The 110,785-nt window shown below is 68.5% G+C and carries 115 protein-coding genes and 1 tRNA gene (2 of these 116 cut by a window edge); 63 read left to right on the forward strand and 53 right to left on the reverse strand.

Annotated features, from left to right (window positions below):
• From DDQ50_RS12760 to DDQ50_RS12785, 6 genes are all read right to left on the reverse strand, one after another.
• On the reverse strand, positions 1–738 hold the beginning of the coding sequence (locus DDQ50_RS12760) for a sugar ABC transporter ATP-binding protein (RefSeq protein ID WP_116757079.1). It extends 759 nt beyond the left edge of the window; only the first 738 of its 1,497 coding nucleotides appear in the window; the start codon lies at positions 736–738; its stop codon lies off the left edge, out of view.
• Between the two features lie 39 nt (positions 739–777).
• Positions 778–1,977 carry a substrate-binding domain-containing protein gene (locus tag DDQ50_RS12765; protein ID WP_116757080.1) on the reverse strand — a complete coding sequence of 400 codons (1,200 nt, stop codon included), beginning with the start codon at positions 1,975–1,977 and terminating at the stop codon, positions 778–780.
• Complete coding sequence (locus DDQ50_RS12770; RefSeq protein ID WP_165829812.1) at positions 1,974–3,005, reverse strand: ABC transporter permease; 1,032 nt, start codon at positions 3,003–3,005, stop codon at positions 1,974–1,976. Before DDQ50_RS12770 ends, DDQ50_RS12765 begins: the two co-directional genes overlap by 4 nt.
• On the reverse strand, positions 3,002–4,210 hold the full coding sequence (locus DDQ50_RS12775; protein WP_165829813.1) for a M20 family metallopeptidase: 1,209 nt from the start codon (positions 4,208–4,210) through the stop codon (positions 3,002–3,004). Before DDQ50_RS12775 ends, DDQ50_RS12770 begins: the two co-directional genes overlap by 4 nt.
• A gap of 66 nt (positions 4,211–4,276) precedes the next feature.
• Positions 4,277–4,765 (reverse strand): pyridoxamine 5'-phosphate oxidase family protein, encoded by a 489-nt coding sequence (locus tag DDQ50_RS12780; protein ID WP_116757083.1) that lies wholly within the window; start codon positions 4,763–4,765, stop codon positions 4,277–4,279.
• Complete coding sequence (locus DDQ50_RS12785) at positions 4,762–5,616, reverse strand: IclR family transcriptional regulator (protein WP_165829814.1); 855 nt, start codon at positions 5,614–5,616, stop codon at positions 4,762–4,764. Before DDQ50_RS12785 ends, DDQ50_RS12780 begins: the two co-directional genes overlap by 4 nt.
• Before the next feature lie 212 nt (positions 5,617–5,828).
• On the opposite strand from DDQ50_RS12785, the gene DDQ50_RS12790 reads away from it, so the two are divergent.
• The 3 genes from DDQ50_RS12790 (at position 5,829) to DDQ50_RS12800 (ending at position 10,456) form a co-directional block, all read left to right on the forward strand.
• Positions 5,829–8,645: an alpha/beta fold hydrolase gene (locus DDQ50_RS12790; RefSeq protein WP_205663631.1), complete on the forward strand. Its 2,817-nt coding sequence runs from the start codon at positions 5,829–5,831 to the stop codon at positions 8,643–8,645.
• Positions 8,642–9,532, forward strand: a complete 891-nt coding sequence (locus tag DDQ50_RS12795; protein ID WP_116757085.1) for an ABC transporter permease — start codon at positions 8,642–8,644, stop codon at positions 9,530–9,532. Before DDQ50_RS12790 ends, DDQ50_RS12795 begins: the two co-directional genes overlap by 4 nt.
• Positions 9,533–9,619: 87 nt before the next feature.
• Positions 9,620–10,456, forward strand: coding sequence for a VOC family protein (locus tag DDQ50_RS12800; RefSeq protein ID WP_116757086.1), 837 nt, complete (start codon positions 9,620–9,622; stop codon positions 10,454–10,456).
• A 150-nt stretch (positions 10,457–10,606) separates the two neighbouring features.
• Here DDQ50_RS12800 and DDQ50_RS12805 read toward each other — a convergent pair whose 3' ends face one another.
• Positions 10,607–11,101, reverse strand: coding sequence for a beta-class carbonic anhydrase (locus tag DDQ50_RS12805; protein ID WP_116757087.1), 495 nt, complete (start codon positions 11,099–11,101; stop codon positions 10,607–10,609).
• A 108-nt stretch (positions 11,102–11,209) separates the two neighbouring features.
• Positions 11,210–12,139 (reverse strand): ATP-grasp fold amidoligase family protein, encoded by a 930-nt coding sequence (locus DDQ50_RS12810; protein ID WP_240614378.1) that lies wholly within the window; start codon positions 12,137–12,139, stop codon positions 11,210–11,212.
• Between the two features lie 164 nt (positions 12,140–12,303).
• On the opposite strand from DDQ50_RS12810, the gene DDQ50_RS12815 reads away from it, so the two are divergent.
• Genes DDQ50_RS12815 through DDQ50_RS12830 form a run of 4 tightly spaced genes read left to right on the forward strand, consistent with a single transcriptional unit; the run spans position 12,304 to position 17,495 of the window.
• Positions 12,304–13,341, forward strand: coding sequence for a 3-oxoacyl-ACP synthase III (locus DDQ50_RS12815; protein ID WP_116757088.1), 1,038 nt, complete (start codon positions 12,304–12,306; stop codon positions 13,339–13,341).
• Complete coding sequence (locus tag DDQ50_RS12820; protein WP_165829816.1) at positions 13,338–16,055, forward strand: alpha/beta fold hydrolase; 2,718 nt, start codon at positions 13,338–13,340, stop codon at positions 16,053–16,055. Before DDQ50_RS12815 ends, DDQ50_RS12820 begins: the two co-directional genes overlap by 4 nt.
• Complete coding sequence (locus DDQ50_RS12825; RefSeq protein ID WP_116757090.1) at positions 16,052–17,017, forward strand: NAD-dependent epimerase/dehydratase family protein; 966 nt, start codon at positions 16,052–16,054, stop codon at positions 17,015–17,017. Before DDQ50_RS12820 ends, DDQ50_RS12825 begins: the two co-directional genes overlap by 4 nt.
• 55 nt (positions 17,018–17,072) lie before the next feature.
• Positions 17,073–17,495: a DUF1761 domain-containing protein gene (locus tag DDQ50_RS12830; protein WP_116757091.1), complete on the forward strand. Its 423-nt coding sequence runs from the start codon at positions 17,073–17,075 to the stop codon at positions 17,493–17,495.
• 25 nt (positions 17,496–17,520) lie between these two features.
• Here the strand turns inward: DDQ50_RS12830 and DDQ50_RS12835 are convergent, their stop codons facing one another.
• Positions 17,521–17,913: a PPOX class F420-dependent oxidoreductase gene (locus DDQ50_RS12835; protein ID WP_116757444.1), complete on the reverse strand. Its 393-nt coding sequence runs from the start codon at positions 17,911–17,913 to the stop codon at positions 17,521–17,523.
• Between the two features lie 169 nt (positions 17,914–18,082).
• Between DDQ50_RS12835 and DDQ50_RS12840 the strand changes: the two genes are divergently transcribed.
• Positions 18,083–18,613 (forward strand): hypothetical protein, encoded by a 531-nt coding sequence (locus DDQ50_RS12840; protein ID WP_116757092.1) that lies wholly within the window; start codon positions 18,083–18,085, stop codon positions 18,611–18,613.
• On the opposite strand, the gene DDQ50_RS12845 is transcribed toward DDQ50_RS12840, so the two are convergent.
• Entirely contained in the window at positions 18,610–19,524 is a 915-nt protein-coding gene (locus DDQ50_RS12845; protein WP_116757093.1) for an alpha/beta fold hydrolase, read from the reverse strand. The genes DDQ50_RS12840 and DDQ50_RS12845 overlap by 4 nt on opposite strands.
• A gap of 33 nt (positions 19,525–19,557) precedes the next feature.
• On the opposite strand from DDQ50_RS12845, the gene DDQ50_RS12850 reads away from it, so the two are divergent.
• A complete protein-coding gene (locus tag DDQ50_RS12850) occupies positions 19,558–20,394 on the forward strand; it encodes an SDR family oxidoreductase (RefSeq protein ID WP_116757094.1) in 837 nt (278 codons plus the stop codon).
• A 4-nt stretch (positions 20,395–20,398) separates the two neighbouring features.
• Here DDQ50_RS12850 and DDQ50_RS12855 read toward each other — a convergent pair whose 3' ends face one another.
• From DDQ50_RS12855 to DDQ50_RS12880, 6 genes are all read right to left on the reverse strand, one after another.
• Entirely contained in the window at positions 20,399–22,072 is a 1,674-nt protein-coding gene (locus tag DDQ50_RS12855) for an amidohydrolase (RefSeq protein ID WP_116757095.1), read from the reverse strand.
• A gap of 95 nt (positions 22,073–22,167) precedes the next feature.
• Positions 22,168–22,740 (reverse strand): hypothetical protein, encoded by a 573-nt coding sequence (locus tag DDQ50_RS12860; protein WP_116757096.1) that lies wholly within the window; start codon positions 22,738–22,740, stop codon positions 22,168–22,170.
• A gap of 44 nt (positions 22,741–22,784) precedes the next feature.
• Positions 22,785–24,842 (reverse strand): primary-amine oxidase, encoded by a 2,058-nt coding sequence (locus tag DDQ50_RS12865; protein WP_116757097.1) that lies wholly within the window; start codon positions 24,840–24,842, stop codon positions 22,785–22,787.
• Positions 24,839–25,864, reverse strand: coding sequence for an ABC transporter permease (locus DDQ50_RS12870; RefSeq protein ID WP_116757098.1), 1,026 nt, complete (start codon positions 25,862–25,864; stop codon positions 24,839–24,841). The genes DDQ50_RS12865 and DDQ50_RS12870 overlap by 4 nt, the downstream gene beginning before the upstream one ends.
• Positions 25,861–27,411, reverse strand: coding sequence for a sugar ABC transporter ATP-binding protein (locus tag DDQ50_RS12875; RefSeq protein WP_116757099.1), 1,551 nt, complete (start codon positions 27,409–27,411; stop codon positions 25,861–25,863). The genes DDQ50_RS12870 and DDQ50_RS12875 overlap by 4 nt, the downstream gene beginning before the upstream one ends.
• Before the next feature lie 59 nt (positions 27,412–27,470).
• On the reverse strand, positions 27,471–28,460 hold the full coding sequence (locus tag DDQ50_RS12880) for a sugar ABC transporter substrate-binding protein (protein ID WP_116757100.1): 990 nt from the start codon (positions 28,458–28,460) through the stop codon (positions 27,471–27,473).
• Between the two features lie 312 nt (positions 28,461–28,772).
• On the opposite strand from DDQ50_RS12880, the gene DDQ50_RS12885 reads away from it, so the two are divergent.
• The 12 genes from DDQ50_RS12885 (at position 28,773) to DDQ50_RS12940 (ending at position 38,112) form a co-directional block, all read left to right on the forward strand.
• Complete coding sequence (locus tag DDQ50_RS12885) at positions 28,773–29,363, forward strand: TetR/AcrR family transcriptional regulator (RefSeq protein ID WP_116757101.1); 591 nt, start codon at positions 28,773–28,775, stop codon at positions 29,361–29,363.
• 13 nt (positions 29,364–29,376) lie between these two features.
• The gene (locus tag DDQ50_RS17525; protein ID WP_240614380.1) at positions 29,377–30,396 is read left to right on the forward strand and encodes an NAD(P)H-hydrate epimerase; all 1,020 of its coding nucleotides are present in this window, start codon (positions 29,377–29,379) and stop codon (positions 30,394–30,396) included.
• Positions 30,397–30,487: 91 nt separating this feature from the next.
• On the forward strand, positions 30,488–31,492 hold the full coding sequence (locus DDQ50_RS12895) for an adenosine deaminase (protein WP_116757102.1): 1,005 nt from the start codon (positions 30,488–30,490) through the stop codon (positions 31,490–31,492).
• Positions 31,493–31,609: 117 nt separating this feature from the next.
• Entirely contained in the window at positions 31,610–31,879 is a 270-nt protein-coding gene (locus DDQ50_RS12900; protein WP_116757103.1) for a GlsB/YeaQ/YmgE family stress response membrane protein, read from the forward strand.
• A 91-nt stretch (positions 31,880–31,970) separates the two neighbouring features.
• Positions 31,971–32,219 carry a glutaredoxin domain-containing protein gene (locus tag DDQ50_RS12905; RefSeq protein ID WP_116757104.1) on the forward strand — a complete coding sequence of 83 codons (249 nt, stop codon included), beginning with the start codon at positions 31,971–31,973 and terminating at the stop codon, positions 32,217–32,219.
• A 424-nt stretch (positions 32,220–32,643) separates the two neighbouring features.
• Entirely contained in the window at positions 32,644–34,008 is a 1,365-nt protein-coding gene (locus DDQ50_RS12910; protein WP_116757105.1) for an ABC transporter substrate-binding protein, read from the forward strand.
• A gap of 51 nt (positions 34,009–34,059) precedes the next feature.
• The gene (locus DDQ50_RS12915; protein ID WP_205663632.1) at positions 34,060–35,010 is read left to right on the forward strand and encodes a carbohydrate ABC transporter permease; all 951 of its coding nucleotides are present in this window, start codon (positions 34,060–34,062) and stop codon (positions 35,008–35,010) included.
• A complete protein-coding gene (locus DDQ50_RS12920; RefSeq protein ID WP_116757106.1) occupies positions 35,010–35,798 on the forward strand; it encodes a carbohydrate ABC transporter permease in 789 nt (262 codons plus the stop codon). Before DDQ50_RS12915 ends, DDQ50_RS12920 begins: the two co-directional genes overlap by 1 nt.
• 35 nt (positions 35,799–35,833) lie before the next feature.
• Positions 35,834–36,793 carry a cyclase family protein gene (locus tag DDQ50_RS12925; protein WP_165829817.1) on the forward strand — a complete coding sequence of 320 codons (960 nt, stop codon included), beginning with the start codon at positions 35,834–35,836 and terminating at the stop codon, positions 36,791–36,793.
• A gap of 111 nt (positions 36,794–36,904) precedes the next feature.
• Positions 36,905–37,453: a MarR family winged helix-turn-helix transcriptional regulator gene (locus DDQ50_RS12930; RefSeq protein WP_116757108.1), complete on the forward strand. Its 549-nt coding sequence runs from the start codon at positions 36,905–36,907 to the stop codon at positions 37,451–37,453.
• 106 nt (positions 37,454–37,559) lie between these two features.
• Complete coding sequence (locus DDQ50_RS12935; RefSeq protein ID WP_116757109.1) at positions 37,560–37,886, forward strand: DUF7882 family protein; 327 nt, start codon at positions 37,560–37,562, stop codon at positions 37,884–37,886.
• A 13-nt stretch (positions 37,887–37,899) separates the two neighbouring features.
• Positions 37,900–38,112 (forward strand): hypothetical protein, encoded by a 213-nt coding sequence (locus DDQ50_RS12940; protein ID WP_116757110.1) that lies wholly within the window; start codon positions 37,900–37,902, stop codon positions 38,110–38,112.
• A 37-nt stretch (positions 38,113–38,149) separates the two neighbouring features.
• Here DDQ50_RS12940 and DDQ50_RS12945 read toward each other — a convergent pair whose 3' ends face one another.
• On the reverse strand, positions 38,150–38,497 hold the full coding sequence (locus tag DDQ50_RS12945) for a hypothetical protein (RefSeq protein ID WP_133245970.1): 348 nt from the start codon (positions 38,495–38,497) through the stop codon (positions 38,150–38,152).
• A gap of 96 nt (positions 38,498–38,593) precedes the next feature.
• Positions 38,594–38,848: a hypothetical protein gene (locus DDQ50_RS12950; RefSeq protein ID WP_133245971.1), complete on the reverse strand. Its 255-nt coding sequence runs from the start codon at positions 38,846–38,848 to the stop codon at positions 38,594–38,596.
• Between the two features lie 251 nt (positions 38,849–39,099).
• On the opposite strand from DDQ50_RS12950, the gene DDQ50_RS12955 reads away from it, so the two are divergent.
• Positions 39,100–39,555, forward strand: coding sequence for an SRPBCC family protein (locus DDQ50_RS12955; RefSeq protein WP_116757113.1), 456 nt, complete (start codon positions 39,100–39,102; stop codon positions 39,553–39,555).
• Between the two features lie 52 nt (positions 39,556–39,607).
• On the opposite strand, the gene DDQ50_RS12960 is transcribed toward DDQ50_RS12955, so the two are convergent.
• Positions 39,608–39,802: a hypothetical protein gene (locus tag DDQ50_RS12960; RefSeq protein ID WP_116757114.1), complete on the reverse strand. Its 195-nt coding sequence runs from the start codon at positions 39,800–39,802 to the stop codon at positions 39,608–39,610.
• Between the two features lie 158 nt (positions 39,803–39,960).
• Positions 39,961–40,045 (reverse strand) — tRNA-Leu (locus tag DDQ50_RS12965).
• 95 nt (positions 40,046–40,140) lie between these two features.
• Between DDQ50_RS12965 and DDQ50_RS12970 the strand changes: the two genes are divergently transcribed.
• The 5 genes from DDQ50_RS12970 to DDQ50_RS12990 all read left to right on the forward strand — a co-directional run bounded on the left by DDQ50_RS12970 (position 40,141) and on the right by DDQ50_RS12990 (position 45,287).
• Positions 40,141–41,445 (forward strand): M20/M25/M40 family metallo-hydrolase, encoded by a 1,305-nt coding sequence (locus DDQ50_RS12970; RefSeq protein WP_116757115.1) that lies wholly within the window; start codon positions 40,141–40,143, stop codon positions 41,443–41,445.
• Between the two features lie 171 nt (positions 41,446–41,616).
• On the forward strand, positions 41,617–42,864 hold the full coding sequence (locus DDQ50_RS12975; protein WP_116757116.1) for a GAF domain-containing protein: 1,248 nt from the start codon (positions 41,617–41,619) through the stop codon (positions 42,862–42,864).
• 95 nt (positions 42,865–42,959) lie between these two features.
• A complete protein-coding gene (locus tag DDQ50_RS12980; protein ID WP_116757117.1) occupies positions 42,960–43,853 on the forward strand; it encodes an undecaprenyl-diphosphate phosphatase in 894 nt (297 codons plus the stop codon).
• Between the two features lie 58 nt (positions 43,854–43,911).
• Positions 43,912–44,946: a pirin family protein gene (locus tag DDQ50_RS12985; protein ID WP_116757118.1), complete on the forward strand. Its 1,035-nt coding sequence runs from the start codon at positions 43,912–43,914 to the stop codon at positions 44,944–44,946.
• A 44-nt stretch (positions 44,947–44,990) separates the two neighbouring features.
• On the forward strand, positions 44,991–45,287 hold the full coding sequence (locus DDQ50_RS12990) for a GNAT family N-acetyltransferase (RefSeq protein WP_116757119.1): 297 nt from the start codon (positions 44,991–44,993) through the stop codon (positions 45,285–45,287).
• A 31-nt stretch (positions 45,288–45,318) separates the two neighbouring features.
• On the opposite strand, the gene DDQ50_RS12995 is transcribed toward DDQ50_RS12990, so the two are convergent.
• Positions 45,319–46,287: a PAC2 family protein gene (locus tag DDQ50_RS12995; protein ID WP_116757120.1), complete on the reverse strand. Its 969-nt coding sequence runs from the start codon at positions 46,285–46,287 to the stop codon at positions 45,319–45,321.
• 75 nt (positions 46,288–46,362) lie between these two features.
• Here DDQ50_RS12995 and DDQ50_RS13000 point away from each other — a divergent pair, with 75 nt between their 5' ends.
• The 10 genes from DDQ50_RS13000 to lnt all read left to right on the forward strand — a co-directional run bounded on the left by DDQ50_RS13000 (position 46,363) and on the right by lnt (position 56,692).
• Complete coding sequence (locus DDQ50_RS13000; protein WP_116757121.1) at positions 46,363–47,070, forward strand: HAD family hydrolase; 708 nt, start codon at positions 46,363–46,365, stop codon at positions 47,068–47,070.
• Entirely contained in the window at positions 47,067–48,158 is a 1,092-nt protein-coding gene (locus tag DDQ50_RS13005) for a tRNA (adenine-N1)-methyltransferase (RefSeq protein ID WP_116757122.1), read from the forward strand. Before DDQ50_RS13000 ends, DDQ50_RS13005 begins: the two co-directional genes overlap by 4 nt.
• Positions 48,159–48,208: 50 nt before the next feature.
• Positions 48,209–49,159, forward strand: a complete 951-nt coding sequence (locus DDQ50_RS13010; RefSeq protein WP_133245972.1) for an FKBP-type peptidyl-prolyl cis-trans isomerase — start codon at positions 48,209–48,211, stop codon at positions 49,157–49,159.
• A 10-nt stretch (positions 49,160–49,169) separates the two neighbouring features.
• On the forward strand, positions 49,170–50,183 hold the full coding sequence (locus DDQ50_RS13015) for a helix-turn-helix transcriptional regulator (RefSeq protein ID WP_240614383.1): 1,014 nt from the start codon (positions 49,170–49,172) through the stop codon (positions 50,181–50,183).
• Positions 50,183–51,157, forward strand: a complete 975-nt coding sequence (locus tag DDQ50_RS13020) for a helix-turn-helix transcriptional regulator (protein ID WP_116757125.1) — start codon at positions 50,183–50,185, stop codon at positions 51,155–51,157. Before DDQ50_RS13015 ends, DDQ50_RS13020 begins: the two co-directional genes overlap by 1 nt.
• A gap of 32 nt (positions 51,158–51,189) precedes the next feature.
• Positions 51,190–51,537, forward strand: a complete 348-nt coding sequence (locus tag DDQ50_RS17315) for a hypothetical protein (RefSeq protein WP_165829818.1) — start codon at positions 51,190–51,192, stop codon at positions 51,535–51,537.
• Positions 51,538–51,632: 95 nt separating this feature from the next.
• Complete coding sequence (tatA, locus tag DDQ50_RS13030; protein ID WP_116757126.1) at positions 51,633–51,884, forward strand: twin-arginine translocase TatA/TatE family subunit; 252 nt, start codon at positions 51,633–51,635, stop codon at positions 51,882–51,884.
• 44 nt (positions 51,885–51,928) lie between these two features.
• Positions 51,929–52,675, forward strand: a complete 747-nt coding sequence (gene tatC, locus DDQ50_RS13035; RefSeq protein ID WP_116757127.1) for a twin-arginine translocase subunit TatC — start codon at positions 51,929–51,931, stop codon at positions 52,673–52,675.
• Complete coding sequence (locus DDQ50_RS13040; protein ID WP_116757128.1) at positions 52,672–55,134, forward strand: DEAD/DEAH box helicase; 2,463 nt, start codon at positions 52,672–52,674, stop codon at positions 55,132–55,134. The genes tatC and DDQ50_RS13040 overlap by 4 nt, the downstream gene beginning before the upstream one ends.
• On the forward strand, positions 55,124–56,692 hold the full coding sequence (gene lnt, locus DDQ50_RS13045) for an apolipoprotein N-acyltransferase (RefSeq protein WP_116757129.1): 1,569 nt from the start codon (positions 55,124–55,126) through the stop codon (positions 56,690–56,692). The genes DDQ50_RS13040 and lnt overlap by 11 nt, the downstream gene beginning before the upstream one ends.
• A gap of 147 nt (positions 56,693–56,839) precedes the next feature.
• Here lnt and DDQ50_RS13050 read toward each other — a convergent pair whose 3' ends face one another.
• From DDQ50_RS13050 to DDQ50_RS13065, 4 genes are all read right to left on the reverse strand, one after another.
• Entirely contained in the window at positions 56,840–57,208 is a 369-nt protein-coding gene (locus DDQ50_RS13050; RefSeq protein ID WP_116757130.1) for an RNA polymerase-binding protein RbpA, read from the reverse strand.
• Between the two features lie 128 nt (positions 57,209–57,336).
• The gene (locus DDQ50_RS13055) at positions 57,337–58,116 is read right to left on the reverse strand and encodes a glycerophosphodiester phosphodiesterase family protein (RefSeq protein ID WP_116757131.1); all 780 of its coding nucleotides are present in this window, start codon (positions 58,114–58,116) and stop codon (positions 57,337–57,339) included.
• Complete coding sequence (locus tag DDQ50_RS13060) at positions 58,113–59,159, reverse strand: SPFH domain-containing protein (RefSeq protein WP_116757132.1); 1,047 nt, start codon at positions 59,157–59,159, stop codon at positions 58,113–58,115. Before DDQ50_RS13060 ends, DDQ50_RS13055 begins: the two co-directional genes overlap by 4 nt.
• Complete coding sequence (locus tag DDQ50_RS13065; protein ID WP_240614385.1) at positions 59,156–59,665, reverse strand: NfeD family protein; 510 nt, start codon at positions 59,663–59,665, stop codon at positions 59,156–59,158. The genes DDQ50_RS13060 and DDQ50_RS13065 overlap by 4 nt, the downstream gene beginning before the upstream one ends.
• A gap of 128 nt (positions 59,666–59,793) precedes the next feature.
• Between DDQ50_RS13065 and DDQ50_RS13070 the strand changes: the two genes are divergently transcribed.
• Entirely contained in the window at positions 59,794–60,567 is a 774-nt protein-coding gene (locus DDQ50_RS13070) for an SDR family oxidoreductase (protein WP_116757134.1), read from the forward strand.
• Between the two features lie 4 nt (positions 60,568–60,571).
• On the forward strand, positions 60,572–61,024 hold the full coding sequence (locus tag DDQ50_RS13075; RefSeq protein ID WP_116757135.1) for an NUDIX hydrolase: 453 nt from the start codon (positions 60,572–60,574) through the stop codon (positions 61,022–61,024).
• 33 nt (positions 61,025–61,057) lie between these two features.
• Here the strand turns inward: DDQ50_RS13075 and DDQ50_RS13080 are convergent, their stop codons facing one another.
• Complete coding sequence (locus DDQ50_RS13080; RefSeq protein WP_240614386.1) at positions 61,058–61,555, reverse strand: MarR family winged helix-turn-helix transcriptional regulator; 498 nt, start codon at positions 61,553–61,555, stop codon at positions 61,058–61,060.
• Between the two features lie 71 nt (positions 61,556–61,626).
• Between DDQ50_RS13080 and DDQ50_RS13085 the strand changes: the two genes are divergently transcribed.
• From DDQ50_RS13085 to DDQ50_RS13095, 3 genes are all read left to right on the forward strand, one after another.
• A complete protein-coding gene (locus tag DDQ50_RS13085; RefSeq protein WP_116757136.1) occupies positions 61,627–63,678 on the forward strand; it encodes an MMPL family transporter in 2,052 nt (683 codons plus the stop codon).
• A 65-nt stretch (positions 63,679–63,743) separates the two neighbouring features.
• Complete coding sequence (locus tag DDQ50_RS13090) at positions 63,744–64,232, forward strand: heme-degrading domain-containing protein (RefSeq protein ID WP_116757137.1); 489 nt, start codon at positions 63,744–63,746, stop codon at positions 64,230–64,232.
• Positions 64,233–64,278: 46 nt separating this feature from the next.
• The gene (locus tag DDQ50_RS13095; protein ID WP_116757138.1) at positions 64,279–64,989 is read left to right on the forward strand and encodes a phosphatase PAP2 family protein; all 711 of its coding nucleotides are present in this window, start codon (positions 64,279–64,281) and stop codon (positions 64,987–64,989) included.
• Positions 64,990–64,999: 10 nt separating this feature from the next.
• On the opposite strand, the gene DDQ50_RS13100 is transcribed toward DDQ50_RS13095, so the two are convergent.
• A complete protein-coding gene (locus DDQ50_RS13100) occupies positions 65,000–66,679 on the reverse strand; it encodes a cation:proton antiporter (protein WP_116757139.1) in 1,680 nt (559 codons plus the stop codon).
• Positions 66,680–67,046: 367 nt separating this feature from the next.
• Here DDQ50_RS13100 and DDQ50_RS13110 point away from each other — a divergent pair, with 367 nt between their 5' ends.
• On the forward strand, positions 67,047–67,493 hold the full coding sequence (locus tag DDQ50_RS13110) for a MarR family winged helix-turn-helix transcriptional regulator (RefSeq protein WP_240614387.1): 447 nt from the start codon (positions 67,047–67,049) through the stop codon (positions 67,491–67,493).
• 13 nt (positions 67,494–67,506) lie between these two features.
• Here DDQ50_RS13110 and DDQ50_RS13115 read toward each other — a convergent pair whose 3' ends face one another.
• Positions 67,507–68,298 (reverse strand): alpha/beta fold hydrolase, encoded by a 792-nt coding sequence (locus tag DDQ50_RS13115; protein ID WP_116757141.1) that lies wholly within the window; start codon positions 68,296–68,298, stop codon positions 67,507–67,509.
• 118 nt (positions 68,299–68,416) lie between these two features.
• Between DDQ50_RS13115 and DDQ50_RS13120 the strand changes: the two genes are divergently transcribed.
• The 3 genes from DDQ50_RS13120 to DDQ50_RS13130 are packed head-to-tail and all read left to right on the forward strand — an operon-like array spanning position 68,417 to position 69,546.
• The gene (locus tag DDQ50_RS13120) at positions 68,417–68,683 is read left to right on the forward strand and encodes a hypothetical protein (protein ID WP_133245973.1); all 267 of its coding nucleotides are present in this window, start codon (positions 68,417–68,419) and stop codon (positions 68,681–68,683) included.
• Positions 68,684–68,693: 10 nt separating this feature from the next.
• Positions 68,694–69,176: a hypothetical protein gene (locus DDQ50_RS13125; RefSeq protein WP_133245974.1), complete on the forward strand. Its 483-nt coding sequence runs from the start codon at positions 68,694–68,696 to the stop codon at positions 69,174–69,176.
• Position 69,177: 1 nt separating this feature from the next.
• Positions 69,178–69,546 (forward strand): DUF2510 domain-containing protein, encoded by a 369-nt coding sequence (locus DDQ50_RS13130; protein ID WP_165829819.1) that lies wholly within the window; start codon positions 69,178–69,180, stop codon positions 69,544–69,546.
• Between the two features lie 157 nt (positions 69,547–69,703).
• On the opposite strand, the gene DDQ50_RS13135 is transcribed toward DDQ50_RS13130, so the two are convergent.
• On the reverse strand, positions 69,704–70,345 hold the full coding sequence (locus tag DDQ50_RS13135; RefSeq protein ID WP_116757145.1) for a dihydrofolate reductase family protein: 642 nt from the start codon (positions 70,343–70,345) through the stop codon (positions 69,704–69,706).
• Between the two features lie 129 nt (positions 70,346–70,474).
• Between DDQ50_RS13135 and DDQ50_RS13140 the strand changes: the two genes are divergently transcribed.
• Positions 70,475–71,026, forward strand: a complete 552-nt coding sequence (locus DDQ50_RS13140) for a dihydrofolate reductase family protein (RefSeq protein WP_116757146.1) — start codon at positions 70,475–70,477, stop codon at positions 71,024–71,026.
• Between the two features lie 227 nt (positions 71,027–71,253).
• Positions 71,254–71,697 (forward strand): iron chaperone, encoded by a 444-nt coding sequence (locus tag DDQ50_RS13145; protein ID WP_116757147.1) that lies wholly within the window; start codon positions 71,254–71,256, stop codon positions 71,695–71,697.
• Positions 71,698–71,837: 140 nt separating this feature from the next.
• Here DDQ50_RS13145 and araA read toward each other — a convergent pair whose 3' ends face one another.
• The 4 genes from araA to DDQ50_RS13165 form a co-directional block, all read right to left on the reverse strand.
• Entirely contained in the window at positions 71,838–73,361 is a 1,524-nt protein-coding gene (gene araA, locus DDQ50_RS13150; protein WP_116757148.1) for an L-arabinose isomerase, read from the reverse strand.
• Between the two features lie 68 nt (positions 73,362–73,429).
• A complete protein-coding gene (locus DDQ50_RS13155; protein WP_116757149.1) occupies positions 73,430–75,034 on the reverse strand; it encodes a xylulokinase in 1,605 nt (534 codons plus the stop codon).
• Positions 75,031–75,729, reverse strand: coding sequence for an L-ribulose-5-phosphate 4-epimerase (locus DDQ50_RS13160; RefSeq protein WP_116757449.1), 699 nt, complete (start codon positions 75,727–75,729; stop codon positions 75,031–75,033). Before DDQ50_RS13160 ends, DDQ50_RS13155 begins: the two co-directional genes overlap by 4 nt.
• Positions 75,730–75,900: 171 nt before the next feature.
• Entirely contained in the window at positions 75,901–76,944 is a 1,044-nt protein-coding gene (locus DDQ50_RS13165; protein WP_116757150.1) for a LacI family DNA-binding transcriptional regulator, read from the reverse strand.
• A gap of 302 nt (positions 76,945–77,246) precedes the next feature.
• On the opposite strand from DDQ50_RS13165, the gene DDQ50_RS13170 reads away from it, so the two are divergent.
• Positions 77,247–77,738 (forward strand): FBP domain-containing protein, encoded by a 492-nt coding sequence (locus tag DDQ50_RS13170; protein WP_116757151.1) that lies wholly within the window; start codon positions 77,247–77,249, stop codon positions 77,736–77,738.
• A gap of 116 nt (positions 77,739–77,854) precedes the next feature.
• On the opposite strand, the gene DDQ50_RS13175 is transcribed toward DDQ50_RS13170, so the two are convergent.
• The 3 genes from DDQ50_RS13175 to DDQ50_RS13185 form a co-directional block, all read right to left on the reverse strand.
• Positions 77,855–79,210 (reverse strand): MFS transporter, encoded by a 1,356-nt coding sequence (locus DDQ50_RS13175; protein ID WP_116757152.1) that lies wholly within the window; start codon positions 79,208–79,210, stop codon positions 77,855–77,857.
• A 2-nt stretch (positions 79,211–79,212) separates the two neighbouring features.
• Positions 79,213–82,131 (reverse strand): alpha-mannosidase, encoded by a 2,919-nt coding sequence (locus DDQ50_RS13180; RefSeq protein ID WP_116757153.1) that lies wholly within the window; start codon positions 82,129–82,131, stop codon positions 79,213–79,215.
• 131 nt (positions 82,132–82,262) lie between these two features.
• Positions 82,263–82,817, reverse strand: coding sequence for a CGNR zinc finger domain-containing protein (locus DDQ50_RS13185; protein ID WP_116757154.1), 555 nt, complete (start codon positions 82,815–82,817; stop codon positions 82,263–82,265).
• A gap of 81 nt (positions 82,818–82,898) precedes the next feature.
• Here DDQ50_RS13185 and DDQ50_RS13190 point away from each other — a divergent pair, with 81 nt between their 5' ends.
• A complete protein-coding gene (locus DDQ50_RS13190; protein WP_116757155.1) occupies positions 82,899–83,882 on the forward strand; it encodes an EamA family transporter in 984 nt (327 codons plus the stop codon).
• 12 nt (positions 83,883–83,894) lie between these two features.
• Here DDQ50_RS13190 and DDQ50_RS13195 read toward each other — a convergent pair whose 3' ends face one another.
• The 3 genes from DDQ50_RS13195 to DDQ50_RS13205 are packed head-to-tail and all read right to left on the reverse strand — an operon-like array spanning position 83,895 to position 86,105.
• Complete coding sequence (locus DDQ50_RS13195) at positions 83,895–84,197, reverse strand: Dabb family protein (RefSeq protein ID WP_116757156.1); 303 nt, start codon at positions 84,195–84,197, stop codon at positions 83,895–83,897.
• Entirely contained in the window at positions 84,197–85,636 is a 1,440-nt protein-coding gene (argG, locus tag DDQ50_RS13200) for an argininosuccinate synthase (RefSeq protein WP_116757157.1), read from the reverse strand. The genes DDQ50_RS13195 and argG overlap by 1 nt, the downstream gene beginning before the upstream one ends.
• A gap of 43 nt (positions 85,637–85,679) precedes the next feature.
• Positions 85,680–86,105 (reverse strand): VOC family protein, encoded by a 426-nt coding sequence (locus DDQ50_RS13205; RefSeq protein WP_116757158.1) that lies wholly within the window; start codon positions 86,103–86,105, stop codon positions 85,680–85,682.
• A gap of 185 nt (positions 86,106–86,290) precedes the next feature.
• On the opposite strand from DDQ50_RS13205, the gene DDQ50_RS13210 reads away from it, so the two are divergent.
• Both DDQ50_RS13210 and DDQ50_RS13215 read left to right on the forward strand, forming a co-directional pair.
• Complete coding sequence (locus tag DDQ50_RS13210; protein ID WP_116757159.1) at positions 86,291–86,692, forward strand: DUF5684 domain-containing protein; 402 nt, start codon at positions 86,291–86,293, stop codon at positions 86,690–86,692.
• A gap of 273 nt (positions 86,693–86,965) precedes the next feature.
• Positions 86,966–87,619, forward strand: a complete 654-nt coding sequence (locus tag DDQ50_RS13215) for a fasciclin domain-containing protein (protein ID WP_116757160.1) — start codon at positions 86,966–86,968, stop codon at positions 87,617–87,619.
• A gap of 109 nt (positions 87,620–87,728) precedes the next feature.
• Here the strand turns inward: DDQ50_RS13215 and dhaM are convergent, their stop codons facing one another.
• The 3 genes from dhaM to dhaK are packed head-to-tail and all read right to left on the reverse strand — an operon-like array spanning position 87,729 to position 90,082.
• Positions 87,729–88,430, reverse strand: a complete 702-nt coding sequence (gene dhaM, locus DDQ50_RS13220; protein WP_116757161.1) for a dihydroxyacetone kinase phosphoryl donor subunit DhaM — start codon at positions 88,428–88,430, stop codon at positions 87,729–87,731.
• Positions 88,427–89,077: a dihydroxyacetone kinase subunit DhaL gene (dhaL, locus tag DDQ50_RS13225; RefSeq protein ID WP_116757162.1), complete on the reverse strand. Its 651-nt coding sequence runs from the start codon at positions 89,075–89,077 to the stop codon at positions 88,427–88,429. The genes dhaM and dhaL overlap by 4 nt, the downstream gene beginning before the upstream one ends.
• Before the next feature lie 3 nt (positions 89,078–89,080).
• Entirely contained in the window at positions 89,081–90,082 is a 1,002-nt protein-coding gene (gene dhaK / locus DDQ50_RS13230) for a dihydroxyacetone kinase subunit DhaK (RefSeq protein WP_116757163.1), read from the reverse strand.
• Between the two features lie 190 nt (positions 90,083–90,272).
• On the opposite strand from dhaK, the gene DDQ50_RS13235 reads away from it, so the two are divergent.
• The 3 genes from DDQ50_RS13235 (at position 90,273) to DDQ50_RS13245 (ending at position 93,712) form a co-directional block, all read left to right on the forward strand.
• A complete protein-coding gene (locus tag DDQ50_RS13235) occupies positions 90,273–91,034 on the forward strand; it encodes an MIP/aquaporin family protein (protein WP_116757164.1) in 762 nt (253 codons plus the stop codon).
• 142 nt (positions 91,035–91,176) lie between these two features.
• Entirely contained in the window at positions 91,177–92,691 is a 1,515-nt protein-coding gene (glpK, locus tag DDQ50_RS13240; RefSeq protein ID WP_116757165.1) for a glycerol kinase GlpK, read from the forward strand.
• A 127-nt stretch (positions 92,692–92,818) separates the two neighbouring features.
• Positions 92,819–93,712 carry an endonuclease domain-containing protein gene (locus tag DDQ50_RS13245; RefSeq protein ID WP_116757166.1) on the forward strand — a complete coding sequence of 298 codons (894 nt, stop codon included), beginning with the start codon at positions 92,819–92,821 and terminating at the stop codon, positions 93,710–93,712.
• A gap of 30 nt (positions 93,713–93,742) precedes the next feature.
• On the opposite strand, the gene trpD is transcribed toward DDQ50_RS13245, so the two are convergent.
• Complete coding sequence (gene trpD / locus DDQ50_RS13250) at positions 93,743–94,819, reverse strand: anthranilate phosphoribosyltransferase (RefSeq protein WP_116757167.1); 1,077 nt, start codon at positions 94,817–94,819, stop codon at positions 93,743–93,745.
• 125 nt (positions 94,820–94,944) lie between these two features.
• Between trpD and ctaE the strand changes: the two genes are divergently transcribed.
• The 6 genes from ctaE to DDQ50_RS13280 are packed head-to-tail and all read left to right on the forward strand — an operon-like array spanning position 94,945 to position 100,498.
• A complete protein-coding gene (gene ctaE, locus DDQ50_RS13255; RefSeq protein WP_240614388.1) occupies positions 94,945–95,574 on the forward strand; it encodes an aa3-type cytochrome oxidase subunit III in 630 nt (209 codons plus the stop codon).
• 52 nt (positions 95,575–95,626) lie between these two features.
• Positions 95,627–96,439 (forward strand): cytochrome bc1 complex diheme cytochrome c subunit, encoded by an 813-nt coding sequence (gene qcrC / locus DDQ50_RS13260; RefSeq protein ID WP_240614425.1) that lies wholly within the window; start codon positions 95,627–95,629, stop codon positions 96,437–96,439.
• Positions 96,440–96,477: 38 nt separating this feature from the next.
• Complete coding sequence (gene qcrA, locus DDQ50_RS13265; protein WP_116757169.1) at positions 96,478–97,557, forward strand: cytochrome bc1 complex Rieske iron-sulfur subunit; 1,080 nt, start codon at positions 96,478–96,480, stop codon at positions 97,555–97,557.
• Positions 97,547–99,160 (forward strand): cytochrome bc1 complex cytochrome b subunit, encoded by a 1,614-nt coding sequence (qcrB, locus tag DDQ50_RS13270; RefSeq protein WP_116757170.1) that lies wholly within the window; start codon positions 97,547–97,549, stop codon positions 99,158–99,160. Before qcrA ends, qcrB begins: the two co-directional genes overlap by 11 nt.
• 34 nt (positions 99,161–99,194) lie before the next feature.
• Positions 99,195–99,683 carry an NUDIX hydrolase gene (locus DDQ50_RS13275; RefSeq protein ID WP_116757451.1) on the forward strand — a complete coding sequence of 163 codons (489 nt, stop codon included), beginning with the start codon at positions 99,195–99,197 and terminating at the stop codon, positions 99,681–99,683.
• On the forward strand, positions 99,680–100,498 hold the full coding sequence (locus DDQ50_RS13280; RefSeq protein ID WP_116757171.1) for a GNAT family N-acetyltransferase: 819 nt from the start codon (positions 99,680–99,682) through the stop codon (positions 100,496–100,498). Before DDQ50_RS13275 ends, DDQ50_RS13280 begins: the two co-directional genes overlap by 4 nt.
• A 71-nt stretch (positions 100,499–100,569) precedes the next feature.
• Here the strand turns inward: DDQ50_RS13280 and DDQ50_RS13285 are convergent, their stop codons facing one another.
• From DDQ50_RS13285 to DDQ50_RS13305, 5 genes are all read right to left on the reverse strand, one after another.
• Positions 100,570–100,992: a cytochrome c oxidase subunit 4 gene (locus DDQ50_RS13285; protein ID WP_116757172.1), complete on the reverse strand. Its 423-nt coding sequence runs from the start codon at positions 100,990–100,992 to the stop codon at positions 100,570–100,572.
• The gene (ctaD, locus tag DDQ50_RS13290; RefSeq protein ID WP_116757173.1) at positions 100,989–102,734 is read right to left on the reverse strand and encodes an aa3-type cytochrome oxidase subunit I; all 1,746 of its coding nucleotides are present in this window, start codon (positions 102,732–102,734) and stop codon (positions 100,989–100,991) included. The genes DDQ50_RS13285 and ctaD overlap by 4 nt, the downstream gene beginning before the upstream one ends.
• Before the next feature lie 5 nt (positions 102,735–102,739).
• Positions 102,740–103,645, reverse strand: a complete 906-nt coding sequence (gene ctaC, locus DDQ50_RS13295; RefSeq protein ID WP_116757174.1) for an aa3-type cytochrome oxidase subunit II — start codon at positions 103,643–103,645, stop codon at positions 102,740–102,742.
• Between the two features lie 367 nt (positions 103,646–104,012).
• The gene (locus tag DDQ50_RS13300; RefSeq protein WP_116757175.1) at positions 104,013–104,378 is read right to left on the reverse strand and encodes a HesB/IscA family protein; all 366 of its coding nucleotides are present in this window, start codon (positions 104,376–104,378) and stop codon (positions 104,013–104,015) included.
• Positions 104,379–104,471: 93 nt separating this feature from the next.
• Positions 104,472–105,911, reverse strand: coding sequence for a dipeptidase (locus tag DDQ50_RS13305; RefSeq protein ID WP_116757176.1), 1,440 nt, complete (start codon positions 105,909–105,911; stop codon positions 104,472–104,474).
• Between the two features lie 39 nt (positions 105,912–105,950).
• Here DDQ50_RS13305 and DDQ50_RS13310 point away from each other — a divergent pair, with 39 nt between their 5' ends.
• Positions 105,951–106,553, forward strand: a complete 603-nt coding sequence (locus DDQ50_RS13310) for a DUF3043 domain-containing protein (RefSeq protein WP_116757177.1) — start codon at positions 105,951–105,953, stop codon at positions 106,551–106,553.
• Positions 106,554–106,618: 65 nt separating this feature from the next.
• On the opposite strand, the gene DDQ50_RS13315 is transcribed toward DDQ50_RS13310, so the two are convergent.
• Genes DDQ50_RS13315 through hisD form a run of 3 tightly spaced genes read right to left on the reverse strand, consistent with a single transcriptional unit; the run spans position 106,619 to position 109,552 of the window.
• Positions 106,619–107,686, reverse strand: coding sequence for a quinone-dependent dihydroorotate dehydrogenase (locus DDQ50_RS13315; RefSeq protein WP_276308413.1), 1,068 nt, complete (start codon positions 107,684–107,686; stop codon positions 106,619–106,621).
• Entirely contained in the window at positions 107,683–108,198 is a 516-nt protein-coding gene (gene nrdR, locus DDQ50_RS13320; protein ID WP_116757179.1) for a transcriptional regulator NrdR, read from the reverse strand. Before nrdR ends, DDQ50_RS13315 begins: the two co-directional genes overlap by 4 nt.
• Positions 108,199–108,247: 49 nt before the next feature.
• Positions 108,248–109,552 (reverse strand): histidinol dehydrogenase, encoded by a 1,305-nt coding sequence (gene hisD / locus DDQ50_RS13325; protein ID WP_116757180.1) that lies wholly within the window; start codon positions 109,550–109,552, stop codon positions 108,248–108,250.
• Between the two features lie 108 nt (positions 109,553–109,660).
• Between hisD and DDQ50_RS13330 the strand changes: the two genes are divergently transcribed.
• Positions 109,661–110,161, forward strand: coding sequence for a flavin reductase family protein (locus DDQ50_RS13330; protein ID WP_116757181.1), 501 nt, complete (start codon positions 109,661–109,663; stop codon positions 110,159–110,161).
• A 72-nt stretch (positions 110,162–110,233) separates the two neighbouring features.
• Here the strand turns inward: DDQ50_RS13330 and DDQ50_RS13335 are convergent, their stop codons facing one another.
• Positions 110,234–110,578, reverse strand: coding sequence for a hypothetical protein (locus DDQ50_RS13335; protein WP_116757182.1), 345 nt, complete (start codon positions 110,576–110,578; stop codon positions 110,234–110,236).
• 100 nt (positions 110,579–110,678) lie between these two features.
• Positions 110,679–110,785, reverse strand: the 3' portion of a protein-coding gene (gene dnaE, locus DDQ50_RS13340) for a DNA polymerase III subunit alpha (protein WP_276308403.1). 3,406 nt of this gene lie beyond the right edge of the window; only the last 107 of its 3,513 coding nucleotides appear in the window; its start codon lies beyond the right edge, outside the window — the gene reads right to left on this strand; the stop codon is at positions 110,679–110,681.

Below are 110,785 nucleotides of genomic sequence, written 5' to 3' on the forward strand. Positions count from 1 at the left end.
GGAGTCGACCTGGCGGCCGACCATCTCGCGCACGATCCGCTCCATCGGGTACTCGCTCGCGGGACCGGTGGAGACGAAGCGGCCGTCGCGCAGGATCGTGACGTCGTCGGCGAGGTCGCGGACCTCGTCGAGGAGGTGGGTGATGTAGACGACGGCGGTGCCCTCGGCGACGATCGAGCGCACCACGGTGTGGAGCGCCTCGAGCTTGTCGCCCGACAGCACGGCCGACGGCTCGTCGAGGATGAGCACATTGCTCTTCGAGACCAGCGCTCGGGCGATCTCGACGAGCTGCTGGTTCGCGAGCGACAGGTCGCCCGCGATGGTGTTCAGGTCGAGCCCGCCGAGCGTCACACGCTCGAGGGCCCGCCGGGCGTGCTCCCGCTGCTCCCGCAACCGGAGCACGCCACGGCGTGCGGACTCGTGTCCCAGCATCACATTGTCGAGCACGCTCATCTCGGGGAGCACGGTGAGCTCCTGGTAGACGGGCGTGACACCGACCGCGAGCGCGTCGCGGGGGCTGCCGAAGCTCATCTCCTCGTCGCCGACGATGACGGCACCGCTGTCGGGTGCCTGGTCGCCGGTGAGGATCTTGATAAGGGTCGACTTGCCCGCGCCGTTCTCTCCGAGGAGCGCGTGGACGCGTCCCGGAGCGCACGCGAAGGTGACGTTCTCGAGGGCCCGGACACCCGGGAAGGACTTCGTCACTTCCCGGGCGCCGAGGGCGATGGTGGGGGCCATGAGCCTTTTCCTTCTACTGCTCGATCAGGGTCGAGGTGATCAGGCGTTGCAGATGCCGAGCGACACGAGGAGATCCTCGGGTGCACTCGAGGGCACGAGCAGACCGCCGTCGCAGTCCTCACGGGCGTACTGCGCTCCGTCTTCGTTGGTGAACGAAGGCGAGTCGATGTACACCTTGTTGAGCACCGGCTCACCCTTGAGGAGGTCCACTGCCGTGTCGAGGCAGGTGGAGCTCATCTCGGGCGGGAAGGTCGACAGCGCGTACTTGACGTCGGTTCCCTCTGCGGCCTGGATGAAGTCGTTGATGGCGTCACCGGTGATCGGCGGCACCTCCTTGCCGGCTTCCTGGTAGGCCTGGATCACACCGACGCTGCCGTAGCCCGAGTCGGACCAGATGGCGTCGAGGTCGGGGTAGCTGGCGATCAGGTTCTGCGCGACGGTCTTCGCGACGGTGGGCGACCACTCGGTGTACTGGGTGGTGACGACCTCGATGCCGGGGTACTTGGCGAAGGTCTTCTCAGCGGCGGCCTTCTGGTACTCGGCCGTCGGAACGCCGGCGAGGCCGGACAGGATCGCGACCTTGCCCTCTCCGCCGATCTGCGAGGCGATCCACTCGGCGTACGCCGAGCCGAGGAGGTCGTACTGGCGGGTCACCGTCGAGGTGGCGCCGGCGCTGTCGGGCAGGACGCCCGAGCAGAGGACGACGGGGATGCCGGCGTCGGTGGCGGCCTTGACCTGGCCCGAGATGCCCTCGCCCATGGGGACGACGACCATGGCGTCGGGGTCCTGGCTGGTGAGCTGCTCGATGTTGTCGACCTGGGTGGTCGCATCGCCGTTGGCCGATGCGTAGAGCACGTCGACGCCGAGCTCGTCGGCGTGGTACTCGAGCGCCTCTTCGCTCAGGACGCCCCACGAGTTGTTGGGTCCCTGTGCGGCGAAGGCGATGCGGTAGGTGTCGTCCTGCTTGGGCTCGGCCTCCCAGACGGTGGCGTCGACCTCGCAGACCTCTTCCTCGACCGGCTCGAAGTCGGTGAGCCCGAATGCGTCGGCCACCGAGCTCCAGGACTCGGCGTACGAGGCCTGGGCCTCGTCGGCGTTGATGCAGTCTTCGGCCGCGGCGGTGGTGCCTTCGCCTTCACGCTCGGCGCTACAGCCGGCGACCGCGATGAGGGTCGCGAAGCCGACGGAGGCGGCGAGGATGCGGACGGCGCCGCGTCGACGGAACGCTGTGTTCGTCATTGCTTTCCTTTCATTGATGTTGCTCTGGTGGTGGGGGAGGGGAAGAAGAACCGGCGACCCTGCAGGAAGACGGCGAGGAGGATGACGGCGCCCGAGACGACGAGCTGCGCACCTCCGCCGGCGCCGAGCTGGATGAGCCAGGTGAGGAGGACGGCGAGGAGGACGACGCCGAGAACGGTCTGGGCGATGCGCCCCTTGCCGCCGGTGAGCGCGATGCCTCCGATGACGGCGGCGGCGACCGAGTCGAGGTCGAGGTTGCGGACGAGGGCCGCGTCGACGAAGCCGATGAAGCTCGCGTTGACGAGGCCGGCGAGCACGCCGGTCAGTGAGGAGATCAGGTAGCAGGCGGCGATCACGATCCCGGTGCGGATGCCCGACATGCGGGCCGCGTCGCCGTTGAGTCCGGTCGCGTAGACCCGTCGCCCCGCGGTGGTCCTGCCCAGGACCAGACCCGTGGCGAGGGCGAGGATGGCAAACACGATGAGCGGCACGGGGATGAAGTCGAAGAGGCGGCCGCCACCGAGCCAGGACAGGGCGGGCGGGATGTCACCGGACGGAGCACCGCGGGTCCAGGCGATGATGACGCCCTGGATGAGCACGAATGACGCGAAGGTCGCAACGAACGGCGGGACGTTGCGCAGGACCACGAGGCCCGCGTTGACGAGTCCGACGGCGAGACCGGCGAGCACGGAGAGCACGATGCCGACGACGAGCTTGTCGTCGCTGCCTGCGCTGTAGGTGGCGAGCACGACGGAGGTGAGAGCCATCACGCCGCTGATCGAGAGGTCGATGCCGCCGACGAGGAGAACGAGGGTCTGGCCGATCGCGGCGATGCCGATGAGACCGACCTGGAAGAGGACGAGCCTGCTGACCTCGAAGGAGAAGAACTGCGGGGTGGTGATGGCGGCGAGGATCAGCACGACGACGAGCCCGGCGAGCGGGGCGATGAAGCTCGAGGCGCGGGCGAGTCGGCCCGGCCCGGCCTCGGTCGGCGGTGCGGGTGGGGTCGTGACGGGTGCTGTCGTCATGCGCGGTCCTCTCGCGGCGAGGGGCAGAAGTCCTCGATGAGGTTTCGGTAGAGGTCGACGCTGCGGCGGACGGCATCGACCGACACCCATTCGTCGGCGCCGTGGGCCCGGACGAGGAGTCCGGGGCCGAGAGCGGGGAGGCAGGGGAGCCCGTCGCGGGCGAACCAGCTGGTGTCGGTCGTTCCGGGGAAGACCGAGAGGGGAAGGGCCGCCCCGAAGGCGGTCTCGGTGGCGCGGGCGAGCGACACGACCAGCGGGTCGGACGCGGCGACCTGCGTGCCCTCGATCCAGTGGTTGGGCGCGTTGTCGAAGTCGATCTCGACGTGTGCACCCGACTCGGCGAGCCACGGCGCGATCGCCGCGCGCAGGTCGGCGAGCAGTTCGACGTCGGTCATCCCGGGGAGGGTGCGGACCTCGATCGTCGAGCTGACCGACTGCGGCAGCACGCCGTAGCCCCAACCGCCGGAGAAGGTCATGGCCGGGTTCACGGTCGCCGCCCAATCGCGGAGACCGTCGGCGTCGGCCGGGATGGCGGGGCTCGCAGTGCGGCGGAGCGCCGACAGGGCGTCCGCGAGGTCGGCACCCGCGTTCGGCCGCCCGAGCATGGCGGAGAGACTGGAGTGACCCTGGATGCCGTGGGCGGTGATCCGGAATCGACCCAGCCCGCGGCTGACCAGGTGCAGGCTGTCGTAGTCGGAGTGGATTCCTCCCGGCTCGCCGATCACGAGGGCGTCGGCTCCGAGGTCGAGGACTTCGGAGAGATGCTTGGCGCCGAACACGGCACCGTTCTCCTCATCCGCCGTGAACAGCAGGGTGAGCCTGCCGGCGGTGACGGTGCCCGCGGCGACGACCTGTCCCGCGGCGACGACCATGGCCGCGACGGCGCCCTTCATGTCGGCGGAGCCGAGCCCGTAGAGGCGGTCGCCGTCGACATCCGCTGCGAACGGGTCGACGGTCCAGTGCGCCTCGCCGACGGGTTTGGTGTCGATGTGCCCCGACAGGACGAGGTGGGACCCGCCGGGACCGAAGTCGATGGTGACGAGCAGGTTCGGCCGACTCGGATCGAGCGCGATGACCTCGGCCCGGGGAAGTCCGGCTTCCGCGAGGGCGCCCTGGAGCACCGCAGCGACGGCGAGCTCGTCGCCGTCCAGCACAGGGCTGGGCGTCTGCACGAGCTGTCGTGTCAGTGCGATGACGTCGGTCACGGGGGAGTCTCCGGGGGAAGGAAGCAGGAAGCGCGGGGAGCGGCGGGAGGTAGAGCGGAGGAGCGGCTACTCCTTGTACTTGTCCGCCCACTCGACGCCCTGCCAGGTCTGCAGGCTGATCGGGTCGAGGCGGATGAGCCAGCGCTGCTTGTCGAGCGTCGGGGCCAGATACTTCGGGCCGTTCTCACCGAGATAGCGGGTCGACATGCGCTCGGCGATAGGAACCCAGGCCCCGCCGACGTTCGGGGTCTCGACGACGACCGCCTTGCACTGGGCGGAGACCTTTCGCTGCCCGCCGTCCTCGTCGATCGTGACCGCGCAGCGCTCGTTGTCCGCGAGGAACTGGGCCCACGCCGACCTCTTGCGGGCGACGACCCAGAAGGAGGAGCCGTCCCACTCGTGCCAGCACGGAACGACGTACGGCCAGCCGTTGCCGTCGAGGCAGGCGAGGCGGGTGATGATGCCCTCGCCGAGGAACTCGTCGAGCTCTCCGCCGCGGAGGGCTCCGATCTTGCCGCGCCAGGTCTCGTCCTGGGGACTCTGCTGCTCGCTCATCGGGCGATTCCTTCCTGCTGCGCCGCGGGGGCGGTCTCGGTGTCGGGGAATGGGGGTGCGGCGTCCGGGCCGCGGTAGCCGACGCGGGCGGACAGCTCCATCGCGGCGGCGACGACGCGCGGCGCGAACCGGTCGACGTGGTCACGCGTGAAGCGGTAGGCGGGGGCGGAGACGCTGATGGCGGCGACCACCTGCCCGAGGTGGTCGCGCACCGGGGCGGCGACGCAGCGGACGCCCTCCTCGTTCTCGATCTCGTCGATCGCGTAACCGCGGTCGCGAATGGCGTCGAGCTCGATGGAGAGGGCGTCGCGGTCGGTGATGGTGTTCTCGGTGCGCCGGACGAGGTCGCCCTGGAGGAGGCTCTCTCGGCGTTCGGGCGACGAGTAGGCGAGGAGGGTCTTGCCGATCCCCGTGCAGTGGAGCGGGTTGCGGGAACCGATCCTGGCGGCGGGCCTGACCGGCTGGGGACTGCTGACCGCGGCGACGTAGAGGACCGTGTTGCGGTCGAGGACGCCGAGGAAGCTGGTCTCGTTCGTCTCGTCGACGAGGTCCTCGATGATGTCGAACGCGAGCCGGGAGATGTCGAGCGTGTTGAGGAACGCCTGGCCCCAGCCGGCGACGCGGGGACCGAGCTCGTAGAGACCGCGCGCCTCGACGCGCACGATGTCGAGCTCGACGAGCACGTCGATGAGGCGGACGGCGGTGGCGTGGGGGAGTCCGGTCGAGGCGGCGATATCGGTGAGGCGAAGGGGGCGCGGACTGGCCGCGAGGAGGTCGACGATGGCGATGCCTTTGACCAGACCCTTGGCGGATCCGGAAATGGACGAGAGGTCCATATTCGTTTCGGACATGTCGTCCATATTGGCCATCCGACCCCTCGAAGCAGAGGTTGCGATGGCTGATTTAACAGACCCGTTACAAACGAAGCGCCCTTCGGGATACCGGTGCGCGCCGCTGTCACGGTGCCCGTGACCCGCGAGAGAGCTACCTGATCAGGTCATCAGCGCACTGCTAGCGGAGCGGGAGCAGAATGGCCACCTCACGAGGGAGTCGATCACCGACCATGCATCGCATCGCACCGGCCGTCGCCCTGATCGCCGCCGTCCTGGTCGGCGCTCTCGTTCCCGCAGTCTCCGCCCAGGCGATCAGCACAGCGACGCCCGAACCGACGGACAGCGCCACCGTCCCGGATGAGAGCGCCTTCGTCGAGGTGGCCGCGGGCCCGGGACAGCCGGGCACCATCGAGATCGATACGAGCACCTACCTGCCGGACGTCACTCCCGCCCCCGCCGTGCTCCTCGCCCACGGGTTCGGGGGTTCGAAGCTCGACCTCGCCGCTCAGGCCGTCCATCTGCGAGACCTCGGCTACGTCGTCCTCACCTACACCGCGCGGGGGTTCGGCGAGTCCGGCGGTCTGATCTCGCTCGACTCGCTCGACTACGAGGTCGCCGACGCCCGCGCCCTCGTCGATGTTCTCGCCGAGCGCGACGATGTCATCCGGGACGGCGCCGACCCCGAGGTCGCCGTCGCGGGCGGTTCGTACGGGGGAGCGCTCGCCCTCATGCTCGGCGCGACCGACCCGCGGATCGACACGGTGGTCGCGGCGATCACCTGGAACGATCTGGCGAGCGCGCTCGTACCGAATGCGGTACGGCCTGATGCGGCGAGCGCCGAGGGAGATACTCCCGCGCCGCTCGAGACCGATCAGCCGGGTGTCTTCAAACAGGCGTGGGCGAGTCAGCTCTTCGGCGCGGGCGCGTCGCCCGACAGTGCCTGCGGTCGTTTCACGCCGGAGCTCTGCGAGCTGTACAGCGGCCTGATCGCGGGCTACCCGCTCGACGACGGTGCGCTCGCGCTGCTCGATCGGTCGTCACCGGCGAGCGTTCTCGATGAGATGACCGCCCCGACTCTTCTGCTCCAGGGCACCCAGGACTCGCTCTTCGGACTCGACCAGGCCGACGCGAACGCCCGGCAGATCGATTCCGCGGGCGCCGACGTGAAGGTGGTCTGGTTCGAGGGCGGTCACGACGCGGGCGGCCAGGCCTCAGGCGCCGGGGAGTCCACCGAGGAGACGACCGACGCATGGTTGGCGGAGCACCTGCCCGTCGATGGCGGATCGGCCGCGGACGACGCTGCGGGATCCACCTTCGTCTACAGCGTGCCGTCGAACTCCACCCGTTCCGCGGAGACCCAGGAGGCCCCGTCGTATCCGGGGCTGAGCGGAGCGGACGGGGTGGTGAGCACCGACGTCCCGATCGGCGGAGTGCCCACGACGATCGCCAACCCGCCCGGGGGCCTCCCCGCGGTGATCACGTCCTTGCCAGGTCTCGGCTCGCTTCTCGGCGGACTGGGCGCGGCGGCCCTCTCGGCACCCCAACCCGGCCAGACCGCCGCTTTCGTCTCCGCCGAGCTCACGGATCCCGTCACCCTCGTGGGTTCCCCATCCGTGACGGTGCGGGTGTCCCGCGGCTCCGACACCGTCGACTCCGACGTCCCCACTGGCGGCGCCCCGGCGGATTCGGGGGCCGTGCTCTTCGTCGCGCTGTACACGGTCGACGGTGACAACCGTCGACTCGTGGGCGGCACGGTTGCGCCGGTCCGCATCGCCGACCTGGCTGCCGACGGGACGCCCGTCTCGGTGGACGTGGCACTCCCGGCGAGCGCCGCGACCTTCACCGCAGGAACGCGGCTCGCCGTCAGCGTCGGCACGACGGATGCCCTCTACCGCTCCGAGCCGGCAGCGGCCCGCTACACCGTGGATGCGACCGGCGTCATCGCGCTGCCGACCGTCCCCACCGCGACGACGACCGACGCCAAGGGGGTCGCGCCGGCCGGGACCCTCCTCGGCATCGCCGGGGTTCTCGTCATCGCCGCCCTCCTGGGTCTCGTCGCTCTGGTGCGCGGCCGCCGACGTGCCCGGATTCCGGCCTCATCGCCCGCTATCGCCGACCCGGCAGCCCCCGATGCGCCACCGCTCGTGCTGCGTGGACTGGTGAAGAACTTCCGCAACGGGCAGAGAGCCGTCGACGATCTGTCGTTCACCGTGCGGAAGGGCCAGGTCCTCGGACTCCTCGGGCCGAACGGCGCGGGCAAGACGACGACGTTGAGGATGGCCGTCGGTCTGCTGCGACCCGATGCGGGCACCTCCGAGATCTTCGGCGAGACCGTCCGCACGGGGGCGGCCGTCCTCACGAGGGTGGGGACCTTCATCGAGGGTCCCGGGTTCCTCCCCCATCTGTCCGGACGCCGCAACCTCGAACTGTTCTGGGCGGCGTCCGGTCGTGCGCTCTCCGAAGCCCGGATGGATGAGGCGCTCATGATCGCCGACCTCGGTCCTGCCATCTCGCGGAAGGTGCGCGGCTACAGCCAGGGCATGCGGCAGAGGCTCGCGATCGCTCAGGCCATGCTCGGCATGCCCGAGCTCCTCATCCTCGACGAGCCGACGAACGGACTCGATCCGCCGCAGATCCACGCCCTGCGAGGGGTGCTCAGAAGGTATGCCGAGAGCGGGCGGACTGTCATCGTCTCCTCGCATCTGCTCGGCGAGGTGGAGCAGACCTGCACCGATGTCGTCGTCATGGCGAGGGGCCGACTGATCGCCGCAGGAACCGTCGCCGAACTCGCGGGCGAGGCGGGCGAGGTGACCTTCGAGGTGACGGACGGGGAGGCGGCGCTGGCGGTCGTCTCGTCGCTCGAGGTGGAGGACGCGCGGCTCACCGCTGCGACGACCCTGCGCGTAGCCCCCGGCTCGGTCGATACCGAATCGATCGTCGCTGCGCTCGTGGCGGCGGGCGTCGGGGTCCGCAGCGTCGTGCGCGGCCGCCACCTCGAGGAGACGTTCCTCGACCTCGTCGATCCCGGAAGCACGGTACGGAGATGACCCAATCGGATGTCGAGACCTGGAGTCCCGGACCCGTCACGTCGGCGAGCGCCCAGCGTCGGGCGCCGCTTCCCGTCCGGGTCGAGCTCGCCCGCCAGTTCACGCAGTGGCGGGTGCGCGGAGTGCTGCTCGTGCTCGCCGCCCTGCCGATCATCGTTCGTCTCGCCTTCCTCATCGGCGGCGACGGGGACACGGGGTCGGACAGCAGCCAGGGTCTGCCCGACTTCGCCGCGCAGGCGCAGTCGAGCGGAGTCAACTTCGCCGCGTTCACGCTGTCGGTGACCGGCGGATTCCTGCTCACACTCGTCGTGGCCCTGCTGTTCGGCGACATGGTCGCCAGCGAGGCGTCGCGCTCGACTCTCAAGTACCTGCTCACCATCCCGGTGTCGCGCGGGCGGCTCCTCCGCACCAAGATCGTCGTCTCGTTGCTGCTCCTCGCGTTCGGGCTGCTGCTGCTCGCGGGCATGTCGCTGCTCGTCGGAGTCCTCTCGTACGGGACGGGCGGTCTTCAGATCCCCCTGGGCACCCAGCTGGGCTTCGGCGAATCGATCGCCCGGATCGCGGGCGCGACAGCGGTCATCGGGGTCAATCTGCTGTGGGCAGCCGGTCTGGGGACGCTTCTGACCGTTCTGACCGACAGCCCGCTGGGTGCCGCCGGGGGAGTGGTGCTCACCTCGATCGTGTCCAGCATCCTGAACGCGATCCCCGCCCTCGGGGATGTCAGCGAGTTCCTGCCCACCCACTACTCGACGGCGTTCCGTCAGCTGTTCGCGAGCCCCGTCGACTGGGAGCCCGTCGCCGATTCCGTGCTCGTCTCCCTGATCTACGCCGTCGTATTCGTGACCTTCGCCGGCTGGTGGTTCGGACGCAAGGACATCTCGAGCTGAGGATCAGCCGCAGAATCCGCCGAGCGGATCTCAACGTCGGCGCCGTTCCGTCCTAACGTGGGAATCGACCTCGACGAAGGGATTGCGATGACGAACCCACCGCGTACCTATCTGCAGGGCGTCCCGAGCTGGATCGACACGGAACAACCCGATCCTGACCAGGCCGCAGAGTTCTACGCCGCCCTCTTCGGCTGGGAGTTCCATCAGGTCACCCCGGCCGCGGCACCCGTCGTCTACCTCGTCGCCACCCTCGACGGCGAGGATGTCGCAGGGCTCGGCGGAGTGCCCGACGGGGCCACGGAGACGGCCTGGAACACCTACATCGCCGTCGATGACGCCGACCTCTCGGCGCGACGCGTAGAGGCCGCCGGCGGCAGCATCGTGGTTGCGGCTGAGGACGCGGGACCGGGTGGCAGGAGCGCGACCGTGGCCGACCCCGCCGGGGCGCGATTCCGACTCTGGCAGGCTCGGCGCAGGCTCGGAGCCCAGATCGTCAACGCTCCCGGCAGCTGGAACTTCAGCACCCTGCACACTCCCGACCCCGATGCGGCGCTCGCTTTCTACGGCGAGGTGTTCGGCTGGGAAGCGCTCGGCAGGGATCCGGGGCTCGGCGACGTGATGGTCGCGGTCCCCGGTTACGGAGACCACCTCGAGGCGACGGTCGACCCTGATATCCGGGACAGGCAGGCCTTCGCTCCTGACAGGTTCGAGGACGTGGTCGCCTGGGTCGGGTCGACATCCACGGGGGAGACCGCGGGCTGGAAGGTCCAGTTCACCGTCGCCGATCGGGATGCCGTCCGGACAGCCGCGGTCGCATTCGGTGGGACGGTCGTCTCGACGCGCGACACCGACTGGACCCTGGAGGCCCTCATCGAGGACCCCCAGGGAGCGCGGTTCGTCGCGAGTCAGTTCCTCGGCGGCTGATTCGCAGCGTCTCTGCGCCCAGTCCGGGCCGGGGGAGTAGCCCGGGGACGAGCTGTCGAGTGGGCAGCCGCGGCCTTCCTGCGCGATGCCGGGTCGCAGTGGCGGGAGCAGATCATCGTGCCCGCCGTTCCAGCGTCGGCTGGCAGCCGGTCAGTCGACGACGACCTCGTTCAGGCGACCGGTCGCGACGTCGAACACGAAGCCGCGGATCGAGTCCTTGATCGGGATGAACGGACTGGACCTGATCCGCCGGATCGACTGGGCCACATCGGCGTCGGCGTCGGCGAAGGACTCGGCGGCCCACGGCGGTCGGATCCCGGTGTCCTCCTCGATCGACTGCTTGAACGCGTCGTCGGTGAAGGTGAGCATCCCGCAGTCGGTGTGGTGGATGAGCACGATCTCCTTCGTCCCGAGCAGCCGCTGGCTGATCGCGAGCGACCGGATCTCGTCCTCGGTGATCACGCCGCCCGCGTTGCGGATGACGTGCGACTCGCCGTCGCCGAGTCCGAGCACCGCGTACACGTTGATGCGGGCGTCCATGCAGGCGACGACGGCGATCTGCTTGGACGGGGGAAGGGGCAGCGGGCCCGAGAAGGTGGAGGCGTAGGTCTCGTTGTTGGCGAGCAGTTCGTCGGTGACAGTCATGCCCTCGACGCTAGGGACACGGCGGGGCACGTCGACCCGTGTTACGCAATGGGTCGGGCGGCATCCCTCCCGCGGCACCGACTCGACGGCGCGCGGCGTCGGGTGTCGTCAGCGGTAGCGCCGGGGGACCGTCCAGTGACTCCCGAACTCGATGTCGTAGCTGTCGGGGGAGAAGGGGCTGTCGCCGCCCGCGGGGTAGCTCGTCAGCTCCCCGAACACGATCCGGCCTCCGACGTCGTAGAGGTCGACGCGCACGAAGTCGGTCTCGGCGCCGAGCGTCTCGGCCACCGCGATCATCTCGGCCAGACGCTCCGGTCGAGCGGGAACCGGATCGGCCCACGCGGGGCCGCCGCTGAGAGGCAGGTGCTCCCACGCGGGAGTGAAGAAGTCCTGGGTGCGGGCGCCGAACCGCGACTGGTCGACCTGGATGTACCGGCAGGTGCCGTGGAACACGAACAGCTTGGAGTCGGCCGGGATCTCTCCGTTCGGCCCAGCGAGCATCTCCTCGACGAGGATCCGAGGTCGCACCCGGCCGTACGCCCACTCCCGGTTCGGTCCCTGGCCGTACAGCTTGGTCGTCCAATTCGCCGCGATCGGCGCCAGGTCGCCGAGCAGGCCGGGTCGTGGCCTCACGTGCCGGTACATCCAGCTCCACCGGGCCTCCGGCAGCTCCGCATCGAAAGGGGCCCCGGGCGAGACGACGATGCAGGCGCCGCTGCCGTGCGTCGGTTTGACGACGTAGCTCTCAGGAAGGTCGAGGTCGACCAGCCCGCCGGGATCGTCGAGGATCGCGTACGCGGTCGGCAGGAACGCCTCGCCGACGCGATCGGCCACGTACTCGCGCACCGCCGCCTTGTCGGCGAACACCACGAGCAGCGGCCGGTGGTCCCGCAGCATCTTGTAGCGCACCTTCGCGGTGAACGACCGGGGGCTGCGGGTGCGCAGCAGCCGCCAGGACCGGACGAGACGGCTCCGCTCGCGCCATCGCGGCCTCGGTCGGGCCGGCGAGGCGGGAGGCGGATCGGCCGAGGTGGACACGGAGCACAGTCTCGCCCATGCGGCGCGGTCAGCCGGACGTCTCGAGCGACGGTAACGTCATTGCGGCGGGATCGTACGCCGTCCGCACAGCCGGTACACGGCTAATAAGCGAACGGCTGGGAGATGATTCCAAGAGTCGCGCGCGCGACTCGTGTGGACAGGGAGTGGTATTGGACGGCAATGCGACGACGAGGCACCGCAATGTGTCTCTCCTTTCGGTGACCAGCACGGTCGCTCCGAGAGTGACCACGTCGGAGCAGATCGACGCCAAGCTCGCGCCCGTCCTCAAACGACTCCGCCTGCCGACAGGGCTCCTCCAGCGCGTGGCGGGCATCTACGAGCGCCGTAACTGGGATGACGCCGAGGGAGGCGACGGCTTCAACGAGGCTGCGATCGCCGCGGGAAAGCGTGCGCTGGCCCAGGCCGGCATCCGGCCCGACGAGGTCGGTCTGCTGATCAACACCTCCGTCACCCGCAAGCACCTCGAGCCCTCGGTCGCGGTCCGCCTCCACCACGGGCTCGGCCTGCCGTCGTCGGCCATCAACTTCGACATCGCCAACGCCTGTTTGGGCTTCGTCAACGGGATGAGCCTCGCCGCCCAGATGATCGATTCCGGGCAGATCAAGTACGCGATCGTGATCGACGGCGAAGACGCCGACGAGATCCAGGTCAACACCATCGAACGCCTCGGGCGCGAGGGCATCGAGCGCGACGACTTCATGAGCGAGTTCGCGAGCCTCACCCTCGGCTCCGGCGCTGCCGCCGCCGTGCTCGGCCCCGCCGACGCGCACCCCGAAGGTCACCGCATGCTCGGTGGGGTCACCCGTGCGGCCACCGAGTACAACGAACTCTGCGTCGGCAGCGTCGAGGGCATGTTCACCGACGCGAAGGCGCTGCTGAAGGGCGGACTCGACCTGGTGGTCTCCGCCTGGAAGGAAGCCACCCGCGACTGGAACTGGAAGGGCATGGACCGCTACGTCCTGCACCAGGTCTCGGATGTCCACACGAACGCCATCATCCGAGCCGTCGGCATCGACCGCTCGCGTGTGCCGCTGACCTATCCGAAATTCGGCAACGTCGGGCCCGCATCGATCCCGATGACGCTGGCCGAGGAGGCGCCGACTCTCAAGCGCGGCGACCGCGTGCTCATGATGGGCGTCGGGTCGGGCCTCAACACGGCGATGATGGAACTGGCCTGGTGACACTCGCCCGCGGAGGGCCCCGTGCCGCCGCGTCGCCGCCCCCTCTCGGGCTGCCCGGCCTCGACCCCGCCTGGTCCCGTCTCGTCGACAGCACGGACGCGTTGACGGGTTCGAGCGTCACCTGGCACCTCCTCGACACCGGTGCGGCACTCGAGGCTCTCGGCGCCACACCCGTCGGCACGATCGTCGCCGTCCACGGCAATCCCACCTGGTCGTACCTCTGGCGGCGGCTGGCTGCCGAGACGCTGCGCCGGGCGGGCGAAGGCGGGCCGGCGTGGAGGGTGATCGCGCCCGACCAGCTCGAGATGGGGTTCTCCGAACGCACCGGCGCCACCCGCCGACTCGCCGACCGGGTCCGCGACATCGGTGCCCTCACCGACGTACTCGACCTCGACGGTCCCGTCGTCGCCCTCGGACACGACTGGGGCGGCGTCGTCGCCATGGGCTGGGCGGTCGACCACCCTGGGCAACTCAGTGCACTCACCCTTCTGAACACGGCCATCCATCAGCCCGAAGGCAGCCCGATCCCCGCTCCACTGCGGCTCGCGCTCGCACCCGGCGTGCTGTCAACGGCCTCCACGGTCACGCCCGCCTTCCTCGACACGACCCTCGCGCTCGGGCACCCGGTCCTGACCGCCGGGATCAAGCGCGCCTACCGGGCGCCCTACCTGCATCGCGACCGCCGCGCGGGCATCGCCGGGTTCGTCGCCGACATCCCCGCCACGGCGTCGCACTGGAGCGCGGTCGAGCTCGACCGCATCGCCGAGGGCATCCGCCACCTCGGTGTCCCCTCGCTCCTGCAATGGGGGCCCGAGGACCCCATCTTCAGCGACCGCTACCTCGACGATCTGATCGACCGGATGCCGCACAGCGACGTCCACCGCTACGAGGGCGCCGGCCACCTGATCGCCGAAGACGTCGACTACGCGGGCGCGCTGCTCGACTGGCTCGACGCCCGGCGCGAGACGCCGGCACCCGCATCCGCCGTCACCGGTGCCGGTGCGGGTGCGGCTGGGTCCGCGCGTCGCCCGCTCTGGTCCAACCTCGACGCGCTCTCGGCGAGCGCCGAGACCGCGCTGGTCGAACTGGCCCCGCCTTCCGGATCCGAGCCGCGAACGATCAGCTGGTCGCTCCTGTCGCGCCGCGTGCGGGAACTCGCCTCGGGGCTCGCCGCAGCGGGTGTCGGTGCCGGCGATCGCGTCTCTCTGCTCGTCCCACCGGGCGCCGATCTCACCGCCGCGCTCTACGCCTGCCTGCGCATCGGCGCCGTCGTCGTGGTCGCCGATGCCGGTCTCGGCATCCGCGGGCTCACCCGCGCGGTTCGAGGCGCCCATCCCGACGTCGTCATCGGTGCCGCACAGGGCCTGGCCGCGGCGCGAGCGCTCGGCTGGCCCGGTCGGCGCATCTCGACCACCCGGCTCGGGCCCGCCCAGCGAGCGGTTCTCGGCGTCACGACCTCCCTCCCCGATCTGGCACGGCGGGGTGCGGCTTCCGAACTGCCCCCGGAGCCGTCGGCGGATGCCGTCGCCGCGGTGCTCTTCACCTCGGGCTCGACGGGTCCCGCGAAGGGCGTCGTCTACACCCACGCCCAGCTCGAGGCGCTTCGCGACCTGCTCGCCACCCAGTACGGCGTGGGGGTCGGAACCGGACTCGTGGCGGGCTTCGCCCCGTTCGCGCTCCTCGGCCCCGCGTTGGGCGCGCGCACCGCGACACCCGACATGGATGTCTCCGCACCCCGCACCCTGACCGCCGAGGCCGTCGCGGCCGCCGTGGCGGCCGTGCAGGGGCGGGTGGTATTCCTGTCGCCCGCTGCCATCGCGAACGTCGTCGCCACAGCGGACGGGCTCGCCGACGACGATCGGGCGGCGCTCTCGGGCGTGGAGCTCGTGCTCTCCGCCGGTGCCCCGGTCTCCGTCGAACTGCTCGACGGCATCACCGCCCTTATGCCCGGCGCGACCGCGCACACGCCCTACGGCATGACAGAGGGTCTGCTGATGACCGACATCACTCTCGATGGGATCCGGGCCGCCGGGTCGGCGAGCGCCGTGCCGACGAGGGATGCCGAGATCACGGCCGGGGGAGTGTGCGTCGGACGTCCTGCCCCCGGTGTCTCGGTCCTCATCGCCCCGCTCGACGCCGACGGCGCCGCGACAGGCCTCCCTGCCGCGGCGGCCGGTGTGACCGGCGAAGTCGTCGTCTCCGCACCGCATCTCAAGCAGGGCTACGACCAGCTCTGGCTCACCGACGAGGCCGCGGTCCGCGACACCGCGGAACTGTCGCCGTCTCGGGGCGGCGACGCCCGCTGGCACCGCACGGGCGACGTCGGCCACCTCGACGCCGATGGGCGGCTGTGGATCGAGGGTCGGCTTCCGCACGTGGTCGTGACGGCCGATGGCGTCGTCACGCCCGTGGGGCCCGAACAGCGGATCGGCGCCGTCGCCGGGGTCGCACGGGTCGGCATCGCCGGTGTCGGGCCGCGCGGCACCCAGCAGGTGATCGCGATCGTCGAGACCGTTCCCGCCGCCCGCCGCCCCGGACTCGCCGCACCCGAGCTCGCCGCCGCAGCCCGGAGCGCAGCCGGCGTTCCACTCGCCGCCGTGCTGGTCGTCCCACGGCTGCCGACCGACATCCGGCACAACTCCAAGATCGATCGCGCCCGACTGTCGCGGTGGGCGGAGCGAGTGCTCGCCGGCGGACGGATGAGCGCACCATGAAGGTGCTCGTCACCGGCGCCAGCGGACTCCTCGGCGGAGCGGTCGCCGCGGCCATCGCGTCCGCCGGCCACGACGTGCGAACCTTCCAGCGCCGCCCCGCCCGGATTCCGGGGACGGTCGACGTACTCGGCTCCGTCACCGACCGCACGGCGGTCGACGCCGCGCTCGCCGGAACGGACGCGGTCGTCCACCTCGCCGCGAAGGTGTCGCTCGCCGGAGACCCCGCGGAGTTCGAGGCGGTCAACGTCGGCGGCACCCGCGACCTGATCGGTTCCGCCCGCGCGCACGGAGTGCGCCGCCTCGTCTTCGTGTCGTCCCCCTCGGTCGCGCACACGGGCGAATCGATCGTGGGCCTCGGCGCCGATCCGGCGGACCCGTCGACCGCCCGCGGGGAGTACGCCCGCACCAAGGCCGTCGCCGAACGACTCGCGCTCGCCGCGGACTCGGACTCCCTCCACGTCGTCGCCGTCCGCCCCCACCTCGTCTGGGGCCCGGGCGACACCCAGCTGGTCGCGCGCATCGTCGAGCGGGCTCGAACGGGCCGGCTTCCGACGCTCGGCTCCGGAGCCGCGCTGATCGACACGACCTACATCGACAACGCCGCCTCGGCGATCGCGGCCGCGCTCGAGCGGGTCGATGCGATCCACGGCAATTCGTACGTCGTCACCAACGGCGAACCGCGACCGGTCGCCGAGATGCTCGCCGGCATCTGCCGGGCCGCGGGGGTGCGGCCGCCGCGCTGGCACGTGCCCGCCCGGGTGGCTCGTGCCGCCGGGGGAGCCGTCGAAGCCGTCTGGCGGGTGCGTCCCGGTGAGGACGAGCCGCCGATGACGCGCTTCCTCGCCGAGCAGCTGTCCACCGCTCACTGGTTCGACCAGCGTGCGACCCGTCGCGACCTGCAGTGGACTCCCGCCGTCAGCCTCGACGAAGGGCTCGCCCGGCTGGCGATCTCCTACCGCTGAGCGTCGCAACCGCCGGGGGCTGGTGCCGTCCCGCCGTGGGGCCTACGGTGTGCGGATGGTCCCCGAAATCAACTACCTCGCCGTCATCGCCGCGACGCTCTCGACGATGATCGTTGGATCGATCTGGTACACGCCGAAAGTGTTCGGCACACTCTGGATGCGGCTCGCCAAGGTGCCGCCGGTGACAGGAACCCGCGCAGCGATCGCGCCGATCATCGCCACGCTGATCGTGAGTTTCGTGACCGCGTGGGTGCTGGCGGGATCGGTCTACATCTCGCAGCAGTTCTACGGTGGATCGTTCCTCGGCAACGCGATGATCACGGGCCTGGTGCTGTTCGCTGGCTTCACGGCAGCGCGGTTCATCACCCATGACGCGTTCGAGCGCCGACCCGCACCGCTGACCGTCTTGAACATCACGCACGAGCTGGTGACGATCGTCATCATGGCGTTCATCATCGGCATCTGGCCGCCCGCCTGAGCGACCTCGGAACGGACTGCGCCGGTCAGCCCTGTCCGCTGACCTTCTCCGCCTCGATGGTGAGGATGATCCGCGTCTGATCGCGTCCGCCGTACCAGGGGTAGGGCTGGTCGGTGTACTTCTGCGAGAGGGCGTCGATGTGCTCGGCGCCGCCCTCCGTCGACATGGAGACGACGCGGCCGCGCACCTGGATGTACCGGAACGGGTTGTCGGGATCCTGCACGGCGAGAGCGACTCGGGGATCGCGCTCCACGTTGCGGACCTTCAGGAACCCGACGACCGTGTTGATCAGCACGTGCTCGCCGTCGGTGTCCACCCAGGTCTCGGTGACCTGGGGGGAACCGTCGGCCATGATCGTGGAGATGAAGCACGGGCTGCGCTTCCCCAGCAGGTCGAGAAGGTCAGGGGTCATCGGCATGGCGGTCTCCTCGATGCCGGTCCGGTCGGCCGGCGATTGCTGCCAGTCTCGCCGAGCGCGGCCGTGAGCTTGCCGCACGCCGCCTGGGTCACCGGCCGGCCGGGCTCGGCTCTCAGCGGCACGGGCCAGGATGAGCTCGGGGCGGACGAGGAACGGGAGCCGGGCGCGCATGGTCGATGAGGTGGAGGCGGATCTCGCCGAACTGCTGCAGCGAACGATCGCCGCGCTCGAAGCCTCCGGCGCGCACGACGAGGCATTGGGGGAGTACCGCCGGAAGAAGGGCCTGCTCGGGCTCGGCGGCTCGGTCGTGCTCGTCCCCGTCGGCAGGGCATGGCGCGTCGGCCGACTCCTGCTGACCCGTGACGGTCGCATCTTCGATGTCGGCACCACCACCCGCGCCGTCGACCCCCGGCATCCGAACTACCAGTCGGTGTCGGGCGAGGATCGCCGCGACGACCGGCGGGCCGCGTTCGAGGGCGACTTCGCGGAGGGCGAGGTCGTCAACCACGACTTCACGCCCATCGCGGTGGACGCGCAGGCGCTCTCCGCCGGCTCCGGTCCCCTGAGCGTCCAGGACGGCCGGCTCGTGATCGAGTGGGCCAAGGGGCAGAAGGCCGTGCCTCTCGCCGGCTACCTCGTCGAACGTGTCGCACTGCTGCGCAAGCGAGACGGCTGGGACGAACCCGACATGGCCGGCTAGCCCGGCTCCCGCCACCGGACACGCGCCTGCGCGAGCACCGCTTCGACGATCTGCACCGTGAGGTCCGGATGCCGCATGTGCACATTGTGGAACCGGTCCTGCGTCACCTCATGGCTGCTGCCGGGGTACCGCTGGGAGATCGTTCGGTGCAGGCGCGTCCACCCCGGGCCGTACGTCCCACTCGTGAGCATGGCGACGGGCAGGTCGCGTCCCGTCCGACCCCTCGTGCCGACGGCGAGTTCACCGGCCGCCTCGGCCGCGACCGGCAGCACGGCGCGCATCTCCTCGATCGCGTCGCCGAGATAGAGATCCTTGACCGCACGCTTCCACTCACGGGCCGATGCGCCGTCGAGGAGGCGCAGGAACCGTGAGCGGCCGGGATAGAACGGCAAGGCGCCGGCAGCCGTGAGCCTCCCGAACCAGTCCCGGGGCAGCGCTCGCCGCAGCACCGCGGCCGCTCCGATGTAGAGCCGGTAACCGACCCTGCGGAGAGCGTCGGTGCCGAGCAGATCGGGCGTCGCGTCCAGCAGCACGAGGCCCGCAACGCGCGCCGCGTTGCGTTCCGCGAAGACCCGGGACAGCAGCGCGCCGAACGAGTGCCCGACCAGAACCACCCGCGCTTCGGGGACGAGCGAGTCGAGCACACCGGTGAGTTCGGCGATCAGACCCTCGAGCGTGCGCGGCGATCCCGCTTCGCTGCCGCCGATACCGGACCGCTCGAACGCCAGAACCCGATGTCGCCCGGCCAGCCGGGCCTGCACCGGCAGCCAACTGCGCACCGTCTCGCCCGCGCCCGTCAGGAGCACGACAACGGGATCCGCGTCTCGGGCGACTCCGTTGTCGAAGAATTCCACGGTCCGTCCGGCGACCGTCGTGCACTGCGACTCGAGCGGGGCGAACGGCGCGGACACCTCCCGATGCTAGGCCGGTTAGAGTTCCGAGTCATGAGCATCGTCGCGGTGACCGGAAGCACAGGAGCCCTCGGCGGGATGACCGCCCGTCTGCTGGCCGATGCCGGAGTGGAGCAGCGGCTGATCGTGCGGGACACCTCCCGGGCACCGGTCCTGGCAGGGGCCACGACGGCGGTCGCCGCGTACGGGCACGGCACCGCCGCCGCGTTGGCGCTCGCCGGGGTCGACGTCCTGTTCATGGTCTCCGCCTCCGAGAGCGCCGACCGGATGGCCGAGCACCGCTCGTTCATCGAGGCGGCGACGGAGGCGGGCGTCGGACACATCGTCTACACCTCGTTCGTCGGCGCCTCACCGGACTGCACCTTCACCCTCGGCCGCGACCACTACGCGACGGAGCAGCTCATCCGAGCTTCGGGAGCATCGTTCACGTTTCTGCGCGACAACTTCTACCTCGACTTCATGGAGGCCCTCGTCGGCGACGACGGCGTCATCCGCGGACCGGCGGGAGACGGGCGCGCCGCCCTCGTCGCGCGGGCGGACATCGCCCGCGTCGCAGCGGAGGTCGTCCGCGATCCCTCCGCCCACGTCGACACGACCTACGACATGACGGGCCCCGAGGCCATCGACATGACGGATGTCGCACGCATCATCTCCGCCGCGCGCGGCCGCGAGGTGACGTTCCACGACGAGACGATCCCCGAGGCGCACGAGTCGCGGGCCAAATGGAACGCACCGTCCTGGCAGGTCGACGCCTGGATCACCACCTACACCGCGATCCGCGCGGGCGAGCTCGCGGCGGTCAGCTCCGACATCGAGACGCTGACGGGCCGACCGCCGCTGACCCTGGCCGAACTCCTCAGGGAGCCGTGACCTCCTAGGAGGCCAGCGCCGCTGCCCGCTCGTGGACCTTCTTGCCCTCGAAGTAGGTGAGGTCGACCTTCGTCTCGTGGATCTCGCGCGGCGCGACCTCGAAGATGTTGCGGTCGAGCACGATGAAGTCGGCGCTGAGTCCGACCTCGATCGTTCCCGTTACGTCGCTGAGACCCATCGCCTGCGCGGGGTTGCGGGTGAAGGCGACGACCGCCTGCTCAACCGTCAGTTTCTGGGAGGGGTTGAGCTCTCCGGGCACCGACGGGTCGATGTTGGCGCGCGTGACGAGGGTCTCGATCGCAAGCCACGGGTCGGGGGTGGGAAGCACGCAGGGCCAGTCCGACCCGGCGGAGAGCAGTGCACCGGTGTCGACGAAGTCCTTCGTCACCCAACTGCGGTCGACCGTCGCCTGCGGGATCTGCTTGGCGATGCTCTCCTGGATGACGCCGGGATACCAGAGGTACGGCGAGGCATCGGGCACGACGCCGAGCTCGGCGAAGCGGGGCACGTCGACCGGGTCCACGAACTCGACGTGCGCGATCTGGAAGATCGGGCCCGGGCCGCGCTCGGCGCGCACCTTCTCGACGGCGTCGAGCACGAGTCGGACCGACGCGTCGCCGGTCGCGTGCAGCTTGCCGCCGAGGTTGTTGTCGTAGCAGTACTCGACTCCGGCGACGAGCTCTTCGAGGGTCCAGTAGGACTCTCCGACGAAATCAGGGTCCTCGTGCTCGTGGCAGATGTAGGGGTGCAGCATCGCGGTCGTGCGGGTCATCGGAACACCGTCGAGCACGAACTTCAGGAAGTCGGGGCGGACGTGCTTACTGCCGTGAGCGCGGCCGATGGCGTAGAGCTCCTCGCCGACAGGACCGGCCTCGATGAACGGGCGGGTGGGCATCGAGCCGACGATCCAGGCGGAGATCACCCCGTCCTCTTCGAGGGCTGACAGCGCCTTCCAGCTGTACTCCATCGTCGCGGCGTCCTGCACGGCGGTGATGCCGTAGGAGTTGATGACCTCCATGGCCTTCTTGAGCGACACCTTGTTGCGGGCGTCGGGGTCGACGGTGTGCGCGACGAATGCGGTCTCCGCCTCGCCCGATGCGAGCTCCTGGAGTACGCCGGTCAGAGCCCCCGATGCGTCGCGCACGTAGCTGCCGCCCTCGGGGTCGGGGGTGTCGGCGCCGACGCCCATGAGTTCGAGCGCCCGCGAGTTGACCCACCGGTTGTGCATCGAGTCGTCGCGCAGGAGCACGGGTCGACCGCCGCTGGCCGCGTCGAGTGCGGCGAGGTCGTCGACGTTCATGACGTCGTCCATGACGGTGCTGCCGACGATCCCTCCGACGATCCACTCATCGGGTCCGAAGTCGGCGGCCCAGTCGACGATCTTCGCGAAGATCTCCTCCTTGCTGTCGGACGGCAGCAGTGGCAGCTCCCACGCGGCCTGTCCTCCACCGAGGCCGAGGTGGATGTGACCGTCACTCAGCCCGGGCATGACGAGTCGGCCGGCGGCGTCGACGATCTCGGTGGCAGGGCCGGCGAGAGCACGGATCTCGGCCTCGCTGCCGATCGCGGAGATCTTGCCATCGGTCACGGCCACCGCCTCGACCCACGGCTGGCCGATCGCTGCCGTGTAGATGGGCCCGCCCGTCACGATGAGGTCGGGGGTTGTCGTCTCGGACATCGGTTCTCCTTGGCTTGGATCAGATGAGGGCTTGGATCTGGGAGGGGACTTGGATCGGTGGTGCGCTGTTAGGGGGCGCGGATGTATGGAGCGGGTCAGGTGGCGACGGCCATCGCGAGGACGGCGGTCGTCATGATGCCGACCTCCCCGAGACGAAGGAGGCGTCCGCGATCGAGTCGGAGCGAGGTGGACGGCGTCGGCCGGGATGCGCGCGGGAGTGCGCGGGAGTCACTCTGGCGTACCGGGGTGATGTCGGGGCTTACCGGGATGATCTCGTGACGCACGAGTGCGATCCCGGCGACGAGAACGCTCGCGGCGAGTACGACCAGAGCGATCTGAACACCAGGGGTGCCGCTGCCCGCGTGATCGGTCATGCCGTGCCTCGCGCCCGGCGATGCGGCGCTGGAATGTCCGAGCACGGCGAGCCCGGCCATCGCGACCGCGGACATGCCGCGGTGCGCGGCCATGAGCCGGTGCCGGCTCCGCGCGAAGAGGACCCCGGCTACGACGAGCACCCCCGCGACGACGAACGGTGGAACCGCCGAGGCGGGAACCGAGAGAGCGACCATGGCGGCGGTCATCAGGATGGCGGGGAGCCACTCGGTCGCGATGGAGCGCGCACCGCTCAGGCCCACGCAGACGAGCGCGCCCACCGCGAGAGCGATCATCGCCGCATCCATCCCCGCCACCCTTCTGCCGTGTCTCTATCCGGTCAGTGACCGTGACCCGCGTTACCGTGACCCGCGTGGTCGTGGCCCGCGTGGTCGTGGCCCGCATGTCCGGCGTGATCGATGGCGGAGTGCGCCGCTTCGGAACGTCCCGCGAACTCGGTGGACGCATCGCCGGGCACGGCGCAGTGGTCGGTCGAGGAGGCCGGCACGTTGAGCGTGGGGTTCCGGTCGAAGAACCCGTACGGCTTGAGAGTGAACTTGGCGTAGTCCACGGGCATGATCGGCCAGTCCTCGAGCCGCGGCAGGTGGGTGGGGCCGAAAGTGTGCCAGAGCACGATGTCCTCACCGTCGACAGCGCGATCCGATGCCGCGTAGGCGGGCAGGCCCTGGCCGAGCGCGCTCTGGTTCACGAAGTCGCCCGCCGGGTACTTCTCGTCAGGGGAGTACGCCGTGACCCAGAGGTTCTTGGTCGCGAATGCGGCACGTGATGCGATGACCGACGACGGGTCCGCCATGAGCGTCGGCGACCCCTCCGGGATGAGCGCGTAACCGGTGGGCCCGCCCATCCGGTTCGAACTCGTCGTGCTGACGACATGCCAGGTGCGGTTCACCGCGCCGTCCGCGACGCGCTGCGCATCGGATTCGGTTTCGAGGCGGGTCGCCTTGCCGGTGAAGGCGTTGCCCCACGGGTTGGTCTCGCTGATGGGGAGGCGCACCACGTCGACCTCGTCGACAGCGTTGCTGACTCCGTCGATCGCCATGTCGAGGCGGGCGCAGAACAGGTGCTGGTGGTACGGCGCCCCGAGTCCGGGCGCGATGTTCGTGGCGAACTGGCTGCCCTCCTCCGGGTAGGCGGAAGTGAAGAGGAACCCGGTCAGCTTCGCCTCGCACTCGATGGTGCCGTCGAGGTAGAGGTACCAGTAGAAGCCGTAGTCGTAGTTCCCCACCGTCGTGAAGAACGAGATGACGAGTCGACGCTGGCGGCGGACGTTCTCCTCGCCCGTGAACAGATCGGTGTGCTTCCAGAGGGTCCCGTAGTCCTCCTCGTGGATGCAGATGCCGTTCTCGATGGTGCGCGGGTTCCCGAACTCGTCGGCGAGCGTGATGTCGAGATAGGTGATGTCGCCCACGCAGTCGCAGCCGAGCTGGAGGGAGTTCGTGTAACGGCCGAACAGGTACTCGCCGGTGTCGAAGTAGTTCTGCCAGTAGCGCACCGGGGACGGGTCGGCGTAGGGCACGACCATTTCGGCGATCGAGGCGCGGTAGACGATGGGTCGGACGTTTCCGTGGTCGTCGTAGCCGATCCGGTGCAGGACGAGACCTTCGCGCGCGTCGAACGACACGTCGAGCGACCAGTTCGCCCATTCGATATGACCATCATCGATCGTGAACGACGACCCCTCGGGCTGACTGATCACGATCGGCTTGAGGCCCTCGAGGGGCAGGCCGGTCAATTCGGGGTCCGTGTAGTTTCCGTGCTCTGCCGGCACGGGGAAGAGCCGGTCGTCGATGATCTTGTGAACGCTGCGGGCGATGAGGTCGACGTAGGCGACGAGCCCATCGATGGGGTGCGCCCAGCAGTGGTCCTGAGGGAAGTCCTGACGGAACGCGAGCACGCGCATGAGGCGCTTGCCCTTCTCGTCCTCGAGCCCCAGGTTGCCGGCCGACAGCGGCGCCAGGGCCACGGTGTCGGGGTCGATGTCGCGGCGGCCGAGGGCGGTACGCCACTCGTCGTCGGCGAGCAGGATGTCGTTGATGACCTCGAACTCCTCGTTGAGGATCGCGATCTCGCCGATGCTGCGATCGAGCTCGAGGTTCGAGACGATGCTGCGCTCGTCGAGCGACACCCGGACGTCGAGCGAGCGGCCGTCCGAGACGTCGAGCAGGAGGACGCGGACGCGGCGGTCGACGGTCCCGCCCGAGAGGATCTCATCCTTGTGCGGTTCGTCGAGGCCGACGTAGGCGAATCGGGTCGTATCCGTGACGAGGCCCGCCTCGGTGAGGATGTCGCGGACGGCGGTGATCTCGGAACCGTCGAGCGAGCGGAGGGGCTGGCGGCCGACCGTCGACGGGGCGGCTGCTGAGGTGGTGAGAGTCATGAGGAAACTTTCTCTGCGGTCGTGGTGTCCGATGAACGAAGAAGGGTGCGCGCCTCGAGCACGACGAGCCGCTGGCGCAGCTTGCCGGTGACGAGTGCGAGACCGATGGCGGCGATGAGGGCGAGACCGCTCGCGACGTCCTGCCAGAAGCTGGGCACGTTGAGCAGGACGAGCGCGTTGTTGAGCAGGCCGAGAAAGAGCACTCCGATGAGGACACCGAAGATCGACCCGGATCCTCCCGTGAGCGCGACGCCGCCGAGCAGCACCGCTGTGATGACCGTGAGCTCGAAGCCCTGACCGAGCTGACCGGCGGGGGCGCTGTTGAGCCGTGCGACCGTGATGGCACCGGCGAGACCCGCCATCGCTCCCGAGAAAAGATACAGGGCGAACGGGATCGCCTTCACCTTGATGCCCGACAGATAGGCGGCTTCGCGGCTCACTCCGATCGCGTAGACGTGGCGCCCGGCCGGGGTGCGACTGAGGAACAGCGACGACAGGATGAGCACGATCACGGCGATCCAGATCGCGAGCGGCACCGTCGCGAGCGTGCCGACACCGAGATAGCCGAACGCGTCGCCGAATCCGCTGACCGGCAGGGGAGCGAGCAGCTGGGCGACACCACGGACGGCGAGCAGAGATCCGAGGGTCGTCACGAATGCGGAGAGCCCGAACACGGTAGTGAAGATTGCGTTGGCGAGCCCGACGACCATGCCGACGACGATCGCGGCGATGATCGCCGCCGCCGGGTCTCCGCCGCCGGCCATGATGCTGCCGGCGACGACTCCGCTGAGCGCGAGCACCGATCCGACGGAGAAGTCGATGTAGCCGGCGATGAACAGCATCGCCATCGGAGCGGCGACGATCGCGATGATCGCCGCGTCGAGTCCGACACCGCGCAGGTTGCCGGGGTTCAGCACGGCTCCGGTGAGGAGCTGCACAACCACGACGAGCACGATCAGGAGCAGGAGCAGGGGGTTCTCGGCGACGAAGTAGAGCAGGCGTCGCCCGGGATGCATTTTCATGCCGCCTCGGTCTCTCGTGTAGTGGTTCGGTTCCCAGGGGATGGACTCGCGGTGGCGTCGGAGTGGTCGTCCGCGTCCGACGGGTGGATCGTGGACAGCAGTTCTTCCGCCGTGGTGCCGGGGACGTCGACGATGCCGGTCACGGCGCCGTCGGCCATGAAGGCGCAGCGGTCGGCGAGCGCGATGACCTCTTCGGGCTCGTTGGTGGAGACCAGGATCGCCATGCCTTTCTCACGGGCGAGGTCGCGCAGCACGGCGTAGATCTCGGTGCGGGCGCCGACGTCGACACCCTGTGTCGGGTCGTCGACGAGCAGGATCCGGGCATCGGATGCACTGGTCACCCAGCGGGAGATGAGGATCTTCTGCTGGTTGCCGCCCGAGAATCGTTCGGCGGGGAGAGCCGGGTTGTGCGGCTTGAGCGACATGAGCGATGCGGCTTCGTCGAACACCTCGCGCTCGCGGGTCGGTGACCGGAATCCGAGTCGCGCGAGCATCGCCATGGCCCGGGTGACGCTGTTCTCCTGCGCGGGCAGCGACAGGAACAGCCCCTGCGAGTGCCGGTCGGCGGGGACGAGTGCGACCTGCGCGGCGAGGGCGGCTCCGGGACTGCCGAGCGTGACGGCCTCACCGCTCAGTTCGACCTCCCGTCGCGAGGAGGGGCGGCTGCCGTAGACGGATTCGAGGAGCTTCGTCCGGCCGGCCCCCATGAGCCCGTAGAGGGCCACGATCTCGCCGGGAAACACCTCGAGGTCGACCCCGTCCGCTGCGGCGGGGACACGCAGTGCAGGCACTCCGCTCCGGTCGACGTTCGACGCTTCGGCGGGAGCTTCCCCGGCGGAGTCGCTGATCGCGCGGACCAGGTCGCCCTTCGCGGTACCCGCCATGTGCGCCGCCCACACGGCGCGGCCGTTGCGGAGGACGGTGACGCGGTCGGCGAGGGTCATGACCTCGTTCAGCAGGTGGGTGACGTAGAGGATGGCGAGCCCCTCGGCCCGGAGCTGCAGGACGAGCCGGCCGAGTGCCGCTGCCTCCACCGGGGAGAGGGCGGCGGTGGGCTCGTCGAGGATGAGCAGCTTCGCGTCGCGCTGAATCGCCTTCGCGATGGCGACCATCTGCCGCCCTCCGCTCGACAGCGCACCGACGGGGATATCGGGGTCGATGTCGGCTCCGATCCGGGCGAGCGACTCGGCGGCGACGATCCGCTGGCTCCTGGACCGGACGAACAGTCCGGCCGTGAGCTCGTTCCCGAGGAACAGGTTCTCGCTCACGGTGAGTCCGTCGATGAGTCCAAGGTGCTGGTAGATGACCGAGATGCCGGCGTCGATCGCCGAACGGGGAGTGAGGTTCTCGAGCGGCCGACCGTCCAGGGCGATGGTCCCGGAGGTCGGCCGCACGCTCCCGCCCAGGCACTTGATGAGAGTCGACTTGCCGGCTCCGTTGTGACCGAGCAGCGCGTGCACCTCTCCGGATTCGACCGTGAGGTCGACCGAGTCGAGTGCCGTCGTCGCGCCGTACCGCTTGGTCAGGCCGGTGAGTTCTACCGTCATGTCGTCGTCTCCGCTGGAAGTGCCTGGGCTGGGGCGGTGGGTCGGGGCGAGCCGTCGGATCAGCCGCCGAACTCGGTGATGTAGTCGCTGAGGTTGTCGGTGTCGGCCGTCAGCAGCGTGATCGGCGTCTCGTAGTCCTCACCGCTTCCATCGGCGAGAGCCAGCGGGAGGTCGATGATCGCGTAGCCGATGTCCTTGGCCGAGACGGAGACCTCCGCACGGAAGAACGCGCCTTCCTGCATGCGCTGGAGTCCGAAGGCGTTGCCGTCGAGGCCGCCCACGTAGGTGTTCGGGTCCATCGCGTCACGGCCGGCCGTGGTGAGCGCCTGGTACGCCCCCTGCGCGGCGTCGCCGGCTGCAGTGAGGACGACGTTGAGGTCGGGGTACTGGGCGACGACCGCCGTGGTGATCGACAGGCCCTGCTCGGGCGTGATGCCCGCCTGCTGGGCGACGATCTCGGCGTCGGGTGCTGCGGCGGCGAGGCCGTCCATCATGCCCTGGGTGCGCTGCTGACTGAAGGTCATGCTGGTGTCCTCGATGATCAGCACCTTGCCCTCGCCGCCGAGCTGCTCGGTGATCCACTCGCCGGCGTGCGTGCCGAGGGCTTCACCCGATGCGTAGGCGTTGAGGCCGAGCAACGCGTCCTGCGTCTCGAGCGGGTTGGCGTAGCTGACCCAGAACTTGCCCGAGTCCATGTACTGGCCTGCGATGCTCTCGAGGCTCGCCGGGTCGGCGGGGAACGACACGACGGCGTCGACGTCGCGCGACAGGTAGGTCGTGAGGTTGGTGACCTGCTTGGTGAGGTCCATGTCGTCGTTGGTCAGCTCGAGCTTCACTCCGAGCTCGTCGGCCCGCTCCTGGGCGTACTTGACGACCGCGCTGTAGACGGGGAGAGCGGTGAACGGGTAGTCGAACAGGATCGTGTCGACCTCCTTCGTCTCCGCAGCGTCGGCGGAGTCGGCGGGGGCGTCGTTGATTGTGCCGCAGCCCGCCAGGGCGAAGGCGGAGGTGAGGGCGAGAGCGGAAAGACCGATGGTGCGGATGCGCATAGGAGTCCTCGTCGGGGGAGTGGGAGCTGCAGAACGGCGCCAGGAGGGCGCACTGAGGTACACGTGCTGTGGAACGCGGTGGAGCCAGGAGCGCCGGGGCTTGGAGCTATTCGCCGCCGGTTATCCGAGTATTTGGTACACGCGTACGGAATAGATTTCCGTCGCGTAACGGTCTTATTTCGTACACGCGTACAATGTTTCCTGCGTGTATCGGACCCCGCCGCGCAGCGCCGGAAGGCGAGCGCCTGAGCGCTACAGTCGAGGGACGCGAGGCCGCCTCAGTACCCGGCCTCCAGAGAAGCACTGGGAATCATGCCGAAGTTCGTCGATCACGATCAGCGCCGCGAAGAGCTCATCGAGGTGGTCTGGCAGCTCATCGCGACGGAGGGCCTCGAGGCCGTCACCACTCGCCGGATCGCCGAGGTCTCTGGCCGCGCCAACGGCACCCTGCTCTACTACTTCCCCAACAAGGACGCCGTCATCACCGCCGCGTTCCGGTATACGTTCGATTCGACCAACCGCCGCGCCGACGCCGCCGACGACCACCGCTACGGCCTCGCCGGTCTTCGCACCCTCTGCCTCGAGATCATGCCGCTCGACGAGATCCGTCTCATGGAGGCCCGGATCGTGCTCACGTTCTGGCAGCAGGCCATGTCGTCGACGGAGAACGCCGACACCTACGCGGGCATGATGAACGACTGGCGCTCCGAGATGACGGCGCGCATCCACGAGGCGCAGCGCGATGGGTTCGCCTCGACCGGACTCGATGTGGCGAGCACCGTCGACGAGTTGCTGTCCATGCTCATGGGGTTGCAGGTCATGAGCGTTCTGACCCCGGCAGACACCACGCCCGAGCGTCAGCTCGCCCAGCTCGACTCATTCATGGCCCGCCTCACGGCCTAGTCCGCGACGACTGATGCCCTCCTACCGCGTCACCCTCGCCATTGGCCGACTCCGGGCGGGAGTCGCACCGGATGCACTGCTTCCGGCGGTCGCGGCGGCGGCCGCCGAGCTCACCGTGCTCGAGGCGTCGAGTGTCAACGTGGTGTCGGGCGAGGCTCGACTCACCGTGCGCTTCACCGCCGACGACGACGAGATCGCCCTCCAGATCGGCAACGCCGTGGCGCAGACGGCTGAGACTCTCGCCGAGATCGGCGACGAAAAGATCACCCGCCGGACCGGCAGCCGGTGGAACACGATCGCCACCGGCCACACTGAGGCGACGCTCCGTAGCGGGTACTCCGCCCAGCAGGTGCGCGACGCCGAAGCACCGCACCTCGCCGCGGGCGAACCGCTCATGCAACGGGCAGCGGCAGGGCTCGCTGCCGTCACCGCCGACGCGCTCGGGCGGCGGGCGCAGAAGTCCTCCGAACCCGTGCGCCAGCGGATCGTCATCCTCACCGGTCCCGGCAACAACGGAGGAGACGCGCTCTACGCCGGCGCCGAGCTCGCCAAGCGGGGCACGGAGGTCGTCGTCGCCCCGATCTCGGAACGCCTGCACCCCGAGGCGCTCGCCGCCGCACGCCGGGCCGGTGCGACGGTCCTTGCCGTCGCGGACGTCGACGCCGCGCTCGCCGCGGCCGACGGTGCCGACGGTGCCGACGCGATCCTCGATGGTCTCTTCGGCACCGGATCGGCGGGCCGGCCGACGCCTTCCCTCAGCGGACCGGCGGCTGCGCTCGTCGCGGCTCTCCTCCCGATCCTCGACCGACCGAACCGGCCGACGGTCATCGCGGTCGACATCCCGAGCGGCATCGACGCCGACACCGGTGCCGTCGACGGCCCCGTCCTGCCTGCGGACGTCACGGTCACGTTCGGCGCCTTCAAGGCCGGCCTCCTGCGCGAGCCCGCCGCCTCCCTGACGGGACGGATCGAACTGGTCGACATCGGTCTCGCGGACCAGCTCGCGCGGGTCGTTCCGCTTCTGCGACGATGACCCCCGCACCCCGCGCTCGGCTGTCGACGCCGCGAATCGGATAACGTCGGCGACGAGACGCACGAGCGCTCCCGAACCGTGAGGACATCTCATGTGGCCTACCGCCGAACTCCACATCCACATCGAGGGCACCATCGAGTCCGACCTTCTGGTGCGCTTGGCGCGGCGCAACGACATCGCGCTGCCCACCTACGACCCCGATGAGCTCACCGCGAGGTACGTGTTCGCCGACCTCCAGTCCTTCCTCGACATCCACTACTCCAACCTCACGGTTCTGCGCACCGAGCAGGACTTCTACGAGCTCGGGCTCGGCTACCTGAACCGGGCAGCCCAGGCCGGGGTGCGCCGCGCCGAGATCTTCTTCGACCCGCAGACGCACGTCGGCAACGGCGTGCCGTTCGCCGATGTGATCGGCGGACTCTCCGCCGCCATCGCCGAAGGGGAGCGCACACTGGGCGTCTCCGCCGACCTGCTCCTGTCCTTCCTCCGCGACCGCGGCCCCGAGGCCGCCGAGGAGATCTTCCGGACCGCGATGCCGTTCCGCGACAAGTTCATCGGCGTCGCGCTCGACTCGACGGAGGTCGGCTACCCGCCGTCGTTGTTCACCGACGTCTACGCGATGGCGGCGGCCGAAGGCCTGCACCGTGTCGCCCACGCGGGGGAGGAGGGCGGACCCGACTACGTGAGGGAGGCTCTCGACCTGCTCGGCGTGGAACGCATCGACCACGGCAACCGCGCCCTCGAGGACCCCGAGCTCGTGGCTCGCCTTCGCGACGAGCGCATTCCGCTCACCGTGTGCCCCCTCTCGAACGTGGCCCTCCGCACCGCCCCCGCCGACCTCTCGGAGCACCCGTTGCGCACGATGCTCGACGAGGGTCTCGTCGTCTCGATCAACAGCGACGACCCGGCCTACTTCGGCGGATACATCGACGAGAACTTCCGCGCCGTCACCGAAGCGCTCGGTCTCACCCGGGGGCAGCAGGCGACGCTCGCCTACAACTCGTTCGAGTCGGCGTTCCTCGAGCCGGGTGTCCGGCAGGTCTACCTGGACGAGGTCACCGCCAACCTGACGGACAACGCTTCGTGGGATTCGTAGCCGACCCTGTGTAGGCCCTTCCATCTGCCTGGGAGCAACCTGAGCAGTCCCGATCGAAAGCCTCGGAACTGCGAAACTGGATGCCAACTGAAGACCGACTGAAAGGCAGAAAGCACTATGGGCTTCTTCGCATTCCTCATCCTCGGACTCTTGGCAGGAGCCATCGCCAAGCTGATCCTTCCGGGGCGCCAGGGCGGCGGCTGGCTTGCCACCCTCGTGCTCGGTGTCATCGGCGCTCTCCTCGGAGGGTGGCTGGGCGGACTGCTCTTCAACGCCCCCCTCGAGAACTTCTTCGATCTCTCGACCTGGATCGTCGCGATCGTCGGTGCTCTCATCGTCCTCGTGATCTGGGGCCTCATCACCGGTCGCCGCAGCAGCCGGGCCTGATCTGAGGGGCCCGCGCAGCACGGGTCCCGCGAAGGGCGTCGCCATCACTGGCGGCGCCCTTCGTCGTTCTCCGCGGGCTTACCCTTGAGCTATGGCCGAGACCGCATCCATCACCATGTACGGCGCCGACTGGTGCAGCGACTGCCGCCGCTCGAAGAGGCTGCTCGACAAGGTCGGGGCCGACTACGAGTACATCGATGTCGAGGCGATCGAGGATGCGACCGAGAAAGCCCGTTCCATCAGCGGCCGCACCAACATCCCCGTCATCGTCTTCCCGGACGGCAGCCACCTCGTCGAACCGAGTGACGCCGAGCTGGGCGCCAAGCTCGCCGAGGTCTGACCACCGCGTTCTGCGGTCTCAGAGCATGCCGCACCCCCCCGTCGGGCACGCAGGGCGGTGTCGGTTCGGCGGCGAATCGAACGATTCCCCCTCCGACCGATTGGTCGTGACGGCGAGAGAACCCGGGACTGCGATCCAGACGGCGGACGCCCATATCCCGCGCTGATCGCAGCACTCCTCAGGGGGCACCGAAGCGCGCGCTCCCGCCCACGCGACGCGGTTGTGTAACGCGGATGTAAACAGTCGAAAAGATGTCTTTCCGGACACTTGACGATGTCCAAATGGACACCATAGTGTCGATCCCACCGAGCCGCGTCCTTCCTGATACCGCCCCACGGGTGAGTGAAGGGGGCGCGAACGCTTCTCCTCTCATTTCCCCCTGCGCCGCATCGCGTCGCTTCGCCATGCCCGAAATAGGAGCACTATGCCGAAACTCACCCTCCGCCGCAGCGCCCGGACGATGGTCGCGCTCACCGCCGGTACGATCGCCCTCGCCCTCACCGGGTGCGGCACCTCGGCGCCGGCCGGCGGCGACGGTGGATCCGCGACCGAAGGCACCGTCGAGTGGTGGGGGTGGGTGCCCGAGAAGGGTGTCGCCCCGGCCTACATCGAGGCCTTCAACGAGGAGTACCCGGACATCAAGGTCAACTACAAGCTCCTCACGATCGACGGGTACCAGGCCGCGATCCGTCCAGCGCTCGCCTCCTCCGCCGGGCCCGATGTCTTCGACGTCGCCTCGGGTGCGATGTTCGAGCAGTTCAAGGACTTCGGCGTCGACCTCGGCCCCGCGGCAGAGGAGGAGCTGGGGGCCGACTGGCAGTCGCAGGTGTCGCCAATCGGTGTCAGCTCGTTCACCGACGACAACGACGAGCTGAAGGCCCTCTCCGTGGGCCTCGGCTTCGCCGGCCCCGTCTGGATCAACCAGGACATCTTCGACGAGTACGGCCTCACCGCCCCGACCGATTTCACCGAATGGAAAGAGGTGTGCGCCGTGCTCGAGAAGAACGGCGTGGGCTGCTTCATCCAGGGAGCGCAGCAGGTGGCCTTCAACCAGGACACGCTCCAGGCGATCGCGGACACCATCAACCCCGGCCTGTTCACCAAGGCGACCCGCGGCGAGGCGAAGTGGACGGACCCCGACCTCGTCGAGGCACTCACCGCGTGGAAGTCGATGTTCGACGACGGCATCATGCAGGAGGGAGCGCTGGGTCAGCAGCAGTATCCCGACGCCAACAACGGGTTCCTGTCGGGCAAGTACGCGATGGTGCAGATGGGGTACTGGTACAGCCAGTACACCAAGGCCGACACCATGACGGCTGCCATCGGCGCCGCAGGTGTCGCGGAGGCGGTTCCCTTCACGACAGTGCCGATCCCCTTCCCGTCCGCTGTGGACGGAGGAACCCCCGGCGCCCTGTTCGGCAGCCCCGACTACGGGCTCGCCGTCAACGCGAAGTCGAAGGTCCGCAACGCCGCCACCACGTTCGCCCTGTGGCTCTCGTCGGCGACGGCGGGTCAGCAGATCGTGGCCGACTCGCTCGCCGACGTCCCGTCCCTGAACGGGGTGTCGCCTCAGCTCAGCGGACTCGTCGACGAGAGCGTGCAGCTCCCGGCCCTCCAGGACCTGATCACCCAGGCCGGCACGGTGACCGAGGACCGACTGCTCTCGAACGCCGATCTCGCAACAGCCATCGGCGTCGCGGGGACGACGGTCGCCGCAGGAGACGCGACGCCCGCCGAGGCCGCCAAGACTCTGCAGGCAGCCGCGGAGAAGGCCGGCGTCACCTTCTGATCCCGCGAGGGACCACACGGTATCCGGCAGGCGACGAGGGAGAAGACGACGATGGCGATGACCGACGAGGCACGGGACACCCGGCGCAGACCGTCGCCGCCGACGCGAGCAGGCGGCGGCGCGGTCCCGGGCCGCCGCCTGCACTACTCGGGCTACCTGTGGATCCTTCCGGCGATGGTGCTGTCGGTCGGGCTGCTCTACTACTGCATCATCTACACCGGCTACATCTCGACGCTCGACTGGAACGGGAGCAGCCCCGTCCAGACGAGCGTCGGGTTGCAGAACTACCTCGACATCCTGCAGGACCCGATCTTCTGGGGCGCCATCCTGCACACGGTCATCTACTTCGTCGGGACGTTCGTCGTCCAGACCACCCTCGGACTCGTCTTCGCGGTGCTCCTGCACTCGAGAGTCCAGCTGAAGTCGGTCTACAAGGTGATCATCTTCGTCCCCGTCGTGCTCGCACCGGCGGTGATGGCACCGGTATTCCGGCAGGCGTTCTCCGCCGACGGGCAGTTCAACGGGCTGCTCGAACTTGTCGGCCTCGGATTCCTGAGGCACGCCTGGCTCGCCGAGTCGGAGACCGCATTGCCGACCGTGCTGGCGATCACCATCTGGGGTTCGACCGGGCTGACCTTCATCCTCTACTTCGCCGCCATGGGGCAGATCGACCCGGACGTCCTCGACGCCGCCAGGCTCGACGGTGCCGGGAACATCCGGACCCTGGTGAGCATCATCCTTCCCGAGGTGCAGGGCACAACGGTGGCGCTGCTGATCCTCACCGCGATCGGCTCGTTGAAGCTGTTCGACGTCCCGTTCCTCGTGACAGCCGGAGGCCCGAACTACTCGACCGAGTTCCTCGGCACCTACATCTACCGGTCGAGCATTCAGGAGGGACATGTCGGCTACGCCGCCGCGCTGTCCGTGATGCTCCTGATCCTGGCCGTGTCGATCGCCATCCTCCTCAGCAGGCGGAACCGGCAGAACAGCGAGGCGATCTGATGTTCGAGGCGCACACGCGGCGAGGTCGGCTGCTCCTGCAGCTCGTTCTGACGCTGCTCGCCATCCCCTTCCTCCTGCCGCTCGTCTGGATGGTCCAGGGCTCGCTCGCCGGCCAGGGCTGGAAGAACTACACGGACATCCTCGCCCTGCCCGAGCTCCCGCTCTTCTTCCGCAACAGCGTGATCATCGCGGTCCTCACCATCGCGGTCGTCTACCTGTGCACGATGCTCGCCGCCTACGGTTTCGCCAAGCTGCACATCCGCGGCCGCGAGGTCTTCTTCTGGCTGCTGCTGGCCTGCCTCACCCTGCCCGAGGTGGTGCTGATCACGCCCCTGTTCACGACGACGCTGCAGCTCGGCTTCTACAACACCTACTGGGCCGTGGTCCTGCCGCTCGCCGCACTCCAGGTCCCGTTCGCCGTCCTGCTGGCCCGCACCTTCGTCGCCGGCATCCCCGATGAGCTGATGGAGGCGGCACGGATGGACGGCGCGAGCACCGCCCGCACGTTCTGGAGCGTGATCCTGCCGCTCACCCGGCCGATCGGAGCCGCCATCATCGTGCTCACCCTGATCTCGGCATGGAACGCGTACCTGCTGCCTCTCGTCTTCCTGCTCGATTCGAGCAGCCAGACCATCACGATCCTCCCGCAGTTCTTCGTCGGCCAGTTCAGCAACGACCAGACGAAGGTCCTCGCCGGTGCCGCGATCGCCGCGATCCCCGAGATCGTCGCCTACCTCTGCCTCCAGCGTCTCTTCGAGCGCGGCCTCGCCGCCGGCGCGATCAAATGACGTCCACTCCCGCCCGATCAGAACCGAGGTCCACCATGAGCAACCTTCCCGACTACGACGACCTCCCCGTCTCGCCCGACAAGCCGCCGCATTCGGCGTGGGGCGTCTGGGGCGACGACGACGAGGTGGGGGCGATCAACCTCCTCACCTCGGACCGGGTCATCGAAGGAGCCTCCCTGGTGAGGAAGGGGGCGGTCTTCCCCCTCAACTGGGACCTCGAGCTCCCCGACCCGCCGTTCTACGGCCGCGGTCCGCTCCGCCACACGATCGTGGACCAGGGCGACGGGCAGGACGACTTCTATGACGCGTTCTACCCGCAGCAGTCGAGCCAGTGGGACGGGCTCAGCCACGTGGGCCACTCGGACCACGGGTACTACAACGGTCGCACCCCCGCCGACTTCACCGGCAGACCCGGGTCGAAGAACGGAGTCGAGCACTGGGCACGGCGGGGGATCGTCGGCCGCGGGGTCCTCCTCGACGCGGAGCGCCACTTCGCCTCGACCGAGAGACCGATCGTGCCGGACGAGACGCGCGACATCACCGTCGACGACCTGCGCGCGATCGCGGACGCTCAGGGCACGGAACTCCGCGAGGGCGACATCCTCCTCATCCGCACCGGGTGGATGCAGTGGTACGACCAGACGACGCCCGCACAGCGGGCCGACATCGCGACGGTGGCCGTGGCCCAGACCATGGGAGGGCCGGGGCTCGAGGCCAGCCGCGAGATGGCCCGCTTCCTCTGGAACACCCACGTCGCGGGTGCCGCCACGGACACCTCCACATTCGAGGCGTGGCCGCATCGGTTCCGTCCCGGCGAGTACCTGCACATGGATGTGCTGGCGCTTCTGGGTATCCCGATCGGCGAGATGTGGTACTTGGACGCCCTCGCCGCGGACTGCGCGAGCGACGGGGTCTACGAGTTCATGCTCACCTCGGCGCCCTTGAACAAGATCGGGGGAGTGGCGTCGCCACCGAACGCCCTCGCCATCAAGTAGCGGGTCGTGGACACTGCCGACCGCAGGGTCGCCGCCGTCCTCAGCGCGCCGCCGAGATCGCCCGGACGGGGTAGATCCTCGACCCCCGCCAGTCGTTATCCTGGGCGGACCATGACAAGCACGGAACACGGCGGCCGCACCCTCGCGCCGCAGGACCGGGTCTCGACCGACCGCGACGTCGCGGCACTGCCGTACCGATCCGATCTCATGGCCAGCCTCGGAGCCCTCCTGAACCTCTGGGACTCGCCCGACTTCCACCTCGAGATCCGGCTGTCCGACGGAGACGTCCTCGACGAGCCCTGCCACCGGATGATCCGCCACCTCAGCTTCCGCGGTCCGATGCGCCCCTCGGCGCTCGCCGATGAGCTCGGCACCGGGCGCTCGAACGTCAGCAAGATCGTCGGCCGCCTCCAAGCCGGAGGTCTGGTGGAGCGGCAGGCCGACGAGGGCGATTCGCGCGCGAGTCGCGTGTGCCTGACCGAGTCCGGACTCGCCGTGGCCCAGCGGCTCTACGACCTGGGCGATCGGCTGGCGGAGCAGGTCGTGCGCGACTGGTCTCCCGAGGATGTGGCGACCTACACCCGCCTGACCGAGCGCTTCGCGAGGGGCGCCCTGACCCAGGCCGAGGAAGTCCGCCGCAGGGGGGTCGATCAGGTCTGATCAGCGCGTTCACCCCGGCTTCCTCCAGCACTGCGAACCGGGAACGCTAGGCTGATGCCGTCCCCGGATCGCCGGGTCGACACCGCGATCGCCGAAGGGGGCTCGAGTGGGCAAGCTGACCTACGATTCCACCCTCACCGTCGACTTCGACGACCGGGTGCTCGCCCACCTCCAGCTCGTGATCGGCGCGAAACTGCGGCGCGGTGAGTCGTTCTTCTTCCTCTGGAAGGACGACCCGCAGATCGGCGACGGACGCAGCAGCCTGTGGATGCATCCCGCGATCCCGCTCTACTTCAAGTTCGTGGGCAGCAGACCTCCCTCCATCAACCCCGAGTGGGTCAACGCGCTGATGCTGACCGCGAACAGCGCGCAGGGCATGCGGATCGTGCCGGAGCCGCCTCCCGCTCAGCCGGGAGTCGAGGCTCCGCAGTGAGACACGACCGCCGGTGAAGCGCATCGACATCATCTACGACGGCGAGCAGTACAGCGTCGGTCAGAGGGACCTCGACGAGGTCAAGGGCGTCATCGAACGCGCACTCGCAGGTGGGGGCCCGACCTGGCTCCGGGTCAATCGCGGGGAAGGTCGACCCCAGCCGGCTGAGCTGCTGATCATGCCGGGAGTACCGCTCGTTCTCATCCCGCTCGACCCCGACGAGTAGCCCGCGACGTCCCGTGCGGCCGACGCGTCATCGCCGGTCAGATGTAATCCATGCACGGCTCCGATGACGCGGCATCGTCCAGCATCGGAGACGCGGCCAGCGTATCCGCGCCGGGTGCCCGCAGCCCCGCCCTGCGGCTCAGATCAGCGACGAGGTCAGCATCCTCGGGTTCGGGCCAGCTGTTCTCGACCGGAAGAGAGAGGATCTGACTCGCGGGCCCGATGAGGAATTGAGCGTCCGCCCGAGCGCCGGACTCGGTGACCACCGGGATCGTGACGAGGTCGGAGCCACCGCATACCGCGAGCGCCTGCGCGTAGGAGAGAAGGGCGGAGGCGGTGGTGTCCGCAGTGAGCACGGAACCATCTGCATAGTGGATTCGTCTCACGGGGCGGAGCCTTTCGGAAGTGATGGCATCGACGATCCTCGCCGGATGTTCGTTCTGCGCCGAGCAGGAGCGCTGTTCGGACGAGACGCGAGGCGTCTAGTCGAGAGTCGAGTCGAGGCACCGGGTGCGTACCGCACGCAGCGCCGTCTCGAAGTCGCGGAACACCGCCCACCCGCGCCCGCCGACGAGCCAGGTGATGCGGAACGCTCCGCGTCGACGCTCGATGAACGCGAGCACGCGCATCGCGTCCTCCTCATCCAATCGCTCATCGCAGATGCGCCACGAGTGCTCATTCACGGCGGTCACTTCCAGCGGCGAGAGAGATGGGGAGGCGGGCCATACAGCGGTCATGATGCAAGGAGAGCACCGCCTCAGCGCGGGAGATAGGGGTTGACGAACGACCTCGAATGGTGAACAGGGGCGAGAACATACCGCTCCGCCCTCGGGTCGCTCATCGATGCCTCTACCAGGACTCGGATGTGGACGCCGTAAACTCGGGCGATGCGCAACGGCACACCGTCCCGCCCGGCTAGGTTCACCCGCACTCGCGCTCGCAGTTCCACGATGTTCGGCGCAGCTCGGGTCGTCAGGAAAACTCAGGCGTGAGCGGCGGATTCGTGATCTCCCGCGAGATCGACGCGATCCCCGACGACGTGTTCCGCGCCTGGACGGAGGCGGACCGCCTGCACTGGTTCTTCAACCCCGCGACCCCGATCGGCGAAACCGTCTCGGTCGATCGGCGAGAGGGCGGGGCGTGGCGGCAGTTCATGCTCACACCCGACCGCAGCTACATCACGGGCGGCATCTACCGCGAGCTCCGCCGCCCGAACCGCATCGCATTCGTGTGGGGTGCGGTCGACGGCTGGCCCGAGATCCGCGAGGACGAACTCGACGAGGGGATCCTCGTCACCATCGACCTGGTCGGAACGGGGTCGGCGACCGAACTCACGTTCCGCCTCGAGCTGCCCGACGGTTCGCCCGTCGACGACGACGAGCTGGCCGCGATGCGCGAGGGCTGGTCCGAGACCATCGACCGCCTGGTCGCTGCCGCCGCTTGAGACCCCACCGAGGCTTCAGGCCCCACCGAGGCCTTCTGAGCCCGAGGCCGGACTACTCGGGGCGGTAGTCCGCGACGATGTGCGAATCGCGACCCTCGCGGTCGCGCTCGCGCTCCGCCGAGCTCTCGGTGTCGCTGTCGGCGAGGCCGTCGGAGTCTCCGTCGAGACCCGAAACGACTCCGTTGGTCTGGTCGAAGGGCTTGCCGATGAGGTCGTCGTTGTCGCTGGGAACCGCTTTGTCCGTCATGCCTCGACCCTATTCAGATCGGGGCGCCGCCACCATCGCCCACCAGGAGATTCCCGGTCGGACGGACTCGCCCGCAGAATGTCGGTGGAAAGAGAAAAGCAGACCGCGTGATGCGATCTGCTTTCCCGACGTGTCGACCGAGGCCGACTGTCTTCGTGTGTCCGAGGGGGGACTTGAACCCCCACGCCCTATACGGGCACTAGCACCTCAAGCTAGCGCGTCTGCCATTTCCGCCACCCGGACGAGTGGTGGGAGCGGTGCGTTTTACGGCCCGTTTCCCGACGAATGAGACTAGCACGAGGGAAGGGGTGTGTTCGTCACCGGGCTACGGTTGAGGGGTGAGCGATGCTGATCAGCTGAGCGAGACCGCCGCCGTTGCGCGTGATCTCATCCGGTTCCCGACCGTGAACTGGGGGGAGGGCCGTTCCGAGGGGGAGACGGAGGCTGCGGAGTACGTGGAGTCCTATCTCCGCGATCTGGGCCTGACGCCCCGGCTGTTCGAGTCGGAGCCGGGCCGCGTGTCGGTGGTGGCGCGGGTCGAGGGCCGGGAGCGGTCGCGGGGTGCACTCGTGCTGCACGGGCATCTCGACGTCGTTCCCGCCGAGCCCGCCGATTGGTCGGTGGACCCGTTCGGCGGGGTCGTCCGCGACGGCATGCTGTGGGGTCGCGGCGCCGTGGACATGAAGGACATGGACGCGATGATCCTCACGTCGGTGGCCGAGCTGCTGCGGGCGGGGGAGCGGCCCGCCCGCGACCTCGTCCTGGGTTTCTTCGCCGACGAGGAGGCCGGCGGCGTCCTGGGGTCGCACTGGTTGGTGACGCATCATCCCGAGCTCTTCGACGGCGCCACGGAGGCGATCAGCGAGGTCGGCGGGTACTCGGTGACGTTCGGTGGTCAGCGCTCCTACCTGCTGCAGACGGGCGAGAAGGCACTCGTCTGGGTGCGGCTCACGGCCCGAGGGCGCGCAGCCCACGGCTCCCGCCTGATCCGGGACAACGCCGTGACCCGACTGGCGGAGGCCGTCGTCGCGCTGGGGCGCATGGAATGGCCGATCCGCCTCACCGAGACGACGGAGGAGCTGCTCGCGCGTGTCGCGACGATCCTCGGCGCCGATCCGCAGCGCGTCTCCGCCGACGAGCTGATCCTCGCCACCGGCACGGCCGCGGGATTCCTCCAGGCGACACTGCGCACGACGACGAACCCGACAGTCCTCGCCGCGGGGTACAAGCACAACGTCATCCCGGCCTCGGCGAGCGCACTCGTCGACATCCGCTGCCTGCCGGGTGAGGAGCAGAAGACCTTGGACGAGGTGCGGGCGATCGTCGGCTCCGACATCGAGATCGAGGTGCTCCACACCGACGTCGGACTCGAGACGCCGTTCGCCGGCGAACTGGTCGATCGGATGGTCGGTCTGCTGCAGCGGCACGACCCGGGCACGAACGTGCTGCCCTACCTGATGTCGGGCGGGACGGATAATAAGGCGCTGTCAGAACTCGGAATCGTCGGCTACGGCTTCGCGCCGCTGCGCCTGCCCGACGATCTCGACTTCCCGGGGATGTTCCACGGGGTCGACGAGCGCGTCCCCCTCGATGCGCTCGATTTCGGCCAGCGGATCCTGACCGAGCTGTTGCGGGACTACTGAGTTTTTCTCGCGTCCGACACGCGCCCCCGCAGCCGGGGGCGGTTGGTCAGCAATCCGCCGCCGACGCGTTAGCGTGTCCCAGTGCAACAGGCGTCACCCAAAACGGGGTACAAATCCACTCAACTCCGTTCGGGGACCCCTGTTCCGGCCCGGGCGATCCTCGCTCCGATCATGCGCACCTGGGTGCGGTCGGTCTGGGGCCGGGTCGAGAACCTCCCTCGTCCGCTCGATGACCCGCGCGGTCACGCTCCCGGTCGGAACCCTCTTCGCATCCTCCTGATCGGCAACGGGGCCGCGGTCGGCTACGGACTCCGCTCGCACGAGCTCGCGCTGCCCGGGCAGCTCGCCCGCCACCTCGCGGAGCACATCGAGCGCGGGGTGGAGGTCCGATCGATCGCAGGCGGAGACTTCACCGTCGTCGACGCCGCCGCGATGCTCGACAGCCGGCCCGTCGAGTCGCTCGACGCCGTCGTGGTCACCTTCGGCTTCTACGAGGCCCTCACCCTCGTGCCGCCGAAGATCTGGACGCTGCGACTGCATGCTCTCGTCGCCCGCCTTCGGCGGGACCACCCGGAGCTCCCCATCCTCTTCGTCGGTCCGCACGACATCCGATCCGTTCCGATGTTCGACTCGGGATTCGGTGCGATCGCTCACCGGCACGCCGTCCACCTCGACCTGCTGGGCCGCGAGATGACCGAGTTCCACCCGGCGACGACGTGGGAGTCGATCTCGCCGCTCCGCGCGGAGGCGGGCGACCGGCACCGTTCTCCGTCGGATTACGCGCAGTGGGGCCGCGAGGTGGCGGCCCATCTCCGCGCCCTGCTCGACCGCTCCGCGCCGGGCTGGCGCAGCACTTCGCCCGCCCGCGAGCACCCCCTCCTGATCGCCGACGACGACGCACGCGCGGTCGCCGTCGCGAAGTTCCGGCGACTTACCTCGTCGCCATCGGCCGACCTCGAGCGCATCGTCGGGCTGGCGCAGAAGGTGTTCGGCACGACGGGGGCCGCGATCACTCTCATCGACGACGAGAAGCAGTGGATGCAGGCCGTCTCCGGCGTAACCGACACGCCCGACGGTGTGCCCCGCGAGGCCTCGATCTGCTTCCGCACGATCGACCAGGACGACGTCATGGTCGTGCCGGACTCAGCACTCGACCCCCGGTTCGCCACCGGCCGCGTCACCGAACTGATGCGCTTCTACGCCGGATTCCCGCTCGTCTCTCCCGACGGCCACCGGCTCGGAGCGCTCTGCGTCTTCGACTCCGAACCCCGCCCTGATCAGAGTATCGAGCCGTCGCTCCTGCGCGAGGTGGGGATGCTGGCGCAGCGCGCACTCTGGGATCTCGCCGCCGATGACGAACGCGGCAGAGGCGGCGTGCAGCGCTCGGACGTCGACGGTGATCCGCTGCCTCTCAGCTGACGGGCGGACCGCTGGGCGACCTCGTCGCGGCGGGGCGCTCGGTTAGTCTGAGCGGCGGGGACGTCGGTCTCCGCCAGACGTCGATACGGGAGACCATGCAGATCCTCGAAGCGCTTTTCCTGGGCCTGATCCAGGGCCTCACCGAGTTCCTCCCGATCTCCTCGAGCGCCCACCTCCGCATCGTGGGGGAGTTCCTCCCGAGCGGTGCGGACCCGGGCGCGGCGTTCACCGCGATCACGCAGCTGGGCACCGAGACGGCCGTGCTGGTGTACTTCTGGCGAGACATCGTCCGGATCGTCTCGCGCTGGTGGTCGGCGCTGTTCGCCCTCAAGGACGCGTCCGGCGCGGTGCGCGTGCCGCGCAGCGACCCTGACGCCCGCATGGGCTGGCTCATCATCGTCGGGTCGGTCCCCATCGTGGTGCTCGGGCTGCTGTTCCAGGACGAGATCGAGACGACGTTCCGGTCGCTGTGGATCGTGGCCGCGACGCTCATCGGCTTCGGCATCCTGCTCGGGATCGCCGACCTCGTGGGCCGCAAGACCAAGGAGCTCGACGACCTGTCGATCGGCAACGGCATCGTCTACGGATTCGCCCAGGCGCTCGCACTGATCCCCGGCGTCTCTCGATCCGGCGGCACCATCACCGCAGGCCGCTTCCTCGGCTATTCGCGCGCCGCTGCCGCCCGCTACTCGTTCCTGCTCGCGATCCCCGCCGTGTTCGGCAGCGGCCTGTACCAGCTCTACAAGGCGGTCAGCGAACCGTGCACGCAGGCCGTCGCCGATGCGACAGGCGGCGCATGCACCCCGTCGGCATTCGGTCCGCTCGAGACGGCGCTCGCGACGATCGTCGCGTTCGGGGTCGGACTCGTCGTCATCGCGTTCTTCCTCCGCTACATCTCCCGGCACTCGTTCCTGCCCTTCGTGATCTACCGCATCCTGCTCGGCGTGCTCCTGATCGGGCTGCTGGCGTCCGGCGCCATCGCCGCCTGAGGCTGCTCCGCACGCCGCATCGGACCCGCGAGGTCCGTCGCGGTGGGAACATTGGTCCGTGACGAATCTCGAGCGCGACCCCGCACTGGTCGCCACCGACGCCGCCACCGAGAGACCGGTCGGCGGGGCGGAGGTCGGCGGGGCCCCATCGACTCCGCGCGGTGCGATCGAGGTGCTGTCCCCGCGCGAGGTGCCGCTCGGCGGTCCCCGCGCGATGACCGTCCGCCGCACCCTGCCGCAGCGACGGCGATCGCTCATCGGGGCGTGGTGCTTCGTCGACCACTACGGTCCCGACGACGTGAGCACCTCGGGAGGGATGCACGTCCCCGGCCATCCGCACACAGGTCTGCAAACCGTGACGTGGCTGTTCGAAGGCGAGATCGAACACCGCGACACCCTGGGCACGCTGCTGACGATCCGGCCCGGCGAAGTCAACCTGATGACCTCGGGAGAGGGCATCGCGCACTCCGAGTACTCGACGCCGACGACGACCCGCGTTCACGGTGCCCAGCTGTGGATCGCGCTGCCGGAGCCGCGCCGTCAGGGCTCCCGCGCGTTCGAGCACTTCGCGCCCGAACCCTTCGCCGTCGACGACGCCGTGGTGAAGGTCTTCCTCGGCCGGCTGGCCGGTGCCTCATCGCCCGTGCGCACCTGGACGCGAGTCGTCGGCGCCGAGATCCGGCTCCCGGCCCACGGGCGGGTCGCACTCGACGTCGATCCGGCCTTCGAGCACGGCGTGCTCGTCGACACCGGCACCATCACCCTCGAAGGAGAGCCGGGCGACGGCTCCGAGCTGCTCTTCTCCGCCGTCGGCGCGTCGAGACTCACCCTGGTCGCCGGCGCCGACGGGGCCCGAGTCCTCCTGATCGGCGGCGAACCCCTCGGCGAGAGCATCGTCATGTGGTGGAACTTCATCGCGCGCGATCACGACGAGATCGTCGCGCAACGGACCGCCTGGCAGGATCGCGTCTCGGCTCTTCGCGATGGCGGAACCCCCGGCGACGCGGAGCGCTTCGGCGAGTTCCCCGATGCCTGGAACGATGTGCTCCCCGCACCCGAGCTGCCCAACGTGCGACTCAGCCCGCGGCGTTGATCCCGCCCCCAGATCCGATTCACTCCCGATCCAAGGAGACAGCAATGAGCGACGAGAGCATCACCGTCCGTTTCGACGGCGACAACAACCGCTTCCTCGCCGAGGTCGACGGCACGCAGGCGGGAGTCTGCAAGTACCTCGACGAGGGCGACGTCTGGGTCATCACCCACACCGTCGTCGACGAGGCGTTCGAGGGTCGCGGAATCGGGAGCCTGCTCGCCCGCGCCGCCCTCGACGGAGCCCGCGAGCAGGGCAAGAAGGTCGTCCCGCAGTGCCCGTTCGTCGCCGCCTACGTGGGCAAGCACGACGACTGGAACGACATCCTCGTCCCCGCCGCCTGATCCCCGAGCGAGGCCGGGAAGGCTCAGGCGGTCAGAGAGGATTCTCTCGACCGTCGGCGAAGCCGTCCCGGCCATCGCCGCGCTTGCGGAGGTACTGCTCGAACTCCTGGGCGATCGCCTCGCCGCTCGCCTCGGGCGAGTCGACCGTGTCGCGAGCCTGCTCGAGCTGCTCGATGTAGGCCGCCATGTCCTCGTCATCACCGGCGAGGGCATCGATGCCCGACTCCCACGCCGCCGCCTCGTCTTCGAGGTCGCCGCGCGGGACCGGGACGCCGATGATCTCCTCGAGCTTCTCGATGAGGGCCAGCGTCGCCTTGGGCGACGGGGCGTTGTGAACGTAATGGGGCACGGACGCCCAGATCGAGACCGTCGGGATTCCGACGACATCGGCGACGTCGGCGAGCACCGACAGGATCCCGACGGGCCCCTCGTAGGCGCTGCGCTCCATGCCGAACTCGAGTCGCACCTCGGCGCTCTCGCTCGAGGAGAACACGGAAATCGGCCGGGTGTGCGGCACGTCGGCGAGCATGGCGCCCAGCACGACGATGCCCGTGATGTCGTGCACCAGTGCCTGGTCGAGGATCTCCGCCGCGAAGCTCTTCCAGCCGCGCGAAGGCTCGCTGCCGACCAGCACGAAGATGTTGTCGACGAGGCTGAGGCTCGTCTCGTCGTCATCCGAGTCGCCGTCGTCCTGCTGATCCACAGACAGCGGCGTCTCGGGCTCGATCGAGCGGGGGAGCACCGCACCCGAGGTCGGGGGACCGAATACGGTCGCCGACGGCCAGCGGAGGCGACGCTTGCCCTCGTCGTCGACATAGATGACGGGGCGCGTGAACTGGTAGTCGAAGTACTGCTCGGGGTCTGCCTCGTGCAGTGCGACCAGGCCGAGCGCATCGCGCAGCATGGTGACCGCGCCCGACGCGGCCTCGCCTGCGTCGTTCCAGCCCTCGAAGGCCACGACGAGGATGCGTCCGTCGCCGAAGCGTCGCTTCTGCTCCACGTGCCCACCCTCTCCCGCCCGCGAGCGGACGTCATACAAGGATAGGTCTTCGCCAGCCCTCTAAACTTGACGCCCGTGACCTCCGACCTTCCTTCCGCCGTGCTCTGGGACATGGACGGCACGCTGGTCGACAGCGAACCGTACTGGTTCGAGGCTCAGTCCGAGCTCATCGAGTCGTTCGGAGGCAGCTGGACCGACGAGGAGGCCCTCGAGCTGGTCGGCGCCGGCCTGTGGGTCACCGCCGACACGATGCAGAGGAAGGGCATCCCCTGGGATGCCGACCGCATCGTCGACCACCTGACCGACGAGGTCATGGTCCGCATCCGCCGTCAGGTGCCCTGGCGTCCCGGTGCGCGCGAGCTGCTCGCGTCCGCCCGTGCCGCGGGGGTCCCGTGCGCGATGGTGACCATGTCGATCAGGCGGATGGCCGAGCTCGTCGCCGAGAGCCTGTCCGTCGAACTCGCCGATGACGACCTCTTCGTGACCCTGGTGACGGGCGACGAGGTGACCGAACCGAAGCCCCACCCCGAGGCGTACCTGCTCGCGGCGGAGCTGCTCGAGGTCGATCCGTCGCGGTGCGTCGCGATCGAGGATTCGCCGACCGGGGCAGCCGCCGCGGTTGCCGCAGGAGCTGCGACGATCGGGGTTCCCCACATCGTCCCCATCACGGGGTCGGCTCGGCTGACCGTATGGCCGACTCTCGAGGGGCGCACGGTGACCGACCTCGCAGACGTCCTCGCCGGGCACAGCAGCCGGGTCGGCGACGAGGAGCGCTCCGCATGACAGACATCCACCCCACCGCCGCCGCGAGCCTCACCCCGGGCACCTCGGCGCCCACGTTCTCGGGACCGTTCCGCGAGGGCGACCGGGTCCAGCTGACAGGTCCCAAGGGCCGCCTCAACACGATCATCCTCGGCGCGGGCAAGCAGTTCCACAGCCACAGGGGCACCCTGGACCACGACTCGCTCATCGGCCTGCCCGACGGCTCGGTCGTCGAGAACTCGGCCGGCGTCCGCTACCTCGCTCTCCGCCCCCTTCTCAGCGACTTCGTGATGTCGATGCCGCGCGGGGCCGCGATCGTCTACCCCAAGGACGCGGCGCAGATCGTCGCCCGTGCCGATGTGTTCCCCGGGGCGACCGTCGTCGAGGCCGGCGTGGGCAGCGGGGCGCTCAGCCTCTGGCTCCTCCGCGCGATCGGTCCGGCCGGAACCCTCATCTCGTTCGAGCGCCGTGAGGAGTTCGCCGAGGTCGCCCGCGGCAACGTGATCGGCTTCTCCGGCGAGGACCCCGAGAACTGGAGCATCGTCCTCGGCGACCTCGTCGAGCAGCTGCCCGGAGCGGCGAAGGACGGGACCGTCGACCGCGTGGTGCTCGACATGCTCGCCCCGTGGGAGTGCATCGACGTCGTCGCGGACGCCCTGACGCCCGGCGGCGTCGTGCTCTGCTACGTCGCGACCGTCACCCAGCTCTCCCGCGTCGCCGAGGCGATCCGGGACACCGGCCTCTTCACCGACCCCGAGTCGAACGAGACCCTGGTCAGGGGCTGGCACGTCGAGGGCCTCGCCGTCCGGCCCGACCATCGCATGGTCGCCCATACCGGCTTCCTCATCACCGCTCGTCGGCTCGCTCCCGGCGCGGTGCTCCCGAAGCCCGTTCGACGCAGCTCGAAGACAGAGTACGGCGACGAGGATGTCGAACTCTGGACTCCCGGCGCGGTCGGGGAGCGGACCGTGAGCGACAAGAGCCTGCGCCGCCGCGTACGCGAGGCCAAGGCCGGAGCCGCCGCCTCGATCGCCCGCGAGGGCAGGGACGACCCGGACGCGCGGGTCGAGGGGGACGACTCGGTGGCCGACGGCGCGCAGGTAGACTGATCGCCGGTCGCGACGGTGGCCGACTTCCAGTCAGAACGGCATCTCTCCCGATGAACAGACGTCTCGTGCGCCAGATCACCGCACTCGCCACTGCCGGCACGCTCACGCTCACGCTCGCCGCCTGCTCGACCGGTGACCCGCAGGCCTGCACAACCGGGCCCGACGGTGCCGCCGCCGACACGATCACCGCGACGGGCGACTTCGGCTCGGCCCCTCAGATCGACTTTCCGACGCCACTGAACTCCAACGGCGTCCAGACGCACACCCTCGTCGAGGGTGACGGCCCCACCGCCCAGGACGGGCAGTACATCACCGTCGACATCACGCTCCTCAAGGGCTCCGACGGCTCCGTCCTCCAGCAGACCTCCTACGACCCCACCAGCCCGACGTCCTTCCTGTTCAGCGGCCTCGCGATCCCCGCTCTCAAGACCGGCCTCGAGTGCCAGCCGACCGGCTCCCGCGTCGCAGTGACGATGCCTGTCGGCGATGCCTTCCCCGACGGAGCGCCCCAGGGCCTGACCGACGACGATACCCTCGTCGCGGTCGTCGACCTGGTCTCGAGCGTCACCGCCCGCGCCCACGGCACCGTCCTTCCCGCCGTGTCCGGCGTCCCCTCGGTCGTCCGGGCTCCCGATGGCCGTCCCGGGATCACGCTGACCGGCGGTGAAGCGCCCGACGAGCTGAAGGTCGCGACCCTCATCGACGGCGATGGAGACGAGACCGTCGCCGAGGGCGACAGCGTGCTCGTCCAGTACACGGGCGTCCTCTGGGACGGCGGAACGGTCTTCGACTCGTCCTGGGAGAACGGCGCCCCCGTCACCCTGGCGGCCGACGAGGATTCCGTGATCCCGGGCTTCGCCAAGGCGATCATCGGCAAGAAGGTCGGGTCCCAGGTCGTCGCGGTGCTCCCGCCCGACGAGGGCTACGGTGACACGGAGCAGGGGACGATCCCCGCGGGTTCGACCCTCGTCTTCGTGATCGACATCCTCGCAATCGGCTAGGTCGATCGCGGTGGCAGAAGCGGTTCCCGCCGAGGAGCGGCTCTTCAGCCTCGTGCTCGCACTCGTCGCCACGGAGCACGGCCTGACCAAGGCCGACATCCTCTCCAGCGTCCAGGGCTACCGCCAGCGCTATCAGCCCGGCGGCGACAACGCGACGCTCGAGCGGCAATTCGAGCGCGATAAGGACGACATCCGCGACCTCGGCGTGCCCCTCGAGACACTCGAGTCGCCGCTCGAGGTCGGCAACAACCACCTGCTCCGGTACCGGATCCCCAAGGGCGCCTACGACCTGCCGGGGGAAGTGGTGTTCACCGCGGAGGAGACCACCCTGTTGAACCTCGCGGCCGAGGTGTGGCGCGAGGGCTCCCTGTCGAGCGAATCCCGGCGCGCGCTGCTCAAGCTGCGCTCGCTCGGGGTCGACGTCGACGACACCACGATCGGCTACGCCCCTCGGGTGCGCGTGCGCGAACCGGCATTCGACGCCCTCGCCGAGGCGATCTCCCGCCACCTCGTCGTCCGGTTCGACTACGTCAAACCCGGCGAGACGGCGGCTGTGACCCGATCGGTCGAGCCGTGGGCCCTGGTGAAACACGAGGGCCGCTGGCATCTGTCGGCGTTCGACCTCGACCGGGGCGCGAAGCGCACCTTCCTACTCAGCCGCATCGTCGGAACGGTGACGAAGACCCGCACGACCTTCACCCCTCCCGATGGCGACCCCGCCGAGGAGGCGCTCGCCGACCTGCAGCGCGTCTTCGACTCCGGGCAGGTGATCGTCGACGTCGTCCCGGGCTCCGATGCCGAGCTGCGGCTCGAGGGACGGGACCGGAGAACCGGCATCGAGGCCGGCGAGGGCGGACGTCGCCGACTGGTCATCGGGTGCTCCGACCCCGCCCTCCTCGCCGATGAACTGGCCTCCTACGGTCCCGAGGCGAAGGTCGTCTCGCCCGAATCGGTGCGCGCCGGTGTGATCGAGCGACTCCGACGGGTCGCGAGATCGCACGTTCCCGTGGGGGAGGCCCGCTGATGGCGAACCCCATGCAGGCGCAGGACAAGCTGACGTTCCTGCTCTCCCTCGTGCCCTACCTGATCGAGCACGACGGCGTCGATGTCCCCGAAGCCGCGGCGCACTTCGGCGTCAGCGACGACGAGATGCGGGCGGCGGTCCGCCTGATCGCCGTGTCCGGCATCCCCGGTGACAGCTCGGCGTACCAGCCCGACGACCTGTTCGACATCAACTGGGACGCCTTCGAGGAGGACGACCGGATCGAGCTGACCCACGCCGTCGCGATCGACGACTCGCCCCGCTTCTCGGCGAGGGAGGCCGCCGCGCTGCTCGCCGGCCTGCAGTACCTGTCGGCGCTGCCCGAGAACCTCGACCGCGCGACGATCGCATCGCTGTCGCGCAAACTCGCATCCGGCGCGTCGGCCGCCCCCAGCCCGGTCGCCGTCGCTGCCGGCGCTGCCGCCTCGCTCGTGGCTCCGTTGCGCGCCGCTCTGATCGCGGGTGTCCGGATCGAATTCGACTACCGCACGGCTCGCGGAGACAGCGAACGCCGCATCGTCGACCCTCTGCGCATCGACTCCGAGGATCAGAACTGGTACCTGAGGGCCTGGGATCACGGACGAGAAGCCGTTCGCACCTTCCGGCTCGACCGGATGAGCTCTCTCACGACGACCGATCAGCCCATCAGCAGGACGGGACGCGACGTCGCCCTGCCCGACTCGCTGTTCGAGACCTCTCCCGACGACCTGACGGTGCGGATCGAGGTGAGCGACAGCGCGCTGCCCCTGCTCGGCGACTTCCTCCCGGACGGCACCCGCACCTCGAAGGGCAGCATCCGCGGACTCACCGACGCGACAGTCCGCGTCGGGCACTATCACGGGCTCAAGCGGCTGGTCGCGAGTCTCCCGGGTCTCGTCACGGTGCTCGGTCCCGCGGACGCCCGCGCGACCGTCGCCGACTGGGCGCGCGAGGGGCTCAGCCAGTACGACGACTGAGGCGGCCGGCGCCCCGTCCTAGACTGGTGCACATGCCGTGGTGGTCGTGGGTCGTGATCTGGGGGATCCTCGTGCTCGCCCTCCTCGCCGTGCTCGCCGCCAGTGGGTGGATGCTGTTCCGCAAGGCGATGACCGCCGCCGAGGCCCTCGGACAGCTCGTCGACCAGGCCGACCGGCTCGACGTCGCCCGCTCCGAACTCGACCCCGAGCACTTCGTCCCCGCCGCGATCCGCCCGCACAGCGAGGTGTCCGCCGAGTACGAGGTCATCGCCGAGGCGCGTACCGCTCGTCGTCAGGCTCGCCACGAGAAACGACTCGCTCGGGGACGCGAGCTCGTCTCGCCCGAGGCGACCGCAGCGGCCGCGCGCGGCACGCTCTGATCGGGTCCCGACCCGCTTCCCGCACTCACGGCTTACCCTCTGCGGCGCACGGTACACTCGGCTTTCCGCGATAACCATACGAAGGGTCGCCCCCGATGCTCGGAAACCTGACCGGTTGGCATTTCCTGATCGTCCTGCTCGTCATCCTGCTCATCTTCGGAGCGACGAAGCTCCCCGCGCTGGCCAAGGGCGTCGGACAGTCGATGAAGATCCTCAAGAACGAGATCAAGAGCGACGATCCGCCCGCAGCGAAGAGCGAGGCTGCTGAGCAGCCCGTGTACACGCAGGATCCGCCCGCCAGCACCGTGCGTTCGGCCGCCGAGCCGGACTACAAGTCCGAGAAGTAGGCACTTTGGCGCGCCAAGGGCGCGGCACGAACCGCGAGCGCACGATGACGCTCGGGGGTCACCTGGTCGAGCTGCGCAAACGACTCTTCATCGCGGGGATCGCACTGCTGCTCGGCACCATCGTCGGCTTCGTGATCTCCGAGTACATCTGGGACGCCCTCCGATCACCGGTGCTGGTCATCGCGAAGCAGCACAACGCGAGCATCAACTACACCAACATCTCCGAGGCGTTCGATCTCCGTCTGCAGATCGCGTTCTACGCGGGTCTGCTGCTGTCCGCTCCCGTCTGGCTGTACCAGATCTGGGCATTCATCGTCCCCGGTCTGACCAAGCGCGAGAGGGCATACAGCTTCGGCTTCTTCTTCGCCGCGGTTCCGCTGTTCTTCGGCGGCTGCTACGCCGGATGGCTGGTGTGGCCGCACATCGTCGAGCTGATGGCCAGCTTCGTCCCGAGCGAGGACTCCAGCTTCTACAGCGCCCGCTACTACTTCGACTTCGTCCTCAAGCTGATCCTCGTCGTCGGGGTCGGATTCGTGCTGCCCGTCTTCGTGGTGCTGCTCAATTTCGTCGGTGTCATCTCCGCGCGCAGCATCATCCGGGCCTGGAGATGGGCGATCATCGCCATCACCGTCTTCACGGCGCTGGCAACCCCCGCCGCCGACGTGTTCTCGATGTTCCTGCTCGCGATCCCGATGGTGGTGCTCTACTTCGCCTCCTGGTTCGTCGCCTGGATCCACGACCGCCAGGTGGCGCGCAAGCAGGACGTGCTGTCCGCTGAGCTCGCCGTATGACCGCGGAGCTCAGCGCTGCCGAGCGGTATGCCGCCTCGAAGCAGCGGTCCGCCTCGCCCCAGCTCGAGGCCTTCCGGTCGCACCAGTCGTTCGACCTCGACCCTTTCCAGATCGCCGGCTGCGCGTCGATCGAGAAGGGGCGCAGCGTGCTCGTCGCCGCTCCCACCGGGGCCGGCAAGACGCTCGTCGCCGAGTTCGCCGCGTTCCTCGCGATGAAGGACCCCCGGGCGAAGCTCTTCTACACCGCGCCGATGAAGGCGCTGTCGAACCAGAAGTTCAACGAGCTCGTCGCCGAGTACGGGCCCGAGAGCGTCGGGCTGCTCACGGGCGACACCAACATCAACGCGACCGCCCGCCTCGTCGTCATGACGACCGAGGTGCTGCGCAACATGCTCTACGCCGACTCCGACCTGCTCACCGACCTCGCCTTCGTGGTGATGGACGAGGTGCACTACCTGGCCGACCGGTTCCGCGGTGCGGTCTGGGAGGAGGTCATCATCCACCTTCCGCAGTCCGTGCGACTCGTGTCCCTCTCGGCTACGGTCTCGAACGCGGAGGAGTTCGGCGACTGGCTGCAGGCGGTGCGCGGCGACACCGATGTCATCGTCTCGGAGGAGCGCCCCGTGCCGCTCGATCAGCATGTGCTCGTTCGCGGCAAGATGGTCGACCTCTTCGACACCTCGTCGGCCGTCGACACGGCGAGCGACGGCCGGGCGGCCACGCACCGGGTCAACCCCGAACTCGTCCAGCTCACCCGTTACGGCTACCGTGCTCCGTCGGGTCGCGGCGGGCACGGCGCGGGGCGTCGACAGTACGGCGGGCCGCGGGAGAGCGGCGGCGGCCGGATGGATCGCTCCGAGATCATCCGACTGCTCGACGAGCGCACCCTCCTCCCCGCGATCTTCTTCATCTTCAGCCGGGTCGGCTGCGACTCGGCCGTCCAGCAGGTCATGCGCTCCGGGGTGCGGCTGACCGACACCGCTGAGCGGGCCGAGATCCGCGCCATCGTCGAGGAGCGCTGCGCACCCCTGCAGGGCGAGGACCTCGCCGTCCTCGGCTACTGGGAGTGGATGGAGGGCCTCATGAACGGGGTCGCCGCTCACCATGCCGGCCTCCTTCCCGCCTTCAAAGAGGTCGTCGAGGAGCTCTTCCAGCGCAAGCTGGTCAAGGTGGTCTTCGCGACCGAGACCCTCGCCCTCGGTATCAACATGCCCGCGCGCACCGTCGTGCTCGAGAAGCTCGAGAAGTTCAACGGCGAGGCCCGCGTTCCGATCACACCGGGGGAGTACACCCAGCTGACCGGACGCGCCGGGCGCCGCGGCATCGACGTCGAGGGCCACGCGCTCATCCAATGGGTCGACGGGCTCGACCCGCAGGCCGTCGCATCGCTCGCCTCCCGCCGCAGCTACCCGCTGAACTCGAGCTTCCGCCCCACCTACAACATGGCGGTCAACCTGATCGAGCAGTTCGGCCGGTCCCGCACACGCGAGATCCTCGAGTCGAGCTTCGCCCAGTTCCAAGCCGACCGCGCGGTCGTCGACCTGGCCCGCAAGGTGCGCCAGCAGGAGGAGTCCCTCAAGGGCTACGAGAAGGCCATGAAGGACGACTCGGGCCGCAGCGGCGACTTCACCGAATACGCGTTGATCCGGCGCGAGATCAGCGACCTCGAGAAGCGCAACTCGCAGAACAACGACCGCGGGCGCGCGCAGCGGGAGAAGGACCAGCGTCAGCTCGCCGGACTCCGCCAGCGGATGCGCTCCCACCCCGCTCACTCGTCCCCGCGGCGCGAAGAGCTCTCCCGCTGGGCGGAGCGCTGGTGGCGGCTGAAGCGGCAGAACGACGACGCCCGCCGGCAGATCGAGGCCCGCACGGGGGCTGTCGCGAAGATCTTCGACCGGGTGACCGAGGTGCTCCTGGCCGAGGGCTATCTCAAGCAGGGCGAGGACGACCTCGTGCTCACGGGCAACGGCGTGATGCTGAAGCGCATCTACGGCGAACGCGATCTGCTCGTCGCAGAGTCGCTGCGTCGGAGCGTCTGGTCCGAGCTCGACCCGGCCGGGTTCGCCGCCCTCGCGACCACGCTCGTCTTCGAGCCGCGGCGCGAGGAGCAGACCGGCGAGCGGTACCTGCCCCGTGGGGCGTTCCCCGTCGCCCTCGAGCGCATCCAGGAGATCTGGTCGAGGCTCGACGATGTGGAACGCGATCACCGTCTTCCCGGCTCCAACCCTCCGTCGACCGGGCTCGCGACGGCGATGCACCGGTGGGCGCGCGGCGGACGCCTCGACCAGGTGCTGCGCGATGCGGATCTGCAGGCGGGCGACTTCGTGCGCTGGGCGAAGCAGACCATCGACCTCCTCGACCAGATCTCGGTCGTCGCCGACGGCAAGCAGGCTCGCACCGCCCGGCAGGCTATCGACGCGGTACGGCGCGGCATCGTCGCGTACAGCAGTGTCGGCTGACCGGCGCCGGCCCCTCCTTCCACTCTGGGCGGCGCTGCTCGTTGCGCTGTCCGCGGGGTGGATCACGGACCTCGCCTTCCCCGACACGGGTGTGTGGCCGCTCGCCTTCGTCGGCGCCGGTCTGGTCCTCATCGCTCTCCAGGGTCGGCGTCCGCGTTCCTCGCTCCTCGTGGGCTTCGTCTTCGGGATGTCGTTCTACCTGATCCACATCCAGTGGGCCACCCTGTTCCTCGGTGTCGTCCCCTGGCTGGCCCTGTCGACGCTCGAGTCGCTCTTCGTGGCGGTGGGCATGCTCCTGATCACCCTCGCCTACGCCTGGGTGCCGCGGGTCTGGCCGACGCGGGCCGGACGCGTCGGACTTCTTCCCGTCGTGATAGCCGGTCTATGGACCGCACGCGAGGGCATCAGCGCGGTCTGGCCGTACGGCGGCTTCTCGTGGGGGCGCCTCGCCATGAGCGAGTCCGAGGGTCCGCTGCGCGATCTCTTCCCCTGGCTCGGCATGGCCGGGGTCAGCTTCGTGATGGTCTGGCTCACCGCCCTGACCGTCGCCGTCGCAGGGGAGTGGTGGCGCGGCCGCGCGAAGCGACGGATCCTTCCCGCCACGCTGCCTGCCGGTCTGCTCGCGCTCGGGATCGCGGTATCCGCACTCATCGCCGTCCCCGGCTGGCAGACCTCGGAGGCCGGCACCATGTCCGTCGCCGCCGTGCAGGGCAACACGCCGTCGGGCTACTTCGACCAGCGTGACTACCAGGGGCAGATCCTCGACGGTCACATCGCGGCGACGTTGCCGGCCCTCGACGACGACCTCGACGTCATCGTCTGGCCGGAGGGTGCTGCGGACCTCGACCCGCTGGAGTCGACCGCGGCTGCTGAGGCCATCGATCTCGTCGCCCAGGCCGCCGATGTCCCCGTCGTTCTCGGCACGATCACCGAACGCGGAGACGACAGCTACAACTCGTCGCTGCTGTGGCAGCCAGGGGTCGGCGTGACCGACCTGTACGACAAGCGTCATCCTGTGCCGTTCGGCGAGTACGTGCCCGACCGGGAGTTCTGGGAACCGTTCGCGCCCGACCTGATCGGCCTCATCGGACGCGAGTACACCCCGGGTACGACCGACCCGGTCTTCGACATCGACGGGGTCCTGGCCGGCGTCAACATCTGCTTCGACATCGTCGACGACGCGCTGATGCGCGAGACGGCGATCGACGGCGCAGAGATCATCTTCGCCCAGACCAACAACGCCGATTTCGGCCGCACCGACGAGAGCGTCCAGCAGCTCGCCATCGCCCGCATCCGGGCGCTCGAGCTCGGTCGGTCGGTCGTCAACATCTCGACCGTCGGATCGAGCGCGGTCATCGCGCCCGACGGCAGCGCTCTCGACTCGATCCCCGTCTACACGACAGGGCTGATGCGCGACGACGTCCCGCTGCGCGAGGGGCTCACGCCCGCCGCCGTCGCCGGGGGACAGGTGGAACAGCTGGCCGGCGGATTCGGTCTTCTCGTTCTGCTCATCGCGGGAGTGCTGCGCCCTCGGCGCCCGAGCATCAAGCGCCGCTGACCGGGAACGCAGGACCCCGAAGCTTCGCACCGCGTGCCACCGACCTCGGGACAAGCAATAGGCCCTAGGAACAAGAAAGAGGGCCGCCGGGGGGAATCGGCGGCCCTCTTCAGGGGAAGTCAGCCCGAGGGATTCGGGCGGCGTCAATTACGACGCGATGGTCTGCTTCTTTCCGCGACGTTCGCGGAGGTAGGTCAGTCGCTCCTCGAGAAGCTCTTCGAGCTCGGCACGGGTGCGACGTTCCAGGAGCATGTCCCAGTGGGTGCGGGGAGCCTTGGTCTCCACCTGCTCCTGCACGACGGGGGAGCCGTCGGCCTCGAGCAGGACGCCGTCCTTGCCCGACTTGGGAGATGTCCAGTTCTCCGGGACTTCGGCGTCTTCCGAGAACGTGACCTCGAAGGTCGATCCGTCATCCGCACGGTAACGTGCGACGATGCGCGGGGAGAAGACGACGCCCTCTTCGCTCTGCAGACTCTGACTGCCGAGACGCATTCCACGCAAACTGCGATCCGCCATTGTGTGACTCCTCTCGCTGGGTTGCCTCCCAATGATGAACCCACGAACGGGGGACATCATTCCCGAGCGCTCTTTTCCCAGAACCTTCTCAGTGACTTAGCGAGCGCGGCGCCCCAGCACTGGGGCGGTCAGGCACCTCGGGACCGCAGCAGCGTTACGAGCAGGTCGCATCGGTCGGTGACGATGCCGTCCACGCCGACCTCGAGCAGCTTCGCCATGGTCGGGGTGTCGTTGATCGTCCAGATGTGCACCTCGACCTGCGCCGCATGGAACGCCGACACCATGGGTGCCGTAGTCGTGGCGATCCCCAGCACTTTCATGGGGATCTGAACCGCGTCGACACGTCGGAGAAGGGTGCGGAGCAGTCCGGTCCACCGGACCCTGGCCAGCAGCACCGCGATGGCGATCGTCGGCGCGGAGGCCGACGTCGCGACCCCGGGAAGAGAGCGCAGGGCGGCGAGGCGACGCCGGGTGCTGAACGAGGTCACCAGCACCCGGTCCTGCGCACCGGCGTTCCGGATGTCGTCCGCCGCGGGCAGGGCCGCGCTTCGCGATTTGATGTCGATGTTGAAGAGGGCAGACGGAAAGGTCTGCAGAGCTTCGGATAGGGTACAGATCTCGAGCCGGTCACCCGCCGCCGCACGCAGCTCCGCCAGCGTCGAACGTGCCGCGATCGCCGATGCGGAATCGCCGCCGATGACCCGTCCGAGGTCGGGATCGTGCAGAACGATCACCTTGCCGTCCCGGGTGGCGTGCACATCCGTCTCGATGTGGGTCGCGCCGGCCGCGAGTGCATCGAGGAACGCGTCGAGAGTGTTCTCGGGGGACCGCAGCGCGAGCCCTCGATGCGCGATGACGCGAGGTCGCGACGGGGCGAACCAGCGTTTCGCGCCGGCCCGCGTCGTCACGACCCGACGGGAGGCTGTGCCTCGTCCGATGCCTGGAGCGCCCCTGCTCGCGCCTCGTCCGCGGCTGCCCGCGCTGCGGCCGCGGAGGCGGCGGCCTTCTGCCGTGCCTCCTCGGCCTTGACCTTGTCGACGGGAGCCGAGTCGGCGACACTGCCGCCGAACGCGTTGCCGATGCCCTTGAGCGCCTCGGTGAGCTCGCTCGGCACGATCCAGAGCTTGCTCGCCTGACCTTCCGCGATCTTGGGCAGCATCTGCAGGTACTGGTAGGCCAGCAGCTTGCTGTCGGGGTCACCGAGGTGGATCGCATTGAACACCGTGGTGATGGCCTCGGCCTCACCCGACGCACGGAGCACCTGCGCCTTCGAGTCGCCTTCGGCCCGCAGGATCTCGGCCTGCCGTCGCCCCTCCGCCTCGAGGATCTCGGACTGCTTCGTTCCCTCGGCGGTGAGGATGACGGCTCGGCGGTCGCGCTCCGCGCGCATCTGCTTCTCCATCGAGTCCTGGATCGAGGCGGGCGGATCGATGGCCTTGAGCTCGACCCGGGAGACGCGGAGTCCCCACTTGCCCGTCGCTTCGTCGAGGACGATGCGGAGCTGACCGTTGATGTTGTCGCGGCTGGTGAGCGCCTCTTCGAGGTTCAGCCCGCCGACCACGTTGCGGAGGGTGGTGGTCGTGAGCTGCTCGACGGCGCCGAGATAGTTCGCGATCTCATAGGTCGCCGCACGCGCGTCGGTGACCTGGAAGAAGACGACCGTGTCGATCGAGACGACGAGGTTGTCCTCGGTGATCACGGGCTGGGGCGGGAAGGAGACCACCTGCTCGCGCATGTCGACGAGGGGGCGCACCCGGTCGATGAAGGGCACCAGGATGTTCAGGCCCGGGGCGAGGGTTTTGTGGTACTTGCCGAGTCTTTCGACGACGCCGGCCGACGCCTGCGGGATGATCCGGATCGATCGGATGAGCACGACGATCGCGAAGATCACGACCACCACGATCAGTGCGATCACGAACAGCTGTCCGATGAACGCGACGGGTTCGATCATGATTCTGCCCTTCCTTCTGTGGGTGTCTGAGCTTCGAGCGGCGGCGCCGGCACGGATGTCGGGTACACGTAGGCCGTTGCGCCCTCGATGCGCTCCACCGCGACGGTCGAGCCGACCGCGAGTGGACCGACCGCGGCCCGACCGAGGCCCGCGGTCCAGGTCTCGCCGTTGGCGAGCCGCACCTGCCCTCCCGTCTCGCCGACGGCGAGGACCACTCGGCCGCTCATGTCCTTGAGGGCGTCGAGGTTGCTCGGTGTCGGATCTGCGCCGCGATGCATGACCCGGAGCAGCAGGGGCCGGATGGTGAGGAGCAGCAGTACCGAGAGAGCAGCGGCGACGATGATCTGCAACCACCAGGGACCGCCGAGGAGGTTGGTGGCGAGACCCCCGAGACTGCCGGCAGCGATCATGAGGAAGGTGAACTCGAGGGTCAGAAGCTCGATGATGACGCAGACGAGGATCACGAGCAGCCAAGCGATCCATACGAACTGAGTGAGATCGGGCATCATCGTCGCCTCTCTTCCGAGTCTCCAAGCTACCAGTGCGACATCGGGGCCGACTGGGTGCCTGATCCCGCTCGTCCTCCTTCCGTCGGATCGGAGTCGCGAACACCGCGTTGCTAGAGTCGGGTTCCGTGGAACTCTCTCCCTCGAATCCGCTCGAAGCAGGTCAGCTCACGGGTCTTCGCGCCCTCGTCACGGGTTCGTCCCGCGGGATCGGCGCCGATACGGCGCGGTACCTCGCAGAGGCCGGCGCCAGCGTGGTCATCAACTTCCGGAACAAGGAGAAGCGGGCGCTGCAGCTCGTCGAGAAGATCGAGGCTGCCGGCGGCACGGCGATCGCGATCGGCGCGGACCTGACAGATCCCGACTCGGTCTCGGCGATGTTCGATGAGATCGACGCGCAGTGGGGCGGTCTCGACATCCTCGTGCTGAACGCATCGGGCGGCATGGAGTCCGGAATGGACCCCGACTACGCGACCAAGCTCAACCGCGACGCCCAGGTGAACGTGCTCGAGACGGCTCTGCCGCTTCTCGGCGACGACGGCCGAGTCGTGTTCGTGACGAGCCATCAGGCGCACTTCATCAACGAGGCGCCGACAATGCCCGAGTACGAGCCCGTGGCGCGTTCCAAGCGCGCCGGCGAGGACGCTCTCCGTGAGCGCATCCCGGCGCTGAAGGAGCGCGGTATCGACTTCGTCGTCGTATCGGGCGACATGATCGAGGGCACCGTCACCGCGACGCTCCTCGAACGGGCGCGTCCCGGTGCGATCGGCGAGCGCAAGGAGGCGGCCGGTCGTCTCTACAACGTGTCGGAGTTCGCCGCGGAAGTGGCGCTCGCCGCTGTCGAGCCGATCCCATCCGAGAACACGCGCTTCGTCGGCGACGTGTCGAGCTTCACCTCATGAGCCGATGACGGAGTCGTTCCGGGCGACCTCGCGGGTTCTGCTCTTCGACGAGAGCGACCGGGTGCTGCTGTTCCTCCAGTACGGCAAGTCGCACGATGTGCCGCCGAGGTGGATCACCCCGGGCGGGGGAGTGGATCCCGGGGAGGACCACGACGACGCCGCCATCCGGGAACTCGTCGAGGAGACCGGACTCCGCGTCCCGCGCGTGCCGAACCCGTTCCATAGTCACGACTTCGAGGCCGATCAGAGGTGGCACGAGTACCTCACGGGCCACTCCGAGTGGTACGCGCTTCGGGTCGCGCGCTTCGAGCCGGTCGCGGACGGGTGGACGGACGAGGAGAAGGTCGACATCGTCCGGCACCACTGGTGGGACATCGACGAGCTCGCCACGACCGACGACATCGTCGAACCCGAGAACCTCGTCGCCCTCATCCGACAGGGCCGCACGACTCTCTAGCCCACCCGCCCGCCGAAGCGCCCGGCCGACCGATCAGCCGTCGAGTGCCGCCCGGTAGTGCTCGACCACCTCGCCGAGGAACCTCTCGATGACGGCGGCGTCCTCCGCGGGGAGGTCGGCGATCGCCTGGGCGACCCCTCCCACCAGCGGCAGCAGTTCCTGCGCTGCCAGGCGAACCGAGTCCTCGCGAGGAACGACCACGATCTTCCGTCGATCCTCGGGATGCGGCTGACGCGAGACGTGACCGACGGCCTCGAGTCGGTCGACCACCATGGTGGCTGCCGCGGTCGAGATCCGGAGCCGGGAGGACAGCTCGCTGGGGCTCAGCGGGCCCGATTCCATCAGGTGCTGCATCGCGACGAGGTCCGTGTGGTTGACGGCGAGAGTCCTGCCGAGCCGACGTTCGAAGTCGGCGGAGAGCTTCACGATCTCGCGCAGTTCACGCGAGATGCTGCTGCCTTCGGGGAAGTCGGCGAAGGCGGGACGCCGCGACGCCTGGGGCGTGCTGTCCGGATTGCGCGCTTCGGCCATGGGGTCCATACTAAACGGACTATCGCTAAGTTGCTTAGCGATATGACCGCCATCGATTGAAGAGGAACCTCGTGCGTCGCTTCACCTCCATCGTCACAGGCCGACGCAGCGCCTGGTTCACGCTCGTCGGATCTCTCCTCGTCATCGGCGCACTCTTCGCCGCCCTCCCCAAGGAGGCCTCCAGCGACGCTCCCGCGGCGGGGCTGCCGTCGAGCAGCCAGGCCGCCCAGGTCGATGCGCTCCTCGAGAAGTTCCCGTCGGCGGATCAGACCGCGGCGATCCTCGTCTGGAGCCGGGGCGGAGAGCAACTGAACGAGGCCGATCGATCCGCGATCACCGAACGCGCTGCCGCGCTCGCCGAGGATTCGACGACCCCGCAGGCGGTCCAGCCCCAGTTCAGCGAGGACGGCGAGGCCGCACTCGTGGCCGTCCCGCTCGACGCGGCGACCATCGACGACGACCTCCAGGGCGCAGCCGACGAGCTCAGAAGCGTCGCCTCCGAGGGCCTGCCGGACGGGCTCGCGGCTCAGCTCACCGGTCCGGTCGGCTTCCAGGCCGACGTGTCGGGCGCCTTCGCGGGCGCCGACCTGCGCCTCCTGCTGGTGACCGTGGCCGTCGTCGCCCTGCTCCTGATCGTGACCTACCGCAGTCCGGTTCTGTGGATCGTGCCGCTGCTCGTCGTCGGCGCCGCTGACGGCCTGTCCCGCTTCGTGGTCACCGCCCTCGCCGATGCCTTCGACATCCCCGTCGACGCCTCCATATCGGGCATCCTCTCGGTCCTCGTCTTCGGGGCGGGCACCAACTACGCGCTCCTCCTGGTCGCCCGCTACAGGGAGGAGCTCCATCACCGGCAGGACCGCAACGAGTCGATGCGGATCGCGGTGACGAGCGCGGGACCGGCCATCCTCGCCAGCGGAGGCACCGTCACGCTGAGCCTCCTCACCCTCCTGCTCGGGGAACTGGCCGGCAACCGCGCGCTCGGATTCGCGTGCGCGATCGGCGTCGTCATCGCCATGGCCTTCGCGCTGATCGTCCTCCCCGCCGCCCTGGTGGTCTGCGGTCGAGGGCTGTTCTGGCCATTCGTGCCCCGCCCGGGCACCGCCGCGAAGCGCCGAGGATTCTGGCGCGGACTGGGAGAGCGGGTGGCCCGTCGTCCGGTCGTCGTCGTCACGTCGGCCACCGCGGCCATCGCGATCCTCTGCCTCGGCCTCGGCGGCTACGCGGTCGGCCTCTCGCAGACCGATCAGCTTCTCGGGGACCCCGAGTCCGTCGCAGCTCAGAACGTGATCGACCGATCGTTCTCGGCGGGACTCAGCGGCACGACGGTCGTCCTCGCTCCCGACTCGGCCGCCGACGAGGCCGTGAGCATCGCCGAAAGCACGGACGGGGTCGCCTCGGCGCGAGCCGGTGAATCCGCCGACGGTCTGACGCGCGTGGACCTGACCCTCGACGCCGAGCCCGAGAGCGACGCCGCCTTCGCCACGATCGACAGGCTCCGGACGGCCTACGCCGACGCCGCAGGAAGCACAGCCGAGACCCTCGTCGGGGGAGTGGACGCCACCCAGCTCGACTTCAACCGCGCGGCGACGCGTGATCTCGGGCTCATCGCCCCGATCATCCTGGGGATCGTCTTCCTGGTGCTCGGTCTGCTGCTGCGATCCCTGGTGGCACCCGTGCTGCTCGTGGCCAGCGTGCTCGCCACCTTCTTCGCGAGCCTCGGCGCGTCGATCTGGATCTTCCAGGGACTTCTGGGATTCCCCGCTCTCGACACGAACGTGACGCTCTACGCGTTCCTCTTCCTCGTCGCCCTGGGGGTCGACTACAACATCTTCCTGACCACGCGCGCGCGGGAGGAACGGGCAGGACACGGCACCCGGGAGGGGATGATCCGCGCGCTCGCCTCGACGGGCGCGGTCATCACGAGTGCCGGGGTCCTGCTGGCGGCCGTGTTCGCGGTGCTCGGGGTGCTTCCCGTCGTGGCCCTCACCCAGGTCGGCATCATCGTGTGCATCGGCGTGCTTCTCGACACGCTCGTCGTGCGCACCCTGGTGGTGCCCGCTCTCGTCTTCCTCGTCGGCGACCGCTTCTGGTGGCCGTCGCGAGCGGGCCGCGCCACATCCTGAGTCGAGCGTCCTCCCTGTCTGGGCGCTACGCTTCACGGGCCACGGATTGAGACGAGGGAGCAGCGATGCACGAGAACCAGCCCATCGACGAACTGATCGACGAGTTGGAGCAGGAGCAGCAGGAACTGATCCTCGACCACTTCGACGACGACGATGCCCTCGAGCTCGGGCTCCGCATGCTCGACATCGCCCGCGAGGACGAACTGCCCGTCGTCATCGCGGTGACCAAGGGGGCGCAATCCGTGTTCCGCGCGGCACTGCCCGGTTCCGTGCCCGATTTCCACCACTGGGTCGAGCGCAAGGCCGGGGCGGTTCTCCGTTTCGGCGAGCCCTCCTACCTCGTGCAGCTCCGCCATGAGGCGCGCGGTGAGCGTTTCGAGGATCGGCCCGACGTCGATCACGCGGCGATCGCCGGCCACGGCGGTTCAGTGCCCATCCGGGTCGACGGGATCGGCATCGTGGGCACGGCGAGCGTCTCGGGACTCACCCAGCAGGCCGACCATGTCCTCGCAGCACGGGCGATCGCAGACCTCATCGCATCCAGTCGCGACTGAGGCTTCTCCCAGCTTCGATCGAGTCGGGCACTCTACGGTCGGCCGGATGAGCACGCCCACCGCACCGAAGCTTCGCGAGCAGGATCGCAAGACCTACGAGGTGTCTCGGCGGTGGCCTCTCGTCAGCGGGTCGATCGCGCTTGCGCTCGTCCTCATCGGCGGCGTCCTCATCGCGCTCAGGCAGTTCGCCGTGGTTCCCTACTCGATCGACAGCGCGTGGATGGACGAGCTCTACGAGAACAGGACTCCGGCGCTCGAGAACGTCGCGTACTTCTTCGACTGGATGGGGGGCGGCATCGTCGGCGTCTTCGTCGTGCCGATCGCGCTCGCGATCGTGCTGATCGCGATGAAGCGCAAATGGGGCGCGGTGTACTTCATCTCGGCCTGCGTAGTGAGCGCGGGCCTGGTTCAGCTCGTGAAGAACCTCGTCGAGCGGCCGCGCCCGGAGCAGATCCTCGTCCACGCGGATTTCGGGTCATTCCCGAGCGGGCATACCGCCAACGCGGCGACGCTCGCGGTCGTCCTCGGCTTCATCGGCCGCCGCTGGTGGGTGTGGGCGATCGGGGCGCTGTGGGTGATCGGGATGCTCCTCAGTCGCAACTACCTCGGCGCCCACTGGCTGACCGACACGCTCGGCGGCCTGGTGCTCGGCGCGGCCGTCGCACTCATCCTGTGGGCCCCGTTCGCGCACCGTCTGCACCGCGAGACATTGGCGAAACGAGATATCGAGCCGGTGGCGGGAGTCCCCGCCAGCTGACTCGAGCGCCTTACTCGGACCTCGCGCCGGCGGGGTCGCCGGCCGGGTGACCCTCCGCCTCCGCGTCACCCCTGACCGCGAACGTCGGAGGCATGCCAGGTTTGCGCGGAACCTCACCCTTGATCGTTCCTCCGGCCGAGGTCTTCAGAGCGATCTCCTCCGCATCGATGGCCGAGAGGACGTCCTGCACGGCGTACTCCTCGAAGCGCCCCTCCTGCCGCGCAGCGATGACGGCGTCACGTTCTCCCCGGATCATCGTCTTGCGCAGGTGGGCGTACGCCATCAGCTGCGGCTCGTCGGATTCAGCGTCGAGGTCACCGACATCGGCGAGGAAGCTCGCGTTGTCGCGGAGCTGTCGGACCACGCGCTGATCGATCCCCGACAGGTCGAGGTCGTCGAGGAGCTTCAGCCCGGCCGCCTGAGCCTCGGCCATCAGGAGCTGACGCTGCGTGCGCTCCTGGGCGGCATTCGGCGGCGGCAGACGCAGCTTGCGGATGACCGTCGGCAGCAGCAGACCGGCCAGCAGGCTGCCGATGATGACGATGACCGCGAGCAGCTGCAGGAACGCCCGATGCGGGGTCTCCGGCGGCAGGAGCAGCACCGCCACCAGGGTCACCACGCCACGGACGCCTGCGACGCCGACGGCCACGCTGTTGCGCCATCCCCAGCGTCGGTCGCGCAGGAACCCGGGTCCGTAGGTGTAGGCGACGAAGGACAGCGTGACCCAGACCGCCCGGGCGAGGAACACGGCCCCGAGAACGGCGGCGATGATCATCACCGTCGTCCAGAGGTCGGGGAAGTCCTCCGACGCCGCCTCGACGATGTCGGCGAGCGAGAGCCCGATGATGAGGAACACGGCGTTCTCGAGCAGGAAGCCGATGGTGCGCCAGTTGATCGACTCGGCGATGCGCGCCGACGCCGACTGGATCGTGGGGGAGCGGTAGGCGAGGAAGAGGCCGGCCACCACCACCGCGAGGACGCCCGAGCCGTGCAGCAGCTGCGCCGGGATGAAGGTCACGTACGGCGTGATGAGCGAGAGGCTCGTGTCGAGGACGGGTGCCCGCAGACGCGATCGGATGAATGCGAACAGGAAGCCGACGCCGATTCCGACAGCAAGTCCCACCCCGACCGCCAGGAGGAGGTCGACGCCGATCATGGCGGGGGTGACCACACTCGTGATCGCGAGGATCGAGGCGTTCAAGGCGACCAGGGCGACCGCGTCATTGAGCAGGCTCTCGCCCTCGAGCACCGTGAGCAGTCGACGGGGGAGCCGGAGCCGGCCCACGACCGCGTTGACCGCGACCGTGTCGGTGGGCGCCACGACCGCACCGAAGGCCAGGCCGGCGGCGAGGGTGATACCGGGAACGACGAGCCAGGTCGTCAGCCCGACGGTGAAGACGGTGAAGACCACGAGTCCGACGGAGAGGAGCAGGATCGAGTCGAGGCGGGCCCTGATGTCGATGAGAGAGGTGTGGATCGCTGCGGCGAAGAGCAGCGGCGGGAGCACCGCGTAGAGGATGACGTCGGGCTCGACCTCGACCGTCGGGACGGCCGGGATGAAGGACGCGATGGCGCCGATCACCACGAGTGCGACCGGTGCGGACCAGCCGAACTTTCCGGTGAATCCGGTGACACTGACCGTCACGATGACGAACAGCACCACGCCGATGATGGTCTCGACCGAGTCCATGCAGCTCCCCTCGACATCCGACCCCGCTGGGGTCGGAGCTGGGAGCCGTCACTCCCGCGTCCCGGGCAACCTATCCTGTCCGCGCTTCATTCCCCATACCGGTCGGGCAGTGGAGCATGGTCCGGGGGAGTCCGCGTTCGATCCGGTGCTCGGACATCGGGAAACCGCACAACGGACAGGCCGGCGGCGCAGCGGGCGCGGCGACCTCGTCGTAGGGACCGAGCTGCGGTGGGCCGATGTAGGGTCGCAGCCGATCATTCAACCGATTGATGACGCCGCCGAGTCCGCGCTCGCGAGGGTTGCTCTCGTTCCGGCCATTTGTTCGTGCCACAATGATTAGTGTACTAATGAAATCGAGGACGGGGTAGTGGTGGCGACGACTGATGCAGGCGAGGATCTCCTCGCGCTCGACAACCAGGTCTGCTTCGCGCTCGCGGTGGCGTCACGGAGCGTGATCGCGCTCTACCGGCCGCTGCTCGAACCACTCGGGGTCACGCATCCGCAGTACCTGGTCCTTCTCGCGCTGTGGGGCCGCGACGGCATGACGATGGGGGAGCTGTCGTCGACACTGCGACTCGAGCCGGCGACCCTCTCTCCGCTGCTCAAACGTCTCGAGGCGATCGGTTACGTCTCTCGCGGCCGCCGCCCGAGCGATGAGCGAGTGCTCGAGGTGACGCTGACGCAGGCGGGCCACGACGCTCGAGCGACGGCGGAACGGATCCCGGCTCAGGTCGTCGAGCGGCTGGGTCTCCCGATGGAGCGACTGGAGTCGCTCCGGGACGCTCTGCACCTGATCATCGCGGCGTCGGCGTGACGGTCCGCAGCGGTCAGTCGGCGAGGAACGCAGCGGCGCGCTGACCCCAGCCGCGGACCTCGTCGGGTTCGTCGGCGATCTCGAGAACGGCGTCGGGCAACAGCTCGGCCAGCCTCTCGGCTGTGCTGACGGGGTGACCGGGGTCGGTCGTCCAGGGGAGCAGCAGGGCGGGGTGCGGGATCGTGCGGATCTCCGCAGGGTCGGGAAGGTCGGAGGACGCCGCTCCACGGAACACCGCGGGAAGCAGCTCCTGTGCGACCGCGGGCGCCGGCAGATCCAGCCAGCCGCCTTCGACGAGGAGAGGGGCGGGCTGCATGGTCGCTGCGAGACGAGCCACAGCGCCGGGTCCGCTCGATTCGACGAAGTCGGCGCCGGCGAGGTAGGTGCCCGCCTGCGCAGCGCGGGTCTCCCATGCTGTCGGCGGGATGGAGAGGACCAGGCGCCGGAACCGATCGGGCCGCCGGATCGCCGCCCAGATGATCGTCGCGGTGCCCATCGATGCACCGATGGCATCGACGGGAGCATCGGGGGAGACGGTGTCGATGAGCGCGAGCAGGTCCTCGGCCAGCGCGGACCAGACGTAGTCGGCCTGTTCGGGCCGCCCCGTCGAGGCTCCGTGGCCCCGGGCGTCGTATCTGACGAGCCGAGCTCCGGTGGCAACCGCCGACCAGTCGAAGACGCCCCAGGCCTCCTCGGCGCCGCGGCTCGACGTGAGTCCGTGAGCGGCGACGACGACCCGATCGCCGGAGCCGATCGTCGAGTAGGCGAGCTGGGCGCTGGGGACGTCGAGAAGCTGATCTGTCACGTCGGCACGCTACGCCCTCCCTCCGATACCGGGTAATCGGAGGTGCGCGTCGCCGGAGCGATCGGGGAAAAGTGAGTTCCGGCGCATTGTGAGGTTTGCTCGCGACTAGGTTATGACCATGCGAAAGCATGAGATCGCCCCGCTGATCCTCGGACTCGTCGTGGCTGGGCTGGTGAGCATCGGCGCCTACACGCTGAAGAATCTGACCGTGCTGCTGATCGTCCCGGCGCTGGTCGCGATCATGCTGACGGCGAGGATCATCCGCGATCACGTGAGAGCAGGGCGCGGGGGAGAGACCGGCCCGCACGTGCCGAACCAGGGGCAGGACGGTTCGGACGCCCGGACCGGCGAGGCAGTGCCGCCGAGCGGGTCGTCGCTCTCCTAGAGTGATCCGGATGAACAGAGCAACCGCGTCAGCCTCCTCACCACCCGTGCTGCTGCGTTCTCCTGCCGCCGTCCGCTGGACTTTGCTCATCGTCTTCGCCGCGGTGTTCGTCGCCTGCGTCGCGGTGACGAACAGCTCGGCTCCGAGCACCCTCGAGCGTGGGATCGTGGTCGTCCTGGGGGCTGCGAGCCTGGCGATCGCGATCAGGGCTCTGCGCGTCGCCGTCGTCCTCACCGAGGCGGGTCTGGTCTCTCGCGGCTTCCTCTGGTCGACGCAGATCGCACGGACAGCCATCACCGAGGTCAGTCGCGAGGCCCGCGTGACCTGGATCGACAAGGCCGATGTGCAGCGCCAGACGATCCTGAGCCCGCTGATGACCCTGAGCTCGCGAGCGGCGGGGGAGTCGTCCCCACGAGCCGACGCCGTGGCCGTCATTCAGAAGTGGCACTCGGATGGTCGCCGAGGTCGGGGCAACCGTTCGAGCAGACGCTGACATGGACGCCCTGCCGCCTCCTCATGACGACGCCGAGCCCGGCTGGTACGTCGACCCGATGGCCGACGACATGCTGCGCTGGTGGGACGGCGCGGAGTGGTCCGAGACCGAGTTCAAACTCGTCAAGCCGCCGTTCGGTCTCACCGAGGGCACGAAGGTCGACGTGCTCCTCGGATCGGAGGGTCGCATCGGCTCAGTCGCGAACGTCGTCATCTGTGCGATTCTGATCGTCGGCTTGATCGTTTTCTGGGTGAATCAGCGGTTCGACATCTGGCTGGCGCTGCTGGGATTGCTGGCGCTCGTCGGACTCGAGATCTTCTTCGTGCGGGCCGCACTGAAGGTGCGCCGCGACGATCTCCGTGAACCATGACGATCATCGAGTAAATCGTCCGACGAACCACCCGGACCGCTGTGATCTCAGCGCGCCGATAATGCACATTATGTCAGTTTGATTCTCGGAAGGGCCGGAAACGGCGTGACCCACGCCACCTGGACCCGTCACTGACGATCGCCGACCGCCCTGCTACTCAGCGAGCGAACGTGACATGGTTCACGCCCGCCTCCGACAGTTCGGACGTCACGGCGTAGCCGAGGTCGAAGCTCCGCAGGTCATCCCAGAGACTCGTGCCCTGACCGAGGACGATCGGCGAGACCGCGACGTGCAGCCGGTCGACGAGACCGGCGGTGAGGAAGTCGCGGACGGTGCCGACTCCCCCGCCGATTCGCACGTCGGCTCCGCCGGCCAGCCTGAGCGCCTGGTCGAGGGCCTCTTGCGGACTGACGGACAGGAACTCGAACCGAGTGCCGTTGGCGAAGTCGATCGTCCGACGCTGCTGATGCGTCAGCACGAGGACCGGATAGCCGAACGGCGGCTCCTCGCCCCACCAGCCGCGCCAGTCCGGGTCGTCGGGGAACGAATGGAGTCCGAACATGGCGGCTCCCATGATCTCCGCACCGACTCCGTCGAAGTAGGCGGCGGCATATCGATCGTCGACCCCGGTCGTTCCCTCCCCCGTGGTGTCACGCAGGACCCGCTCGCGCATCGTCTTCGTCCCGACGTATGCTGCGACCAGACGCCCCCAGTCCTCGCCCATCGGATTCTCGGCTGTCTGATTCGCCGGCATCGCGATGCCGTCGAGCGAGAGATTGAGGTCGACCCGAACCGCCACTGATTCCTCCGGTTTGAAAGTGTACACTGTACACATTGGCAGACAGGAGAGACGGCGTCAACTCCTCGCGATACCGGATCACGTCTCACGACAGTTCCGTATACTGCGCGGCAGTGACACAATCGCGGCATGCTGATCGTGTCGATGGGCGTCTCCGCCGACGGGTACATCAATGACCGCGATGGCGGCTTCCAGTGGACCGCCCCGATCGACGACCTGTTCGAATTCCACCTCGAACAGGTCGGCTTGCTCGGGGGCTATCTGCTGGGCCGGCGCCTGTACGAGAACATGTCGGTCTGGGAGACCGACCCCTACTTCCGCAGCACCGAGGCGAATGCCGCGTTCGCCGACGTCTGGGCCGCCCTCCCGAAGGTCGTCTTCAGCCGCACGCTCGAGCGCGTCGACGGCAACGCCCGGCTGGCTTCGGGTTCGGTCGCCGATGAGATCGCCGCGGCGGTGAGCGCCACGGACAAGGACGTCTCGATCGGCGGAGCCGACCTCGTCGGGCAGGCCGTGGGGCTGGATCTGATCGACGAATTCCGCCTTTTCCGGTACCCGATCATCACAGGAGGGGGCACCCCCCTCCTGCCGTCACTCCCCCGCCCCCTGCCGCTCGATCTGATCGAGACGCGCACGTTCGGCTCGCAGGTCGCCTACGAGCGGTACCGTCGAGTCCGCTGAATCCGACTGTTCAGACCTGCTGCCCGAATCGCTGCAGCTTGCCCGAGTGGATATCGACCACCCATTCCCAGCCCGGCTCGGCGGCGGGCCCGATGCGTCGGTCGCCGACCTCGCCGAAACGAAAAGGGCCTCGACGGTCCGGGTCGAAGGGATCGGGCAGAAATGGAGAAGCGCCCGGACTCCGCGGGTCATTACTGTCGATTCATCGCCGACGCAGGAGGACAACGATGACCGAGACCACCGAGACGTTCACCGACGAAGAGCGCGCCGCCATGAAGGAGAGGTCGAAGGAGCTCCGGACCGCATCGAAACGAGCGGGCTCCGCCGCCGAGAAGCAGGCCGCAGCGGAGAAGGATCTCCTCGAGAAGATCTCCGAGATGTCGGGGACCGACCGCGCGATCGCCGAGAAACTGCATGAGATCGTCGCGACGGCCGCTCCGGAGCTCGTCGCGAAGACCTGGTACGGAATGCCCGGATATGCGAAGGACGGCAAGGTCGTCGTCTTCTTCCAGGCCGCGGCGAAGTTCAAGGTGCGCTACGCCACGATCGGCTTCAATGAGACCGCCGCGCTCGACGACGGCGACATCTGGCCCACCGCCTTCGCGGTCACCGCACTGACGCCGGCGGTCGAGAAGCAGATCGCCGCACTCGTGGCGAAGGCGGCCGGCTGAGCTCTTAGGGCGCTGACCGCCGATGCCGCGTCGGCCGAAGGACTGTGTGGACTTCCCGTACACGAAGCCGATCCCCTACGACCTGATCGAACGGACGGCGGCGGCGATCGTCAGCCTCCGCCGTCCGTGACGGATCGGACTCAGACGCCTTCCTTCAGGCGGTAGTAGGCGGAGTTCCACTCGACCTCGCGCTGGAAGTCCTTCAGCGTCGTCTCGTCGTCGATGACGAGCAGCTCGATACCGGCCATGACCGCGAAGTCGCGGAACACCTCGACACCGACCGCATTGCTCATCACGGTGTGGTGCGCCGCGCCCGCCGTCAGCCAGGCGGATGCGGACGTGCGGAAGTCGGGGGCCGGCTTCCACACCGCACGCCCGACGGGCAGGTTCGGCATCGGCTCAGGCAGTCCGACGTTCTCCACGACGTTCGCGACGAGCCGGAACCTGTCGCGCATATCCGACAGAGCAACGACCACCGCGGGACCGGCGTCCGCCGTGAAGACCAGGCGCACCGGGTCCTCCTTACCGCCGATGCCGAGAGGATGGATCTCGAGACTCGCCTTCTCGGAGCTGAGGGCCGCGTTCACCTCGAGCATGTGCGCCCCGAGGATGAGCTCGCTGCCCGGGGCCAGATGGTAGGTGTAGTCCTCCATCAGGCTCGCGCCGCCCGGAAGGCCGGCGCCCATCACGTTGGCGACGTGGACGAGGACCGAGGTCTTCCAGTCACCCTCGCCCCCGAAACCGTAGCCGTCGGCCATGAGGCGCTGGACGGCGAGGCCCGGCAGCTGCTTGAGCCGGCCCAGGTCCTCGAAACTGTCGGTGAAGGCACCGAACCCGCCCGCCTCGAGGAACGACCGGAGTGCGAGCTCGATGCGTGCTCCATCGCGCAGGGACTCGCGGCGCTCGCCGCCGGCCTGCAGCTCGGGAACCACGTCGTACAGCTCGTCGTATTCGGCGACCAGGGCGTCGACGTCCGCATCGGCGACGGCGTCGACCGCGTCGGCGAGTTCATTGACGCCCCAAGTGTTGACCTGAACCCCCAGACGGCGCTCGGCCTCGGTCTTGTCGCCTTCAGTGACGGCGACGTAGCGCATGTTGTCACCGAACCGGGCGACTTTGAGCGATCGGACTGCGGCGAATCCGGCCGCCGCACGCGTCCAGGTGCCGACCTGCGAGGTGACGACCGGGTCGGACACGTGACCGACGACGATCTTGTGAGGGATGCCGAGCCGGGCGAGGATGTAGCCGTACTCGCGGTCGCCGTGCGCGGCCTGGTTGAGGTTCATGAAGTCGAAGTCGATCGCACCCCACGGCAGATCGACGTTCGCCTGCGTGTGCAGGTGCATTAGCGGCTTCTGCAGCAGCTCGAGGCCGGCGATCCACATCTTGGCGGGCGAGAAGGTGTGCATCCAGGTGATCAGGCCGATGACGTTGTCGTCGCTGTTCGCGTCGAGCACCGCGCGACGGATCGCGTCGCTGTCGGTGAGGACGGGCTTCCAGACCACGGTGACCGGCACGTCGCTCGCTGCCTGGAGGCCTTCGGCCACGGCCTGGGACTGCTCGGCGACCTGACGGAGGGTCTCCTCGCCGTAGAGGCCCTGGCTGCCGGTGAGGAACCAGACCTCCCGGGTTGCGAGATCGGGGACGATGCTGCGGCTGGACATGCGGTTCTCCTTGGCGGGTCGGTTCGTTCGGATGCTCTGCGGTGAGCGGTGATCGGTGATCGGGGCGGTCAGAGCGCGTCGACGGCGGCGCGCTCGACGGCGAGGCCGTCGCGGTACCGGTCGAGGAACGCGGCGAATCCGGCGACGTCGGCGGGATCGGGTTCGGCGATGTCGAACACGGCATCGGCGAACACCGCGTCGCGCAGGTACGAGTCGAGGTCGTTCTTCGCGGGTGCGGCGGTGAAGGCGGCGAGCACCGCGATCCCCCACGCCCCGCCCTCCGATGCGGTCTCGGCGACGGCGACCGGCGCGTCGAGCGCTCCGGCGAGGAACCGCTGCGCGACACCCGCGGTGCGGAACATGCCGCCGTGGGCGAAGAGGCGATCGACCTCGACGCCCTCATCGGCGAGCACGCGCATGCCGAGGCTGAGCGTTCCGAACACGCTGTACAGCTGCGCGCGGAAGAAGTTGCCGAGCGTCAGCCTGCTGTCCGGTCCGCGGACGACGAGCGGGCGCCCCTCGTCGAGACCGGCGATCGGCTCCCCCGCGAGATAGTTGAATGCGACGAGACCGCCCGCGTCGGGCTCGGCGTCGAGCGCTTCCCGGAAGAGGGTCTCGTAGACGGCATCCGAATCGATCGGCGTGCCGGCGGCGGTCGCGAAGCGGGAGAACAGTCCCGCCCATGCGGCCAGCTCGCTGGCACCGTTGTTGCAGTGCACCATCGCTACCGCGTCGCCGGCGGGCGTGGTGACGATGTCGAGTTCGGAATGCACGCCCGAGAGAGGCCGTTCGAGGACGACCATCGCGAAGATGCTCGTCCCGGCGCTGACATTGCCCGTGCGAGGAGCGACCGCCTGGGTCGCGACCATCCCGGTGCCGGCGTCGCCCTCGGGCGGGCAGAACACGGCACCCGGCTGCAGGAGCCCTGAGGGGTCGAGGAGCGCGGCACCCTCGGCCGTGAGCCGTCCCGCCTGCTCTCCGGCGACGAGCACCTCGGGCAGCAGGTCGCGCAACCCGACGCTCAGCGGGCTCTCCGAGACGAGGGAGTCGAACCGGGCGATCAGATCCTCGTCGTAGTCGCGGGTCGCCACATCGATGGGGAACATCCCCGAGGCGTCCCCGACCCCGAGCACGCGGCGGCCGGTCAGCTTCCAGTGCACGTAGCCCGCGAGCGTGTTCAGCGACCGGATCTCGGCTACGTGCGACTCGTCGTCGAGTACAGCCTGATAGAGATGGGCGATCGACCAGCGCAGCGGGATGTTGACGCCGAACCGGTCGGTGAGCGCGTCCGAGGCGGGTCCGGTCGTCGTGTTGCGCCAGGTGCGGAACGGCACGAGGAGCTCGTCATCGGCGGCGAACGCGAGGTAGCCGTGCATCATGGCCGAGATGCCGATCGCCGCGAACGACTCGGGACGCACCCCGTACCGCTGCTCCACGTCCGCGACGAGCTCGGAGTAGGCGGCCTGCACCCCTGTCCAGACCTCGTCGAGCGAGTAGGTCCACACGCGGTCGACGAAGCTGTTCTCCCACTCGTGACCGCCCGCGGCGATCACCGTGGCGGGATCGTCGCCGATCAGGCACGCCTTGATCCGCGTGGACCCGAACTCGATGCCCAGTGTCGCGCGCCCCGCCTCGATGGCGGCGCGGACGTCGTCGATGCTCGATCCACTCATCGGCGGTCGTCCCCACCCTGCCCGTAGACGTTCTGATATCGATTGAAGAGGCTGTCGATCCTGTCCTGCGGGATGGGGATGAGCGGCCCGGCCTCGCGTGCGATGTGCACGCTGCGAGCGACGTCCTCGCACATGACCGCGGCCTTGACCGCATCCTTCGCGCTGACGCCGATCGTGAAGGGACCGTGGTTCTGCATGAGCACCGCGCGGGACCGATGACCGGTCAGGGTGTCGACGATGCCTCGACCGATCGAGTCGTCTCCGATGATCGCGAACGGTCCGATCGGGATGGGGCCGCCGAACTCATCGGCCATGCCGGTGATGACGCACGGGATCTCCTCGCCACGCGCCGCCCACGCGACCGCGTAGGTCGAATGGGTGTGCACGACTCCCCCGACGTCCTGCATGTGGCGATAGACGTAGGCGTGCGCTGCGGTGTCACTGGATGGGCTGCGCTCACTGCCCGGGGTTCCGGGGATGACGTTGCCGTCGAGATCGCAGAGCACCATGTTGTCCGGGGCGAGGTCGTCGTAGGAGACGCCCGATGGCTTGATCACGAACAGGTCGGCCCCGGGCACGCGTGCGGAGACGTTGCCGCCGGTCCAGATGACGAGGTTGTAGCGGACGAGTTCGGCGTGGAGCCGGGTCACCTCCTCGCGGAGCGAATCGATCACGACCTGAACCTCGGGCGAGATGTCCGCCGCCTGGATCGCGGGGGTGGTGTTCGGCGTCGCTGCCGTTTCCGGGCTCGTCACGTGGGTCCTCCATCGGCTCTCACTCGGTGCGCTGCACCGCTACTGGATGTTACCGGTAACAGTCAGTGATCGCCAGATGCGAGGCGTGAGTCCACCGGCCCCGCGCGATCCTCAGCGGGACGGTCGCGCGGTCGAGGCGCGCTCGACGAGAACGGGTGGGCCGCCGTTCACGGCCGGCGGCTGAGACTCTCGCACGACGTCGCCTTCGACGATCTGCAGCACGCAACGCCGGGCCTCGGCTGCCACGTCCAGCCGGACGGTGGTGAGGGACGGAAGGTAGAAGGCGGCATCGGGGGCGTCGTCGAATCCGGCGACGCTGACATCGCGCGGCACCTCGATGCCCTCCTGCCGCAGGGACGCGATGACACCGAGCGCCATCTGGTCGTTCGCGACGACGATCGCGGTCGGCCCTCCGGGCGCGCGGACCGCAGCGGCCAGTTCGATGCCGGCAACCGCCCCCGACGCCGCGGACCAGTCGCCGTGGAGATGTAGGACGCAGCTGACGCCATTGATGAGAGCCGCCTCGAACCCGGCCGACCGGGCCTCCTCCTCCAACCAGTCGGAGGGGCCGCCCACCCGGGCGAGGCGACGATGCCCGAGTCCGACGAGGTGATCGACGACCGCCGCGGCCGCCTCGCGCTGCGCGAGCGCACCCAGATCCCCATGCAGAACGGAGACGGGAAGGTCGTCGGACCGGCGGTCGATCACGTCTCGTGTGCGACTGTGGGCTGCGATCAGCACGATGCCGTCTACTCCCTGTCCGCGGAGGTGATCGAGCGCGGCGAGGACGGACTCCTCATCGTCGGCGTCCGCGTAGGTGGTCGCGATCCAGCGGCCTTCCGCACGGGCGGCCGCCTCGACCGCGGCGATCCCGACGGAGGGACCGTACAGGGTTGCGTCGGCAGCGATCACTCCGATGGTCTTCGTCTGCTGGGTTCCGAGCGCCCGAGCCGCGTTGTTGACGCGGTAACCGAGGACCCCCATCACCTCGAGGACGCGTTCGCGTGTCTCGTCGCGGATGTGCGGATGACCGTTGAGGACACGGGAGACGGTCTGAGTCGAGACCCCCGCGGCGCGCGCGACGTCGCGCATGCCGACACCCGCAGCGCGTCGCGCACCGCTCGGTTCCGGTGCCGGTTCGACTCGATCGGTCATCGCCCCTCGCTTCCGGTGGCTCAGTGTAACCGGGCACGTTCGCCCGGCCGGTCCGGCGGGGAGGTGACGCTTTCCGCGTTCGCGCGTATGCTCTGCTCTCGTGGTTCACGTCTCATCGACTCCGCCCTCGGGGCGTCAGGAGGCTGTCGGCGCTTTCGCCGACCCGAGATAGCCCGTCTCTTCCGTGCAGTTCCGGCGCTGTCGCAGCGCCGGGAGAGCCTCGCGATCGAGGTCTCCCCCTTCCCGGATTCCCTTCGCCGCGCGCCTTCGGCCGGCGATCCACAGAGACAGGTTTCACCATCATGATCACCTTCGACGAGAAGACCATTCGCGCTTCGTTCGTCAACGCATCCCTTCGCGAGCGCAGCAGCGTCACCCTTCCGCCCGGCTTCGCCGACACGGCGTGGGACCGACTCGACTACCTCGGCTGGCGCGACCCCAAACTGCCCATGCTGGGCTACGTCGTCGTCGAACTCGACAGCGCCGCGACCGGAGTGGTCCTCCGACAGGGCGAGGTCAAACCGCGCGCCCGCGCCCAGTGCTCGTGGTGCGAGGACGTCACCCTCCCGAACGAAGTGGTCTCGTTCAGCGCCAAGCGCGCCGGAGCGGCCGGACGCAACGGCGACACCGTCGCGACGCTCGTCTGCTCGCACTTCGAGTGCTCCGCCAATGTGCGGAAGCTCCCGCCCGTCGCGTACATCGGATTCGATGTCGAGGCGGAGCGCTTGCGGCGCATCGAGGTGCTGGGCGAGCACGCCCGCAACTTCGTGCGCAACGTGCGGGACGGGGCGTAGCGCTCGCATCGCTGCGCTCAGCGGGCGGGCGGACGGTCCTCGATACGCGCTTCGCGCTACTCGACCTCCGACCTCCTTCGGACGTCGAGTAGGCCGCAGGCCCCACCGAGACCAGCTCAGACCGCGACCTTGCCGCCCAGCCGGTAGAAGAAGAACGGCACAGCGGACAGCACGCAGCTGATCGCGGGGACGAGGGTGATCGAGGCGAAGATCGTGTCCTGCATGAATCTCGTCACGGTCACCCCGTCCTCGTATCCGGCCAGCACGATGAACAAGCCGAAGACGAGCACCGCGAGAGCGTTCATGATCTTCGACACGAACGTCAGCGTCGCGAACGAGATCCCGTCGTTGCGCACTCCGAGACGTCGCTCGACATCGTCGACGGAGTCGGCGATGAGCGTCGCCTGCACGGTGAGGAAGACCCCGAGCGTGAGGCCGGTCAGGAAGATGAAGACGAGGATGACGGAGAGGTTCTCGAAGCCCGCGAAGTACATGCCGAGGTAGAGGGCGGCACCGGCGAACGAGCTCCAGATCGCGAGGGAGCGGCCGGACGCGTACCTCAGCAGGAGCGGGGTCGAGAACGACGAGATGACCATGCCGAGGATGATGGCCGCGCCCACCAGGGTGAAGGTCCCCTCGTCCCCGTATGCGATGACGACGAATACCGCTCCCCCGGCTTGGACGATGAACCTGCCGAAGCCGAGCAGCGAGCCGACGAGCACCATCAGCAACGGGGTGTTCTTCGCGAGCGTGGATCCGATCTGTCGGAACCGCAGTCCGTCGCTCGCCGCGGATGTCTGCCGTTCGCGGGCGAAGAAGAACGCGAGCAGGTAGACCCCCATGCCGAGGATGGAGGTGAGGAACACCGCGAGCGACCATCCTGCGCTCGTCGTCTCGGGTCCGAAGCTGAGCAGGCGTGCGATCCACGGCATCCCTAGGGTCGAGATCCCGAGGGCGATCGCGCCGAACGCGCGGACGTTGCCGATCACCCGGGTGCGCGCCTTCGGTTCCACGAACGCCGAGCCGATGAGCCCCCAGAACGGCACGTCGCAGGCGGTGTAGGCGATGCCCCAGAGCACGTAGAAGATGCCGAAGTAGACCAGCTTGAGCGGTTCGGTCGTATCGGGAACCGAGAACATCAGACCGGACAGGATCGCCACGGGTGCGGCGGAGAACAGGATGTACGGCCGCAGCTTGCCCCAGCGGGTGCTCGTCATGTCGATGATGCTGCCGAGGATGGGGTCGAGGATCGCGTCGAAGACCTTGGAGACGGTGATGATGACGGTCACGACCGCGATGCCCGCTGTGCTGATCCCGGCGTACTGCAGCAGGTAGACCAGGATGAATGTCGACACCGTGGTGAGCACGAAGTTCTGCCCGAATCCGGCGGCGACGACCGCGATGCTCTGCCGGCGCAGCGGGACCGCCTGGTTGCGGTCCACGGGCGCTTCGGTCGTTCGATCCGCTGTCATCGTCAGCCCTTCAGGAGGATCGTCTTGATCTCGAACGGACCGAACTCGAGCCTGTCGAGATCGGCTTCGCCTGCGGGGACCTCGAGGAGGTTCGTCGTGAGGGCGACGGCGTGCGGCAGAGCGGTGCGCAGCACTGTCGTGGTGGGGCGACCGAGGCTCTCGTACAGCCGGAGCACGACTCCGTCGCCGTTCTCGGCGCGCTTGACCGTTTCGACGAGTACCCCGGGGTCATCGACTCCGATGAGACTCTCGAACACGGTGCCTTGGGCGATCGTGAGCGGGTTGTTCAGCCGGTACCCCTCGGCGATGACCGGGGCGAGGTCGCCCGACTCGAACGGTGCGAACGCGTAGGTGAAGTGATGCCGCCCGCGATCCGCCGTCTTGTCGGGGAACGTCGGGGCGCGGAGGAGGTTGAGGCTCAGCAGGCCGTTCTTCGCGCGATGCCCGTACTTGCCGTCGTTGAGCAACGCGAATCCGCCACCCGAGTCCTCCGTCGCGATCCACTTGTGAGCGCAGACCTCAAACTGGGCCTTCTCCACCGGGTCGCGTTCGGTCGTGACCCGCTCGATGTGACCGAACTGGATCTCGCACTTGACCGTCTCGCCGTAGTGCCGAGGGCGGAACTCCGCCCGCAGCATGCGGTGCTTCTCATGCCAGTCGACGTCCGTCTCGAAGCGGACGACGTCGCTCCCCGCCTCGAGTACGACCCGCTGCGTGATCGACACCTTCGAAGTCCGGTAGCTCTGCTCTCGGACTACCGTGGCCCCGTCCAGGTAGCTGCGGACCGAGCCGGCCCGCAGCGTCGTCGGAGTCGACTCGGCGTAGTCGACCCTGATATCCCAGGCGTTGAACGGCCAGACGTAGGGGTCGTCGAAGAGCACGAGCCGGTTGAGCCCGTCCCTCGCGTGCTCCTCGCCCTGCAGATCGCGGCAGGAGACGATCTCCCCGGTCTCGCCGAAACGGAGGGTCAAGCGCCCGTTGCTGAGGGTGTCGGCCGTGTAGGTCAGCTCGGGGAAAGTCCCGACCGGCTCGACAACCGCCGCCGAATAGGGCTCGACGATGGCGCGGAACCAGCCGCCGTCGACCTTGACGTACTCGTCCCGCGGCAGGCTCGTGAGGTTGATCGCGGTGGTGCCGGGCCCCGTGGGGAGCTGCGCGATCAGCTCGTCGCGGTAGCGGTCGAGGGTCGACTCGATGCGCTCGTACGTCGCGATGGCCTCGCGGTTGACGCGCGCGATCGACGATCCCGGGATGATGTCGTGGAACTGGTTCAGCAGCACCTCCCGCCACGGCTCCTCGAGTCGCGCCCGCGAGTCGGCGCCCGTGAACACCGCGAGGGCTTCGACCTCGTGCAGCTTCCGCTCGACGAGGCGGTTGTGCCGCTTGATCTGCCCCTGGGTCGTATAGGTGCCCTGATGCGTCTCGAGGTAGAGCTCCCCCGAATGCGTGTGCTCCACGTCGATCCGCTCGAGACGGCGGAAGAAATCGCTCGCCGACGAGTGCTCGACCTTCGGCAGCCCGCGGAGGCTCGCCTCGCGATCGATGACCTCGTGGTGGATCTCACCGGGGCCGCCTCCCCCGTCACCCGAGCCGTAGACGAGCAGGGCGGTGCCGAGAGCCCTCTCGGGATACCTCAGCAATCCCGTCAGCAGGTTGTCCGCTGCGCCCCGGCTGTTGTAGTCGCCCTCGGGAGGCATATGCACCAGCACGCTCGATCCGTCGATCCCCTTCCAGTGGAAGGTGCGGTGCGGGAAGTCGTTGACCTTGTTCCAGGCGAGCTTGATCGTCTGGAACCAGTCCATGCCGGTGCCCTTGAGGATCTGCGGCAGGTTCCCGTTGTACCCGAAGGTGTCGGGCAGCCAGCAGAGACGCAACTGCTCGTCGGTCAGTCCGAACTCCTCCTGCAGAAACCGGCGCCCGACGACGGCCTGACGGACGAGCGACTCCCCGGACGGCAGATTGGTGTCGGGCTCGACCCAGAACGAGCCCTGGATCTCCATCCGGCCATCGGCGACCGCGCGGCGCATCCGCTCGAACAGGACCGGCTGGTTCTGCTTCATCCAGGACATCTGCTGCGGCTGGCTCGTGCCGTAGATGTAGTCGCCGCGCGTCTCGATCGTGTTCAGCGCGCGGACATAGGTCCGAGCGGCTTTGCGCCGGGTCTCGCGGAGCGGCCAGAGCCAGGCCATGTCGAGATGGCCGTGCCCGACCGCGCTGTAAACAAAGTCGCTGTCGGATGGGCGGGTGAGCTGGCCGGCGAGATGCTCCCGCGCGGCAGCGACGTCGCCCGTGACGAATCGCGCGTAGGCATCCCGGAGCGCCTCCCGCACGTCGGCCTCGACGGCCGGATCCTCCGTCGCGCCGGCCAGTACGAGCAGGGTGAGGTAGTCGTAGTAGAGCGCGTACGCCTCGTCGTCCCGAGTCGCGAGCTGGGCGCCGTGGTAGACGGCCTTCCCCACCTCGTAGAGGATCCACCCGTTGTAGGTCACGTCGGCGTAGAACTCGACGTGACCCGATGTCAGGTCGACGCCCCGGACGGGTCGGTACCGCCCGCCGCTGTGCGGCAGGTCGCCCTGCTGGAAGACGGTGCTGACGGAGTCGAGCAGCTCACCGCGGGGCGAGTGGACGAGCCCCTCGCCCCGGATGCCGAGCAGGACGACGGCATCCCGAACACCCTCGGGCACTTCGCCCGTGATGCGCAGCCATGCGCAGTCGAACACCTTGCCCCACGCCGCGCCGGGACGGATCGGAGTGAAAGCCGACCTGTCGATCTCGTCGAACCGGATCGGCTCGGGCGAGCGCAGGATCTCGGCCCGGAGCGGGGCGACTCGCGTGTAGATCGTGCGGCGGATGCGCATCAGCCGCTGGTACTCGGCCGGCTGCTGGACTTTGAGACCGAACAGCCAGGACGCGAACCCCACGGGTGCCCCCTCGTCTCGTTCCGCCGGTGGAAGCGACCGCCGCGCTGCCCACGACGTCGTGGGCGCGGCTGCTCGCGGTCGTCAGTCTAGGGTCAGATCCGCACCCGTCCCCGGCAGGGCTCGGCTGCGATTCAGCCCCCGGAGCCGCGGCGCTCGCGGAATGCGATCATGTTCATCCTGCTGCCGCAGCGGGCGCTGCAGAAGCGCTTGGAACCGTTGCGCGAGAGGTCGAGGATCAGGCCCGTGCAGTCGTCGGCCTCGCAGATGCGGAGGCGACGCATCTCGTCCATGCGGATCACGTCGGCCAGTGCCATCGCCGCCTCCACGCGGATCCGCTCCCCCAGCGGCGCCTCGGGCTCCGTGGCGTGGATGTGCCAGTCCATCCCGTCGTGGCGAACCAGGTGGGGACGGGCACCGGCCTCGGCGAGGATGCGATTGACTTCGACGACGGCCTCGTCGCGATCGAGCGTCCAGATACGTCGGATCCGGTCCCGGGTCTCGCGCATGTCCCGGAGTTCGCGTTCGTCGCCGTCGATGCGGCCGGAGAAGAGGTACCGGGAGATCAGCTCGGCGAGCTGATCGACCGTTTCGAGCTCGTCGGCACCGCTTCTCGAGGCACCGGGGTCCGAGTTTCCGAGGGCGACGGCGAAGTCGAGGGACTCCTCGGTGTCAGGGGCAAAAGCCATGTTGACTCCTAACTCGCCTCGGCCTACTGTTATGGACAACCCGAGTTTAGCCCATAACACCTCCCTCGGAACGAAGGCGCCATGAAACTGAAGTCCCCCACCGCAGGTCTTGCCGTCGCAGTGCTCGCGGCCCTTTCCTTCGGGACATCGGGTGCGTTCATCAAACCACTGCTCGAAGCGGGATGGTCCCCCTCCGCGGCAGTGACCGTCCGCGCTTTCGTCGGTGCTGCGGTTCTGCTGCCGATCGCGATCGTCGCATTGCGCGGCAGATGGCGTGCGCTCTGGCGGGCCCGCATCCGCGTGCTGGTGCTGGGCGTCGTCGGCGTCGCGGCGACCCAGCTGACCTACTTCGCCGCGATCCAGCGCATCCCGGTCTCAACGGCCCTCCTCATCGAGCTCCTCGCGCCGCTCCTGCTCGTCGCCGTGGTCTGGGTCACGAGCCGCCGGATGCCGCGCCCACTCGTGCTGGTCGGATCCGCGCTCGCCATCGGCGGCCTGGTCCTCGTCATCGGACCGGGTGCGATACGTCCCGTCGACCCGCTGGGACTCGTCTTCGCCTGCCTCGCGCTGATCGCCTGCGCCATCTACTTCGTCGTCGCCGCGCGACCGAGCGACGGCCTTCCGCCCGTCGCCTACGCCGCCGCCAGCCTGGTCGTCGGAGGGGTCGTTCTCGCACTCCTCGGCGCGACGGGGATCCTCCCGTTCACCGTGACCTTCGGCGAGGTGACCCTCCTGGGCGGGCAGGCTCCCTGGTGGGTTCCGATCCTCGTCGTCGGCGTGATCAGCTCGGCCTTCGCGTATGTGGCCGGCATCGCCGCAGCGGAGTCGCTCGGCTCGCGTCTGGCCTCATTCGCGGGCCTGCTGGAGGTCGTCTTCGCGTCCCTCTTCGCGTGGATCCTGCTCGGCGAGGCGCTTCAGCCGCTGCAGCTGCTGGGCGGTGCGCTCATCCTCGGCGGCATCGCCGCAGTGCGCCTGGCTGCACCGGAGGAGAGCCCGAGCATCGATGAGATCCCGGTGGTCGACGAGGCCGAGAACGCTGAGCTCGCCGGGCCGATGCGACGCTAGCGGCCCGCTCGATCAGACCGCGAGGTCGAAGACCGCGATGGTCTCCCGATGCTCGCCGATGATGTCGGCCAGCACGGCATGCGCGGGGTGGACGAGGTAGCCGTCACGGGCGGCCTCATTGTCGAACAGGATCGAGAGCGCCCAGTCGTAGCCCGCCTCGAGCCCTTCGGGGCTGACACTCGGGCCCTCCTCGAGGGCGGCGATGCCCGGAATCGCCCCCGCGAGGCCGCGCGCGACCACCCGGGCTTCATCGCGGACCTCGTCGGATGCGCTCCCGCGCCAGCCGACGAGGACCAGATGACGGATCGCGGTCATCAGTCGGTTCCGGCGTCGAACGCGGCGCCCTCGGATGCGGCGTCGGTCGCCCGCTCGAGGGCGTCCTCGGCGGTGCCGATGCGGCCGCCGTCGAGGATCTCGGCGCCGGCGCCCTTCTCGAGCTCGCCGACGAGTTCCGCCGTCGCTCCCCCGATGATGCCCGCGGCCGCGTACTGCTCGAGCCTCGAGCGCGAGTCCGCGATGTCGAGGTTGCGCATGGTCAGCTGGCCGATCCGGTCGCCAGGACCGAACGCCGCGTCGCCGACGCGCTCCATGGAGAGCTTGTCGGGGTGGTAGCTGAGGGCCGGGCCGGTCGTGTCGACGATCGTGTAGTCGTCGCCGCGCCGGAGTCGCAGCGTGACCTCGCCGGTCACGGCGGAGCCGACCCAGCGCACGAGCGATTCGCGCAGCATGAGCGACTGCGGGTCGAGCCAGCGCCCCTCGTACATCAGGCGACCCAGTCGGCGCCCCTCGGCGTGGTAGTTCGCGACGGTGTCCTCGTTGTGGATCGCATTGAGGAGGCGCTCGTAGGCGATGTGCAGGAGCGCCATGCCGGGAGCCTCGTAGATGCCGCGGCTCTTCGCCTCGATGATGCGGTTCTCGATCTGGTCCGAGACACCGAGTCCGTGGCGTCCGCCGATCGTGTTGGCCTCGAGCACGAGGGCGACGGCGTCGGGGAACTCCTGTCCGTTGATCGCGACGGGCCGGCCCGCCTCGAAGCGGACGGAGACGATCTCGGTGGTGACCTCGACGTCGTCGCGCCAGGCGGCGACACCCATGATCGGGTCGACCAGGTCGAGACCCGAGCTGAGGTCTTCGAGCTTCTTCGCCTCGTGGGTGGCGCCCCAGATGTTCGCGTCGGTGCTGTACGCCTTCTCGGTGGAGTCGCGGTACGGGAAGCCGCGGGCGACGAGCCATTCGCTCATCTCGGTGCGGCCGCCGAGCTCGCCGACGAAGTCCGCGTCGAGCCACGGCTTGTAGATGCGCAGGCGCGGGTTGGCCATGAGGCCGTAGCGGTAGAACCGCTCGATGTCGTTCCCCTTATAGGTGGAACCGTCGCCCCAGATGTCGACGCCATCCTCTTTCATCGCACGGACGAGGAGCGTGCCGGTGACGGCGCGACCGAGGGGCGTGGTGTTGAAGTAGGTCTTACCGCCCGAGCGGATGTGGAACGCACCGCATTGGAGGGCGACGAGTCCCTCCTCCACGAGGGCGCTCTTCGCGTCGACGAGACGGGCGATGTCGGCACCGTACTCCTTCGCACGACCGGGGACGGCGCCGATGTCGGGCTCGTCGTACTGGCCGATGTCAGCGGTGTACGTGCAGGGCACCGCGCCCTTCTCACGCATCCACGCGACGGCGCACGAGGTGTCGAGACCTCCCGAGAACGCGATGCCGACCCGCTCGCCGACAGGGAGACTGCTCAGAACCTTGGACATACAGACAACTTTAGAGTCAGCGGCGCTTGCCCTCCGACAGCCATCACTGCTCCATCCGTTCTTCGTCGCCCAGCTGCTCGAACAGGGTCAGCTGCAGGTCAGCGGGTGCGTCGAGCCGCGAGTTCAGCGACCCCCACGGCGTCGACGTTGGGCGGGCGATGACCCGGGCCCCCGCGTCCTCCAGGCGCCGCGTCATCCCGTGCGAATCCGTCACCTCGAAAGCGACGCGGATCCTCGGGCTCGGCTGCCCTCCGGCCTCGACCCCGTCGATGAGCTTCTTCTGGGCGGTATTCGCGAGCTCGAGAGTCGCACGGCCCGCGTCGAGGATCACGACCCGGGCTCCGTCCCCGCCCTCGAACGCTCCCTGCTCGGGCAGGCCCAGCGCATCGCGGTAGAAGGCGACGGCGCGCTCGAAGTCCTCGACCTCCACGACCAGACGCAGCTGATGGACGGTGCGCTGGGCGCTCATGATGCCTCCTCTGCCATGAGGCAAGGGTAGGACGTTGCTCGCCCCCGTTGAAAGCACCTGATGGGCAGCCTTTTCCGGGCTTTCGGGCGACACCCGGACTGGGGCACCCGTGCGGGGGCGCGCGACTGCTAGTTTTTCTGCGGCGCTGACAGCGCACTCATAGAAAGACTCAAGGGGGCACACACATGGACACCTATAACGAACAGCTGGTTCAGCAGTACACCAATGGCGGATGGATCATCTCGCTCGTCGTGTACCTCGTCGTCGCATTCTTCTACTCGCGCATCTTCGCGAAGGCCGGCATCGAATCCTGGAAGGGCTGGGTGCCGTTCGTCAACACCTGGCACCTGTTCAAGCTCGGCGGGTTCGGCGGGTTCTGGGCGATCCTCGCGATCATCCCGATCGTGAACATCGTCGCTCTCGTGTTCTTCTGGATCGCGGAGTACCGCATCGGCAAGGGCTTCGAGAAGCCCGGCGTCTTCGTGCTCCTCGCGATCCTGCTCCACCCCATCTGGGCGGGCATCCTCGCATTCGACAGCTCGCGCTGGGTCAGCACTCCGGAAAGCAAGTACCCGGCTAACGCCTGATTCGCTCAGCCAGTCGCGAAGGGCCCCCGCACGTGATGTGCGGGGGCCCTTCTTCGTTCGTCCTGCCCTATTTGCGGCTATCGCCTGGGACCACGGCGGAGAACAGGCCGAAACGTCGACCATTCCTGGCAAAAAGCTGTGAGACCAGAAGGTTCCCAATCCCGTCCCGATCGTCGATCCGAAGAGCCTTATGTCGGGAAGCGGAGGCGCAACCCGGCCGCCGGATCCTCTACCTGGGGAATGGACGAAGGACTCACCTTAAGGAGCAGTCACATGCGCATCATCAAGAGGAACACCCTCGCAGCACTCGCACTCGCCGGCGTCGCGGTCTTCGGACTCGCCGCCTGTTCCAGCCCCGCCGCCACTGAGGAGACCTCGGCACCGTCAGAGACGACAATGCCGGAGGAAACCCCCATGGCCGACCCGGCCGCCGACCTCGTCGGCTCCGGTTGCGCCGCCTACGCCGAAGCCGTTCCGGACGGAGCAGGTTCGGTCGAGGGCATGTCGCTCGACCCCGTCGCGGTCGCCGCGTCGAACAACCCGCTGCTCACCCAGCTGACCGCGAGCGTCTCGGGCGGACTGAACCCCGACGTCAACCTCGTGGACACGCTGAACGGCAGTGAGTTCACGGTCTTCGCTCCCGTCGACGACGCCTTCGCGGCACTCGACCCGGCAACGGTCGAGACCCTCAAGACCCCTGAGGGCGCTGCGACCCTGACCTCGGTTCTGACTTACCACGTCATCCCCGGCCAGATCGCTCCCTCTGACATCGTCGGAACCCACACCACCGTCCAGGGTGCGGACCTCGAGGTCACCGGAAGCGGCGACTCGCTCCAGGTGAACGGCGCCAACGTGATCTGCGGCGGTGTCAAGACGGCCAACGCGACCGTCTACCTCATCGACGCGGTGCTCATGCCCCCGATGTGATCTCGGTCACCTCATAACGAAGAGCGGGTCCTCACCTTCGGGTGAGGGCCCGCTCTTCGTGTTGCAGCCGAGGCGCCCGCCGAGCGGACTCGCGCGACGGAGCCGTCGTTCAGACCTCTCCGAAGCCGGATGCGACGAGGTCGCGCAGCGCGACGACCGCTTCCTCGGCCTCGGGCCCCGTCGCCGAGAGGTCGACCGATGACCCGGCGGTGAGGCCGAGCGACATGATGCGCAGCAGGCTCTTGGCGTCGACGCCGTTGATCGTCACCGCGGCATCGAATCGCGAGGCGAGCTTGACGAACTCGGCTGCGGGTCGCGCGTGCAGCCCCTCCCGGTTCACGAGCTCGACCTTTGCCGTGGCGGGACCGCCCGCCTCTTCCGAGTCAGCGGGGGTCTCCACCCGTGCCGGCTCCCCGGGAGGCGGACCCGATGCGGCCGACGCGGACTGGGCCGCCGCCACGACCTCGTCGAGCGAGTCACCGCTCTGAGCCGCGACCGCCGCGGCGACAGCACCCTCTACGAGTGGGGCATCCGCGATGCGGACGCGGGCTCTGGCATCGTCGTCGAGGAAGTCGAGGGCGGTCTCCGCGGTCAGGATCGCGGAACCGAGGTCGCAGAGGACCACGACCCCGTCACCGGAATCCGCAGCCTCGATGCCGGCCGTGACCCGCTCGAAGCTGGTGCCGATACCTCCGTCATCGGTTCCGCCCGCGGGCTGCATCGACACATCCCGCGCCATCTGGCGTGCCAGATCGACGACCCCGTCCGCGATCTTCTCGCTGTGCGAGACGATCACGAGTCCGACGCTCATGTGCCGGAGGACGACTCGGCGGCCGTCTCCGCCGCAGCTCGAAGGATCAGAGCGCTCGACTCCGCCCCCGGATCGCGATGACCGATCGCGCGTTCGCCGAGGTAGCTCGCGCGGCCCTTGTGGGCGACGAGCGGCTCGGTCGCCAGAGCGCCCGCCTCTGCCGCGTCGGCGGCTGCGGCGAGGATCTCGACCTCGCTCCTGCCTTCGCCGTTCGCGGCGACCGCGGCGTCGACCGCCGGAGTCCAGGCGTCGATCATCGTCTTGTCTCCGGGCTCCGCCTTGCCCCGGGCGACGATCCCGTCTCGAGCCGCCGTCAGGAAGGCGACGACCGCGGCGCCGTCCAGGGTCGATTCCCCGGCGATCGCCGTCGATCCGCGGAGATACGCGGTGCCGTAGAGCGGACCCGCCGCCCCGCCGACCGTCGAGATCAGCGTCGTCGCAGCCAGTTTGAGGAGGTCCGCCGGCGTCGCATCCGCCGCGACGGAGTCGAGCTTCGCGATCACCGCGGTGAACCCCCTGTCGAGGTTCTCGCCGTGGTCGCCGTCTCCGATCTCACGATCGAGTCGGACGAGCTCCGATCGATGCTCGGCGACCGTTGCCGCCGTCGCTCGCAGCCAGCTCTCCGCCCAATCTCTTCCGAGGGCCATCCGTCACCTTCCCCAGCGCAGCGCCGCGGTCTGCACGGGTGCATCCCACAGCTCGGTCAGTTCATCGTCCAGTTTGAGCACGGAGATGGAGAATCCCTGCATCTCGAGCGACGTCACATAGTTGCCGACGAGGGTCCGGGTCACCTCGATGCCCTTCTCCTTCAACGATTCGGCGGCGTGCCGGAACGCGATGTAGAGCTCGATCAACGGCGTACCGCCCATGCCGTTGACGAAGAGCAGCACCTTGTCGCCGGAGACGAAGGGGAGGTCGTCGAGGATCGGTCCGAGGATCCGGTCCACGATCTTGTCCGCCGGCTCCAGACCGATCCGCTCGCGGCCGGGTTCGCCGTGGATGCCGATCCCGATCTCGATCTCGTCGTCGCCGATGTCGAAGCTCGGCTCGCCCGCGTGCGGCACGGTCGGCGCGGTGAGCGCGACCCCCATGGATCGGACATTGGCGTTGACGCGCTCGGCGAGCTCCACCACCTGGTCGAGGCTGTCGCCGCGCTGTGCGGCGGCGCCCGCGATCTTCTCGACGAGGACCGTTCCCGCGACGCCTCGTCGGCCGGCCGTGTAGAGCGAGTCCTTGACCGCGACGTCGTCGTCGACGACCACGGCGCGGACCTCGATGCCCTCCGCCGCCGCGAGCTCCGCCGCCGTCTCGAAGTTGAGCACGTCGCCCGTGTAGTTCTTCACGATGTGCAGCACGCCCGCACCGCCGTCGACCGCCTTCGTCGCATCCACGATCGGATCGGGCGTCGGGGAGGTGAAGACCGGTCCGGGCACCGCCGCGGACAGCATCCCGTAGCCGACGAACCCGCCGTGCAGTGGCTCGTGACCGCTTCCGCCGCCCGAGACCAGGGCCACCTGACCCTGCACCGGGGCGTCGGCGCGGACGATGTAGATGGGGTCGGTGTGAACGGTCAGCAGGTCGCGGTGGGCCAGGGCGACACCGGCGACGGCATCCGACACCACGTCACGCGGGTCGTTGATGAGCTTCTTCATTGATGGCTCCTGATGGCTCGGAAAGTGGCGGCACGCATGACGCCTGCCGTCGTCTGTCAACCTACGCCCCCGGACACCCCGGCTCCAAGGAACCGGTTCCACACGGCGCACTCCCGGGCTATCGTGGTCGTGCCGCAACGTCGCGGCGGTGCTCACGCACAACTTCTGTTATTCGACAAGGAAGGTCGAAGTGGACACACCTGACTACGGAGTAGTTTTCCTCTCCGAGACCGTCGGAACCACGCTGCTCCTGCTGCTCGGCGCCGGCGTCGTCGCCAACGTGATCCTCGCGAAGACCAAGGGATTCGGCGGCGGCTGGCTTCTCATCAACTTCGGTTGGGGCCTCGCCGTCTTCGCCGGTGTCACGGTCTCCTACGCATCCGGCGCGCACCTGAATCCCGCGGTGACCTTCGGACTGCTCGCCGCCGGGGCGATGCCGTTCGACATCGTCCTGATCCTCTGCTACCTCGGGGGTCAGCTCCTCGGCGCCTTCCTCGGTGCCGTCCTGGCATGGCTCACCTACCGGAACCACTTCGACGAGGAGCCCGATCCCGCCGCCAAGCTCGGCGTCTTCTCGACGGGCCCCGGCATCCGCAACTACGGATGGAACCTCGTCACGGAGATCATCGGTACCTTCGTGCTCGTCTTCGTGGTCATCGGCTTCGGCCGTGCGGGCGACCCGCAGGTGGACGCCCCCGCGGGCCTCGCCGCCCTGGGTGCTCTCCCCGTCGCCTTCCTGGTGGTGGCGATCGGCGCCTCGCTCGGTGGTCCGACCGGCTACGCGATCAACCCGGCCCGCGACATCATGCCCCGCATCGCCCACGCGGTCCTGCCCATCAAGGGCAAGGGCTCCAGCGACTGGAGCTACTCCTGGGTGCCGGTCGTCGGTCCGCTGATCGGCGGCCTCCTCGCGGGATGGCTCTCCATCCCGCTGCTGCCGATCCTCACCTGATCGAACGGCCGACCGCGTCTCGCGGTCGGCCGTTTCCCTTTCCCCACCCCATCCGATCTCCGGGGCAGTTCCCAGCGTTCACGCCAAGGCTGTGGAAGTGGAGCGTCCCGGGACGCACGCACGACAAAGGAGTTACTCCACCATGACCGAATACATCGTCGCCATCGACCAGGGCACCACCAGCACGAGGGCCATCGTCTTCGACCACTCGGGATCCATCGTCTCCGTGGGACAGAAGGAGCACGAGCAGATCTTCCCCAAGGCCGGATGGGTCGAGCACGACCCCGCCGAGATCTGGGCCAATACCCGTGAGGTGATCGGCCAGGCGCTGTCCAAGGCCGACATCACCCGCCACGACGTCAAGGGCGTCGGCATCACCAACCAGCGCGAGACCACCGTGGTCTGGGACAAGAACACCGGGGAGCCCGTCTACAACGCGATCGTCTGGCAGGACACCCGCACCCAGTCCATCGTCGACCGGTTCGCCACCGACGGCGGTGTCGAGCGATTCAAGGACACCGTCGGACTCCCCCTGTCCACGTACTTCGCGGGCACGAAGATCGTCTGGATCCTAGAGAACGTCGACGGAGCCCGCGAGAAGGCCGAGGCGGGCGACCTGCTGTTCGGCACCACCGACACCTGGGTCCTCTGGAACCTGACCGGCGGCACCGACGGCGGCGTCCACGTCACCGACGTGACCAACGCCTCCCGCACCCTGTTCATGGATCTGAAGACGCTGCAGTGGGATGACAGCATCCTCGAGGTGTTCGGAGTGCCGAAGTCGATGCTCCCCGAGATCAAGAGCTCGTCCGAGGTGTACGGCACCGTCGAGTCGTCCAACCTGCTGCGCGAGGTGCCGATCGCGGGCATCCTCGGCGACCAGCAAGCGGCCACCTTCGGGCAGGCCGCGTTCGACCCCGGCGAGGCGAAGAACACCTACGGCACCGGTAACTTCCTGATCTTCAACACGGGCACCGAGATCGTGAAGAGCGACAACGGTCTGCTCACGACGCTGGGCTACAAGCTCGGCGACGAAGAGCCGCACTACGCGCTCGAGGGTTCGATCGCCGTCACCGGTTCGCTCATCCAGTGGCTGCGCGACAACCTCGGGATCATCAAGTCGGCACCCGAGATCGAGGAGCTGGCGAAGACGGTCGAGAACAACGGCGGCGCCTACTTCGTGCCCGCGTTCTCGGGCCTGTTCGCGCCGTACTGGCGTTCCGATGCCCGCGGCGCGCTCGTCGGACTCACCCGGTACGTGAACAAGGGGCACATCGCGCGCGCGGCGCTGGAGGCGACAGCGTTCCAGACCAAGGAGGTCCTCGATGCGGTGAACGCCGACTCGGGCGTCCCGCTGGAGGAGCTGAAGGTCGACGGCGGAATGATCGCAAACGATCTGCTCATGCAGTTCCAGGCCGACATCCTCGGGGTTCCCGTCGTCCGGCCCGAGGTCGCCGAGACCACCGCACTCGGTGCAGCGTACGCCGCCGGCCTCGCGGTCGGCTTCTGGGAGAACCTCGACGACCTGCGCGCGAACTGGCAGGAGAACAAGCGCTGGACCCCGTCGATGGACGAGGCCGAGCGCGAGCGCACCTACCGCCTGTGGAAGAAGGCCGTGACGAAGACCTTCGACTGGGTCGACGAGGACGTCAACTGACACGACGCCGCTGAGTTGCCCAGTTCCGCCCACTCCCGAGCCGGGAGATGGGCGGAACTGGGCAACTCGCATTCGAGGCCTGTGGATAGGTCGCCTGGGTACCCCCGGCCGGTGTCACTCTTGCCGCATGAAACGGCCCGAACGCCTTCCACCCGAGCTCGCCGGCTCGTCTTTCACCACCCGCGCGGGCGCCGTGTCTGGACTGTCACCCAAAAGGCTCCGAGCGCGCGATCTCGACAAGCACATCTGGGGTGTCAGATCGGCTGGTGCCATCGCGACGCTCGATCAGCGCGCGCGCATGATGCTGCTGAGGATGCCGCCGAGCGCATTCGTGAGCCATCTCACTGCTGCAGTCCTGCACCGACTGCCGACGCCTCCGGCATCCTTCTCCTCTCACGACGCCGTCGACATATCTGTCCCGGCCCCGGAGAGGGCGCCCCACGCAACCGGCATTCGAGGCCATCGGCTCACGCTGTTCCCGGGCGATGTGCAGGCCGCGGACGGCATCCGGATCACAAGTCCCGTCCGCACCTGGTTCGATCTCGGGGCATCCTTGAGGATCGAGGATCTCGTCGCAATCGGCGACCACCTGATCGCGACGCCTGGCGGTCCCAGTCGGGAGGACCTCGCCGGGACCATCGCGTCGCATCGTGGTGAACGGGGCGTACGTCGCCTCGCGTTGGCGAGTCGGATGTTGACCCCTCGTTCGGAATCGCCGCAGGAATCCCGTCTTCGCGCGCTGATCATGATGGGCGGACTTCCCGAGCCGAGCGTCAACAGGGTCATCACCGACGGGCTGGGGCGGTTCGTCGCTCGCGCCGACCTGGTGATCGAGGAGTACCGCCTGGTGATCGAGTACCAGGGGGACTACCACCGAGACAAGGCGCAATGGCGACGAGACATGTCGCGACGGTCACGAATCGAAGCCGAGGGCTGGACCGTCGTCGAGATCGTCGCGGACGATCTCTGCGACCCGGACGAACTGCTGGCACGCTTCCGGAAGCTCGCCCGGATGCGCTGAGTTGCCCAGTTCTGCCCACTCGGGCCGGATTTAGTGGGCCGAACTGGGCAACTCGGGGGTCTTCGTGGCCGTGACCCAGGCGTCGAGCTTGGCGGACGCCGCCCCACTGTCGATAGCGGCCGCGGCACGGGACAGGTTGAGGGAGAGGCGCTCGAGCAGCGAGATGTCGGCGAGGGTCGCGTCGCGCGAGAGCTCCCAGGCGACGAGGCCCGCCGCGGCGTTGAGGAGGACGATGTCGCGCACGGGCCCCTCGTCGCCGTCCAGCACCCGACGGAGCGCGGCGGCGTTCTCGTCCGGGGTGCCGCCGACGAGGTCCGACAGCGACGAGCGGCGGATGCCGAGCTCGCGCGGGTCGAGATCATGCTCGGTCACGGATCCCCCCGACACCTCCCAGAGGTGGCTGTGGCCGGTCGTGGTCAGCTCGTCGAGACCGTCGTCGCCGCGGAACACGAGGGCTGTCGCACCACGCGTCTGGAACACACCGACGATGAGCGGCACGACCTCGGGCCGCGCCACCCCGACAGCGCTCGCCTCGGGACGGGCCGGGTTGCACAGCGGCCCCAGGAAGTTGAAGACCGTCGGCACTCCGAGCTCCCCGCGGACGGGCCCGGCGTGGCGGAACCCGGGGTGGAAAGCGGCGGCGTAGACGAACGTGATCCCGACCTCGTCGAGCACGCGGGCGACCGCCTCGGGGCTGAGGGTCAGATCGACGCCGAGAGCAGACAGCACATCGCTCGAACCGGACGCCGAGCTGGCTGCTCGGTTGCCGTGCTTGACCACCGGAGCACCGCTCGCTGCCGCGACGATCGACGCCGCGGTGGAGATGTTGACCGTCTTCAGCCGGTCTCCGCCGGTGCCGACGATGTCGAGCACGTGGGAGTCCACCTGAAGGGGGATCGCGTGGTCGAGGATCGCATCGCGGAAGCCGACGATCTCATCGACCGTCTCGCCCTTCGCCCGCAGCGCGACGAGGAATCCGGCCAGCTGGGCGGGCGACGCCTCCCCCGTCATGACCCGTTCCATCGCCCACGTCGAGTCCGCGATGGAGAGGCTGTTCCCGTCGAGGAGCGAGCCGATGACAGTGGGCCAGGTGGGCGATTCGAACACGCCGCAATCCTATTCGCGGCGCTCTCCCCCGTGATCTCGCCGATCGGATGGGGATTTACCGACAACGTGTAGAAATATGCGCCGCGGTGCCATTCGCCCTGAGCGGAATCCGTCATAATGGACAGGTGAGCAGCGCGTCAGCACTTCAGTCGACCAGCGCCCCCGTCATCAATCGGCCCAACTCAATCGCAGTCGGGACGATCGTGTGGCTGGGCAGCGAAGTCATGTTCTTCGCGGGGCTCTTCGCGATCTACTTCACCCTCCGATCGGCGGCTCCCGAACTGTGGAGCTACGAGACCGCACGGCTCAACGTGCCGTACGCGGCGATCAACACGGTGATCCTCGTCTCCAGCTCGTTCACCTGCCAGTTCGGCGTGTTCGCGGCGGAACGCCTCCAGGCGCGCTCGACCGGTGCCAGCCCGTTCAAGTGGGGCATGGTCGAGTGGTTCATGATCACCTACGCCCTCGGAGCCATCTTCGTCGCGGGTCAGATCTGGGAGTACGCGACGCTGGTCAGCGAGGGCATCAGCCTCAGCTCGAACGCCTACGGCTCCGCCTTCTACCTGACGACCGGTTTCCACGGACTCCACGTGACGGGTGGACTGATCGCCTTCCTCCTCGTCATCGGTCGAGCGTTCGCCGTCAAGAACTTCGGTCACCGAGAGGCCACGAGCGCCATCGTCGTGTCGTACTACTGGCACTTCGTCGACGTCGTCTGGATCGGCCTGTTCGCCGTCATCTACATTCTGAAATAGGAATCGGATCAGCTTGGCTACCGCACGTAAAACCGACGCCCGCCGCTTCCGGATCAAGTCCGCGAACGCAGCCCGCCGCACGCGCTCACCGCGCGCTGCGCGACGTTCGCCACTCGCGACCGTCGCACTCATCGCCATCGGCCTCCTCTTCACGGGTGGTGCCTACGCGGCCTTCAACGCCTCCTCCTCCGACTCCGGCGCCGTCGCCGCGTCACAGGAATCGGTCGAACGTGGGGAGAAGCTCTTCGCCGCGAACTGCGCCACCTGCCACGGACTCGCCCTGCAGGGAACCGAGGCGGGCCCGACCCTCATCGGCGTCGGTGCCGCCGCGGTCGACTTCCAGGTCGGCACCGGACGCATGCCGCTGCAGAACCAGAGTCCTCAGGCCCCGGTGAAGCCGGTGCAGTTCACCGACAGCGACGTCGACGCTCTTGCTGCCTACGTCTCGTCCATCTCCCCCGGCCCGAGCGTCCCCGACTCCGAATACCTCGACGCGGCGGGTGACGCCACCCGCGGTGCAGAACTGTTCCGGATCAACTGCGCCATGTGCCACAACGTTGCCGGCGCAGGCGGCGCCCTGACCGAGGGCAAGTACGCTCCCGCACTCACAGGCGTAACCGAGAAGCACATCTACGAGGCCATGCTCACCGGTCCGCAGAACATGCCCGTCTTCAACGACGCGAACCTGACCCCCGAGGACAAGCGCGACATCATCACCTCGCTCAAGTACCTCGAGAACAACCCGTCGCCCGGCGGTTTCGAGCTCGGCAGCCTCGGCCCCGTCGCCGAAGGCCTGTTCGCCTGGATCTTCGGGCTCGGAGCGATCATCGCGCTGGCGGTCTGGCTGACCGCTCGCGCCAACTAGCCGCGGCTCACGCCGACAGCACCAAGGAGAACATCGAGATGGCGAACGAAGAAGGCGGCACAGGACTCGTCCCGGCCGACGCTTCGGTGTCACACGGCCGCGACGTCTCGGCGGGCACCGCCGTCGTTCAGCGCGACCTGGCGCAGAACCCCGGTCTGCCCCCGCACCGCCCGCGCACCACCGACCTCGATCCCAAGGCCGACAAGCGCTCCGAGCGCGGGGTCTCCCTGCTGTTCTACCTGTCGATCGTCGGCAGCATCGGCGCGATCGTCTCGTACTTCGCGCTGCCGATCGTCCCCGACGACCCGGCATCGGTCCGTCTGAACACGCTCTTCATCGGGCTCAGCATCGCTCTCGCACTGCTCAGCATCGGAATCGGCGCGGTCCACTGGGGCAAGGCCCTGATGGCCGACCACGAGGGCATCGACATCCGGCACCCCACGCGCGGAACGGATGCCACGCGAGAGCGCGCCGTCGAGATCTTCCGCGAGGCGGACCAGGAGTCGGGCTTCAACCGGCGCAAGCTGCTCCGCAACTCGCTGTTCGGTGCGTTCATCGCCTTCCCGCTCCCCGCGATCTTCCTCTTCCGCGACCTCGCGCCCGCCGACAACGATCCGGCCGAGCTTCTCCGTCACACCATGTGGGAAGAGGGCGTGCGTCTCACCCGCGACCCCGAGGGCACACCGATCAAGGCGTCGGATGTCACACTCGGCTCCGCTTTCCACGTGATCCCGGAAGGTCTCAACGAGACCGAGCACAAGCTCGAGGAGAAGGCCAAGGCCGCAGTTCTCCTGATGCGTCTCAAACCCGAAGACCTGAATGTCTCCCCCGGCCGCGAGGACTGGAACTACCAGGGAATCGTCGCCTACTCCAAGATCTGCACGCACGTGGGATGCCCCGTGGCCCTCTACGAGCAGCAGACGCACCATCTCCTTTGCCCGTGCCACCAGTCGCAGTTCGACATCAAGAACGAAGCCGAAGTGATCTTCGGACCCGCAAAGCGCCCTCTGCCCCAGCTGCCGATCACGATCGACGCCGACGGCTACCTCGTCGCACGACGAGACTTCACCGAACCCGTGGGACCAAGCTTCTGGGAGCGTGGCGAATATGAGCAGTGACACACGAACCGCACCTGCACCGCAGCGTGCGGCCAAGACGAGCGTGACCGGCGCCGTCTCGAACTACATCGACGAGCGCACCAGCATCTCGGCCGTGGTCAAGGAGTTCGGTCGCAAGATCTTCCCCGACCACTGGTCGTTCATGCTCGGCGAGGTCGCTCTCTACAGCTTCGTCGTCATCCTGATCTCGGGCTCGTTCCTGACGTTCTTCTTCCAGGCCTCGATGGCCGAGGTCGAGTACGACGGCTCGTGGGTCCCGCTCAAGGGTCTCGAGATGTCGGCCGCGATGGACTCGGCGCTGAACATCTCGTTCGACATCCGCGGCGGACTGCTCATGCGTCAGGTGCACCACTGGGCGGCGCTGCTGTTCATCGCGTCCATCGGTCTGCACATGCTCCGCATCTACTTCACCGGTGCGTTCCGCAAGCCGCGCGAGCTCAACTGGGTCATCGGATTCATCCTCTTCATCCTCGCCATGGGTGAGGGATTCACCGGCTACTCGCTCCCCGACGACCTGCTCTCCGGCAACGGTCTCCGCATCATCGACGGTCTGATCAAGGGCATCCCGGTCGTGGGCACCTGGATCTCGTACCTGCTATTCGGCGGAGAGTTCCCCGGCGACCAGGTGATCGGCAGGTTCTACACGCTGCACATCCTGCTGCTGCCCGCGATCATCGTGGCGCTGATCGCATTGCATCTGGTCTTCGTGGTCGTCCACAAGCACACCCAGTACCCCGGCCCGGGCAAGACCAACGACAACGTCGTCGGCTACCCGATCCTCCCGGTGTACGCCGCCAAGGCCGGTGGATTCTTCTTCATCGTCTTCGGTGTCATCGCCCTGATGGCCGCCTTCTTCACGATCAACCCGATCTGGAACTACGGCCCCTACGACCCCTCCCCGGTGTCGGCGGGAACGCAGCCCGACTGGTACATCGGATTCGCGGACGGCGCTCTCCGACTGATCCCGCCGGGATGGGAGTTCGTCCTCTGGGATCGCACGTGGTCGTTCAACATCATCGTGCCGCTGGTCGTGCTCGGCGGGTTCATCGTCGTCGTGCTCCTCTACCCGTTCTTCGAGGCGTGGGTCACGGGCGACAAGCGGGAGCACCACCTGCTTGACCGCCCCCGCAACGCTCCGACCCGCACCGCGATCGGTGCGGCCGGTGTCACCTTCTACGCGTCTCTCTGGGCCGCGGCGTCGTCCGACATCATCGCCACGCACTTCAAGATGGCGATGGAGCACGTCATCCACATCCTGCAGTTCACGACGATCGTGGGTCCGTTCATCGCGTTCTTCATCGCCAAGCGCATCTGCATCGCGCTGCAGAAGAAGGACAGGGAGATCGCCCTCCACGGGTACGAATCCGGACGCATCGTCCGCCTCCCCGGCGGCGAGTACATCGAGGTGCACCAGCAGCTCGACGAGTACGAGCGCTGGAAGCTGCTGAACTTCAACGAGTACCAGCCGCTCATGATCCGCCCCAACGCGGCCGGCAAGATCTCGTCCGCCCAGCGGGTACGAGCGTCGGTCAGCAGGTGGTTCTTCGAGGATCGAATCGAACCGGTCACCAGCAAGGAACTGGAGCGGTCGTCTCACCACTGACGTGGTGAACTCCGCTTCGACTCCCGCGTTTCGCATGCTCAGCAAGCGAAGCGCGGGAGTTATTCTTTTCCGCCGGACACCCGGGCTCGAAGTGCTGCTCGGACACATGGGTGGACCGTTCTGGGCCCGGAAACACGAGCGCGCCTGGTCCATTCCCAAGGGTGGCCTCGAGGGCCCGGAGGAACCGTTGCAGGCGGCCCTGCGGGAGTTCGAGGAGGAACTCGGCGTCGCCGTACCGGGGGGCGAACGACTGCCCCTCGGGACCGTGACGCAGTCCGGTGGCAAGACTGTCGAGGCGTGGGCCGTACAGGCCGACCTCGACCCGACGACCATCGTGCCGGGCACGTTCGAAATGGAGTGGCCGCCGCGCTCAGGACGGACGGCGCTCTTCCCCGAACTCGACAGGGTCGAATGGTTCGCGCTCGATGAGGCACGCCGAGTGATGGTCGCCGCCCAGACGGGCTTCCTCGACCGTCTCGCCTCCCTCGCTGAGCCCCAGATGCCGGGCCCGGACGAGGCATGACAGAGAACCCGACCGAAGAGGTGGACGCCCCGTTGCGTTCACGCCTGCTCGCCGCCTACGACAGTCAGCTCCGAACCGACGCCGAGACACCCAGCGCCATCGCGGTGACGCTGCTCGGACCCCTGCGGCTCGTCACGTTCGACGGCGGGCGTGGATTCATCACCTATCCCCATCTCGGTAATCTGGGCGAAGCGGACCTGCGCGCCCTGGTGCCGGCAGCGCTGGATCATTTCCTCGGAGATCCGGTGGTCACCCGGGTCGAATGGAAGACCCGCGGTCACGACAGGGCGCCCGGCCTGCATCACGCGCTGATCGCGAACGGCTTCGTGGCCGATGAGGTCGAGACGATCATGATCGGGGATGCATCCGCTCTGGCAGTCGACGTTCCTCTCCCCGAGGGCGTCTCTCTTCGGGTGGTCACCGCTGAGGCGGACGTCCGTGCGATGAGCGCCATGCAAGATATGGCATTCGGAGACCCCGTGTCCAAGGAGATGGCAGACGCGATCCTCCGACGTCTCGAACGCAACGACGGCATGGAGTTGTGGGTCGCCGAAGCAGACGGGGTGATCGTGTCAGCAGGCCGGCTCGAGCCCGTGCCGTCCTCGCAGTTCGCGGGCATCTGGGGCGGAGCCACCCTCGAGCAGTGGCGAGGACGCGGCATCTACCGCGCACTGACGTCGGCACGGGCCCACTCGGCCATCGCCCTCGGAAAGACCCTCATCCACAGCGACTCGTCGCCGTACTCTCGCCCCATCCTGGAACGGTCCGGCCTAACGGCCGTCTCGACGACGACTCCCTATCGCTGGAGCCGCTGACGAAAGGAAGAACGCCGCCTCCGCGACGATTGTCGATGAAGGCGGCGTTCAGATCCGGGCAATGCCCTGGATCAGCGAGCGAAGTACCCGCGGTAGTACTCGTAGACCCAACCGGTGATGGCGACCAGGAACAGGCCGAACCCGATGAAGGTGATCCACACACCGACCGCGAGCCCCAGGAAGCCCAGCGTCGCGGACGCGGCGAGGATGATCGGCCACCAGCTCCAGGGGCTGAAGAAGCCGAGCTCGGGGTCGCCGTCGTCGATGCTGGCGTCGCTGCGGTCCTCGGGCAGCTCACCGCCCTGCGACTTCCAGCTGCGCTGGATGTAGAAGGCGAGGAACGCGGCGAAGATCGAAGCCAGAGTAAGGCCGACGGTGCCGACCCATTCGGGCTTGGTCCAGTTGTCATCGGCGAGGGTCCACCATGCGTAGACGACCGCGAGGATCCCGAAGAACAGCGACAGCAGCCAAAAGAGGACGGTGTTTACCTTCACTTGACGCTCCCTGATGCGGTGTCGTAGGTGGGCGCGTCAGGTGCATCCTTGGCCGGGCCGATTCCGATGGGGATGCCGGCCTCGGGGTGGTGCAGGTCGAAGGCCGGGGACTCGGACCGGATGCGCGGGATGGAGGTGAAGTTGTGTCGCGGCGGCGGGCACGATGTCGCCCACTCGAGCGATCGGCCGTAACCCCACGGGTCGTCGACGGTCACCTTCGGCGCCTTGCGAGCCGTGATCCACACGTTGTAGAGGAACGGCAGCATCGAAGCACCGAGGAGCATGGCGCCCACCGTGGAGACCTGGTTCATCCACGTGATGTTGTCCTCGGGCTGGTACGTGTAGTACCGACGGGGCATGTTCACCACACCCAGCCAGTGCTGGATGAGGAACGTCATGTGGAAGCCGATGAAGAGCATCCAGAAGTGGATCTTGCCGAGACGCTCGTTGAGCATCTTGCCGGTCCACTTCGGCCACCAGAAGTAGAAGCCGGCGAACATCGCGAAGACGACTGTGCCGAACACCACGTAGTGGAAGTGCGCGACGACGAAATAGCTGTCCGAGACGTGGAAGTCGAGAGGCGGCGACGCGAGGATCACGCCGGTGAGACCACCGAAGACGAAGGTGATGAGGAAGCCGAGAGTCCACAGCAGTGGAGTCTCGAACGTCACGGACCCGCGCCACATGGTGCCGACCCAGTTGAAGATCTTCACACCTGTCGGGACGGCGATGAGCATCGTCATCAAGGCGAAGAACGGCAGCAGCACCGACCCCGTCACGTACATGTGGTGCGCCCACACGGCCACGGACAGCGCCGCGATGGCGATGGTCGCGTAGATGAGGGTCTTGTATCCGAAGATCGGCTTGCGGCTGAACACCGGGAGGATCTCGGAGATGATGCCGAAGAACGGCAGCGCGATGATGTACACCTCGGGGTGACCGAAGAACCAGAACAGGTGCTGCCAGAGGATCGGTCCACCGACGGAGGCGTCGTAGATGTGAGCGCCGAACACGCGGTCCGCACCGAGCGCGAACAGTGCGACGGCGAGGACCGGGAAGGCCATCAGCACGAGCAGGGCCGTCACCAGGGTGTTCCAGGTGAAGATCGGCATGCGGAACATCGTCATGCCGGGGGCGCGCATGGTGATGATGGTCGTGATGAAGTTGACCGCACCGAGGATCGTGCTGAAACCGGTGAGGGCGAGGCCGAAGACCCAGAGGTTGCCGCCGAGGGTTGGCGAGAACGTGCCGTTGGACAGCGGGGCGTAGGCGGTCCAGCCGAAGCTCGCCGCGCCGTACGGCGTGATGAAGCCGGAGACCGCGACGATGCTGCCGAAGCTGTAGAGCCAGTAGGCGAAGGCGTTGAGCCGCGGGAACGCGACGTCGGGAGCGCCGATCTGGAGCGGCATCAGCACGTTCGCGAACCCGGAGAACAGCGGTGTCGCGAACATCAGCAGCATGATCGTGCCGTGCATCGTGAACAGCTGGTTGTACTGCTCGTTGCTGGCGATCAGGTTGTTGCCGGGCTCGAACAGCTGCGCACGGATGAGGAGCGCGAGCACCCCGCCGACCATGAACCACAGAACCGACGTGATCAGGTACAGGTACCCGATGGTCTTGTGGTCGGTGGAGGTGATCCAGCTGACGATGATGTTGCCCTTGCGGGCGACCTTCGTCGAGTTGAAGACAGCGGCCTGACCGGCCGGCAGACCCGTCTCAGGACGGTTCAGTGTCGAAGTCATGGCCTCTACTCCACTAGCGACGCGGGAGCGTCGGATCCGTCGGGAGCCGTGTTGCCGGGCTCGTTGAGGTTGCGGTTGAACTCGTCGCCGACACGGCCTTCGAAGCCCTGGTCGCGCAGAGACTCGATGTAGGCCTCGTACTCGTCCTCGGAGACGACCTTCACCGTGAACAGCATCTGGGCGTGGTAGTCGCCGCACAGCTCGGCGCACTTGCCCTGGTAGGTGCCCTCGCGGGTCGGGGTGACCGTCATGTAGTTGGTCTTGCCCGGGATCATGTCCTTCTTGTAAAGGAAGTCGATGACCCAGAACGAGTGGATGACGTCGCGCGACTTGAGCTGGATCTCGATCGACTTGTTGACCGGGAGGACCAGGACGGGGAGCTTGTCGTAGTCGACGCCGTCGCCCGAGCGGTCGCGAGCCTCTTCCTCGCCCTGCACGCCTTGCGTGTAGACGTCCTCGTCGAGGTAGTTGAAGTCCCAGGCCCACTGCTTGCCGTACGCCTCGATCGTGACGTCGGGGTTGGGGTCGCGGGCCTCGATGGCCGCCTGGTCACGCGCGGTGAACGCGAAGAATCCGAGGACCAGGATCAGCGGCACGACCGTGTAAAAGATCTCGATCGGCATGTTGTAGCGCAGCTGGACGGGAAGGCCGGTCTGACCGCGACGACGGCGGTACACGATCGCCGCGGCGAGGATGAGTCCCCACGTGATCACACCCACCGCGAGGAGGACGACCCACGAGCCGACCCACAGGTCCGACACGCGCTGCGTGTGGTTGGTGACCGGCTCCTGATCCTCCTGGAACCCGGGAAGGAAGCCGTGCAGCTGGGCCTGGGTGCACCCCGCCAGCACCACTGCCACGGTCGCCGCGAGCGGCACTGCCGCCCATCGGAGTCGACGTCTGGTACGCACCTAGAACCTCTCGCGAAACAACCTCGGAACAAGCCCCAGTCTATATCGCCTGAGGCGAACAGCTTCGTGCATTGAGGGCTGGTGCCAAGGAATTTCTACTTCTTGTAGTCGAGCATGGCCGCACTGCGCCGCACCTTCCGCGACCGGGACATGGCTGCGGAGACGCTGACGCTCGCGGATAACTCAGGCGTCTGGTTGCGCGAGTCCGCGGCGAGCATGTCAGGGCACGTTGCACGTGCGGAAGGGCGCCGCAGAGCCTCGACGCGACCCGCCGACGGCGCTTCGGAACCGGCGACACTCGAATGCCGCGTCGGGTGGGCGCCCCGGAAAGAGCTGTCGCGCCGCGGAGGCGGCGCGACAGGGTGACTCAGTGGAAGCTGTCCCCGCAGGCGCAGCTGCCGGCTGCGTTGGGGTTGTCGATCGTGAAGCCCTGCTTCTGGATGGTGTCCTCGAAGTCGATCGAGGCACCATCGAGGTACGGGACGCTCATGCGGTCGACGACAACCTCGACGCCGTCGAAGTCGCGCGTCGTGTCGCCCTCGAGGAGGCGCTCGTCGAAGTAGAGCTGGTAGATGAGACCGGAGCAGCCACCGGGCTGGACTGCGACGCGGAGACGGAGGTCGTCGCGTCCTTCCTGCTCGAGGAGGCTCTTGACTTTGCCGGCTGCGGTGTCGGTGAGGCCGACACCGTGGGTGTCGATCGCAGGCTTCTCGCTGAGGCTGACGTCGGTCATCTCGTGGTCCCTTCCGAGGGGCTGCCCGGAAGCTTCCGGCGCCGCTTGTGTGACGAGTCTACTTTCTTCCGGCCACTCCGGGGCGGTGGCCTCTCAGCTTCCGCCGGCGAGTCGGTGGAGCAGGAGAGCTTCGCCGGTGATGGCCCGCTTCAGCACCCCGAGATGCTGGGACTCGTTGGGCGAGTGGGCGCGGGTGTCGGGGTCCTCCACTCCGGTGACGAGGATCTGCGCGTCGGGAAAGGTCTCGACCAGCTGGGCGATGAACGGGATGGAACCGCCGATGCCCTGCTCCACGGTCTCCGCCCCCCACCCGTCGGCGAGAGCGCGGGACGCGAGTCGGAACGCGGCGGAGCCGGTGTCGACGAGGAACGGGTCGCCCGCGTCGATGTCATCGAAGGCGAGATGCGCTCCGAAGGGCGCGTTCTTCTCGAGGTGGGATCGGAGCGCGACGAGAGCGTCGGCAGCGCGTTGGCCCGGCGCGATGCGTGCGCTGATCCGGACGCGGATCTGCGGACTGAGCGTGTTCGACGCGTTGCGCACGGTCGGCGCATCGATGCCGGTGACGGTGATGGCGGGGCGGAACCACATCTGGCTGTAGAGGTCGCCGCCGCCGAGCGGTTCGACTCCATCGAGGAGGGCGGCCTCCTCCCGGAAGAGCTCCGGCTTGTAGTGGGGGGCGTCGATGGCGGAGTAGCTGGTGAGCCCGTCGACGGCGACGGTTCCGTCCTCGTTCCAGAGCGTGGAGAGGAGCCGGATCGTGGCGAGCATCGCGTCGGGCGCGGCTCCCCCGAACATGCCGGAGTGCGAGGCGTGGTCCAGGGTGGAGACGGTCAGGACGAAGGTGACGTTGCCGCGCAGGCTGACGGTGAGGGCCGGCGTCGCCGTGTCCCAGTTGTCGGAGTCGGCGACGACGATGACATCGGCGGCCAGGGTGTCGCGGTGGGTGGCGAGGAAGTTGCCGAACGACCGCGACCCGAACTCCTCCTCGCCTTCGACGAAGAGGACGACGCCGAGGTCGAAGTCGTCTCCGTGAACCTGGTTCAGGGCGCGCAGGGCGGCGATATGCGTCATGACGCCCGCTTTGTCGTCGGAGGCCCCGCGGCCGTACAGCCGATCCCCCCGCACGGTCGGCTCGAACGGCGGGGACTGCCAGAGCGCCTCGTCACCCTCGGGCTGCACATCGTGATGCGCGTAGAGGAGGACGGTCGGCGCGCCGCCCCGTGCGGGCCTGCGGGCGAGGACGGCCGGCTGGCCGAGGGCGTCCTCGCCGGGCGTGACGGCGACGCGTTCGATCGACACCGATTCGAAGACTCCGGTCGATTCGGCGAGAGCCGCGATCGCTGTCGCACTGGTCGCGACGTGCTCGGGATCGAACCCATCCCAGGACACCGACGGGATGCGCACGAGGCGGGCGAGATCGGCGACACTGCCCGAGAAATCGGCGGCGATGGTGTCGACGAGACGGGCCTCCGTCTCGTCAGCCGGGTGCGCGGCACTGCCGACGGAGGACGGATCGGACGGCGTGGTCGTCATTGGCTTATCCTATTCGTGACGAGATTCACGAGGTTCACTGTGGCCAAGCAGCCCCCCAGCACGACACCGTCGACCACGACGGCCCAGCCCACGACCCCTGTCACTGACGACGAGGTCTCCGGAGCCGTCGGCAAGGGACGCCCGACGCCCACACGCAGCGAGCGCGAGGCCGCGAATCGGCGCCCGCTGGTCCCGACCGATCGTCGGCTCGCCGCCAAGGAGGCCCGCGCCAAGTCGGCAGCCCTCCGCGAGCGCGCACGGCTCGGTATGGCGGCCGGTGAGGACCGCTACCTCCCCACCCGCGACAAAGGCGTCCAGCGCAAATTCGTCCGCGACTGGGTCGACGCGCGCTGGGGCATCGGGGAGTTCCTGATCCCGATCATGGGTGTCGTGCTCGTACTGAGCCTCATCCCCGATCCGTACATCCAGACCTACACGATCTTCGCGCTGTGGGGATTCTTCGTGCTCGCCGTCATCGACGTCGTGATCCTCGGATTCATCCTCCAGCGCAAGCTGACCGCCAAGTTCGGTGAGGGCCGCGTCGAGCGCGGTTTCCGCTGGTACGCGGCGATGCGGGCGCTTCAGCTGCGCGCTCTGCGCCTGCCGAAGCCGCAGGTCAAGCGCCGCCAGTACCCCAGCTGACCCGGCGGAACCACCGCCGGGTTCGCGGGTGGCCCGCCGCGAGGAGTTCGGCGACCGACTCCGGCTCAGTGCGAGCGACGGATGCGGGCGAGGCCGCGATTGATGCTGTGCGCCCAGAACGGACCGCGGTAGAGGAAGCCGGTGTAGCCCTGCACCAGGGTGGCGCCGGCGTCGAGGCGGCGCTGCACGTCGGCTGCGGTCTCCACTCCCCCGACGGAGATGATGCAGAAGTCGGCGGGAACACTTGCGCGGAGCAGTCGGAGGACCTCGATCGATCTCGCGGCGAGGGGGCGACCTGAGAGACCGCCTGCTCCGGCGGCCTCCACGACGGCCTCGGGGGTACGGAGTCCGGAACGGCCGATGGTGGTGTTGGTGGCGATGACGCCGTCGAGTCCGGACGAGACGGCGAATGCGCCCAGTTCACGCGCATCCTCGTCGGTGACATCCGGCGAGATCTTGACCAGCAGCGGCACCGACCCGGCTTCGCTGCGCACGGCGTCGATGACCGGCTGAAGCCGATCGAGATCGTGCAGGGCGCGCAACCCGGGGGTGTTGGGCGAGCTGATGTTGATCACCAAATAGTCGGCGTACGACGCGAGCAGGCGTGCGCTCTCGTGGTAATCGGCGGCGGCGGCATCGAGGTCGACGACCCGGCTCTTGCCGATGTTGACGCCGATGACGGGACGGTGGGATCGGCGACGGGCGACGCGCAGTTCGCCGGACGCCGCTTTCGCGCCGGCGTTGTTGAAGCCCATGCGGTTGATGACGGCGCGGTCGGCGATGAGGCGGAACAGTCGCGGCTGCGGATTGCCCGGCTGCTCGAGCGCGGTGATCGTGCCGACCTCGACGTGACCGAATCCCAGCTGGCCGAGACCTCTGATGATCCGAGCCTCTTTGTCGAACCCCGCTGCGAGACCGAACGGCGACGGGAACGACAGACCCAGGGCCCGCGTGGCGAGAACCGGGTCGGGGCGGGTGAACCGCGACACGACGGAACCGATTCCGAGAATGGGGAGCAGGCGGATGGCGTGATACGCGAAGCCGTGGGCGCGCTCGGGATCCATTCGCGCGAAGACCAGGCGGAAGAAGACCTCGTACGGTGTCGGTCGGCGGCGACCGGCCGGCGCGCTCAGGACGGCTCGCCGGTGGTCTGGTGAGCGGACTCGGGCTCGTGAGTGTGCGGACGTTCGCGCTCCTGCTCGTTCTCGACGCGGAGCAGCGTGATCGCCTCCTCGAAGTCGTCGAGGGACTCGAAGCCCTGATAGACGCTGGCGAACCGCAGGTAGGCGACCTCGTCGAGCTCTCGTAGCGGAGGGAGGATCGACAGGCCGATGTCGTTCGCGTCGACCTGCGATGCGCCGGTCGCCCGGATGGCCTCCTCGACCTTCTGAGCGAGCATGGCCAGATCGGTGTCGGTCACGGGCCGACCCTGGCATGCCTTGCGCACCCCGGATACGACCTTGTCCCGACTGAACGGCTCGAGCACGCCGTTGCGCTTGATGACGTTGAGACTCGCCGTCTCGGTGGTGCTGAAGCGTCTGCCGCACTCGGGGCACTGGCGTCGGCGGCGGATCGACAGACCGTCGTCGCTCACGCGGGAGTCGACAACTCTGGTGTCGGCGTTGCGGCAGAAGGGGCAGTGCATGGTGAGTAAAGACTACGGCGTCGGGCCCGCCCGAGGGCCCTCGTCCGCCCTAGGAGAACCGGGCGGCGACGGCCTCGCCGTGCGCAGGCAGCCCCTCCGCCTCGGCGAGCGTCACGATGCGGTCGGCGACCTCGTGCAGGGCGGGCCGGTCGTACTTGACGACCTGCTGCGAGCGCAGGAATGTGTGGGCCCCGAGCGCTGATGAGAAGCGTGACGCTCCCCCGGTCGGCAGCACGTGATTCGATCCGGCGAGGTAGTCCCCGAGGCTGACGGGCGACGACTCCCCGACGAAGACGGCGCCCGCGTTCTCGATCAGCTCGAGAGTCGCCTCGGGATCCGCGGTCACCAGTTCGAGGTGCTCGGGTCCGTACGCGTTGCTGAACGCAGCCCCGGCGCCCAGGTCGTCGACCAGGACGACTGCGGACTGCACTCCGGTGAGTGCGATCTCGACTCGGCCTGCGGCAGCCGTGGCGGCGACCAGGCCCGGAAGTGCGGCCTGGACGGCATCCGCCAGCTCCTCCGAGTCGGTCACGAGGATCGCCGCGGCGAGCTCGTCGTGCTCCGCCTGGCTGATGAGGTCGTGAGCGACGAGGCGCGGATCGGCGGAGCGATCGGCGAGGACGAGGATCTCCGTCGGTCCGGCCTCGGAGTCGATTCCGACCCGTCCGGCGACCAGGCGCTTGGCCGCAGCGACGAAGACGTTGCCGGGACCCGTGATGACATCCACGGGGTCGAGGCCGAGATCGGGGACTCCGTAGGCGAGCGCCCCGATCGCGCCGGCCCCGCCGATGGCGTAGACCTCGTCGATGCCGAGCAGTCCTGCGGCTCCGAGCACGACAGGGTGCACGCTCCCGCCGAAGGCCTTCTGCGGCGGCGAGACGAGGGCGATGGAGCCGACGCCGGCGACCTGCGCGGGAACGACGTTCATGACGACGCTCGACGGGTACACGGCTTTGCCGCCCGGTACGTAGAGACCCACGCGGGAGACGGGGACGAACCGCTGACGGACCTCGGCGCCGTCCGCGACCACGGTGACAGTGGGGCCCGGGACCTGCGCCCGGCTGCCTTCGCGCACCCGTTCGATCGCAGCCTCGAGAGCGGTGCGCACCCCCGGATCGAGGGCGGCGACGGCAGCCGCGATGTCCTCCGAGCTCACTCGCAGCGACTCGGGACGGATCCCGTCGAACCGCTCGGCCTGATCGAGCAGGGCGGCACTGCCGCGCACGCGGACCTCGTCGATGAGGCTCGCGGCGGACTTCGCCGCCGAGGCGGGGTCGACCTGCGCGCGGGGGACGAGGGCGAGCAGCTCGGCGCGGGTCGTCGCTTGCCCGCGGAGATCGAGGAGGTGCATCATGGCGCCGCCAGTCTACTGAAGCCCGGGTGAGCGCCTTTCGGCACGGGAGCGACGGGGACGGCGTCGCGCGGAATAGGGCACCCGCCTGTCGGGGTTGAATGAGGGCAGATGGATGAGACATTCGCCGCTGACGACGTCGCGGCATTCAAGCAGGCGTTCCGCCGTCATGCGGCCGGGGTCGCGATCGTGACCGCTCGCGACACGGACGGCACTCCCGTCGGATTCACGGCGACCTCGCTCGCCTCCCTCGCCGCCGTTCCTCCGCTGGCCACCTTCAACATGGCGCGGATCGCGAGCGCCTGGCATGCGATCGAGAACACGGACTACGTCGCGATCCACATCCTCGGCGCCGGCGACCGTCACCTCGCGCGCAAGCTCGCCGCCGAGGCGTCGGAGCGATTCGTCGGAGACCATTGGTACGAGGGCCCCCACGGTCTGCCGATCCTGCGCGACGTGACCGCGTTCCTCGTCGGCCGCATCGTCGAACGCGTCCCCGTCGCGAACAACGCGATCATCGCCGTCCAGATCGAACAGGGCGGTCTGGGCGAGGAGGACGTGCCTCTGCTCTACCACGAGCGCTCCTACCACGCCCCGCGACCGCTCGACTGAACTTCCGGCCCGCTGAGTCGCCCGGTGCAGGCAGTCGCGGCGCTCTGACCGCCTGAAGCGGGCAGCTCGGCGTCAGGCTGCTTTGACGATCCTCGCGATCGCCTTGCCGAGCGTCCAGATGACCGGGATCGAGACGGCGAGCACGGCGACGACGTTCGGCCGGAAGACGGCACCCTCGGGGCCGCCGACGTAGGCACCGACGGGGATCGAGAGCCCGCCCCCTCCCCCGCCTTCTCCCTCGCCGACCTCGGAATCGTCGCCGCCGCTGCTTCCACTCCCGCTTCCGCCGCCGAATCCGTAGCTGACCAGGGCGACCGGGATGAGTTCGTGGCCGTCGACCGACTCCTTCGGCCCGTAGCTCAGTGAGACGCCGTTATTCTTCAGGCTCTCCGCCAACTTCTCCGCGAGGTTCGTCATGCCGACGACGGTACGCGCGTCAGGTCGACAGCGGAATGCCCGCGCGCCGGAGATCCGGCCGCGCCCATCGGACGGGTCGGATAAGGCAGCGGGATCCGGGTCAGCCCAGGCAGCCGGGACCGAGCAGGGTCTTGAGCTCGCCGTAGAGATCGGCGGTCACATCGACCGTGTACGGGATCTCGAAGACGCGCGCTGTCTGCCCCTTGG

This window comes from Amnibacterium flavum (assembly GCF_003097495.1).
Lineage (GTDB): Bacteria > Actinomycetota > Actinomycetes > Actinomycetales > Microbacteriaceae > Naasia > Naasia flava.

Excerpts from the sequence above, each read along its gene's own strand:
- DDQ50_RS12765 (WP_116757080.1), bottom strand. The coding sequence starts at position 1,977 with ATGACGAACACAGCGTTCCGTCGACGCGGCGCCGTCCGCATCCTCGCC.
- DDQ50_RS12770 (WP_165829812.1), bottom strand. The coding sequence starts at position 3,005 with ATGACGACAGCACCCGTCACGACCCCACCCGCACCGCCGACCGAGGCC.
- DDQ50_RS12780 (WP_116757083.1), bottom strand. The coding sequence starts at position 4,765 with ATGAGCGAGCAGCAGAGTCCCCAGGACGAGACCTGGCGCGGCAAGATC.
- DDQ50_RS12785 (WP_165829814.1), bottom strand. The coding sequence starts at position 5,616 with ATGTCCGAAACGAATATGGACCTCTCGTCCATTTCCGGATCCGCCAAG.
- DDQ50_RS12790 (WP_205663631.1), top strand. The coding sequence starts at position 5,829 with ATGCATCGCATCGCACCGGCCGTCGCCCTGATCGCCGCCGTCCTGGTC.
- DDQ50_RS12795 (WP_116757085.1), top strand. The coding sequence starts at position 8,642 with ATGACCCAATCGGATGTCGAGACCTGGAGTCCCGGACCCGTCACGTCG.
- DDQ50_RS12800 (WP_116757086.1), top strand. The coding sequence starts at position 9,620 with ATGACGAACCCACCGCGTACCTATCTGCAGGGCGTCCCGAGCTGGATC.
- DDQ50_RS12805 (WP_116757087.1), bottom strand. The coding sequence starts at position 11,101 with ATGACTGTCACCGACGAACTGCTCGCCAACAACGAGACCTACGCCTCC.
- DDQ50_RS12825 (WP_116757090.1), top strand. The coding sequence starts at position 16,052 with ATGAAGGTGCTCGTCACCGGCGCCAGCGGACTCCTCGGCGGAGCGGTC.
- DDQ50_RS12830 (WP_116757091.1), top strand. The coding sequence starts at position 17,073 with ATGGTCCCCGAAATCAACTACCTCGCCGTCATCGCCGCGACGCTCTCG.
- DDQ50_RS12835 (WP_116757444.1), bottom strand. The coding sequence starts at position 17,913 with ATGCCGATGACCCCTGACCTTCTCGACCTGCTGGGGAAGCGCAGCCCG.
- DDQ50_RS12840 (WP_116757092.1), top strand. The coding sequence starts at position 18,083 with ATGGTCGATGAGGTGGAGGCGGATCTCGCCGAACTGCTGCAGCGAACG.
- DDQ50_RS12850 (WP_116757094.1), top strand. The coding sequence starts at position 19,558 with ATGAGCATCGTCGCGGTGACCGGAAGCACAGGAGCCCTCGGCGGGATG.
- DDQ50_RS12855 (WP_116757095.1), bottom strand. The coding sequence starts at position 22,072 with ATGTCCGAGACGACAACCCCCGACCTCATCGTGACGGGCGGGCCCATC.
- DDQ50_RS12860 (WP_116757096.1), bottom strand. The coding sequence starts at position 22,740 with ATGATCGCTCTCGCGGTGGGCGCGCTCGTCTGCGTGGGCCTGAGCGGT.
- DDQ50_RS12865 (WP_116757097.1), bottom strand. The coding sequence starts at position 24,842 with ATGACTCTCACCACCTCAGCAGCCGCCCCGTCGACGGTCGGCCGCCAG.
- DDQ50_RS12870 (WP_116757098.1), bottom strand. The coding sequence starts at position 25,864 with ATGAAAATGCATCCCGGGCGACGCCTGCTCTACTTCGTCGCCGAGAAC.
- DDQ50_RS12875 (WP_116757099.1), bottom strand. The coding sequence starts at position 27,411 with ATGACGGTAGAACTCACCGGCCTGACCAAGCGGTACGGCGCGACGACG.
- DDQ50_RS12880 (WP_116757100.1), bottom strand. The coding sequence starts at position 28,460 with ATGCGCATCCGCACCATCGGTCTTTCCGCTCTCGCCCTCACCTCCGCC.
- DDQ50_RS12885 (WP_116757101.1), top strand. The coding sequence starts at position 28,773 with ATGCCGAAGTTCGTCGATCACGATCAGCGCCGCGAAGAGCTCATCGAG.
- DDQ50_RS17525 (WP_240614380.1), top strand. The coding sequence starts at position 29,377 with ATGCCCTCCTACCGCGTCACCCTCGCCATTGGCCGACTCCGGGCGGGA.
- DDQ50_RS12895 (WP_116757102.1), top strand. The coding sequence starts at position 30,488 with ATGTGGCCTACCGCCGAACTCCACATCCACATCGAGGGCACCATCGAG.
- DDQ50_RS12900 (WP_116757103.1), top strand. The coding sequence starts at position 31,610 with ATGGGCTTCTTCGCATTCCTCATCCTCGGACTCTTGGCAGGAGCCATC.
- DDQ50_RS12905 (WP_116757104.1), top strand. The coding sequence starts at position 31,971 with ATGGCCGAGACCGCATCCATCACCATGTACGGCGCCGACTGGTGCAGC.
- DDQ50_RS12910 (WP_116757105.1), top strand. The coding sequence starts at position 32,644 with ATGCCGAAACTCACCCTCCGCCGCAGCGCCCGGACGATGGTCGCGCTC.
- DDQ50_RS12915 (WP_205663632.1), top strand. The coding sequence starts at position 34,060 with ATGGCGATGACCGACGAGGCACGGGACACCCGGCGCAGACCGTCGCCG.
- DDQ50_RS12920 (WP_116757106.1), top strand. The coding sequence starts at position 35,010 with ATGTTCGAGGCGCACACGCGGCGAGGTCGGCTGCTCCTGCAGCTCGTT.
- DDQ50_RS12925 (WP_165829817.1), top strand. The coding sequence starts at position 35,834 with ATGAGCAACCTTCCCGACTACGACGACCTCCCCGTCTCGCCCGACAAG.
- DDQ50_RS12930 (WP_116757108.1), top strand. The coding sequence starts at position 36,905 with ATGACAAGCACGGAACACGGCGGCCGCACCCTCGCGCCGCAGGACCGG.
- DDQ50_RS12950 (WP_133245971.1), bottom strand. The coding sequence starts at position 38,848 with ATGACCGCTGTATGGCCCGCCTCCCCATCTCTCTCGCCGCTGGAAGTG.
- DDQ50_RS12960 (WP_116757114.1), bottom strand. The coding sequence starts at position 39,802 with ATGACGGACAAAGCGGTTCCCAGCGACAACGACGACCTCATCGGCAAG.
- DDQ50_RS12975 (WP_116757116.1), top strand. The coding sequence starts at position 41,617 with ATGCGCACCTGGGTGCGGTCGGTCTGGGGCCGGGTCGAGAACCTCCCT.
- DDQ50_RS12980 (WP_116757117.1), top strand. The coding sequence starts at position 42,960 with ATGCAGATCCTCGAAGCGCTTTTCCTGGGCCTGATCCAGGGCCTCACC.
- DDQ50_RS12990 (WP_116757119.1), top strand. The coding sequence starts at position 44,991 with ATGAGCGACGAGAGCATCACCGTCCGTTTCGACGGCGACAACAACCGC.
- DDQ50_RS13005 (WP_116757122.1), top strand. The coding sequence starts at position 47,067 with ATGACAGACATCCACCCCACCGCCGCCGCGAGCCTCACCCCGGGCACC.
- DDQ50_RS13010 (WP_133245972.1), top strand. The coding sequence starts at position 48,209 with ATGAACAGACGTCTCGTGCGCCAGATCACCGCACTCGCCACTGCCGGC.
- DDQ50_RS13020 (WP_116757125.1), top strand. The coding sequence starts at position 50,183 with ATGGCGAACCCCATGCAGGCGCAGGACAAGCTGACGTTCCTGCTCTCC.
- DDQ50_RS17315 (WP_165829818.1), top strand. The coding sequence starts at position 51,190 with ATGCCGTGGTGGTCGTGGGTCGTGATCTGGGGGATCCTCGTGCTCGCC.
- tatA (WP_116757126.1), top strand. The coding sequence starts at position 51,633 with ATGCTCGGAAACCTGACCGGTTGGCATTTCCTGATCGTCCTGCTCGTC.
- tatC (WP_116757127.1), top strand. The coding sequence starts at position 51,929 with ATGACGCTCGGGGGTCACCTGGTCGAGCTGCGCAAACGACTCTTCATC.
- DDQ50_RS13040 (WP_116757128.1), top strand. The coding sequence starts at position 52,672 with ATGACCGCGGAGCTCAGCGCTGCCGAGCGGTATGCCGCCTCGAAGCAG.
- DDQ50_RS13050 (WP_116757130.1), bottom strand. The coding sequence starts at position 57,208 with ATGGCGGATCGCAGTTTGCGTGGAATGCGTCTCGGCAGTCAGAGTCTG.
- DDQ50_RS13060 (WP_116757132.1), bottom strand. The coding sequence starts at position 59,159 with ATGATCGAACCCGTCGCGTTCATCGGACAGCTGTTCGTGATCGCACTG.
- DDQ50_RS13065 (WP_240614385.1), bottom strand. The coding sequence starts at position 59,665 with ATGCCCGATCTCACTCAGTTCGTATGGATCGCTTGGCTGCTCGTGATC.
- DDQ50_RS13075 (WP_116757135.1), top strand. The coding sequence starts at position 60,572 with ATGACGGAGTCGTTCCGGGCGACCTCGCGGGTTCTGCTCTTCGACGAG.
- DDQ50_RS13080 (WP_240614386.1), bottom strand. The coding sequence starts at position 61,555 with ATGGCCGAAGCGCGCAATCCGGACAGCACGCCCCAGGCGTCGCGGCGT.
- DDQ50_RS13090 (WP_116757137.1), top strand. The coding sequence starts at position 63,744 with ATGCACGAGAACCAGCCCATCGACGAACTGATCGACGAGTTGGAGCAG.
- DDQ50_RS13095 (WP_116757138.1), top strand. The coding sequence starts at position 64,279 with ATGAGCACGCCCACCGCACCGAAGCTTCGCGAGCAGGATCGCAAGACC.
- DDQ50_RS13100 (WP_116757139.1), bottom strand. The coding sequence starts at position 66,679 with ATGGACTCGGTCGAGACCATCATCGGCGTGGTGCTGTTCGTCATCGTG.
- DDQ50_RS13120 (WP_133245973.1), top strand. The coding sequence starts at position 68,417 with ATGCGAAAGCATGAGATCGCCCCGCTGATCCTCGGACTCGTCGTGGCT.
- DDQ50_RS13125 (WP_133245974.1), top strand. The coding sequence starts at position 68,694 with ATGAACAGAGCAACCGCGTCAGCCTCCTCACCACCCGTGCTGCTGCGT.
- DDQ50_RS13130 (WP_165829819.1), top strand. The coding sequence starts at position 69,178 with ATGGACGCCCTGCCGCCTCCTCATGACGACGCCGAGCCCGGCTGGTAC.
- DDQ50_RS13140 (WP_116757146.1), top strand. The coding sequence starts at position 70,475 with ATGCTGATCGTGTCGATGGGCGTCTCCGCCGACGGGTACATCAATGAC.
- DDQ50_RS13145 (WP_116757147.1), top strand. The coding sequence starts at position 71,254 with ATGACCGAGACCACCGAGACGTTCACCGACGAAGAGCGCGCCGCCATG.
- araA (WP_116757148.1), bottom strand. The coding sequence starts at position 73,361 with ATGTCCAGCCGCAGCATCGTCCCCGATCTCGCAACCCGGGAGGTCTGG.
- DDQ50_RS13155 (WP_116757149.1), bottom strand. The coding sequence starts at position 75,034 with ATGAGTGGATCGAGCATCGACGACGTCCGCGCCGCCATCGAGGCGGGG.
- DDQ50_RS13165 (WP_116757150.1), bottom strand. The coding sequence starts at position 76,944 with ATGACCGATCGAGTCGAACCGGCACCGGAACCGAGCGGTGCGCGACGC.
- DDQ50_RS13170 (WP_116757151.1), top strand. The coding sequence starts at position 77,247 with ATGATCACCTTCGACGAGAAGACCATTCGCGCTTCGTTCGTCAACGCA.
- DDQ50_RS13175 (WP_116757152.1), bottom strand. The coding sequence starts at position 79,210 with ATGACAGCGGATCGAACGACCGAAGCGCCCGTGGACCGCAACCAGGCG.
- DDQ50_RS13185 (WP_116757154.1), bottom strand. The coding sequence starts at position 82,817 with ATGGCTTTTGCCCCTGACACCGAGGAGTCCCTCGACTTCGCCGTCGCC.
- DDQ50_RS13190 (WP_116757155.1), top strand. The coding sequence starts at position 82,899 with ATGAAACTGAAGTCCCCCACCGCAGGTCTTGCCGTCGCAGTGCTCGCG.
- DDQ50_RS13195 (WP_116757156.1), bottom strand. The coding sequence starts at position 84,197 with ATGACCGCGATCCGTCATCTGGTCCTCGTCGGCTGGCGCGGGAGCGCA.
- argG (WP_116757157.1), bottom strand. The coding sequence starts at position 85,636 with ATGTCCAAGGTTCTGAGCAGTCTCCCTGTCGGCGAGCGGGTCGGCATC.
- DDQ50_RS13205 (WP_116757158.1), bottom strand. The coding sequence starts at position 86,105 with ATGAGCGCCCAGCGCACCGTCCATCAGCTGCGTCTGGTCGTGGAGGTC.
- DDQ50_RS13210 (WP_116757159.1), top strand. The coding sequence starts at position 86,291 with ATGGACACCTATAACGAACAGCTGGTTCAGCAGTACACCAATGGCGGA.
- DDQ50_RS13215 (WP_116757160.1), top strand. The coding sequence starts at position 86,966 with ATGCGCATCATCAAGAGGAACACCCTCGCAGCACTCGCACTCGCCGGC.
- dhaM (WP_116757161.1), bottom strand. The coding sequence starts at position 88,430 with ATGAGCGTCGGACTCGTGATCGTCTCGCACAGCGAGAAGATCGCGGAC.
- dhaL (WP_116757162.1), bottom strand. The coding sequence starts at position 89,077 with ATGGCCCTCGGAAGAGATTGGGCGGAGAGCTGGCTGCGAGCGACGGCG.
- dhaK (WP_116757163.1), bottom strand. The coding sequence starts at position 90,082 with ATGAAGAAGCTCATCAACGACCCGCGTGACGTGGTGTCGGATGCCGTC.
- glpK (WP_116757165.1), top strand. The coding sequence starts at position 91,177 with ATGACCGAATACATCGTCGCCATCGACCAGGGCACCACCAGCACGAGG.
- DDQ50_RS13245 (WP_116757166.1), top strand. The coding sequence starts at position 92,819 with ATGAAACGGCCCGAACGCCTTCCACCCGAGCTCGCCGGCTCGTCTTTC.
- qcrA (WP_116757169.1), top strand. The coding sequence starts at position 96,478 with ATGGCGAACGAAGAAGGCGGCACAGGACTCGTCCCGGCCGACGCTTCG.
- qcrB (WP_116757170.1), top strand. The coding sequence starts at position 97,547 with ATGAGCAGTGACACACGAACCGCACCTGCACCGCAGCGTGCGGCCAAG.
- DDQ50_RS13275 (WP_116757451.1), top strand. The coding sequence starts at position 99,195 with ATGCTCAGCAAGCGAAGCGCGGGAGTTATTCTTTTCCGCCGGACACCC.
- DDQ50_RS13280 (WP_116757171.1), top strand. The coding sequence starts at position 99,680 with ATGACAGAGAACCCGACCGAAGAGGTGGACGCCCCGTTGCGTTCACGC.
- ctaD (WP_116757173.1), bottom strand. The coding sequence starts at position 102,734 with ATGACTTCGACACTGAACCGTCCTGAGACGGGTCTGCCGGCCGGTCAG.
- DDQ50_RS13300 (WP_116757175.1), bottom strand. The coding sequence starts at position 104,378 with ATGACCGACGTCAGCCTCAGCGAGAAGCCTGCGATCGACACCCACGGT.
- DDQ50_RS13305 (WP_116757176.1), bottom strand. The coding sequence starts at position 105,911 with ATGACGACCACGCCGTCCGATCCGTCCTCCGTCGGCAGTGCCGCGCAC.
- nrdR (WP_116757179.1), bottom strand. The coding sequence starts at position 108,198 with ATGCACTGCCCCTTCTGCCGCAACGCCGACACCAGAGTTGTCGACTCC.
- hisD (WP_116757180.1), bottom strand. The coding sequence starts at position 109,552 with ATGATGCACCTCCTCGATCTCCGCGGGCAAGCGACGACCCGCGCCGAG.
- DDQ50_RS13330 (WP_116757181.1), top strand. The coding sequence starts at position 109,661 with ATGGATGAGACATTCGCCGCTGACGACGTCGCGGCATTCAAGCAGGCG.
- DDQ50_RS13335 (WP_116757182.1), bottom strand. The coding sequence starts at position 110,578 with ATGACGAACCTCGCGGAGAAGTTGGCGGAGAGCCTGAAGAATAACGGC.